The sequence below is a fragment of the Massilia putida genome, assembly GCF_001941825.1.
GTDB classification, from domain to species: domain Bacteria; phylum Pseudomonadota; class Gammaproteobacteria; order Burkholderiales; family Burkholderiaceae_D; genus Telluria; species Telluria putida.
Genome location: NZ_CP019038.1, coordinates 5,141,053 through 5,256,395 on the forward strand (window position 1 = coordinate 5,141,053; position 115,343 = coordinate 5,256,395).

Consider the following 115,343-nt stretch of genomic DNA (forward strand, 5'->3'; position numbering starts at 1 on the left):
CAGGCCCGTCATCTCGTCCGTCTGGGCGCGCACGCGGATGCGCTCCTGCTGCGTCATGCGCTCGACGGTCTGGGCGATCATCGCGGCGATCGACTTGGCGAGTCCCGGCAGCTGGGCGTCGGGCTGGCGCTGCTGCGCGCTGAAGAATTCGAGCACGCCTGGCCGCATCAGGCATGCGTCCGACGCGACGAACGTCACGGGAAAGAAATAGGCGGACTGCAGGCCGCACGCGCGCGCGGCATGCGCCCGCAACAGGTCGGTCGTACCGCTCGCATCTTCAATCCAGCGGGCTTCGCCGCTGGCCCAGACGGTGCCGATCATGCCTACGCCGGGCGCCATGGTCAGGTGCGCGCTGGCTTCGCGGAACGGCGCCAGCGCCTGCCGCGGCGCCTGCCACGCGTAGCGACAGCGCAGCGTGGCCTGACCGCCGGCGTGGTCGTCGAGCGCCCAGAACGCGCCCCATTCCCAGCCCAGTTCCTCGCACACGAGTTGCAGGATGCCGGTGACGGCGTCGTCGATGCTGTCGGTGCCGACGAGGTATTGGGTGAGCGCGAAGTTGAAACGCTCGCGCGCGGCGGCCTGCCTGGCGGCCGTCACGTCGACGAGGATGCCGGCGGCGACCGTGCTGCGGGCCGTGTCGATCTGTTGCAGGCGCAGCCAGCGCAGGCCCTGGCCGTCCGTGCGCACGCGGAATTCGCACTCGGCGCCGACGGCGCCGGCATGGATGCGGCCGACGATGGCGCGCACGGCGGCGCGGTCTTCCGGTTCAATCCGCGCCAGACAGGCGGCGGGATCCGGGTACCGGCCCGTGCCGAAGAAGGACGCGGCCACGGCCGACAGCGCGATGCCGCCGCCGGCGCGCTCAAACCACCAGCGGCCGAGGTCGGCCAGGCGGTCACCCGCGTCGGCGCCCGCGTCGTCGTGGAGAGATGGGATGTCGAAGTTCTGTATGGTCATGTGAGGCGTGCACCAGGACCGGACGGGGGGATCGGATTTGCACCGAAACGGACGCCGCACGACCTGGTTGTCATCGTCGTGTTGAACTGACCCTCACAATGCAAATTACATGCCGGTCATCGATCCGTGCATGTGGCCGGGCCGGGCGCGCGCCGGAATAGCCACAGATGTTCCTGGCGGTCGCCGGGGCGGGCGCCATTCCAGACGGGTTGCCATGTCGTCGAATCGCTGCAGTGCGGCAGGCGCCCGTCCGGATCCTCGAGCAGGATCAGCGTGCAGGCGGACGCCGGCCGCGTCTCGAGCCGTTCGGTGACGACGCCGTCGTAGTAGCGCAGCATCGCGCGTTCGCTTTCGCCGAGGCCGTAGCTCGCCACGCAGCCGGAAGCCAACGCGGGGCGCAGTGCGCCGAAGACCTCGCGATACGATTTGACCTCGTCGGCCCATGGCATGAACAGCGCCACCAGCAGCACCCAGCACAGTGCGATGCCTGTGACCCACGTCTGCAGCGCCGCCTGCCGGCGCCGATGAAACCCCATGAGCCAGGCTGCGCCCGCCGTTGCGGCCAGCGCGCAGGCGAGCCGCGCCAGGTCTAGGTGCCGGTCGGGATGCGGCGGCAGCAGGTCGGCGAGCGCATGCGGCTGCAGCGGCTCGGGCGAGAACATGATGACCGCCCACGCGAGCCAGAGCGCCAGCGCGATGCCGCCGAGCAGGACGCGCGCGGCCACGCACCACGCCGCCTCCACGCGCGGCGCGAGCGTGAGCGCGCAGCGCGCGCCGAGCAGGGACAGCGGCGGCAACAGGGGCAGCGCATAGCCGTCGCGCGCCGAGGCCGATGCGACCAGCACGCCGAAGATGACGGCCGCGAGGACGGCGGCCGACTGCATGCGCTCGTCGCTGGCCAGCTGCGCGCGGTCGCGCCACAGCGCGATGAAGGCCAGCGGCGCGGCCGGGAACGTGATCCACCACAGGTTCTTCGTCCAGAACCCGGCATCGTGTGCGGCGCCCAGCGCCGGCACGGCAAAGCCGACGAAGCGGCCGATATTGTTCGTCCAGAGCCAGTCGTTGAACAGCGTCGGCGAACGCAGCCAGAGCGCGGCCGGCCACAGCGTCAGCCACGGCAGCGCGGCCAGCAGCGCGACGAGCACCGTGTGCGCATAGGCGCGCACACGCCAGCGCGCGAAGCACAGCGGCAACAAGATGGCGGTGAGGCCGAACACGCCGGGCGCGAGCAGGCCCTTGGCGAGGAAGCCGATGCCGACCCCGGTGCCGATCGTCAGCCCGCTCGCGACGGGCCGCGTGCGCCAGCGCGGCAGGCCCGCCATGCCGACCGCGACCCCGGCGAGCAGCGCCGTATCGGTCAGCATCAGGTGAGAGAACGCGGCCAGGCCGAAACAGGCGAGCAGCACGAACACGGTCGTGCGGCCGAACTGCGCATCGATCCAGCCCCGGCCGCACTGCGCCATTGCGCCGCACGCGAGCAGGACGAACAGGCCGGTGGCCAGGCGCGCGCCGTCGTGCAGCGGCAGCACGGGCGACGTCAACGTCGCCAGCGCGCCCGCGACCCAGTAGAACAGCGGGGGCTTTTCCATGAACGTCTCGCCCGCCATCCTGGGCACGACGGCGTCGCCGGTGGCCAGCATGTTGCGCACGATCTCGACGATGTACGTCTCGTCCTGTTTCCACGGTTCGTGGCCGACGAGTCCGGGCAGCACGTACACGCCGAGCAGGAGCAGGAAGGCCCAGGTCCGGGTGCCGAGCACGAAACCGCGGGCAACGGCCGGCTGCGGCATCGGCGCGGTGCGTACCAGCGGGCCGATGTCGTCGAGGTCGGGCGGCGTGCTGGACATGGCGGCCTCCTACAGCGGCGCGAGCGGCAGCTCGTTGACGACGAAGCGCCGTTTGCCGCCGGGCGCGGCCGGGATCTCGGGCACCTCGATGCAATCGAATTCCATCGCCATGCCCCAGTAGCGGCGCGGACCGGCCAGCAGTGCGCTGCGTTCGGCCTGGCTCAGCGGCCGGCGCGGCACGATGCGCAGCAGCACCTTGCCGGGCTCGCGCTGGTACAGCTGGCACGACTTGATGAAATCCCAGGTGCACGCATCCAGCGCGATCATGAGGCCCGGCAGCCGGTTGCCGTGGCGGTCGAGCACGTATTCCTGCAGGCGGCCTTCGATGGCCGTGCACTGGCCGGCGGCGTCGATCGCCGCGCAGTCCGCCGTCCGGTAGCGGATCAGCGGCATGACCTCGTTCCACAGCGACGTACCGACGATTTCGTTGCGGCCGTCGTGCGCCAGCGTTTCCGTTCGGCCATACAGCGGTTCGAACCGGTACGGGCTCGTGTGGCCGTCCGCGTGCAGCGCGAACGCGAGATTCGTCCGTTCCGTCAAACCATAACTGATCGAAACTTGCGTGCCGAACACCCGTCCGATGCGCTCGAGCTGGCCAGGGGAGGCCGGTTCGGACGCCAGCAGCACGCCCCGCAGCGGCCAGTCGACGGCATGGCGGCCATTCTCGAGCAGCTCGGCCAGCGCCAGCGCCGCGCTCGGATAGGCGTGGATGTAGCGGGGCGCGAAACGCCGGATGGCGTGCAGGATGGCATCCTGATGTTCCGGCAGCACATGATCCGGCGACAGCATCAGGCGATTGCCCTGGCGCCACGTCGGCGCCGCATCGAGGGGCTGGGCGGCGTCGTAGCCGATGCGCAGGTAGCGCGACGAGTCGAAGTCGAAGCCGAGCTGGCCCCAGGCGTGGCAATAGAACGCCTTTTCGATGTCGCTTTCACGCTTGCTGCGCCAGACGCCGATGCCGGTGCCGGTCGAACCGTGGCTCGTCGCGTACAGCAGAAAGCGGCGGTCCGCGCGTTCGTTCAGGAACGCGGATTGCTGTTCCATGACCGTTTCCTTGTCGATGTACGGAAAGCGTTCGAGCAATTCCGCCGGTGGTGCGTGGACAAGATCGCTGGCCGGGATCCGTACCGCATCCCGGTAGAACGGCACATGGGCCACGGCCGTGGTCAGGATATGGCGCAGCCGCACGTTGGCGCTATGCTCGCGCACCTCAGGCCGCTCGTCCAGCAACGCGCGGACAGCGAAATGGTCGGGGTGATACAGCCACCGTTTCGGAATCACCCTGCGCCAACGGTAATACTGGCGCGCGATGGCTTGTTTGATGTAGTCGTATTCCATTGGCCGTCGCATCACTTTCGCCGGGCGGTTGGAATCGATGGGTCGTATTTACATTGCATGGAAAAAATGATAGCTCTGCGTCTGGCGCGCACACGTTACAGGTTGGTCATCTTTTCGTTTTGTAATGTTGCGTAGGAATATGATTCGCTCGTCCGTACACGGTCGGCGAGGGATTCGACGCCACATCGACGAGCAAGTTCGGCACCGCGACGAAAATCAGTCACACCCCCATGGAGAACACGATGAAAAAACATTTTACTTTCTTGCTGGCCACATTAACGGCGGCTGCGGCATTTGCCCAGACGACCGTGCCGAATCCGCTCGCCCCGAACGCGGCTCCGGCCGCGACGAGCCAGAGCACACCTGCCGCGAAGAAATCCACGAAAGCGGCCCCGGTGCAAAAGGAACAGGCGCCCGGCGGTGGCGACGGCAAGGTCTGGGTGAACAGTTCCAGCAAAGTCTATCACTGCGAAGGCGACAAGTACTACGGCAAGACCAAGAAAGGCGAGTACATGACGGAAGCCGACGCCAAGGCCAAGGGTTACCACGGCGTCGGCGGCAAGTCCTGTTCCAAATAAAGTTCGTCCTCGGCGCGGACGGCGCTGCGCGGCCGGACGGGCGCCGGCGCGGCGCCGCGCGCCGCGAACCACGGCCAGGCCAGCGGCAGCAACAGCAAGGTGAAGACGGTGGCCGACACGATGCCGCCGACGATCACGACGGCGAACGGGCGCTGCGTCTCCGAGCCGATCCCGTGCGACATGGCGGCCGGCAGCAGGCCCAGGCCCGCCATCAGCGCCGTCATCAGAATGGGCCGCAGGCGCGCCACCGCGCCGTCGACGGCGCTGTCCCAGGCGGATAAGCCCTCGCGTCCCGCCTCGACGATCTGCTCGACCAGGATGACGCCGTTCTGCACGGAGATGCCGGCCACGGCGATCAGTCCGACGGCCGCCGAGATCGAGACATGCAGCCCCGCCAGCGCCAGGCCGGCCACGGCGCCGACCAGCGTGAACGGCACGATCGCGAGCACCAGCAGCGCGCGCGCCATCGAGCGGAATGCGCCGAACAGCAGGGCGAAAATCAGGAAGGCGGTGAGCGGCAAAATCACGCGCAGGCGTTTGACGGCCCGCTGCTGGTTCTCGAACTGCCCGCCCCACGCGATCTGGTAGCCCGGCGGCAGGTGCACTTGTTCCGCCACCTTGGCCTGCGCTTCGGCGACGAAGCTGCCCTGGTCGCGGCCCACCAGGTTGGCCTTGACGGACGCGTTTCTCTGGCCGTCTTCGCGCGCGATGCGGGCGGCGCCCTGGCGCGTGGCGATGCGCGCCACGTCCGCGAGGCGCACGCTGCCCGCGCCGCCGGGCAGGCCGATCTGCAAGGCGCCGATGCTGTCCAGCGACGCGCGGTCTTTTTCCGTCAGGCGCAAGGTCAGATCGAAGCGGCGGTCGCCTTCGTAGAACTGGCTGACGGCGATGCCGCCCAGCGCGGCCTGGATGGCCGCGTTGACGTCGGCCACGTTCAGGCCGAGGCGCGCGGCGCGGTCGCGGTCGACGGCGATATCGAGTTCGCTCTGGCCGCCGATGCGCACGGCTTCCACGTCGGCCGCGCCGGGAATCGTGCGCAGGATGGCGGCGATGCGGTCGGCCGTGCGGCCCAGCACCGCGAGATCCGGGCCATAGACCTTGATGGCGATTTCGCCCTTCACGCCGGACAGCGCTTCTTCCACGTTGTCTTCGATGACCTGGGAAAAATTGGTCGGCACGCCGGGCAGCGCGTGGATGCGGCGCGCGATGTCGGCCACCAGCGCGTCCTTGTCGGCGAACGTCCACTCCGCGCGCGGATTCAGGTCGGCCAGGATCTCGATATTGTTAGGGCCTTTCGGATCGGTGCCGTCGTCGGGGCGCCCCACGTGCGAGACCACGTTGCCCACTTCGTGATAGCGCTCCAGGATCGCGCGCACCCGGTTCTCGATGGCGCGCGTGTTGTCCAGTGAGCTCGACGTCGGCAACTCGATCGTCAGCCACAGATTGCCCTCGTCCAGCTTGGGCAGGAATTCGCTGCCCAGGAGCGGCGTCAACGCGAGGGTCAGCGCGAGCAGCGCGGCCGAGCCGGCGAATACGAGCCCCTGGCGTGCGCGGGCGCGCTGCAGCAGGCGTCCGTAGGCGTTCTGGACACGCGGCAGCCACGTGTTCGGGCGTTCGCGCAGCGGCCGCGCGCGCTGGGTCCAGGCCAGCAGGGCGGGCATCAGCGTCATCGTCAGCAGCAGCGCGCCCAGCATCGCGAAGCTCAGCGTGAACGCGACGGGCGCGAAGATCTTGCCCTCCACGCGCTGGAACGTGTAGATCGGAATGAAGGCGACGATGATGATCGCCTTGGCGAACAGGATCGGGCGGCCCAGCGCGACGAGGGTCTCCTTGATGGTCGCTTCGGCCGGCTGCGCACGGGCCGCATGCGATTGCAGGTGCAGGCGCACGAGCAGGGCCTCGACCAGCACGACGGCGCTGTCGATGATGATGCCGAAATCGACGGCGCCCAGCGAGATCAGGTTGGCCGGAATGCCGCGCGCGTCCAGCACGATGAAGGCGCACAGCAGCGACAGCGGAATGACGGCGGCCACGATCAGCGCGGCGCGCCAGTTGCCGAGGAAGACGACGAGGATCGCGATCACGAGCACGGCGCCCATCGCGAGGTTTTCCGCGACGGTGCGCACCGTGTGGCCGATCAGGTCGCTGCGGTCGTAGATGGTGCGGATGCGCACGCCGCGCGGCAGCTTATGGCCCTGCGCCTGCACGGCCGCGCGCACGGCGGCCACCACTTTCGAGGCGTTCGCGCCCTTGGTCATCTGGACGATGCCTTCGACGACGCTGCTGTCGTGGTTGAACGCGACGACGCCCGAGCGCGGCCTGTGGCCGATGGTCACCTGGCCGATGTCGCTCACCAGCACCGTGCGGCCGTGGTTCGCGCTGACCACGGTGCGGCCGATGTCGGAGACGGCCTCGAAGATGCCGATGCCGCGCACGACGAGCGCTTCGTCGCCGCGCTTGACGAGACCGCCGCCCGTGTTGGCGCTGGCGTTCGTGAGCGCCTGGCGCACCTGGTCGAGCGTGACGCCGTAGCGGTTGAGCGCCAGCGGGTCGACCTGCACCTGGTATTCCTTGACGGTGCCGCCGAAGCTGACGACGTCCGCCACGCCGGGCACCGCGCGCAGCGCCGGCCGCAAGACCCAGTCCTGCAGCGCGCGCACCTCGTTCTCGTCCATGCCGGGCGCTTCCAGCACGTAGCGGTAGATTTCGCCGACGGCCGTGGACAGCGGCGCCAGCGCAGGCTGCACGCCAGGGGGCAGCACGACGTTCTGCAGCCGCTCCGTCACCTGCTGGCGCGCGAAATAATCGTCGGTGCCGTCGGCGAAGGTCAAGGTCACGACCGACAGCGCGCCGATGCTCACGGACCGCATCTGCGTCTGGCGCGGTACGCCGGCGAGTTCCCGTTCGATCGGCAGCGTGACGACGCGCTCCACTTCCTCGGCGGCCTGGCCGGGCAGCTGCGTCACCACCTGCACCTGCACGTCCTGGACGTCGGGGAACGCCTCGATCGGCAGATCGTCCAGCGCATGCCAGCCGACGAAGGCGAGGCAGCCGGTCAGGAACAGCACCAGCATGCGCTGCGCGAGGACGGCGTCGATCAGTCTAGCCAGCATGGTCGGCGCCTTCCGCGTTCAGCAGCAGTGCGCCTTCCGTCACGACGCGCTCGTGCGGTTGCAGCCCCATGTCGACGAAGGAGCGCTGCTGGCCGCCCAGTGCCACGTGCACGCGCCGCTTCTCGAACGTGCCGGTGGCGCGCTGGACGTAGACGTAGGTGTCGTCGCCATCCGTGAACAGCGCGCTGTTGGGCAGCGCCAGCGCGTTCGCCGCGCCGTCGCCGGAGAGGAAGGCGATGCGCGCGAACATGTCCGGTTTCAGCCGGCCGTCCGGGTTGTCGAGGACGCAGCGCACCTGCACGCGGCGCGTGACCGGATCGACGGCGACGCCGATACGTTCCAACGTGCCGCGCATGGCCTGGCCGGGAAACGCGTCCGTCTCGACCGACACGGCCTGGCCGCGCTTGAGGCCGGCGGCCACGCGCTCGGGCACGTCGGCGATGGCCCAGACGCGGCGCAGGTCGCTGATCACGAGCAGGGGAGTGGCCTGGTCCGGCCGCACTTCCTGCCCCACGTTGATCTGCTTGTCCGCGACAATGCCGGCGATGGGCGCGCGCAGGCCGAAGCGACCGTCGACGGTGCTGCCCGCATGCAGGTTGGCGATGCGCTGGCGCGCGCGGCGCGCCTCCGCGTCGGCCTGGCGATAGTCCGCGTCGGCGTTCTCGAAATCCTTGCGCGCGAGGACGTCGGCGTCGAGCAGCATGCGTGCCCGTGCCAGCGCGAGGCGCTTGCGTTCCTCGTCGGCGTCGGCCTTGCGCGCGTCGGCCTGGGCGGCGGCCAGATCGGGCGAATCGAGTTCGGCGAGCAGGTCGCCGGCGCGCACGCTGTCGCCGATCTCGACACGCTGTCCGGTCACGCGGCCCAGCACGGGCGAGGCGATGCGGCTCGTGCGCGTTTCGTCGTAGGCGATGCGGCCGGCGACGGGTTCGGCCACCGGCAGGGCGCCCGCGTCCACGGTGGCGATCTTCAGGTAAGACAGCTGCGGATCGTCGGGGGCGAACACGATGGGGGCGTCCGCGCTGCGCGCACGCGGCGCCGGCGCGGCGTGGGGTGCCGAGTGGGCGTTCCAGCTCCAGCAGGCGGCGCCGATCGCGGCGCACGCCACGCCGCACGCGGCGGCATACGTCAGGGTCTTCATGGTTGCGGGGACAGGGAGTGGGAGGTCGGGGACATTGCCGCGTCGAGCGCGGACAGGGACTTGGCGAGATCGGCCCGCGCCGCGAGCGCATCCAGCTGAGCGGCGCGCCAGGCGCGGCGCACGTCGAGCACGTCCATCACGCCGAGCGCGCCGTGCGCGAACGCGAATTCGGCGTCGTCGGCGGCGCGGCGCGTGGCCGGCAGGATCTCGCGGTCGTAGCGCAGCGCGCGGCGCGCGGCGGCATCGGCCCGGGCGCGGGCGGCGGCCACGTCGGCGCGTGCGGCCTGGCGCACCTTGTCGAGGTTTTCGTTGGCGGCCTCCAGGGCCGCCTCGGCGCCGCGGATCTCGCCCTGCATCGTGTAGCGCACGAACAGCGGCACCTGGACGGCGACGCCGACGCTGTTGCCGCTGCCCTGGGGATTGGCCGGGCTGGCCGGATAGTGTTCGAACTGCACGCCGACCGTGACGTCGCGCGTGCGCCCGGCGCGCGCCAGGTCGCGCGACGCGCCCGCCGCCGCCACGCGCGCACGCGCGGCGCGCACGTCGGCGCGCTGCTCGACGGCGGCATCGACGGCGAGCAGGCTGCCCGGCGCGGTCGCGGGCCACGGACCTGCGGCGGCGAGGCCGGGCGCATCGTCACGGCCGAGCAGCAGCGCGAGCGCGCGCCGCGCCTGGTCGGCACCAAACGCGGCATCGTCGGCGTCGTTGCGGGCGCGCAGCGCATCGATGCGCAGGCGGCCCGTGTCGCTGCCGGCCAGGTCGCCTGCCTTGTGGCGCTGTTCCGCGGCGGCGAGCGCGCGCTCGGCGAGGTTCGCCGCATCGGCGCCGATCGCCGCGCGTTCCTGCGCGGCCAGCAGGTCGTAATAGGCGGCGGCGACGTCGCGCCGCAGCTGGCGCTGGGCGTCGTCCAGGTCGGCACTGGCCGCTTCTGCCAATCGCTCGGCGGCTTGGGTGCGCAGCGCGCGCTTGCCGCCACGCTCGATCAGCTGGTCGACCCGCACCGTGCTGTCGACGGTCTTGCTGCGCAAGCTTCCCGCGCCGATGCCGGCCGCCGGGTTGATGTTCATGGTCTGCAGGGTCAGCACGGGATTCGGTGCGGCCGATGCGCTGGTCACGGACGCGCCGGCGCTGGCCACGCCGATGGCGGCCAGCTTGACATCATGGTTGTGCTGTTCGGCGAGCGCGATGGCCTGGTCGAGCCGCAGCGATTGCGCGGCGGCGGAGACGCCCAACGTCGCCAGCAACAGCGCGACGACCGCCCTCATGGCCCCTCCGCATGGACGACGCGCGGCGGCAGCACGCGTTCGACGCGCGCCAGGCGGCCCTCGTCGCAACGGGCCGGCCGCAGCTCGACTTCATCGCCGGTGCCGACAGCGACGCCGTCCGGCAGCGTCGCCACGACGGTGTGATGCAGGCGCGCACCGCGGTAGCGCACCTTCGCATAGCGTTCTTGCAGCGCGGTGCCGGGTACGCACGCCTGCACCAAGGATGCGGCGGCGCCGGCATCCAGCATTTCGAGCACGCGGCCGCGGCGCGCGCCGTGGTCCCAATCGACGGGGCCATTGCCCAGCGGCTGGGCACACGACGACAACAGGAGACACAGGGTCAGTCCGGTGACCGGCCTGGCCAGGATTCGATTCGCACGCATGATTTCCTCGACGGCAGGCGCGAACGGTGCGCCATATCGCAGCGCATGATAGCCAGCTGAGATCGCGTAAACATTAAGTTCGCGTAATCATGGCCAAATCGTAATCCGCTGTACCGCGTCGCGACGGCGTGCCGGCCTGTCATCGACGGGGCGCGTGTCCGCGGCTCGACCCGCGTGATCCATCCGGCAGCAGCGGCGCGATGTCGATGGCCTCGGCCATCGCGCGATAGCCCGCATCGCCTGGATGCAAATGATCGCCCGAATCGAACCCGGGCCGCAGGCGGCGCGGGTGGGCGGGGTCGCGCAGGACTGCGTCGAAGTCGACGACGGCATCCAACGCCCCGGCCGTGCGGATCCACTGGTTCAGTTGCTGGCGCAGGTGTTCCTTGTCGGCACTGTAGTGTCCCGCATAGGGCGTGCCGGCGAGGGCGCCTTCGAACGGCGGCAGCGTGCCCGCCGTCACGCGCACGCCGCGCACGTGGGCCGCGGCGACCAGTTGCCGGTAGGCTGCCGTGAGCTCGTCGAGCGAGGCCGCGCGCTCGTTCGGCGCGAACGGGCTGCCCGGCCAGCCGATGTCGTTAATGCCGAGTAAAACGATCACGTCCGACACGCCGGGCTGGCTGAGCACGTCCTGTTCTAAGCGGGCGAGGGCGCTTCGCCCCATGCCGTCGCGCGCCAGGCGTCCGCCTGAGATGCCGGCGTTGGCGACCGCGATGCCGTGCCGTGCCAGGCGCTCCGCGAGGACGTCGGGCCAGCGGCGATCCGCGTCCGGCGTCGACCCGTTGCCGTCCGTGATCGAATCGCCGAGGGTGACGACGGTGCGGCCCCGTGCCGCGGCCTCGACCATGACGGCGTTCAGGAACAGGCGTCCGCCGAAGCTAGAGGTGTCGTTGCCCATGGCGACCTGCACGGTCTGCTGCGCGCCCCAGTGAAAACTCGCCACAGGTGTGGGTGCGGGCAGCCAGGTCGTCACGGTCAGCCGGGACAGGGGCTGCACGGCGAGCGCGACAGGGTCGCTCGTCGCCGTCGCGCCCGGCAGGATGGCGATGCCCGGTTGGCCGGCAAAGGTCAGCGTCCGGCTGGCGCGCGCATCTTCGACGCGCACCGCGCCGAGCCGCACGGGCTCGTGGCCATACCGGTTCGAGAACACGAGGCGGATGCGGCGGCCGCCGGCGCTGAGGCGGACGGTCTCGCGCAGGGTTGCGTTGTCGAGGCGGGCCGGGACGTTCATCGGCAGCGTGAAACCGGCGTCCCAGGCGGGCTGCGGCGCCGCGTACCAGGACGTCATCCAATGGTCGTCCGCCAGTGCCTGCGGCGATCCGGATGCCAGGACGAGGGTGAGTGCCGTGATCAGTTTATGGTGAGTCATCGTGAGTTCCTTTGCGTAGAGAGCCCACGATAGGTCATTCAAGACTGGCGATGAAGATGGTAGGATCGAACATCATTCATTCCAATATCGAATAGATGGATACTCTGCACGCGATGCGCGTGTTCGTGCGCACCCTCGAGCTGGGCAGCCTGTCGGCAGCGGCCCGCGAATTCGGCACGACGCAGCCGACCGTCAGCAAATGGCTGGCCCAGCTGGAGCGCCAGTTGCGCGTGCGTTTGTTCGAACGCAGCACGCGCGGCCTGTCGCCGACGGAGCAGGGCCAGCGCTTTCACGCGGACGCCAAGCGGCTCATCGAGCAATTCGACACGGCCGTGGGGGACGTGCAAGGCATGACGGGGCAGGTGGCCGGGCTGTTGCGCATCAATGCGCCCGTCGCGCTCGGGCAGTTCCGCATCAATGCGATGGTGCAGCGGTTCATGGCGGACCACCCGGGCATCGACGTCGAGCTGATCCTGAACGACCGCTTCGTCGACCTCGTCGAGGAAGGCGTCGACGTGGCGTTCCGGCTGGGCGGCACCTTGCCGCCGGAGGCGATCGGCCGGCACCTGACGACGATACCGCGCTTCCTGGTGGCGGCCCCGGCGTATCTCGCCCGGCGCGGTGTGCCCGACGTGCCGGACGCGTTATCCGCGCATGACTTCGTGCGCTTTGCCTGGACGCCCGGCAATACGGTGGAGTTGTTCCGTGGGAACGAACAGGCGCGTCTCCCGACATCGAGCCGCTTTCGCGTGAACAATGCGCTGGCGATCCGCGAGGCGCTGGCGATGGGCAGCGGGATCGGGGTGTGTCCGGAATGGCTGGTCCGCGATCTGCTGGATCGGGGCGACCTGGTGCGGGTACTGGATGGGTGGACGGCGCGTGCGCAGGCGTTAACGCTGCTCTATCCGTCGCGGCAGTTTCAGCCGCTGCGGACGAGGCTGTTCATCGACTACGCCGTCGAGCAATTTCAGGGATGAAGCGGGTTGTTCGGTTCGATGCACGGCTGCGGGAGCGGCGTCCGGCTTTTCGCGCCGGACTTTCTGAACCTTGGAAACACGAGGGAGCGCTCCCCGCAGTCGCTGCAAAGGATGTGCTCGCTGCTCCACAGAATGCGCATCAAGGGCGTACGCGCGATCCGGCGGACGTAGGTGGAACCACATTCGGGGCAAGAGGCCATGGCGATGTACCGGTAGGTGTTGAAGATTAATTAACAACATACCAGCCATTGCTGAGTTACACGGTGCGGTAGCGCACAATGGCGCGCGTCCGTGATGTGTCATGTGTGTCGCATGAGACGGACGCCGCACCGTGGCACGATCAGTTGTTGTGGTTTTGCGACTATACGAAAGCTCTGGTCCAGCTAAAACCGTAAAACGAAAGATTTTCCTGCTCATATTCGCGATATTCGTCGGAGTTCTTTCTTTTTTGTTGACGAATTATTTTCTTTTTTCTAAATTAACTCCGCTCTTAGCTTTCGAAAACGAAAGTGAAAATTTAAAAATAAGACCGGAGACCACGCATGAAGACATCACCTGCGGCACGCGGTGCCGCTGTTCGAAAATCCCTGCTCGTCCTGACCCTGCTGTCGGGCGCGGCAGGGATGCAGGACGCACGGGCGCAATCCATTACCGGTGGCCTGTACGGCTCGGTACCGGCCGGCCAAGCCGCAGGCAAGGTGAGTGTGACCGTCACGAGTGCGCAAACCGGCTTCAGACGCGACCTGCAACCCGATGCGCAGGGCCGCTACAAGACCTCGGGCCTGAACCCGGGCCTCTACACCGTGACGTTCAAGGAAGGCAACAATATTATTGCCGAGCGCCAAGTCAGCGTGCGGCCGAACAGCGACACGGCCGTCGTCGCCGTCGCGGCGGAAGACCAGGGCGGCGGGCAGACGCCGGCCATCGTCACCGTCACGGGGCAGTCGGCCCAGACGACGGTGATCCCTATCGACGTGTCCACCCCGGAAATGTCCAGCCACTACAGCCGGGAACTCATCAACACCCTGCCGCTCGCCGCGTCGGCCAACGTCGAGACCATCGCGCGGCTGCGCTCCAACGTGCGCTACGACCAGAATACGACCGGGCTGGTGCAACTCGGCGGCGCCTCGCCGGCAGAGAATCGCTACTACCTCAACGAGTTCGATACCACCAACGACCGTACCCTGCTGGGCGCCAACCGCCTGCCGCGCGAGGCGATCCAGGATACCGAAGTGATGGCGGGCAGTTTCGGGGCATCGTGGACGAACGCGACCGGCGGCGTCATGGCGCAGACGGTGCGCCAGGGCTCGAACAACTTCCAGGCGGGTTATTCGATGTACTACACGCCGCGCTCAGCGACCAGCCTGGTGCCGAGCGACAAGGACATCCGCGACGGTCAGGGGGGCTACTACCGCTACGCCTCCAGCAATTACAGCGAGGCGAGTACGACGCACTACCTCTGGGCCTCGGGCGCGCTGATCAAGGATAAACTGTTCGCCTTCGCGCTGTTGGGGGACAAGCTGCCTTCGAACAGCTACAGCTTCAGCCAGAACCGCGAATCGGTCGCCAGCTCGCGCAGCAAGAACGCGCTGCTGAACCTGACCTGGAACATCAACGAGGACCACACTCTCAACCTGATCGGCTCGCGAGCCTGGAGCAGCACCAGCACCAGCACGTACCGCCTGCTGAAGGACTACACGACCCAGGCCGGCGCCTGGTCGTCCAGTGCCTACTCGCCGGTGACGGAGCGCATGCTGATTGCCAACTACCACGGCAATATCACCGACAACCTGCAAGTGCGGCTGATGGGCGGTTTCCTCGGCCAGATCAACGACCGGGCGCATGGCGCCGAGGACGTCCCCTACGTCGATTCCTACAGCAGCCGGACGCAGAAGACGACGAACATCGGCATCCAGGACCGCACTGTCAACTTCCGTCCCGACGATTATTGGCGCCGCGGCTACAAGGGCGACGTCACCTGGCGCCTGGCGGATCACCGGATCGTGTTCGGCGCCGAGTACTACAAGCACTTCCTCGGCCAGGACTGGCACACGCCGCAAGCCGGCTGGTACACCTACTACGACCGTCCGAATGCCGTGCAGTTGCCCAATGGCGAACAGGTCAGCGGCCAGTATGTCGGCTACTACTTCAACCGCGAGTTCGGCAACATGGTGTCGATCAACAAGGCCGCCTACCTCGAGGATTACTGGAAGGCGGGCGACCACGTGATCGTCTACGGCGGCCTGCGCTTCGACAAATACATCAACAAGGACGCGCTGGAGCGCCCGCTGTTCTCGTTCCCGATGACTTCGCCGCGCGTCGGCGTGTCGTGGGATGTGAAGGGCGATTCCAGCCTCAAGGTCGGCGCCAACCTCGGCCGTTATTCGCTGTCCATGCCGTCCAACTTCAGCTTCGGCGTTGCCGAGTCGCACCTCGAACAGCGCAAGTGGTACCGCTACACCGGAATCGACCCGGCGACCAGGGCGCCGCTGGGCCTGACGCAGATCGGCTCGACCTACACCGTGCCGGGCCACGACGGCATCCCGCCGGAGGCCTACCAGGTGTCGACCACCAACCTGAAGGCACCTTACCAGAACGAGTTGCAGCTCTATGCGCAGAAGGCATTCAGCCGCAGCTGGGTGGGCCAGGTCGACTTCGGCTACGCCGATCTGAAGCGCGTCATCAACTCGACCTGCTATGGCCAGGGCATCGCCCGGTATGCCAACACGCACGGCTACCCGGACTACCCGAGCGACTATGAGTGTTTCGAGTTGAACCCGGGCGAGGACCTGACCGTGACGCGTGACTTCAGCGGCACCGGCAAGCTGGAATCGCTGACCATCCCGGCCGCCGCGTTCGGACTGCCCAAGCCCAAGCACAAGTACATCCACATGACCTTCGACGCGAGCCACTCGCGCAGCGCCGCCGAGCCCTGGTACCTCAACCTGAGCTATACCTGGACGCGCTCGTTCGGCAACGACAACGGCTTCCTCAACCTGGAGAACCGCAACGCGGGCTACATCGGGCAAACCGGGATCTACGACTTCCCCGAGACCATCCAGGGCGCCAACGGCAACCTGACCAACGACGTGCGGCATGCGTTCACCGCCTCGGCCGCCTTCTATTTCCAGAACGGCCTGCGCACCAGCGGCATCCTCAGCATGCACAGCGGTGAGCCCGTCAGCTGCTTCGGCCTCAAGCCGGACGTGAACAGCATCTCCTACAACTGGGGAGACTGGGGACATTACTGCGACGCGTCCATGACGCCGGTCGGCATCAAGACGGCCGGCACCAGCGGGCGCCTGCCGTTCTTCTGGCAGGTCGACCTGGGCGTGGGCTACGACAGGAACATCGGCGCGCACAACAAACTGAGCATCGACCTGAGCATCCAGAACCTCTTTAACCGCCGCGGCATCACCGACCGCTACAACACCTACAGCGCCGACGTGAACGCGGACAATACCATCGTGCCGGATGTCAACTGGGGCATCCCGAGCCAATACCAGTCGCCGCGCAAGGCCTCGCTGGCGCTGCGCTATACCTACCGCTGATCCGACCGGAGCCCATGCCTTGAATATTTCGAGAACGCTACAGGCAGGCCTGCTGGCCCTCGCCATGACGGGCACGGCGGCGCTTGCTGCTGCACCAGCCGCGCATCCGCCCCATTTCGCCATCGCCGGCGCGCGGTTCGAGCTCGACGGTAAGCCCTTCGTCATCCGCTCCGGCGACATGCACTATCCGCGCATTCCACGCGCCGCGTGGCGCGCGCGGCTGCGCATGGCGCGGGCGATGGGGCTGAACACCGTGACCACCTACGCCTTCTGGTTTCAGCACGAGCCCGAGCCGGGGCAGTGGGATTTTTCGGGCCAGAACGACCTGCGCACCTTCATCAAGACCGCCGCCGAGGAAGGTCTGAACGTCGTGCTGCGTCCCGGGCCCTATGTCTGCGCCGAGGTGGACTTCGGCGGCTTTCCGGCCTGGCTGCTGCGCACGCCGGGGTTGCGGGTGCGCTCCATGGACGCGCGTTACCTGGCCGCCAGCGCCCGCTACTTCAAGCGACTCGCGCAGGAGGTGGGCGACCTGCAGAGCAGCCGCGGCGGCCCCATCCTGATGCTGCAGCTGGAGAACGAGTACGGTTCCTTCGGGCGCGATCACGACTACTTGCGTGCCGTGCGGGCGCAGATGCGCGCGGCCGGCTTCGACGCGCCGCTGTTCACGTCCGACGGCGCCGCCGGGCGGCTGTTCGAAGGCGGCACGCTGGCCGATGTGCCTGCCGTCGTGAATTTCGGCGGCGGCGCGGACGACGCCAAAGGCTCCATCGAAGAACTGGCCGCGTGGCGCAAGCAAGGTCCGCGCATGGCGGGTGAATACTGGGCCGGCTGGTTCGACCACTGGGGCGAGCAACACCACAACCAGAGCCCCGAGGAAGCCGCGCGCACGGTGGACTGGATGCTGGCGCAGGGCGTCTCATTCAACCTCTACATGTTCCACGGCGGTACCAGCTTCGGCTGGCTGGCCGGTGCGAACTATTCGGGCACCGAACCTTATCAGCCCGACACGACCAGCTACGACTACGACGCCGCGCTGGACGAGGCCGGCCGCCCGACCCCCAAGTACTTCGCGTTGCGCGAGGTCATCGCCAAGCATGTGAAGGAAGCGTTGCCGTCGGTGCCCGCCGCCCCGCAGCCGCAGGCGCTGCCCGCCTTCGCGCTGCAGCCGGCAGGCAGCCTGCTCGCGCGGCTGGACGTGCTGTCCGAGGCGCAGTCTTCGCGCTGGATCCGGCCGATGGAGGCGTTCGGCCAGAACTACGGTTACATCCTCTACCGCAAGCGCCTGGATGCGCCGGCCAAGGGACAACTTGTACTGAACGAGCTGCACGACCAGGCCACCGTGCTGGCCGACGGCCGCGTCATCGGCCGGCTGGACCGGCGCCGCGGCGAGAACACACTGGCGGTCGATCTGCCCGCGGGCACGCAGATCGACCTGCTCGTCGAGGCGATGGGCCGCATCGGCTTTGGCGCCAAGCTGGTGGACGACAACAAGGGCATCACGCGCAGCGTGGCGCTGGACAAGGAGGAACTGGAAGGATGGACGGTCTATCCGCTGCCGATGGACGCCGCGGCACTGAAGCGCCTGCCCGCCGGCGCGTCGGGCGACATGACGGCGCCGGGATTCTGGCGCGGCACGCTGACGCTCGACAAGCCCGCGGACACCTTCCTGGACACGCGAGGCTGGGGCAAGGGTCAGGTCTGGGTCAACGGCCGTCACCTTGGCCGCTTCTGGCGCATCGGCCCCCAGCAAACGCTCTACCTGCCCGCTTCGTGGTTGAAGGCGGGCAAGAACGACGTGCTGGTCTTCACCACCGAGCCGCCCACGGCGACGACCATGCAGGGTCTGGCCGGGCCGGTGTACGAGACACCATAGCCCGCGTCGGGACTTACACCACCGATCCCAGCTTGAAGATCGGCAAATACATGGCCACGACGAGGCCACCGATCAGCACGCCCAGGATCACCATGATCATGGGTTCCATCAGCGATGACAGCGTCTTGACGGCCTCGTCCACTTCTTCCTCGTAGAAGTCGGCCACCTTGCCCAGCATGCCGTCCAGCGCGCCGGATTCTTCGCCGATGGCGACCATTTGCGTGACCATGCTCGGGAAGACGTTGGCGTTCTGCATCGCGACCGTCAGGCTCGTGCCCGTGCTGACTTCCGTCTGGATTTTTTTCGTCGCTTCCAGATAGACATTGTTGCCGGCGGCGCCGCCAACGGAGTCCAGGGCTTCGACGAGCGGCACGCCGGCGGCGAACATCGTGGACAGCGTGCGGGTCCAGCGGGCGATCGTGCCCTTGCGGATCACGTCGCCGAACACGGGGATCCGCAACAAGATGCGATCCATCGCTTGCTGCACCTTGAGCGACCGGCGCCACGCCTGGAAGAAGAAGTACAGGGCGCCGAAGAGCGAGCCGAAGATGAGGTACCACCATTGCACGACGAAATCGGAGATGCCCATCACGATCAAGGTCGGGGCCGGCAGGTTCGCGCCGAAGCTGGAGAACACGGATTTGAACGCGGGCACGACCCAGATCATGATCACGGCCGTGACGACGAAGGCGATCGCGAGGATCGCGCACGGGTACATCAGCGCGCCCTTGATCTTGGCCTTCAGCGCGAGCGTCTTTTCCTTGTAGATCGCCAGACGCGTCAGCAGGTCTTCGAGAATACCGGCCTGCTCGCCGGCGCCGACGAGGTTGCAGAACAGCGGGTCGAAGTACAGCGGGTATTTGCGGAAGGCGTTGTTCAAGCTGGTGCCCGTCTCGATGTCGGCGCGCAAGTCCATGATCAGCTTGGACATCGACGGGTTCGCGTGGCCTTTGCCGACGATGTCGAACGATTGCAGCAGCGGGACGCCGGCTCTCATCATCGTGGCCAGCTGGCGCGTGAACAGGGTCAGGTCCTTGTCCTGGATCTTCTTGCCGCTGCGATACACCTTCTTCTTGACCTTGGTGACCATGATGCCCTGGCGGCGCAGGGTCACGTTGACGATGGTCTCGCCGCCGGCGCGCATTTCGCCGCGTACGGTCTTGCCGGTCTTGTCCTTGCCTTCCCAGGCGAAGATGTATTCCTTGACCTGCGCGTTGGGAGCGCGGCGTGCCGGAGCGGATGTCGTTGCCATGTTTGGATCCTTATTCGTTCGTGCAGCCGAGCACTTCCTCGAGGCTCGTCAGGCCTTGCTTCACTTTCATGAGGCCGGACCGGCGCAGCGACTTCACGCCCTCGGCCTCGGCCTGGGCGGCGATTTCCATTGCGTTGCCGTGCGCCAGGATCAGGGCCTCGATCGCGGGCGTGATCGGCATGATCTGGTAGATGCCCACGCGGCCCTTGTAGCCGGAGCCGAGGCAGCGTTCGCAGCCGACGGGGCCGTAAGGCTTCCAGTCGCTGTCCAGGTCGTCTTCGCGGAAACCGGCCGCCTTCAACGTGTCGCGCCCGATGTCGAGCGGCTGCTTGCACGTGCACAGGCGGCGCGCGAGGCGCTGGGCGGTGATCAGGATGACGGACGAGGCGATGTTGAACGGGGCCACGCCCATATTCATCAGGCGCGTCAGGGTCGACGGCGCGTCGTTCGTGTGCAGCGTGGAAAACACCATGTGGCCGGTCTGCGCCGCCTTGATGGCGATGTCAGCCGTTTCCAGGTCGCGGATCTCGCCGACCATGATGATGTCCGGGTCCTGGCGCAGAAAGGCTTTCAGCGCGACGGGGAACGTGAGGCCCGCTTTTTCGTTGACGTTGACCTGGTTCACGCCGGGCAGGTTGATCTCGGCCGGGTCTTCCGCCGTCGAGATATTGATCCCGGGCTTGTTCAGCAAATTCAGGCAACTGTACAGCGACACGGTTTTACCGGAGCCCGTCGGACCCGTCACGAGCACCATGCCGTACGGGCGCGTGATGGCATCGATGAGGAGGGCTTTCTGGTCCGGGTCGTAGCCGAGCGAGTCGATGCCCATCTGGGCTTGCGTCGCGTCGAGGATACGCATGACCGTCTTTTCGCCGAACAGGGTCGGCAAGGTGCTCACACGGAAATCGATGGTCTTCGTGGGCGACAGCACGAGGCGCATGCGGCCGTCCTGCGGCACGCGCTTTTCCGAGATGTCGAGCTTGGCCAGCACCTTGATGCGCGAGACGAGCTTGTCGCGGATCGACAGCGGCGGGGCCAGGTGGTCGCGCAGCACGCCGTCCACGCGCAGGCGGATGCGGTACTGTTTTTCGTACGGTTCGAAGTGGATGTCCGACGCGCCCAGGTTGATGGCATCCATCAGGACCTTGTTCAGGAAGCGCACGATCGGCGCATCCTCGACTTCCGCCGCGGCCGCGGCCGCTTCCGCCGCCCCCGCCTGCGGTTCTTCCTCGGCGAATTCGATGTCGCCTTCGTCGCCGACGAGTTCGCTCAAGTCCTGCTCGGCACTCTTGGAAATGTTCGCCAGCAGGGCAAGCAGGGCGTCGTGGGCGACGATGACCGGTTCGACCGTCGATTCGCTCTGGAACTTGATCTGGTCCAGTGCCTGGGTATTCGTCGGGTCGGACAGCGCCACCGACATCTTGTTGCCGCGCCGGGCCAGCGCGACGACGCGCTGCGCCTGCATCAGCTTGGGGTCGATGGCGTTGACGGGCAGCGCGTCCGGGCTGAGGGTGGCGAGGTCGAGCAGCGGGTAGCCGAAGGTCTCGGCGCAGAAGACAGCCAGGGAGCGCGCATCGACGGCGCCGGCGCCGAGCAAGATGTCGATGAAACCGGCTTTATCGGCACTCGCCTTCTTTTGCAGCGAATCCGCCTGCGGCATGGTCAAGCGTCCCGCCTGCACGAGGGCACGCGCCAGCCCGGGCAATGCAGTGCCAGGGTTGGTGTTGGGGAGGACTGCTGCCATATGGTTAGGGTCGGAAGGACGACAAGAAGCCGGGTAGGACGAACGGCCCCGGCGGATGTTCTTGATGATGCCCGTAGGCATCAAATCGGTCAAGACTTTGTCGTACGGAAAGATGCGTGCATACCACGTGGACAAAATGGTAGGTAACCAGCTGCCAATATCGGGTGAACAACATCGTTATTCCTCCTGCAAGGAACAGGGGAACCGCCGGTTCGTGGCCGGCGGCGCTCGGCCGGCCAAGCCCGATCAGGCTGCCAGCCAGCGTTTGACCGCGACCGGCCGCAACAGTTTCACGACCTTGATGGCCTGGTTCTGCACTTGCACGACTTCGATCACACAGTTGCCGATTTTGAGGGCGATGGGGAATTCCGGAATCTCCTGCAACTGTTCCAGCAGCAGGCCGTTGACAGTCTTCGGGCCGTCGAGGGGCAGGTCGAGGCCCAGCTTTTTATTGATGTCGCGCAGCGGCGTCGTGCCTTCGAGCAGCACTTCGCCCTGGGCATTCCACGCCATCGCGTCGCTGCGCGCGGCGCCCGGCGTGGAGGTCGTGAAGTCGCCGATCATTTCCTCGATGATGTCTTCGAGGGTGACGAGACCCTGCACCTCGCCGTATTCGTCGACGATGATGCCCAGCCGCTCCTTGTTTTCCTGGAAATACTGGAGCTGCGTGAAGACGCCCGTGTCTTGCGGAATGAAGTATGGCTCCGTCAACAGTTCGCGGAAGTGGTCGATCGTGAGGTCGTCTTCCTCGTTCAGCAGCGCGACCGCCTTGCGCACGTGCAGGATGCCGACGATGCGGTTGATCTCGCCTTCGTACACGGGCAGCTTGTTGTGGTAGCACGTGGTCAGCTCGGCCTTGATGTCGTCGACGGGCAGCGCGAGGTTCAGCGCCTCGATCTGGGGACGCGGCGTCATGATGTCTTCGACGGAGATCTTTTCCAGCTCGAACAGGTTCAGCAGGATGCTCTTGTGCTTTTGCGGAATATAACTGCCCGCTTCCAGCACGACGGAGCGCAATTCCTCCGGCGACAGGCGCTGCTGGGCATCCGCATGGCCGGCCCCGACGCCGCGGATGCCCAGCAGCCGCAGCAGGCCTTTCACGAACAGGTTGACGAACCAGATGGCCGGCTTGGCCACCTTCATCAGCGGTCGCAGCACGAAGCTGGAACCGAGCGAGATGCGCTCCGGATAGGTGGCGCCGATGATCTTCGGAGAGATCTCCGCGAACACGATCAAAAGGAAGGCGACGACGGCCGTGGCGATCGTGATCACGCTTTCGTCGTGGCCGAAGAACAGGATGGCGATGGCCGTGACGAGCGCCGTGGCCATCGCATTGATCAGCGTGTTGGCGATGAGCACGAGGGACAGCAGCTTGTCCGTACGGTCCAGCAGCCACAAGGTGGTGATGGCGCCGCGGTGGCCCCGTTTGGCGAGATGGCGCAAGCGATATTTATTGGCCGCCATCAGGGCGGTTTCCGCCATCGCGAAGAAGGCCGAGCAAAGGATCAGGAGGGCGAGTGCGAGAATGAGCACCCAAAGTGGTACGGTTTCCAAGGATCACCGTCAAGAATCGTCGGGAAACTGGCGAGGCCAGCGCAGAGGCCGATTCTATGACAAGGGGAGGGGGCTTGCAAGTTTGGCTAGAGACGCGGGTTGCCGGGATTCAGGCTGTCGACCATCGAGCTCGGGATCAGGATGGTGGCGCCACGCTCTTTCGTCGTCTCATAAATGATGTTCATCGCCCGCAGCTGCAGTGCCGCCGGATGGCCGGCGTACATGTCGGCCGCTTCCACGAACTTCCCGGCGATGGCGGCTTCGGCGGAGCCGAGGATGACCCGCGCCTGCTTCTCGCGTTCGGCCTGGGCCTGGCGCGACATCGCGTCCTGCAGCACCACGGGAATGGCGACGTCGCGGATTTCCACCGAGCCGACGGAGATGCCCCACGGCGCCGTTTTCACGCCGATCGATTCCTTGAGCTGCGCGTCCGCTTCCTTGCGTTCGGAGAGCAGCGCCGTCAGCATCGACATGCCGATCATTTCCCGCAGCGACGTCTGGGCGACCCGGTCGATCGCCTCGCGGTAATTCGTGATCGCCAGCGCGGCCTTCTCCGCATCGTGCACGTGCCAGAAAATGATGGCGTCGACGTTGACCGGGACCGTGTCCTTGGTCAAGGCCTGCTCGGCGTTGAAGGCCGTGGTCTGGATGCGCGTGTCGATGACGGCCACCACGTTGTCGATGACGGGCACGATGGCGAACAAGCCCGCACCCTTGACGCTGTGGAGTTTCCCCAGCCGCAAGATGACGAATTTCTGCCACGCGTTCGCCATCTTCAGCGAGAACGCGAGAATCACGGCCAGGACGACGAGCGGCAATCCGATCAGCGGATCGATCCAGTACGTCAGCACGACGCCGACGCCGAGGCTGACGGCGACCAGGAAGGATGTGACCGGATTCATGGTGTCAGCGGTGCATCCGCTCCCAGGTATGACGGATGGCGGCCTTCACGTTGTCCCAGGCCGACGCCCCGCTGCCCGCGTGCCTGGTCTCCCAATCGTTCTTCAGGGCGGGTTCGACGTCGTCCCAGGTCTGGTCGGGGGCGGGCGCCTCGGCACGCAAGTCGCTGCCGGCGGGCGGGACGGCCCACATCTCGTCATCCTCCGGGGTGCTCCATTGCGCGATGCTGCCCATCGTTTCCTGGAACGTGGTGCCGGCGGGCGGCGCTGAGGCGTTCTGCGTGCCGAAGTAGTGGCTGTCTTCGTGGGGGTGGTGTTGCAGGGCGCCGGGTTCGGTGCCCGGCGGGTAGTTGCGATTCAATGTGTGGCGCATGATGATCTCCCCGGTGTCTCGAGACGAGCGTCGTGCCGGTGAGTGGCCATTGCGGACGGCCGGGGTTGCATCAGCGCGACCAGGTGGTCACTTCATGCAGTACGGCGCTTGATGAAAGCATACTCCGAATCCGGACAGTGTGTGCACTGTCCGTCCCGGATCGGCGCGGCGGTTCAGCCGCGCGCCAGTGCCAGCCGCGAGCGGCCCGCCGGCGCGCCGAGCGCGTTGCCAGCCGCGAGCTTGAACTGCGCCAGCGCGCCGGACAACTGCTCCGTCTGCTCCGCCAGCGATTCCGCCGCGGCCGACGCTTCCTCGACGAGCGCCGAGTTCTGCTGCGTCATCTGGTCCATGTCGTCGATGGCGCGGCCGATCTGTTCGATGCCTTCCGCCTGGCGCTGACCCGCCACGCTGATCTCGGCCATGATGTCGTGCACCTTGCGGACCGACGCGACGATCTGCTCCATCGTGGCGCCCGCTTCGTCGACGAGCGCGCTGCCGGCATCGACCTTGGCGACGGAATCGCCGATCAGCTGCTTGATCTCTTTGGCGGCGGCCGCCGAACGCTGTGCCAGATTGCGCACCTCGCCCGCGACGACGGCGAAGCCGCGGCCCTGTTCGCCCGCGCGCGCGGCTTCCACGGCGGCGTTCAGCGCCAGGATGTTGGTCTGGAACGCGATACCGTCGATCACGGAAATGATTTCGACGATCTGCTTGGCGGAGGCATTGATGGCGCCCATCGTGGACACCACGTTGCCGACCACTTCGCCGCCGCGGGTGGCGATGTCGGTGGCGGACAGGACGAGTGCGTTCGCCTGGGTCGTGTTGGCGGCGTTCGTCCTGACGGTGTCCGTCAGCGATTCGACGGCGCGCGTCGTGTGCTCCAGGCTGCCGGCCTGCGATTCCGTGCGGCTGGCCAGGTCGGCGTTGCCGCTGGCGATCTCGGCGCTGGCCGTGGCGATGGTCTCGGCCGACGTCTTGATGCCGGACACCATCGTCGCCAGGCGCGTGCGCATTTCCTGCAGCGCGGCCAGCAGGCTGTGCTGGTCGCCGGCCTCGAGGCGGATTTCCATCGACAGGTCGCCGGCCGCGACGGCGCGGGTGATCTCGCGTGCGTATTCCGGTTCACCGCCCAGCTGTTGCCAGATGGTGCGGATGACGAACCACGACACGCCGATCAGGATCGCGATCACGATCAGCGCCGTGATGATGGTGACCGACAGCACGCGGCGCACGCTCGAGGCGCTTCGCGCGATGCCGTCCTTGAATTGCTGCTGGGCCTGCTCATTGAATTTCGCGACATCGGCGTTCAGCACGGTCAGCGCGCTCTGCATGCGCTGCACGGTCGTCTGCGGATCGCCCTGTTCGAGTTCAAGCATGATCTTCGCGGCCGAGACGGCCGGCGCATAGTAATCCTCGAAATCCTTGGTCAGGCGCTTGCCGGTGGCATCCATGCCCGGGATCTTGCCGACCTCGGACAATTTCGCGCGCACCTTGTTCGCCTGCTCGCCGATCTGGCCGATACGTGCCTTGTCGCCTTCGGAAACGGCATCGCGCAGACCGTCGGTGATGCCCGCAAGGTCGGCCGTCAACGCCTTCGCCGTGCCCAGCGCCGGGTAATCGACGGACTCGGTCGTGTGGATCGAGTCCAGGGCGCCGCTCGCGATGCTGGCCGACACCGCCACGCCGAGGCCGAAGATGATGGTCGAGATGACCGGGAGTGCCCAGATCTTGCGCTTGATGCTCATGCCGTTTCCTCTATGTTCAACAGCCCGCCGCCGGATAAACCGGGGGCGGGCGGGTGGTTGCGGACGCTTACGGTGTGTAGATCACTTTGACCGAGGCGTCGACCGCGCTCTTTTCGATGTAGCCGATGACTTTCGGGTCGCTGGCCACCATCTTTTTGACGGCGGCGCTGTCCGCGGCTTCCTTCGGCATCGTGGCCTTGCCGGTGAACACCAGCTTGGACCACAAGGCCTTGACCTGGGATGCGTCCTTGTCCGTCACCTTCTTGTAGAACTCGGCGCGGACCGGGGCGCTTTCCGGCTGGTCGACCGGGCTCATCGCGCTGGACTTGCCCAGAAAATACTGCGCGACCTGGTCTTTCGTCATCGAGGACTCGGCCGCCTTCGGGTTCACCACGACCACCACGTCGGCCATGGCCGGCAGGGCCAGGGCGAGGGCGGCGGTGGCGATGGCTGTCTTGATCAGATGTTTCATCGAAGTCCTCTTAGAACACGAAGTCGAGCGCGACGGCGCCGACGTTGACCGGACCGTGGAAGCCCGGCTGCGGATTGATCAGCAGGCCGCTCGCCTTGTTCGGACGCACGTGGTCGAACTGCACCTTCAGGGCCAGCGAACGGTAGAAGTCCCAGCGCATGCCGATCGAGTCGGTCTGCTGCTCGCCCTGGCTCACGCCGGTGTAGGGCAGGCTGGCGACGGCGCCGGACAGCGCGGCCAGCGTCGGGGTGCACGCGGCCGGATAGCCGGCCGGGCAGGCCGCCGGCATGCCGTTGTGGACCGAGCCGTCGATCGACAGCTTGGCGTGGCTGTAATACGGCAGGAATTTGCCGATGCGGTAGCCGCCCATCACGTACCACGACGTCGTGTCGTTGACGTAGCTGTCGGTCTTGCGCTTCGCGTATTCGCTCTGCACGACGATGTCGTTCCAGTCGAGCGTGGCGCCCAGCGAGGTGAACGACGCCTTCTTGTTGTTGACGTCGATGTCGGACGCCAGTTGCGCCGCTTGCGGCAGGCGATAGCCGGCGGCCACCTTGTTCAGCGAGGTCAGCAGGGTGGTCAGCGACGCCGAGTTGCTCAGCGTCAGGCGGCCGTCGACGCGGCCGACGCGCACCGTCAGCGGGCCATGTTCCGCCACGAGGTTCACGGCGGTCAGGCGGCGGCCGTCCAGGGTCGGACCGCCGGCGATGTCGACCTTGCTCTTGCCGATGGCGAATTGTGCGGTATACGTCGTGTCGCCATAGCTGTGCTGCCAGGTGACGTCGGCGCCGTCGACCGTGTTGAACAGCATCTGCGAATACATCTCGGCCGGCGGACGCAGCATCGTGTTGGCGTAGCCCACGTTGCGGTAGTCCGAAATCATGAACGCCGGCACGCCGATGCGGCCGACGCGGAACGACACGTCGTCCGAGACCTTGGCCTTGGCGAACGCCCACGACAGCTCGGCGCCGAAGTCATCCTGCGCATCCTTGCGCACAAGGCCCTGGCCCGTGACGGACAGCCAGCTGTTGACGGCATAGTCGGCCTGGATGCCGAAGTTCGAATCGACACCGGTCGTGGCGTTCTTCTTGGCGCCGCTGGCCTGATTCGGGCGGCCGAACTCGGCCTTGTCGGTATTGGTCCAGGTGAGGGCACCGGTGCCGAAGCCGCTGATACGGACGGCGGAAGCGTCCTGCGCGAATGCACAAGGCGCGACAAAAGACACGGCGAGCGCACTCGCGATGATGCGTTTTTTCATGGGAATTACCTGCTGAAGACTGCGGGTGGACGGTTTTTGTTATAGAGACACTGCCGAGGCGATAGGTTAGGCCGCGTAAAGAATCTGTAATAAATTGTAGAGCGGCCAGAAAAAATGCCGCAAGGAAAATACGCGAATAATCACTCTACTCTAGCGATGTTTGCCCTCTTTTGTTGCAGCAAACTGACAGCGAGCGCTATCAGAGTGGGATGATGTTTTTAATTCCACCAGTGCGACGTCGTGCCCGCTTCCGGCAGGCGCGCCTGCCGCGCCTCGTGCACGATGCCCGCTTCGACGGCCTGCTCGGCCGTGTAGATGCGGGAGCAAGCCGTGAGGTAGGAACGGATGTCGTGGGCGCCGCGTGCGCCGCGGGTGGCGTCTTCGAAGATGGCGGCGTAGCGTTCGGCATCGAAATCGAGGCAGTCGCGCCATTCCGAGATGCGGGCATGGTCCGCCGCGACGAGGTTGCCGAAGCCCCAGTGCAGCGGATGGATGAGGAAACGCGTGCCGGGGCAGGCATAGCGCTTCGCGCCGGCGAGGAAGATCGCGACGCCGACGGATTCCACGCTCCCCACGTTCCACGTCGTCAACGGCAACGGCAGCGACTTCAGGAAGTAGTACAGCGCGAAGCCGGCCGTCATGTTGCCGCCTTCGGTCGACATGTGCAGTTCGAGTTCGGTCGCGCCGCTTTGCAGCGCCTGCAGGCACAGGTTGCGCACGGTGCAGGCGGAGTTCGCGTTGATCGGTCCGATGAAATGAACGATGTGCAATGCCATGAAGCCTCCCGGTGACGGCTCAAGGATAGCAAGTTTCGCAATATTGGCTCGTTCCGCATTGCGCGCGGCAGACAGGACGGGCATGCTAGGTGAACAGGCCGCGCAGGCGCACCCTGCAGTATTGAAAATATCTGATATTCAAAATCCATATCCGCATATATCCAGCCCGACCCCCGGTGCTAATCTGTATCCAGTCAGTCATATTTTCACAAGCTGTTTCCCACTCCGAGGCGATGATGTCCACACCGATCCGATTTTTCTACCGCGGCGCCGTCCATGAAGTGAACGACGTCGCGCCGACGCAGACCATCCTGCAGCATCTGCGCGAGGACCTGCACTGCACGGGCACCAAGGAGGGCTGCGCCGAAGGCGACTGCGGCGCGTGCACCGTCGTGCTCGGATCGCTCGAAAACGGCGAACTGCAGATGCGCTCCGTGAATTCCTGCATCCAGTTCACGCCGACGCTGGACGGCAAAGCCTTGTTCACCGTCGAAGACCTGGCGCAGAAGGACGGCGCCCTGCACCCCGTGCAGCAGGCCCTCGTCGAATGCCACGGTTCGCAGTGCGGCTTCTGCACGCCGGGCTTTGCCATGTCGCTGTGGGGCCTGTACCTCAAGCAGGAAGGCCGCGAGCCGACCCGCTGCGAAATCGACGACACGCTGTCCGGCAACCTGTGCCGCTGCACGGGCTACCGTCCGATCATCGATGCGGCCAAGCGCATGGTGGCCCTGCCGCCCGCGGAGTTCGACCGTGCGTCCGTGGCCGAGCAGCTGCGCGCCCTGCAGCGCGACGCCGGCGCCACCTATAAATACGACGGCCAGACCTTCCACGCCCCGCGTACGCTGGACGAACTCGTCGCCGTGCGCGCCGCGCATCCGAAAGCGACGATCCTCGCCGGCTCGACCGACGTCGGCCTGTGGGTCACGAAGCAGATGCGCGAACTCACCGACATCATCTATCTGGGCCACGTGGCCGAACTGAAGACTCTGCGCGAGCAGGACGGCTTCATCGAGATCGGTGCCGGCATCTCGCTCGAAGACGCCTACGCCGCCATCTGCAAGCACTACGACGCGGAACTGGGGGAATTGTGGCAGCGCTTCGCGTCGCTCCCGATCCGCAACGCGGGCACCCTGGGCGGCAACGTCGCCAACGGCTCGCCGATCGGCGACTCGATGCCGTGGCTGATCGCCCTCGGCAGCGAGCTGGTGCTGCGCGGACCCGCAGGCGAGCGCACCATGCCGCTCGAGAGCTTCTACCTGGGCTACCAGGTCAAGGATTGGCGCGACGGCGAATTCGTGCAGGCCGTGCGTGTTCCGCTGCCGCGCAAGAATGTCGCGTTCCGCACTTATAAGCTGGCCAAGCGCTTCGACCAGGACATCTCGGCCGTCTGCGCCGCCTTTGCCTTCACGCTGGAGGACGGCATCGTGCGGGACGCCCGCATCGCTTTCGGCGGCATGGCCGCGACGCCCAAGCGCGCCACGCAGGCGGAAGGCGTCCTGAACGGCCGCGCGTGGGATGAAGCCGCCGTGCTGGACGCGATGGCAGCCCTGGCGAAAGACTACGCGCCGCTGTCCGACATGCGCGCATCGAGCGCCTACCGCATGAAGACGGCGCAGAACCTGCTGCGCCGCTACTGGCTCGAAACGCGCAAGGACAACCCGCTGCCGACCAGCGCAGTCAACCCGTTTGCCAACAAATCGACGACCGCCCTGGCCTGAGGAGAACACCATGAACGACGCAGGATCCCCCGCACTGACCAAGGCCGACTGGGCGCAGGTCGGTCTCGGAAAAGCCCATGAATCGGCCCGGCTGCACGTGCTCGGCCAGGCCGACTACACGGACGATATCGCCGAGGTGCGCGGCACCTTGCACGCGGCCCTCGGCCTGTCGAGCAAGGCGCATGCGCGCATCCTCGACATCGACTTCACCGACGTCCTGGCCAGCCGCGGCGTGCGCGCCGTGCTGACGGCCAAGGACATCCCCGGCACCAACGACTGCGGTCCGATCATCCACGACGATCCGATCCTCGCCGATGGCCTCGTGCAGTACATCGGCCAGCCGATCTTCGTGGTCGTCGCCGACAGCCACGATCTGGCCCGCCGCGCCGCCAAGAAGGCGAAGGTCAGCTACGAAGAACTGCCCGCGATCCTGACCCCGCAGGCCGCGCGCGCCGCCGGCTCGTTCGTGCTGCCGCCGATGCGCCTGACGCGCGGCGACGCCGAGACCGCGTTCGAGCGCGCGCCGAACCGCGTGAAGGGCGAGCTGTATGTCGGCGGCCAGGAACAGTTTTATCTGGAAGGCCAGATTTCGTACGCCATCCCGCAGGAAAACGACGGCATGCTCGTGCTGTGCTCCACGCAGCACCCGAGCGAGATGCAGCACGTCGTGGCGCACGCCCTGAACGTCCATTCGCACAATATCGTCGTCGAGTGCCGCCGCATGGGCGGTGGTTTCGGCGGCAAGGAATCGCAGTCGGCACTGTGGGCCGCCTGCGCGTCGGTCGCGGCGAAACGCCTGAACCGCGCCGTGAAGCTGCGCGCCGACCGCGACGACGACATGATGGTCACCGGCAAGCGCCACTGCTTCCACTACCTGTATGAAGTGGGCTACGACGACAGCGGCCGCATCGTCGCGGCGAAGGTCGACATGGTGAGCCGCGCCGGCTTCTCGGCCGACCTGTCCGGTCCGGTCGCGACCCGCGCGATCTGCCACTTCGACAATACGTATTACCTGTCCGACTGCGACATCCGCGCGGCGGCCGGCAAGACGAACACCCAGTCGAACACCGCGTTCCGCGGCTTCGGCGGGCCGCAGGGCGCCATCGCGATCGAATACATCATCGACGAGATCGCACGCAACCTGGGCAAGGATGCGCTCGACATCCGCAAGCTGAATTTCTACGACAAGATCGACCGCAACGTCACGCCGTACGGCCAGCCCGTCGTCGACAACGTGATCCACGAACTGGTGGGCCAGCTGGAAGAGGCGAGCGAATACCGCGCGCGCCGCCAGGCCATCGAGGCGTACAACAAGACGAGCCCCGTGCTGAAGAAGGGGCTTGCGCTCACGCCGCTGAAATTCGGCATCGCGTTCAACGTGACGCACCTGAACCAGGCCGGCGCGCTCGTGCACGTGTACGTGGACGGCTCCATCCTCGTCAACCACGGCGGCACGGAAATGGGGCAGGGCGTCAACACCAAGGTGATGCAGGTGGTCGCGCACGAACTGGGCGTCGATCTCACCCGCGTGCGCATCGCCGCGACCAACACCAGCAAGGTCGCCAACACGTCGGCGACGGCCGCATCGACCGGCGCCGACTTGAACGGCAAGGCCGCCCAGGACGCGGCGCGCCAGATCCGCGAACGCCTGGCAAGCTTCGCCGCCAAGCAGTTCGGCGGCGCCGCGGAAGACGTGCGCTTCGTCGCCGACACCGTGTTCGCGAACGGCCAGGAAATCCCGTTCGGCGAGCTGGTCGCCAAGGCATATCTCGCCCGCGTGCAGCTGTGGTCGGACGGCTTCTACGCCACGCCGAACCTGCACTGGGATCCGAAGACGATGACGGGCAACCCGTTCTTCTACTTCGCGTACGGCGCGGCCGTGTCGGAAGTCGTCATCGACACGCTGACGGGCGAATGGAAGCTGCTGCGCGCCGACGCGCTGTACGATGCGGGCAAGTCGCTGAACCCGGCGATCGACATCGGCCAGGTCGAAGGCGCCTTCATCCAGGGCATGGGCTGGCTGACGACGGAAGAACTGTGGTGGAACGCTCAAGGCAAGCTGATGACGCATGCGCCGTCCACGTACAAGATTCCGGGCGTGTCGGATTGCCCGGAAGCGTTCACCGTGCGCCTGTTCGAGAACAGTAACGTGGCCGATTCGATCCACCGCTCGAAGGCCGTCGGCGAGCCGCCGCTGCTGCTGCCGTTCTCCGTGTTCCTCGCGATCCGCGACGCCATCTCGGCCGTCGGCGAGCACAAGGTGAACCCGCCGCTGCGCGCACCGGCGACGAGCGAGGCGATCCTCGACGCGGTCTCCTTCGTCGAAAACGCCGTGCGGGAAACCAAGGCAGCCTGACATGGACGACTGGCTCATCCCCACCGCGCAGCGGGCCGTGCTGATCACGGTCGCGAAGGCCGAAGGTTCCGTACCGCGCGAACCGGGCGCGCGCATGCTGGTCGACGCGTTCAGCCAGTGGGGCACCGTCGGCGGCGGCCACCTGGAGCTGCGCGGCATCGAAACGGCGCGCGCCATGCTCGAAAAGGGCGACGTGCGCCGGCTGGAACGCTTCCCGCTCGGCCCGAGCCTGGGCCAGTGCTGCGGCGGCGTCGTGCACCTCGCGTTCGAACTGGTCGATCGCGCGCACTGCGCGGAGCTGGCCGCACGCCGCCACGACGATTGCTGGCGCGTCGTCGCGCTGGACGGTGAGCCGGATCTCGCGCTCGTCGATGCGCTGGGCCACAACATCCAGCGCAAGGGCGGCCGCTACCCGGACTTCGAGCGCAGCGGCGGCACCCGCGTGCTGCTCGATGCCGACGGACGGCGCTGGCTGGTCGACCACGTCCCGGCGCCGCGCGCGCACGTGATGCTGTTCGGCGCGGGCCACGTCGGCGCGGCCATCGTGCGCCTGCTGGCGGACTTGCCGTGCCGCGTTACCTGGGTCGACGAACGGGAAGACATGTTCCCGGACCTCGCTCCGCCCAACGTCGTCGTGGAAGCGACCGACATGCCGGAAGTCCTGGCCCGCCAGGCCGCCCCCGGCACGTGCTTCCTCGTCATGACGCACAACCACGCGCTGGACCAGCGCCTGACCGAAGCGATCCTGAAACGGCCCGCGAACCAGGATTGGTTCGGCCTCATCGGATCGGAAACCAAACGCAAGCAGTTCGAGCACCGCCTGCGCGACCGGGGCATTTCCCGCGCCCGCCTGGACGACATGGTGTGCCCGATCGGCGTCCCCGGCATCAAGGGCAAGGAGCCCGCCGTGATCGCGGTCGCCGTCGTCGCGCAACTGCTGATGGTCTTCGAGGCGGCGGCACGCGCCGCCGCCTCGCAGGCCACAACCCAAGCCACATCGGAACAATAATGTCCAACGATACCCGCAACGTGCAGGCCTACCGAGCAAGCCTGCTGCACTTCCACGCCGATCCTCTGCTTGCCGAGAATGCCCACGCCTGGCACGAGGACGGCCTGCTCGTCGTCGAGAACGACCGCGTGCTTGCCGCCGGCGACTACGACAAACTGGCGCCGACGCTGCCGCCCGGGACCGGCATTGTCGACTACCGCGGCCAGATCATCATGCCCGGCTTCATCGACACGCACCTGCATTTCCCGCAGACCGACATGATCGGTTCGCCCGCGCCGGACCTGCTGCCGTGGCTGGAGAACTACACGTTCCCGACCGAGCGCCAGTTCAAGGACCCCGTCCACGCGCGCACCGTCGCCGAGTTCTTCCTCGACGAGCTGCTGCGCAACGGCACGACGACGGCGCTGGTGTACTGCACGGTGCACAAGGAGTCCGTCGACGCGTTCTTCGAGGCGAGCGCCGCGCGCAACCTGCGCATGGCCGGCGGCAAGGTGCTGATGGACCGGAACTGCCCGGACTTCCTGCAAGACACGGCCGACCTGCGCGACAGCGAAGACCTGATCCGCCGCTGGCACAACAACGGCCGGGCGCAGTACGCGATCACGCCGCGCTTCGCGCCGACGTCCACCCCGGCCCAGCTGGGCGCCGCGGGCGAGCTGGCGCGCGCGTTCCCGACCACGTACATCCAGACGCACGTGTCGGAAAGCCGCGACGAATGCGCGTGGGTGAAGAGCCTGTACCCGGACCGTCGCAGCTATCTGCAGGTGTACGAGCACTATGGCCTGATGCGTCCGCGCGCGATGTTCGGCCACTGCATCTGGCTGGACGACGTCGACTTCGCGCTGCTGGCCGACACCGGCGCCGCGATCTCGCACTGCCCGACGTCGAACCTGTTCCTCGGCAGCGGCCTGTTCGACGTGGCCAAGGCCGACAGCGTGCATGCCCGCGTGTCGCTGGGGACGGACGTCGGCGCCGGCACGTCGTTCTCGATGTTGCAAACAATGAATGAAGCGTATAAAGTTGCGCGATTGAAAGGCAGCTATCTCCCGGCCCTGCGCATGTTCTATCTCGCCACGCTGGGCGCCGCGCGCAGCATGCAGCTCGAAGGGACGATCGGCAATTTTGCCGCCGGTACCGAGGCCGATTTCATCGTCCTCGACCCGAAGGCGACGCCGCTGCTGGCGCGCCGGACGGCGAACGGCGACTCGCTCGAGGAAACCCTGTTCGCGCTGGCGCTGCTGGGCGACGACCGCGCCATCCGCGCCACGTATGCGGCGGGCAAGCGGGTGCACGAGCGGGCGCCGTCGTAACGTCGTCCCCGCGCAGGCGGGGACCCATGCTGAGCCGAACAGGACGCTCGGCATGGATTCCCGCCTGCGCGGGAACGACGGTTTCCGCGCTGGCGAGATACTGTCACCGACTACTCACCAGCCGAGACCGATATGACGAAAACCCTGAGCAGCAGCCTGCTGATCACCCTGGCGGCCCTCGCGGCCACCGCTTCCGCGCGCACCCCGGCGTCCGGCCCCGACGAAGCGGCCACCGCGCGCCACTACGCATCCCTGATCGCGGGCGCCGAGCCGAAGACCGCGGAACTGGTCCTGTTCTTCTCGCAGATGCCCAAGGGCGGCGACCTGCACCACCATTATTCCGGCGCGATCTATGCCGAGACCTATGTTGACTGGCTCGACAAGCAGGGCGCCTGCGTCAACAAGCTCTCGTACCGCATCGAGACGGACAAGAGCGTCGTCGAGAACGAGCGCGCGAAGCAGCCGAAGGACCGCACCTGCCTGTCCTCGTCCGACGTGTACGCCGACGACTTCACGTGGCGCGAGCTGCTGCAGCGCTGGTCGAGCAAGGATTTCAACAACCACGGCGCGATCCAGCCGCCGCCGGACCGCCAGTTCTTCCAGACCTTCGGCTACTTCGGCCCCGTCTCGAACAGCAACTTCCACGAAGGCCTCGTCGAACTGAAGAACCGGGCGCTCGCCGAGAACGTGGCGTACATCGAGACGATGTTCAAGAGCCCCGACACGGTGTCCGATCCGGAGTTCGACAAGCGCGCCTGGGACAGCGCGCGCGACGAGGCGAAGTTCGCGCAGCTGCTCGACACCGCGCGCCAGAAGCTCGACGCCACGCCGGCGTTCAAGACGTCCGTCGACACCTTCGTCAACACCGTCAACGAGGCGGCCCAGGGCATCGACGACGACAACTTCACGATGCGCTACCAGACCTATGTCGTGCGCCTGTTCTCGCCGTCGCGCGTGTTCTCGTCGATGCTGGCCGCGTTCGAGTCGGCCGCGCGGGGCGGCAAGATCGTCGGCGTGAACATCGTGGGCCAGGAAAGCCAGATGGTCTCCATGCGCGACTACACGCTGCACATGCAGATGTTCCGCTACCTGAAGAAGGTCTACCCGAAGGTCAACGTCGCGATGCACGCGGGCGAGCTGGCGCTGGGCGACGTGCCGCCGGAAGACCTCAAGTACCACATCGACCAGGCCCTGAACGTGGCGGGCGCCCAGCGCATCGGCCACGGCATCGACCTCGCGCACGAGACCAACGCCGTCGGCATCATGAAGACCATGCGGGCGAAGGACATCCCGGTCGAGATCAACCTGACGTCGAACGCCTTCATCGAGGGCGTGCAGGGCGATAACCACCCGATCACGCTGTACCGCAAATATGGCGTGCCGTACGTGATCTCGACGGACGACGCCGGCGTCACCCGCCACAACCTGGCCAATGAATACGTGCTGTTCGCCAGCCGCTACAAGCCGAGCTACGCGGAAGTCAAAAGGGCGTCGTACAACAGTATCCGCTACGCCTTCCTGCCCGACGCCGACAAGCAGCGCCTGATGCGCCAGCTCGACGCCCGCTACGCGCGCTTCGAGGCGGACATCGCGGCGCTCGACCGCACCGCCGTGAAGCACTGAGCGGCCCACCGGTTTGCCCTCCGCCGGCGGCAGTCCTGCCGCCGGCGTCCTCTCCCACAGCGCGTTGCCGCCTCGACTGCGCGGATCCGATATATGCACATGCCATCTCTGTGGCCAACTCGCTACAGAATGCGCGGATTCTCATTCCGTTTGCTTAAACAACAAGCGAAAGAATTTCATCGGAGAATGCCACATTTATCATCCCACCAGGTCTGATCCCGAGGGAAAAGACACCCCGCAAGCGACTTCCTGCACGTTTTTTAAGCGACTTATACACGCAAGATATAAATTCCCAAAAGAAAACGTATTTGTCTCGATAACAGCCTTCATGCATATTGGTCTTTTATCAATCCAACGTCTAAGAAAAAGAGCGGATTTTAGGCGTAATAGCCTGGAAACAATTAACCGCTAGACTCGCTTGCGCTACTTTTTGCCGGTGCATCCGCATCCAATAATCGCACTGCAAAAAGGCAGAACGACCGAATAGAGACCGGCGGTCAAAAGCCAGCCGGTCCGAGAGTTTGCAGTACTACGAGAGGGGAACTCCGTTCCCAACCATAAAATCAAGTCAATTTGGGGTTAAATAATGGTCTATCAAAAACGGATCCAGCTGACGAAGCTGGCGCTGGCTCTGTCGATCGCGCTCGCGGGCGCGCCGGCTCTGGCGCAGAACACGACGTCGGCTGTCGGCGGCCGTATCTCGAGCGCGGACGGCCGACCGGCCGCCGGCGCGTCGGTGCAAATCATCCACACCGAATCCGGTTCGGTCAGCAACGTCGTTGCCGACGCCGAAGGCCGCTACATCGCCCGCGGCCTGCGTACCGGTGGTCCGTACACGATCATTATCACCAAGGACGGCGTTACCGAAAAACGCGAAGGCATCTACCTGCAGCTGGCGGAAACCGCGACCGTCGACGCCACCGTCGGCGCACCGATGCAGACCGTGACCGTCGCCGGCAACCGCGCCCGTTCCGACATCTTCAGCCGCTCGAACATGGGCGCGGGCACCGCGATCAGCAACGCCCAGCTGCAGATCCAGGCGTCGGTCAACCGCAACCTGCAGGACTACGCCCGTGCCGACCCGCGCGTCTCGCAGACCGACAAGGAACGCGGCGAACTGTCCGTCGCCGGCCAGAACTCGCGCTACAACTCGATCACGATCGACGGCGTGAACGTGAACGACACGTTCGGCCTGGAAGCGAACGGCAGCCCGACCGCCCGCCAGCCGATCTCGATCGAAGCGATCCAGTCGACCCAGGTGAACGTCGCCAACTACGACGTCACGCAGAAGGGCTACACCGGCGGCAACATCAACGCCGTCACCAAGTCCGGCACGAACCAGTGGAAGGGCGGCGTGTACTACGTGTACCGCGACGACCGCCTGGCCGGCCAGCGCTACAACCCGTCGACCGGCGCGTATTCGGATCCGGTGCCGTTCAAGGAAACGACCAAGGGCGTGTGGGCAAGCGGCCCGCTCGTCGAGGACCGGATCTTCCTGTACGCGCTGTCGGAAGAGACCAATTCCTCGCGCAACGCGCCGGACTACGGCCCGATCGGCTCGAGCAACGGCACGACGGTCGCCATCACCCCGGCGGAAATCGCCGCGGTGCAGAACGTCATGAAGAACCAGTACGGCGTCAACGCCGGCAACCTGGCGCAGGGCGGCGGCAACTTCGTCTCGCGCGAGCAGATGCTGAAGGTCGACTGGAACCTCAGCGACAACCACCGCGCCAACGTCCGCTACCAGCGCACCACGCAGGCCGAACCGCAGTACTCGACCTTCAGCGCCACCGCGCTGAGCCTGGACTCGGCCTACTACACGCAGGGCAAGCAGATCGAGACCACCGTGGCCCAGCTGTTCTCGGACTGGACCCCGACCTTCTCGACCGAGTTCAAGGCGTCGTCGCGCAACTACGACTCCGTCCCGACCAACAACTCGAAGCTGCCGTCGATGAACGTGGTGTTCACCGGCGCGCTGCCGGCCGGCACCCCGAGCAACGTGGCGACCGGTGACCGCACGATCAACCTGGGCACCGACAACTCGCGTCACATGAACCTGCTGCGCACCCGCACGCAGGACTACTATGCGGGCGGCAACTGGACGCTGGGCGACCACGAGATCAAGTTCGGTTCGGACTACCAGAAGAACAAGATCTACAACGCGTTCCTGCAGAACGTGTACGGCAACTACACCTTCGGTTGCGACAACACCCTGAGCTACTCGTTCGGCAGCATCGATTGCGGCAAGGCGCCCCAGGCCCAGGTCGACGCCGCCGTGCTGGAAAACCTGCGCACCGGCCGCTACACGAAGTACACGCTGCAGGTCGCCGCGCCGGGCTACTCGCTGAACGACGCCGTCGCCCAATTCAACATGACGAACACGGGCCTGTTCCTGCAGGACACCTGGAACGTCAACCGCCAGCTGACCCTGAACTACGGCTTCCGCGTGGATCAGGTGGGCGTCGGCGGCACGCCGATCGCGAACCCGAAAGTGGCGCAGGCCGCGGTGCTGGTGCCGAACGCCCGCCAGACCGGCGGCTTCGGCTACAACAACCAGCAGACGATCGACGGCACCAAGCTGTTCCAGCCCCGCTTCGGCTTCAACTACAACTTCGACACCCCGCGCCGCATGCAGCTGCGCGGTGGCGCCGGCCTGTTCCAGGGCGCCGCGATGTCCGTCTGGCTCGCGAACCCGTTCCAGAACACGGGCATGACGACCCAGCAGATCACCTGCTCGTCCGGCGCGACCACGACCTGCCCGAAGACCGCGGGCACGCCGAACGGCGCGTTCAGCACCGACGTCAACAACCAGCCGAAGCTGGGCGGCTCGACCCCGCCGATCGCCAACGTCGACCTGATCGATCCGAACGTGAAGCAGCCGTCCGTATGGAAAGCCAACCTGGCCTTCGAAACGGAACTGCCGTGGTATGGCCTCGTCGCCGGTGCCGAAGTCCTGTACGCGCACACGAAGGACGGTATCTTCTTCCAGAACCTGAACCTCGGCCAGCCGACCCGCATCGGCGGCGTGGACGGTCGCCAGCTGTTCTGGAACGCGAACGGCCTGTCGGCGAACTGCTGGAGCGTGGGTAACAACTCGGTCAGCACCACGAAGGGCTGCACCAACACGTTCAAGTCGCTGTCCAATTCGGCGTTCGGCAACGTGATCAAGGTGACCAACACCGACAAGGGCGAGAACCGCGTGTCCACGCTGTCGCTGTCGTACCCGATGACGAAGGGCTTCGGCTGGTCGGTCGCGGCAAGCCACACTTACGCGACGGAAGTGTCGAACCTGACGTCGTCGACGTCGGGCTCGAACTACGGCGCCCGTTCGGCCCTGAACCCGAACGACAACGTGGCCGCCAACTCGGCCTACCTCGTCAAGAACCGCATCAACGCGCTGCTGAACTTCGAGAAGGCGTTCTTCGGCACGTATAAAACCCGCTTCGGCGTGTTCTACGAAGGCCGCACCGGCAAGCCGTACAGCTGGACCTTCAAGAACGACATGAACGGCGACGGTATCGCCAGCAACGACCTGATGTACATCCCGAAAGCCTTCGGTTCGGGCGAGGTCGTGTTCGCGGGCGATACGGCGACCAACCACGCCAACGAGCAGCGCTTCTGGGACATCGTCAACGCCAACAAAGCCCTGCGCCAGGCAGCCGGCGGCGTCGTGGCCCGCTACAGCGACTTCTCGCCGTGGACCAACAGCTTCGACCTGCGTCTCAGCCAGGAAATCCCGGGCCTGTTCAAGCGTAACAAGGCATCGGTCTCGTTCGACGTCCTGAACTTCGGCAACCTGCTGAACAAGAAGTGGGGCCACATCTACGAAGCACCGTTCTTCTCGAACGGCGGCCAGACCCGCGGCTTCGTCGACTACGCCGGCATGGATGCGAACGGCCGCTACGTGTACGCGGTCCGCTCGGCCGTCGATCCGCTGCAGATCCGCCAGGTCAAGGGCGAGTCGCAGTGGTCGGCTCAGGTGACCGTCAAGTACGAGTTCTGATCCGAACCCGCATGACGTAACGGGAACGGCCGGTGGCGACACCGGCCGTTTTTTCTTCCACCTGTAAAGACCAGAGCAGGGGAAGCGCATGCCATAATCGATGGCTGCTGTCCGCACTACAAAAGGCTACACATGATCGTATCCCGTCCGTCCGCGCTGGCCCTGGGCGCGGCGCTGCTGCTGTCCGGCTGCGCCGGCACGCCGTCCAAACCGGTCGCGCCGATCGAGATCAACCTCGTCGCCCTGAACGACTTCCACGGCAACCTCGAACCCAGCAAGTACACGTACACGCCGCCGGGCGCCACGGCGCCGCGCACCATCCAGGCCGGCGGCATCGACGTGCTGAAGGGCGCGCTGGACACGTTCCGCAAGGACGACCCGGACCTGCTGTTCGTCGCGGCCGGAGACCTCGTCGGCGCGAGCCCCGCCGCGTCGTCGATGTTCGCGGACGAGCCGAGCATCGAGGCGCTGAACCGCATGGGCCTCGTCGCCAGCTCGCTCGGCAATCACGAATTCGACCAGGGACCGAAGGAACTGCTGCGCCAGCAGCACGGCGGCTGCGATTCGCCGCGGCCGACCAAAGCCTGCCGGCTGTCGCCCGACTTCAGGGGCGCAGGCTTCACTTACCTGGCCGCCAACGTCGTCGACGCGCAGACCGGCAAGAACCTCGTGCCGGGCTGGCGCATCGTCGACGTCAAGGGCGTCAAGGTGGGCCTGATCGGCGCCGTGCTGCACGACCTGGCGTCGGTGACGGTCGCCTCGTCGATCAAGGGATTGGCGGTCAACGACGAAGCGGCGTCCATCAACGCCGTGCTGCCCGCCATGCGCGCGCAGGGCGCGCAGGTGTTCGTCGTGCTGATCCATGAAGGCGGTTTCGCCGACCAGCCTTACGACAAGGCCGATTGCAATACCTTGCACGGCCCGATCGTCGCCATCACGAAGAAGCTCGACCCGGCCATCCGCCTCGTCATCAGCGGCCATTCGCACACGGGCTATCTGTGCAACGTGGACGGCCGTGTCGTCACACAGGCCGACGCCTACGGCCACCTGCTGTCGCGCATCAAGCTGACCCTGGACCCGGCCACGAAGGCCGTCGAGGACATCCAGGTGCGCAACGTGGTGATGGCGCCGGACGCGTTCACGCCCGATCCCGGCCTGTCCGCCTACCTGGCCGACGTGCGCGCGAAGACCCGCGCGGAGCTGGCGAAACCGGTGGCGCGCATCGCCGCCGCCGTCTCGCGGCACGAGGCACCGTCGGGCGAATCGGCGTTGGGCGACGTGATCGCCGACGCGGCCGTCGCCGCCACGCGCGACCAGGGCACGCAACTCGGCTTCATGAACCCCGGCGGTATCCGCAAGGACCTGGAAGCGGGAGACGGCGGCGTCGTGACGTTCGGCCAGGCGCAGGCCGTCCTTCCGTTCGGGAACACGCTCGTCGTGATGGACCTCACCGGCGCGCAGCTGCGCCGCGTGCTCGAACAGCAGTGGGACCGGCCGGCGTCGTCCGGCCCGTCGATCCTGGCTGTGTCGAGCAGCCTGACGTACGACTGGGACGGCACGCTGCCCGCCGGGCGCCGCGTGTCGAACGTGAAAGTGGATGCCGTGCCGGTCGCCGACGACAAGACGTACCGCGTGGTAGCCAACAACTTCCTGGCCGAGGGCGGCGACAACTTCCCGGTGTTCGCCAAGGGCACGCGCCGTGCCGACACGGGCGTGCGCGACCTCGACGCGCTGATCGCTTACCTGCAGAAGCATCCAGAAGTGGGCGGCATGGGCCTGGCCGCGCCGCAGCGCATCCACAAGCTGCGCTAACGATATAAACAGTATAGAGCGAGAGATCCTCATGAAGAACATCGCATGTATCGTGGCGCTGGCGGGCGCCTTCGTGTCGCTGGACGCGGCCGCGTGGGGCACGGACGGCCACCGCGCCGTGGGCGCCATCGCCGACAAACTGATCAAGGGCACGCACGCCGAAGCCGAGGTGAAAGCGCTGCTGCTGCCCGGCGAATCGCTGGCGGCGGTCTCCACCTGGCCCGACTGCGTGAAGGGCAACTGGTGCGGTCCGCAGACGCCGGAAATGATCGAGTACGTGAACGCGAACCCGAAGCACAATGAGTACCACTACACGGACGTGCCGTTCCAGCTCGACCACTATCACGACGGCGCCGCCGGCACGGCCGACGACGACATCGTGCAGACCCTGAAGGAAGCGATCGCCGTCCTGCAGGGCAAGGATACCCCAAGCACCAACCCGCACAAATTCACGAAGCGCCAGGCGCTGATCCTCATCACCCACCTGGCCGGCGACATCGTCCAGCCCCTGCACGTGGGCGCGGCCTTCGTCGACAAGGACGGGCATTTCGTCGTGCCCAGGACGAAGGCCGAGATCGACGAGACCGTCGTCTTCGATTCGCGCGGCGGCAACAACTTCCTGCTGGACGACGCGAAGATCGAGCAGATGTCTGCCAACCTGATCCCGCCGGGCGAACCGAAGCCGGAGAAGCCGGGCGTGCCGAAGGCGCTGACGAAGCCGTTCCATTCGTACTGGGACAGCACGACGGTCGACTACGCGTTCCGCCGCATCCGCACGAAGACGCCGGAGCAGTTCGCGCAGGCCGTCATCGACAGCAAGCCGGCCGTCGCGCGCAACACGGGCGATCCGGTGACGTGGCCGTACCAGTGGGCGGACGATACGCTGGCCGTCTCGAAGTTGGCGTTCGCCGGCGTCACGGCGGGGAAAATCGCGCCGCAGGTGAACAAGAAGGGCGAGACCTATTACACGTGGACCCTGGAAGTGCCGAACGATTACCCGGTGCCCAGCTCGGCCCTCGCGAAGACCCAGATGATCAAAGGCGGCTACAACCTGGCCGAACTGCTGAAGGCGATCTGGCCGTAACCACGGCACCACACCTTCGCAAACCGCCGTGCGCCCATGAGGCCGCGGCGGTTTTTTCATGGCCGTGCGCGCGCCGCGCGCGGGCGGGTCCCGCTAGAATCTGCGGCAATCGTATTCCGGACTGCCGCCATGCCTCGTCTCGCTTTACTGTTGCCGCTGTTGCTCGCATTGCCCGCTGGCGCCGCCGAACCCGATGCACGCAACCTGCCGTTGTGGGAAGCGGGCGTCGGCGCCGCCGCGTTCAGCACGCCCGCGTATCCGGGCGCATCCGATCGCAGCAACCGCTTTCTTGCGCTGCCGTTTCTCCTGTATCGCGGCAAGGTGTTGCGCGCCGACCAGGAAGGCGTCGGCGCGCGCCTGCTGGACACGGACAAGATCGAATTCGACGTCGGCTTCGCCGCCGCGCTGCCCGCGCATTCGAACGACGTGGCGGCACGGCGCGGCATGCCGGACCTCGGCACGCTCGTCGAATTCGGCCCGCGCGTGAAATACAAATTCGCCGACCTGGGCGGGGCGGGGCGGCTGCGTTTCGAACTGCCGGTGCGCGCCGTCATCGAAGGACGGGGCGGCTTGCGCCGCCAGGGCTGGACGACCGAGCCGCGCTTCGTGTGGGAGCGCCGCGGCGACGCCGGCCGCTGGACGATGGAGGCGCAGCTGGGGGCCGTGTTCGGCGACCGGCGCATCCACGGCTATTTCTACGACGTCGCGCCGCAGTATGCGACGGCGGACCGGCCGGCCTATCGGGCGGACGGTGGCTTGATGCTCGTGCGGATGGGCCTGTTCGGCACGTACCGGATCAACCCGGACGTGCGCGTGTTCGGGTTCGTGCGGCTGGACAGCTATGCGGGGAATGCGAACAAGGACAGTCCGCTGTTCAGGAAGGATTTCGGTCCGTCGGCCGGGGTGGGGTTGGCGTGGACGTTGGCGCGGTCATCGCGCCGCGCCAACGAATGAATCGAACGCTGGTTGAACGCGTGGACGGGTTTCCCGTCCACGCGTTCAACGAGATTTCACGAAGGGCTTGCCGATCGCCTTGGGCGCGACGGACTTGGCCATCAGGCCGGCCAGCACGACGACGGTGACGATGTACGGAATCGCCTGGATCAACGAGCCCGGCAAGCGGCCGACGACGGGAATGTCGACGCCTTCGAGCTGGATCTGGATCGCGCCGAACAGGCCGAACATCAGGCAGCCCAGCACCGTGTGCAGCGGCCGCCAGTTGCCGAAGACGAGCGCCGTCAGCGCCAGGTAGCCGGCGCCGGCCGACATGTCGCGCAGGAAGAAGCCGCTCTGGACCAGCGTCAGGTAGGCGCCCGAGAACGAGCACAGGACGCCGGCCACGAACATGGCGAGATAGCGCGTGCGCTCGACCGAGACGCCGGCCGCGTCGGCCGCATGCGGGTTCTCGCCGCACGCGCGCAGGCGCAGGCCGAAGCGGCTGTGGTACACGACCCAGTGCACGACGGGCAGCAGCAGGAACGCGACGTAGACCAGCACCGACTGGCCGCCGATCAGGTGGCCGTACAGCCAGCCGATGACGGGAATGTGGTCGAGGGCCGCGGTGCCGGGCAGGATGACGTCGACCAGGCGCGCGTTGCGCAGGTCCGGCGTGCGGCCGCCCTGCTGGAAAAAGAATTGCGCGAGCACGAACGTCAGGCCGCTCATGGCGATGTTGATGGCGATGCCGCACACGAGCTGGTTGCCCTTCTGCGTGATCGACACGAACGCCTGGATCATCGCGAGTGCGACCGACACGCCCATGCCGGCGAGGATGCCGTACCACGGATTCTGCGTGGCGTAGGCGACGGCGGCCGATGCGAACGCCGAGGCGAGGATCTTGCCTTCGAGGCCGATGTCGACGACGCCCGAGCGCTCGGCGAACAGGCCGGCCAGCGCGGCGAACATCAGCACGGGCGCGTTGCGGATCGTCGAGACGACGATGCTGGCGAGTTGAAAGTCTTCCATTCAAGCCTCCTTGCGGGTGAGGTTGATCAGTTTCAGGATGGCCGGGGCGTAGAAGTTTTCCATCGCGCCGCAGAACAGGATGATCAGGCCCTGGATGAAGATGAAGGTCTCCTGCGGGATGTTCGGTTTTTCCAGCGACAGGTCGAAGCCGCCCTGGATCAGCGCGCCGAACAGCACGGACGACAGGAAGATGCCGACCGGATGCTGGCGGCCCATCAGCGCGATGGCGATGCCGACGAAGCCCGCGCCGGCGGGGAAGTTCAGCGACAGGTAGTGCGTCGACCCCATCACCGAGTTGACGGCGCCGAGACCGGCCAGCGCGCCCGACACGAGCATCGTGACGATGATCGTGCGGCTGATCCTGACGCCCGCGTAGTGCGCGGCGTGCGCGTTCAGGCCCGTCGCGCGCAGCTCGTAGCCCCAGCTCGACCGCCACACCATCACGCCGTAGATCACCAGTGCGACGATCGCGAGGATGAAGCTGATGTTGAGCGGCGTGTCGCCCAGCACGGGGAAGATCTTGTTCAGCAGGGGCAGGGCGGCGCTGTCGGCGAACACGCGCGAGGCCGGGTTCTGCTGGCCTTCCGGGATCAGGTATTTCACGATCACGAAGTTCATCAGGCTCGCGGCGATGAAGTTGAACATGATGGTCGTGACGACGACGTGGCTGCCGCGCTTGGCCTGCAGATAGCCGGGAATGAAGGCCCAGAGCGCGCCGAAGACGGCCGCGCCGATCATCGCGATGGGGATCATCAGCCAGCCGGGCAGGTGCGCGTCGAGCGCCAGCACGGCCCAGGTCAGGCCCAGGCCGCCCACATACATCTGGCCTTCGGCGCCGATGTTGAAGAGGCCGGCCTGCATCGCGATCGACACGGCGAGGCCGGCGAAGATGAAGGTGCTCGCGTAGAACAGCGTGTACGCGAGGCCTTCCGGATCGAGGATGGCGCTGTCGACCAGGATGCGCAGCGATTCCGACGGGCTCTCGCCCAGCAGGTGGATCACGAGCGCCGCGACGAGCAGCGCCGACATCAGGTTCAGGATGGGCAGGACGAAACCCGTGGCCCAGCGTGGGAGTTCGGTTTTTTTCATGGCCTTAGGATTTGTGCATCCCGCCCATCAAGAGGCCGATGCGGGTGGTGTCGAATTCGTCGATGGGGAGGATGCCGGCGATGCGGCCGCCGCACATCACGATGATGCGGTCGGCGAGCGCACGCACTTCTTCCAGTTCCACCGACGACAGCAGGATCGCCACGCCTTCGTCGCGCAGGCGCAGGAGCTGCGTGTGGATGCTTTCGATGGTGCCGATGTCCACGCCGCGCGTGGGCTGGCCCACTAACATCAGCTTCGGCTTCGCGGCCACTTCGCGCGCGATCACGACCTTCTGCTGGTTGCCGCCGGATAGAAGACCGATGCGCAGGTCCGGATTGTTCGGACGCACGTCGAACGCCGTCATCAGGTGCGCGCAGCGCTCTCCGATCTTCTTGTAGTCGAACAGGCCCCAGCGGTTCTTGACCTTGTCCTGGTAGCCGAACACCGTGTTCTGCATGACGGAGAAATCCTTGATCACGCCGTCGCGCAGGCGGTCTTCCGGCACGTGGCCGATGCCGAGCGTGCGGAACTCCGCCGGCAGGCCGTCGGCGTTCGTGCGGCCCGCGTACGGCAGGTCGCGGCCGAGGAATTCCACCTTGCCCATTGTGGGCAGGCGCATGCCGGACAGGATTTCGAGCAGCTCGCTCTGGCCGTTGCCCGACACGCCCGCGATGGCGACCACTTCGCCCGCGCGCAAGGTGAACTCGATATCCGACAGCAGGGCGACGCCGTTCGCATCCTTCAGCTGCAGGTTCGAGACCTTCAGCACTTCCGCGCCCGGGTTGTACGGCGCGCGCGGCAGCTCGCTCTGGATCGGGCGGCCGACCATCATATTGGCCAGCTGCTCCTTCGACGTCTCCGCCGTCTTCACCGCGCCGACGACGCGGCCGGCGCGCATCACCGTCACCTCGTCCGTGATCTCCATGATCTCCTGCAGCTTGTGCGTGATCAGGATGATGGTCTTGCCCTGTTCCTTGAACAGCCGCAGGATCTCGAACAGCGACGCCGTCTCCTGCGCGGTCAGCACGGCCGTCGGTTCGTCGAGGATCAGGATGTTGGCGCTGCGGTAGATCTGCTTGAGGATCTCCACGCGCTGCTGCGCGCCGACCGACAGGTCGTGGACCGTCGCGAGCGGATTGACGTCGAGGCGGTAGCGGTCGCAGATCTCGCGCAGCTTCGCTTCCACGGCGCCGCGCTTCGCGGCCAGCTTGAAGCCGCCTTCGTTGCCCAGCATGATGTTGTCGAGGACGGTCATGTTCTCGACCAGCATGAAGTGCTGGTGCACCATGCCGATGCCCAGCGCGATCGCATCAATGCTGGTGCGGATATCCCGGGGCTGGCCGTCGATCAGGACCTGGCCGCTGTCGGCATTGTAGTAGCCGTACAGGATGCTCATCAGGGTCGACTTGCCGGCGCCGTTTTCCCCGATCACGCCATGGATCGAGCCCTTGGCGATCGAGAAGCTGACGTCGGCATTCGCCTGCACCGCCCCGAAGGCTTTGCTAATGTTGCGAAATTCTACGGCTGACTGCATAGCGGTCCGTTTTCGGTAGACAGAGTAAAAGGGGATGCATTCATTTAAAAGCGCGCCGGGCCGGCATGGAAACCGGCGCGGCGCGCTTCGTTCTTCAACTGGTCGATACGGTTACTGCGGACACGAGTTGGCCGCGCGATAGTCGACCACCTTGATCTTGCCGGCGATGATGTCGGACCTGGCCGCCATCACGCGCTTTTCGATCTCGGGCGTGACGACCATGCGGTTGTCCTTGTCGAGCACCCAGTCCACGCCGCCTTCCTTCAGGCCCAGGTACGTGATGCCCGACGTGAACTGGCCGTTCTTCGCTTTCATGAAGGCGTCGTACGCGGCGTTGTCGACGCGCTTGACCATCGACGTCAGCATGGTGCCCGGGTACAGGTAGTTCTGGTTCGAATCGACGCCGATCGCCAGCTTGCCCTTTTCCTTGGCCATCTGCAGCGTGCCCATGCCGGAGCCACCCGCGACGGCAAACACGACGTCGGCGCCGCGGTCGAATTGCGCGCGCGCGAGCTCGCCGCCCTTGGCCGGGTCGTTCCAGGCCGCGCCCGTCGTGCCGACCATGTTCTGCAGGACCTGGATCTTGGGATTGACCGATTTCGCGCCTTGCACATAGCCGCAGGCAAACGCGCGGATCAGCGGGATGTCCATGCCGCCGACGAAGCTGATCGTCTTGGTCTTGGAGGCCATTGCGGCGGCGACGCCGACGAGGTACGAGCCTTCCTCTTCCTTGAACAGCACGGAGTTGACGTTCTTGCCCTGGGCATTGCCGTCGATGATGACGAAGTGGACGTTCGGGTATTCGGCCGCGATCTTTTGCACGGGCTGCGTCTGCGAAAAGCCGATCGAGACGATCAGCTGGAGCTTCTTGCGGGCAAGGGCGCGCAGCACCTGCTCGGCCTGGGTATCGTAGTTGGCCTGGGCTTCAAACACCTTGACGCCGGTTTCCTTCGTGAACCGCGCCACGCCTTCGGCGGCGGACTGGTTGAAGGACTTGTCGAACTTGCCGCCGGCATCGTAGACGATCGCGAGCTTCGCGCCGGCCATGTCGGCGCTGGCGCCGGCGCTGATGCACAGCGCCGCGATCGTCATACAAATATGCTTGAATTTCATCGAATGGCTCCTGAATCCCGTATTGTACCGGCGCAACGGTTGTGCTGGGAGGGGGGATTTTAGGAACTATGCATCAGCCCGATTATTCGTGGCAAATACGATTTTACTTAGCAATTTATATGGTTGAAATATAAATGGCTGCTCGTCCAGTCGGTTTCCTGTAGAAACCGCGGCGCCTCACTCGGCGAGCGGGAGCACAGGCGGGACGACGATGGCGGCGACTGCCGGCGTCGGCGCGGCGGGTACGGCGATGTCGGGAGCGGGGGCCGGGATGGGGGCGGAAGACGGGATCTCGATCGGCTTGGTGAACTGCGACGTGAGGAAGCCGGCGATGCGTGCCTGGGTGTCTTCCAGGTATGGAATGTTCAGGTGGTCCGAGCCGGGCACCGTCTCGTCCGCGATCAGTTGGGCCAGCTTGGAGACGAGCTGGTCGGTGTGGGAGTGGGGCACGATGTCGTCGCTGGCCGCGCGCAGTACGAAGGTCGGCGCCTTGAGCGTGGGCGCGTACTTGATCGACTCGAAGCGGTGGCGCAGCATGTACTCGATCGGCATCACGCGGAACTTGCGCTTGGCGAGCGCCAGGATCGAGTCGTACGGCGTGATCAGCACGACGGAGTGCACGGGACGTTGCTTCGCGACCTGCACGGCCACGCCGGATCCGAGGCTGCGGCCGACGACGGCGATGCGGCGCGGATCGACATGGTGGTGCGCGGCCATCCAGTCGAACAGCATGCATGCGTCGTCGACCATGTGCGCTTCGGCCGGGTCGCCTTGCGAATCGCCGTAGCCGCGGTAATTCACGGCCAGCACGGCCATGCCGGGAAAAAGTTTGCCGGCATCGCGCACGACCCACGACACTTCCTCAGACCGTCCGCCGAAATAAATGACGGCGGGACGCGAGCCGGGCATCCGCGGCGTCATCAGCCAGCCGGACAGCCGGGTGCCGTCCTTGGCGCGCAGTACGACGGGACGCGTGCGGTGGCCGCTGCTGCGCGGATGCGCGACTTCCCGCTCGACGGTGGGATTGAACACGAGACGGCGCTGGTTCGCCGCGACCGCGGCCGTGAGGCCCAGCCACACCATGCTGGCAAACCCAGCCATACCTGCCGCCAGTTTTTTGTGAGTGCTCATGTATACAGTCTACCTCTGCATTCCAGATTATTCTGTGCGCTGCCCATCAAATACGGCTTCATTATGGGATCGATTCCTGCAGAGTAGCTTTGCTGCAACATCCTGTTACAGCGCCGGCGTTGTCGCGACAGAGGAGGCTTGCTAGGCTGTCCACGAACAGAGAATGCGGAGGCGAAGTGAAGTGGACAACGGTCGTGCCGGCAGGTGCCGCGCTGGGCTTGCTCGTGGTGTTGGTGCTGCCGGCGTGGCGGCCCGCGGCGCCGGGCAGTCCCGCGCCGGCCGCCGCGTCCGCTCCGGCAACGCCGGCTGCCGGCACGGTGGAGGCGACGAGGCCGGCCTGGCTGTCCGGCCTGGGCGAGCCGCCGCCGCCGCTGCCTGATGCGGCCCCGGCCGAACCGCTCGCGCGGCGCGTCGAGCGCCTGGCCGCGAGCGCCGATCCGCGCGATGCGTTTCAAGCCTGGTGGCTGCTGCACGCCTGCGTCGTGTTCGAGCGCACGGGCCGCTTGCCGGAGCACGCCGGCACGGACCGGGAGGCACTGGCCGACCCCGCACATGCCTGCGCAACCCTGAACGAAAGAAGCAAGATGGCGCGCATCGACCACCTCGAGCGCGCCGCCCGCGCGGGCGTGGACGGCGCGCTGGCCGAACTGGTCGAAGAGGGCCCGTTCGGCGACCCGACCGCCCTCACGACGCGCCCCGACGACCCGCTCGTCAAGGAGTGGAAGGCGCGCGTCAACGGGATGCTGAACGACCAGGCCGAACAGGGTTACTGGTCCAGCCTGTACCAGCTGTTCACGGGATTCTGGTTCGGCCACCCCGCCATCGCCGCGGACCGCCAGAGCGCGCTGGCCTACGGCATGGCGCTGCGCGACATCATGGTCAAGCTGGACGGCGTGCCCGAGCAGCAGGCGATCCCGTTCAACGGCCCGTTCCTGGACGAGATCGGCGCCGGCCTCACGCCCACCGAAAAGGCCCGGGCCCAGGCGCGCGCCGACGCGATCGTCGCCCGCGCCGCGGACCAGCGCGGGCGGAGCGGTTCAGGCATTGCAAATCCGGTATCGATCGAGAGAAAAAAGTAATTGGTTCAGGGCATGTAATCGACTCTACGATGGAGGCCCTTGAAGAGATCGATAACATGAACATCCTGAAATTGTCCGTCAAGCTGGCGATCACGCTGGCGTTGGTATTGAGTGGACTGCCGGCCCGGGCCTCCGCCCAGGCGGCCCGGCCGGAAGGTCCCTGCGACATCTATGCGAAGGCGGGCGCACCCTGCGTCGCCGCGCACAGCAGCACGCGCGCGCTCTACGCCGCGTACAACGGGCCGCTCTACCAGGTCATGCGCCAGTCGGACGGGAAAACGCTCGACGTCGGTGTCGTGCAACCGGCGCGCCTGCCGCTTCCCGACGCCGGCGGCTATGCGAACGCCAAGGCGCAGGACGCGTTCTGCGCCAACACCTATTGCTGGATCACGGTGCTGTACGACCAATCGGGCAAGCGCAATCACCTCGTGCAAGCGCCGCGCGGCACCTGGACCGGGCCGGCGCTGGGCGGCATGGACAATCTTCCGCTGGCCGACCTGGCGCCGGTCACCGTCATGGGCCACAAGGTCTACGGTGTCTACATCGCGCCGGGCATGGGCTTGCGCCTGAACGATACGCACGGCGTGCCCGTCGACGACCAGGCGGGCGGCCAATACGCCGTCATCAACGGCTATCACTACAACCAGGAATGCTGCTTCGATTACGGTAACGGCGAGATCGACAGCATCGACGACGACAACGGCACCATGGAGGCGATCTATTTCGGTAATGCGACCGGATGGTATCGCGGCAGCGGGCCCGGACCCTGGGTGATGGCGGACCACGAAAACAATCTCGTCGGATGCGTCAACGACGACAAATCGAAGCTGTGCACCGGCGTGCCCACCCTGAACACGCGCTTCGTCACGGCCGTCACGAAAGGCAAGCCCGGACATTGGGCGACGCTGGGCGGCGACGCCCAGCGGGGGCAGCTCGCCGTCATGTATGAAGGCCGCCGGATCGACGCGTCATACGATCCCATGCGCAAGCAGGGCGCTGTGATTCTCGGCAATGGCGGCGACAACAGCGCCACGTCGCAAGGCACGTTCTACGAGGGCGCGATGACGGCGCCGCGGACCTATCCTTCGAACGAGACGGACCAGCTGGTCGCGCGGAACGTCGCGGCCGCCCGCTACGATGTGCCGGCCGTCAGTGTCGGGACCGCGCCGGTTCCCGACACCCCATCCGGCCTGTACACCTTCGCGCCGCTGCAATCCAGGGACATGACGGTCACGTTCACGAATACGACGGGCCAACCCGTCCAGGGCGTCACGCTGTCCCTGGCGGTGCCCAAGGGCTGGCGCACGGGGGAGGCAGCGAAGACCTTCGGCGACGCGATCGCGCCCGGCCAAAGCCTGCATGCCACTTTCACGGTCAAATCCGGCACCGCCCCGTTCAATGGCGACCTGAAAGGCGTGGCAACGTGGCCGGATCCGGCGACCCATGCGCGACGCGCCGAATCGGCCGCGGCGAAAGTCCGCAACGTGGCGCCCGTGAAGATCAACGAATTCCGCCTGAGCGACGGTGCAGGCGGCAACGCGACCAATACCTTCATCGAGTTGTACAACGCCGGTGCGGCGGCGGTCGATGTGTCGAACTGGACCTTTGCCCAGCACGCGACGCGCGAGCCCGTTTTCTCCACGGTGAAGATACCCGCCCACACCACGCTGGCGCCGCATGGCTTCTATGTCCTGGGCTTGTCCAATTCGGGCCTGGTGCTGCCTGTGAAACCTGGCGACGCGACCATCCACGTGCGCAATATCGACGGCATCAAGCCGGGCGACACCATCGTGGTCGGCAGCGGTCCGGACGGGGAAACGCGCAAGGTGGTCCGGGTCGGCACGGCGGCCGGCCAGGCAACGCCCCTGTGGCAGCCGCTCCCCGATGGCCCCATCATCACCATCCCGGCCGGTTCGACGAGCGTCCCGGTGACCACCACCGAGGGTTTCGCCGTCGGCGATACCCTCGCCCTCGGCTACGGCACCACGTATCCCGTCGTCGGGCGCAGCACCGAACACTATGAGAAAGTGACCATCGCCGGCGTCGGCACGGCGGGCAGCCAGGCGTGGCTCGGTCTCGACGCGGCGGCGGGTTCGACGCGAATCCAGGTGACGTCGACCGATGGCATTGCCGCCGGCGACACCATCCGGCTCGATATCGACAGCGTCGATCACGGCATCGATATCGGTACCGTCAAGAACGTGGGAACGGCGGCCCGGCGCACCAGCCTGGCCCGCGATGCCGCAGCCGGCGCGACGACGATCGTCGTGCGTGGCGCGATCGGCTTCCCCACGCCGAAGCACGTCGATTACACGCCCGGGACAGCCGTGATCGGCGCGCCCGGCAATCTCGAAACCGTGGAGATCGTCAAGGTCGAGGGCCAGCCGGGCACCGACCTCACGCTGACGATTGCGCCGGCGCTCGGCAGGCGCCACGTGGCCAACGAACCGTTCGTGGAGCCGGGCACGGGCCTCGAACTGGCGGCGCCATTGAAGTACGACCATGCCGCCAACCTGCCGTTCAGCGTGCGCGGCACGGGCATCCGCTTCAGTCCCGCCACCCGCCATGCGCACTCGAGCAACGAACCGGTGCGCCCGGCGGGCAGCGGGATCGTGCTGGACCGCGCCCTCACGCGTGCGCATGACACGGATGCCGCGGTGCGGGTCGGCACCGTGACCACGGCGGGATTCCAGGGCAAACCGGACCAATGGTTCGGCGGTCCGGCGATCTCCCGGGAGGCGGGCAGCATGGTGCTGCGCGATGCGGCGGGCCATGTGGTCGACAGCCTGAACTACGGCGGTCTCGTCGATCCGTGGGCGTCCGGCGGATTCCGCGGCGCCGCCGGCAAGGCCGCCATCTGCCACGCGGACGCGCCGGGCATCCCCAGCCTCCATACGGGGCAACGCGGACTCCCGGGCATCCCGTTCAGCGGTGTCGTCGCGCAAGTCGATGCGACGCAGGGCAGCACGGGACGCTATCCGGACGGCCAGGACAGCGACAACGATTGCACGGATTTCGTGACATCGGCGTCAAGCAGGACCGGCGCGGCCGGTGCGGGAGCGACGAGCATCAAGGCCGTCACCGTCGGGCATGTGTCGTCCGGCCAGACCGTCGTCCTCGATGCGGGCGACAATGCGGAGACCTTGACGGTCGCAACGGTCGGTTCGCCCGGGATCAGCCGCGCGTCGGCGTCGGCAAGCAAGGGCGCCACGGTCGTCCGCGTCGACGACCCGCGCCAGTTCGCCGTCGGCCAGGCGGTGGTCATCGGCAGCGGCGCCCATGAGGAGACGGGTGTCGTCGCAGCGGTGGACACCACGTGGCGGGCAGGCAAGCTGACGCTCCAGGCGCCGTTGGCGCACGCCCATGACGCGGGCAGCAGCGTGTCGGGCACCGGCATCGCTTTCACCAGCCCGATCGCCAAAGCCCATCCGGCAGGGACGTTGCTGACGGCGACGGGCGACCTGGCGACGCCGGGCGCGCCCAACCACTATGTCCGCCCTGCACCTGGCCAATGAGCGGCCAGTAAGCCGGTGCATCAGTGCAGCATGGGCCCGGCGGAAGGGGCGTAACGCTCCGCGTCGTGCAGGGCCTGCACGACTCTTTCGTCGCCCGGCAAGCGGGCCTCGGGCGCATCCTCGACGGGACTGACGCCTTTCACGCGCATGCCTTGCTCGTAGACCATGCGGCCGCCGAACCAGCCGGACACGATCACCCCGACGGCGGCGATGGCCGACAGCGCCAGCGAACCGCCCGTATGCTTGTACCCGTTGCGCCGCAACGCGAGATTGGCGGCCGTCACCGCGAGCGCGCCGCCGTTCAGCATCGCGTGCACATTGGCCGTCTGCTTGACTTCGGTCTCGCTCTCGATCTCCAGATAATCCATGGCGCCGGCGACGCCGGCCGCGAGACCGCCGATGAGGCCGCCGGTCAGGCTGTAGAAGGCGGCGTTCGCATAATTGTCGTTGTCCGTCGCGCGGTGCATGGCGTCGAGGATGAAACCGAACGGGATCAGGGCGGCCGGCGCGACGATCAGCATCGGGTGCAGCGGATGGCCGGCAAGTGTCGATTTGGGCATGGCTCCTCCAGGAAGGTCGGCGTTGACGTCAAGTGTGGCACAAGGCCGCTACCGGCTCCGCACGGTACCGCCGGGCACCCTCGGGTACACTGTCTGCGTTCACCGACCATCGCAACGACCACGAGGAGAACCCATGCACTTCCTGCTGATCTACGACCTGGCGCCCGACTACCTGGAGCGCCGCGGTGAATTCCGCAACGAACACCTCAAGCTGGCCTGGGCCGCCCAGGAGCGGGGCGAGATCGTCATCGCCGGCGCGCTGGCCGATCCGGCCGACCGGGCCGTGCTGCTGTTCAGCGGCGAATCGTCGGACGCCGCCGAACGCTTCGCCCGTGCCGATCCGTACGTCGTCCACGGTCTCGTCACGCAGTGGCACGTGCGGCCGTGGATCACGGTCGTCGGCAACGATGCCAGCAACCCCGTCCGCCCGTGACACGTCGAAAAACCCGCTGCGCGTTGCATTGCCGGCCGGGCCGCGCAGGCTGCGATGCTCCGCTACGGCGGCTGTACCACTCGTACAGCTGCGCTTCTCGAACGGCACTGTTGCCGCTCGCGACGTTTTTTCGAGGTGTCTTAACTATTTCGCCGGCAACAGTTTCACGACGAGGTTGTGCGTCGTGAGCGCGATCGAGCGGTCGGGGGCCAGCGCGACGCCGACCGGCCGGTCCAGGCCGCCGGGCAGGGGGCCGAGGACGATGCCGGCGTGGCCGGCCACGCCGGCCACGGTGCTCGTCACATTGTCCAGGTTGATGCGGCGGATGGTCGAGTTGCCGGTGTCGGCGATATAGAGATCGTTGCCGTCGACCGTGATGCCCTCGGGCGCGCACAGGCGCGAGACGCCCGGGCTGCCGTCGACGGCGTCGCACTGCCCCGCCTGGCCCGCCAAAGTCGACACGTTGCCCTTGTCGTTCACCATGCGGATCGTCGAGTTGCCCGTGTCGACGACGTACACGTTGCTCCAGTTGTCGACGCCCACGTCCTGCGGGTCGCAGAACTGCGCCTGCCCGCCGCTGCCGTCGCGGCTGCCGCACACGCCCGGCGTACCGGCCACCGTCGTGACGTTGCCGGCAGTATCGATGCGGCGCAGCATGTGGTTGCCGGTGTCGGCCACCCACAGATTGCCCTGGCGGTCCAGCGCGATGCCGCGCGGCTTGCAGAAGCGCGCCGCCGCGCCCTGGCCGTCCGCGCTGCCGCACGTGCCATTGCCGGCGATGGTGGTCGTCACGCCGTCCGGCGCGACGCGGCGGATGACGGAGTTGCCGCTGTCCGTCACGTACAGGTTGCCGTCGGCATCCGCGACCAGACGGCTCGGGTCGTTGAAGCGGGCCGCCGCGCCGGCGCCGTCCGCATAGCCGACGGCGCCGCGCGTGCCCGCGAGCGTCGTGACGACGCCCTGGGGGGAGATCTTGCGCACGGTGGCGCTGGCGCTTTCCGCCACGTACAGGTTGCCGGCCGCGTCCGCCGCGATGCCCTGCGGCCCGTTGAAGCGCGCGTTCGATCCGGTGCCGTCCTGCGAGCCGGTACATTGTCCGCAGATGTCGCCCGCGATCGGGAACAGGCCCGTCGCGCCCTGCGGCCGGTCGGGCCAGCTGGGCCAGTCGGGGTGGTCGGGCCACGGGTGGTCGGATTCGTGGAACCAGCCGACCCCGATGCCGATGCCGACATCGCCGCCGCAGCCGGTCACGCCCAGCAGCAGGCCGACGGTCAGCAGGAGCAAGCGTACTGTGCGTTCGAATGCAGTCATGACGGCACCCCGGAAGGAAACGGCATCGAGCTTACCGCGCACCGCCCCGCATGTCATGCGTGCGCACAGAACGCGCGGGCCGCCTGTGTGCAGGTCGGCTTCCCGTCGCGTTGACGCGACGGCGTGTCCGCATGGGCCGCGCGCGAGCGGCGCAATCCTATCCGTAAGGTAAGATTCCGTACGCAACCACAACCGTTGGAGGACTATGCACACCGCCGTCAACCTGTGGCCGCTGCTCGGCATCGCCGCCGTCGCGGCCGGATTCCTGTTGCGCGCCAATCCGGTGCTCGTCGTGATCGTGGCCTGCGGCGTGACCGGCTGGGCCGCGCACCTGCCCGTGCCGCACCTGCTGGAATCGCTGGGCACCGCGTTCATCAAGACGCGCAACCTGCCGCTGATCCTGCTGCTGCCGCTGGCCGCGATCGGCCTGCTGGAACGGTTCGGCCTCAAGGAGCACGCGCAGGCCACCGTCGCGCGCATCCGTTCGGCCACGACGGGACGCTTGCTGACGGTGTACCTGCTGGCGCGCGAGATCGCCGCCGCGTTCGGCCTGACGAGCCTCGGCGGCCATCCGAACATGGTGCGCCCGCTCGTCGCGCCGATGGCCGAGGCGGCGGCCGAGGCGCGGCACGGACACCTGCCCGAGCCGCTGCGCCAGCGCATCCGGGCGATGAGCGCGGCCACGGACAATGTCGGGCTGTTCTTCGGCGAGGACGTGTTCGTCGCGTTCGGCGCCATCGTGCTGATGCAGACGATCCTGAAAGCCGAGGGCCTCGACGTCGATCCCATCCGGATGGCCTTGTGGGGCATCCCGACGGCGGTGACCGCGTTCGTCATCCACGCCTGGAACCTGCGCCGGCTCGACGCGCGCATCCGCCGCGAGACCGCGCCATGATCGTCTCGCTCGACTTTTTCTATGTGCTCGTCGGCCTGCTGTTCGCGGCGACGGCCGTCATGACCGTGCGCGACCGGACCAACCCGCGCCGCTTCACGACGGCGCTGTTCTGGGGCTTGTACGCGCTCGTCTACCTGCTGGGCGAGCGCCTGCCGCCGGCCGCGGCGGGCGTCCTGATGATCGCGATGGCCCTTATCGGCGGCTGCGGCCTGGTGCGCCCGGGGCAGGCGAGCATCCTGCCGGAAGAGGCCAGGAAATCCAGCGCGGCGCGCCTTGGCAACCGGCTCCTCGTGCCGGCGCTGGCGATTCCCGTCGTGACGATGCTCGGCTCCGTCGCGCTCAAGGACGTCCACGTCGGCACGAGCGTCCTGCTGGATCCGAAGAACCTGACGCTCGTGAGCATGGGCTGCGGCAGCCTCGCCGCGCTGGCGCTCGCGTGCCGGTTCACGCGCGCGACGCCGCTGCAGGGCGTGCGCGAGGCGCGGCGCCTGATCGACGCGATGAGCTGGGCCGTCGTGCTGCCGCACATGCTGGCCGTGCTCGGCCTGCTGTTTTCCGAGGCGGGCGTCGGCAAGGCCGTGGCGCACGTCGCGACCAGCTACATCCCGCTCGATTCGCGGCTGCTGGCCTGCGCCGCGTTCTGCGTGGGCATGGCATTATTTACCGTCGTGATGGGCAATGGCTTCGCCGCGTTTCCCGTCATCGCGGGCGGCATCGGGATTCCCGTCCTGGTCGGGGTGTACCATGCCAATCCGGCCGTGATGGCGGCGATCGGCATGTTCAGCGCCTATTGCGGTACGCTGATGACGCCGATGGCGGCGAATTTCAATATCGTGCCGGCGGCGCTGCTCGAACTGCCCGACAAGAACGCCGTGATCAAGGCCCAGCTGCCGACCGCGTTGCCGCTGCTGGGCGCGAATATCGTTTTGCTGTACTTCCTGATGTATCGATGAGGCGACCATGACCGCACCCACTTCCCAAGCTCCCGTCAAGACCATCCTCCTGACCGGGTTCGAACCTTTCAACGGCGCCACCATCAACCCGTCGTGGGAAGCCGTGCGGCTACTTGACGGCTGGTCCGGGCCGGGCTTCGCGGTCGTCGCGCGCCAGCTGCCGTGCGTGTTCGGCAGCGCGCGCGACGTCCTGCGCGACGCCATCGCGGGCGTCAAGCCCGACATCGTGATCGCCGTCGGCCAGGCCGGCGGCCGCTCCGAGATTTCGCTGGAGCGCGTGGCCATCAACGTCGACGACGCGTCCATCCGCGACAACGCAGGGGCACAACCCGTCGACACGCCCATCGTGGCGGACGGCCCGGCCGCGTATTTCAGCACGCTGCCCGTCAAGGCCATCGTGAAAGCGCTGCGGCTGCGCGGCTTTCCGGCCGGGGTGTCCCAGACCGCCGGCACGTTCGTGTGCAACCACGTGTTCTATGGGTTGATGCACCAGTCGGTGGGTCAGCCGCTGAAGGCCGGCTTCATCCACGTGCCGTTCCTGCCCGAGCAGGCCGCGGACCGGCCGGAGCGGCCGCCGTCGATGGCGCTGCGCGATATCGTCGATGCGCTGCGCATCGCGGTCGAGGTGGCGGTGGTGACGGACAGCGACGCAGTGGAAGCTGGCGGAGCCACCCATTAAATCGTGCGTAGGGTGCAGTGATTGATGCCGCGGGCATCAATCATGTGCCCACGCGTGGCGTTTGCACGTCGCCGGCGTTACGCGTGGGCATGTTTCATTTGAGGCCCCGGCCTCGAATGCCCACCCTACGCTCATTCGCCCGCCGGATTCAAGATCTTCAAAAACGCCCGCACGACCGGCGCATCGTCCTGCGTCGGATACGTGATGTACAGATTGGCCGACGGCGGATTCGTGCGCACCGGCAGGAAGCGCACGCCCGGCCAGCCGATGCGGCTCGTCGTCGACGGCATCAGCGCGACGCCCAGCCCCGCGCCGACCATCGCGAGCAGGGTTTGCGGCTCGGCCGCCTCCTGGAAGATCGCCGGCTGGAAGCCCGCGTTGACGCAGCACTGGATCAGGTAGCGCGGTTCGGCCGACTGGTCCAGGTGCAGGGTCAGCATCGGTTCGTGGGCGATGTCGATCAGTTCGATGGCGTCCTGCTGCGCCAGCGGATGCTGGGCATTGATGGCCACGCACACGTCCTCGCGGAAGCACAGTTCCTGGCGCAGGCCCGCGTTCCTCAGCATGTCGTCGTCGATCCTCGGCTCGCGCCAGAAACCGACGTCGATCTGGCGTCCGCGCAGCGCGTCCCACTGGTCGTTCGGACCCAGTTCGTGGATCGTCCAGGTCACGCGCGGGAACTGGCTCTGGAACTGTTCCAGCAGGCCGGGAATCGGGCCCCACATCGCCGAGCCGACGATGCCCACGCGCAGGCGCCCGACCTCGCCGCGGTCGATCTGGCGGATCGTGTCGATGGTCATGCGCATGCGGCCCAGCAGGTCGGCCGCTTCGTGCATCAGCGCACGGCCGGCGACGGTCAGTTCGAAGCTGCGCGTCGTGCGCGCGAACAGGCGTACCCCGAGTTCGCTCTCCAGCTTCATGATCTGCTGCGACAACGGCGGCTGCGAGATGTGCAGGCGCTCGGCGGCGCGGCTGAAGCTTTTTTCTTCGGCCACCGCCAGGAAGTATTTCAGCTGCTTCAGGTCGATCGACATGATGGTCTCAAACGTGGACTGCCGCGTGCAGCGCCACCGCGAGGCGGGCGCCGACGAGGGCATTGTGTTTCACGAGCGCGATGTTGGTGGCGAGGCTGCGGCCGCCCGTCAGGTCCTTGATGCGGGCCAGCAGGAACGGCGTCACGGCCTTGCCCTTCACGCCTTGTTCGTCGGCCTCGCGCAGCGCCTGGGCGATGATGCCGTCGATTTCGTCGTTCTCCAGCGCGGCTGCCGCCGGCACCGGATTGCTGACGACGACGCCGCCCGACAACCCCAATTGCCACTTGGTGCGGATGAAGCGGGCCTGCTGCTCCGGCGTGTCGAGCTGGAAGTCGGCGGGAAAGCCGGATTCGCGCGTGAAGAACGCGGGGAAGCCGGGCTGGCCGACGCTGACCACCGGCACGCCATGCGTCTCCAGGTATTCCAGCGTGAGGCCGATGTCGAGGATGGATTTCACGCCCGCGCACACGACGGCGACGTTCGTTCGCGCCAGTTCCTGCAGGTCGGCCGAGATGTCGAAGCTCGTCTCGGCGCCCCGGTGCACGCCGCCGATGCCGCCCGTGACGAACACCTCGATGCCGGCCAGCGCCGCGCAGATCATCGTGGCCGCGACCGTCGTCGCGCCCAGCTTTTTCTCGGCCAGCACGTACGCGAGGTCGCGCCGGCTCACCTTCAAGGCGCCTTGCGCATTGCCCAGTTGTTCGAGCTGGTCGTCGGCCAGGCCCACGCAGATCTTGCCGTCGATGAGGGCGATGGTGGCCGGCACGGCGCCGGCGTCGCGGATGACCTGCTCGACCTCGCGCGCCGTCTGCACGTTCTGCGGATACGGCATGCCGTGCGAGATGATCGTCGATTCGAGCGCGACGACGGGCTTGCCGGCCGCGCGCGCGGCCGCGACTTCGGGAGAAAACTGGAGGAAGGTTTGCATGTTCGGTCCTGTCATTGCAAAGGATGTTCGGTGGCGAGGCTGTCCGGTCCCAGGCCGGGATGCACCGTTTCGGGCACGCCCAAGGTGAGGGCCGACAGATGCAGGCCGCGCCGGCAGGCCAGCACCAGGTCCTCGGCGCCGCCGTTGTTACTGTTGTCCTGCACGAGCGACCAGCAGACGGCCGCCGCGAACGCGTCGCCGGCGCCCGTCACGTCGACGACGTCGGCAGGCGGCGCGGGCAGGTCGACGATATCGTTGCCGGCCGTGACGAGGACGCCGCGCGCACCGCGCGTGACGACGAGGTCGCGCGCGCCCTGGGCCCGGACTTCGCGCATGGCCGCTTTGAGCGCATCGTCGTCCGGCAGCGGCCGGCCGGCTCTCGCCGCCAGCTCGCCGGCGTTGAGGATCAGCAGGCGCACGCCGGACAGGTCGTCGGGCAGGCGCGCCATCTTCGGTTCGGACACGGCCACCAGCACGAGCGGCGTGCCGTTGCGGCGTGCCTGGTGGGCGAGGGCGGCGACGGTGTCCCGCGGGAGGTTCAGGTCCGCGACGACGAGGGCGGCGCCCGCGAGCTGCGCCTGGCGCGCGTCGACGAAGGCCGGGTCCATGCGGTCATATAAGGCCATATCGGCCAGCGCGACGACCATCTCGCCGTCGCGATCGAGCACCGCCGTGTACGTGCCGCTGCAGCAGCCGTCCAGGCGCAGGGCGCCGCGCACGTCGATGCCGAGGCTTTCCGCGTGGGCGAGCAGGGCGGCGCCCGAGGTGTCCGCGCCGATGGCCGTCAGCAGCGCGACCGTCGTGCCCAGCCGCGCCAGGTTCTCGGCGATGTTGCGCGCCACGCCGCCGAACGATTCGCTCTGGCTGGCCGGGTTCGACGTGCGCAGCGCGAGCGCGTCGGTCGAGCGCAGCTTGCGGTCGAGGTTCGCCGCGCCCACGCAGACGACGGGGCGGTGGTCCGGGAGCACGTAGGCGCGCCCGAGCAGCCTGCGCTCGCGGATCAGGCCCGCGATATATCCGGCCACGGCCGACCGCGACAAGCCCAGCTGGTTGGCGAGGTCTTGCTGCGAGATGAACGGGTTCGCGCGGATGGCCTCGTACAGCTGTTGTTTTTTTGATGATTCGGTCACGATAGCGGATGGGTTAAACTTTTGTTTTTCATCTTAAACATATGTTTAGCCAGGGTCAACGACCATGCTCGAAGTCTAGCGCGAATTTATACCGCGAAGATATAAATCGACCAGAAAAATGGTATTTGCCATACCAATTCACAATCATGCATAGTTGCCACATTTCGGTGCACACACCGGCCCAATCTTCGATCAGACCGCGACAATGACTACTCACTCCTTCAGCAACACTCCCTTCGAAGCCGCCGACGTCATCCGCGCCCGCAAGCCGGGTTTCACGCCGCGCGTGGCCCTGATCCTCGGGTCCGGCCTCGGCGTGCTGGCCGAGCAGATGACGGACATGGTGGCGATCAGCTATGCCGACCTGCCGGGCTTCCCGATCAGCACCGTGCATGGCCACGCCGGCGAACTGGTATTGGGCATGCTGGCCGGCGTGCCGGTCGTGTGCATGAAGGGCCGCGGCCACTTCTACGAAGGCTATGGTCCGGCCGTGATGACATCGGCCGTGCGCACCTTTAAATTGATCGGCTGCGAACTGCTGTTCGTGACGAACGCCGCCGGTTCGCTGCGTGCCGAAGTGGATGCGGGCAGCGTCGTGGTGCTGACCGACCACATCAACCTGCTGCCGGGCAGCCCGATGGCCGGCCCGAACGACGACCGCTTCGGCCCACGCTTCTTCAGCATGGCCAACGCGTACGATGCCGGGATCCGCGACCTGATCAAGGCCACGGCGGCGGAGAAGAACATCAACGTGAACGAAGGCGTATACCTGGCGTGCCCGGGCCCGAACTTCGAGACGGCCGCCGAAATCCGCGCGTTCAAGGCGCTGGGCGCGGACGTCGTCGGCATGTCCGTCGTGCCGGAAGTGATCTCGGCGCGTCACTGCGGGTTGAAGGTCGCGGGTGTCTCCGCCATCACGAACCTGGCCGAGGGCCTGACCCCGTTCCCGCTGTCGCACGAGCAGACGCTGAAGTATGCTGCGATTGCGGCCAAGGATATGGTCACGCTGATCCACGGGTTTATTGAACGACTGGGTAAAACGACTAACGCGGCCTAAACACACCGTCGTTCCCGCGAAAGCGGGAACCCAAGCTGAGGCTCCCGTCACCGTTACCGGGCATGCTTACGATAACGAGTTCCGGGACTCAGCATGGATCCCCGCCTGCGCGGGGAGTCGGTCCCGGCAATGCCGGGAACGGCGGATTATTCTGAATTGGACGGATAAAAACATGTCACGCGCATTCATCCTCCTGCTGGACTCCTTCGGCCTGGGCGCCTTGCCCGACGCCGGCAAATACGGCGACGCGGGCGCCAACACCCTCGGCCACATCGCGAAGTGGGCGCTCGATGCGGGCAAGCCGCTGTCGCTGCCCAACCTCGAAAGCATCGGCCTGGGCGCCGCCGCGCACAAGGCCAGCGGCGAATGGCCCGCGGGTTTTAGCAAGCGCGATGGTTTTACCGGCGCATGGAGCGTCGCGCGCGAACGGTCGACCGGCAAGGACACCCAGAGCGGCCACTGGGAAATCGCCGGCGTGCCCGTGCTGTTCGACTGGGGTTACTTCCCGAAGACCGTCCCCACCTTCCCGCAAGAGTTGACCGATCAACTGGCCGAGATCACGAACGTGCCGGGCTGGCTGGGCAACTGCCACGCGTCCGGCACGACCATCATCACGGAACTGGGCGATGAACACGTCGCCACCGGCAAGCCGATCATCTACACGTCGGCCGACTCCGTGATGCAGATCGCCGCGCACGAAGAACACTTCGGCCTCGAACGCCTGTACCAGGTATGCGAAGCCGCGTACGAACTGGTCAAACCGTACAACATCGGCCGCGTGATCGCGCGTCCGTTCACGGGCGCGAACGGCAACTACAAGCGCACGAGCAACCGCCACGACTACGCCGTGCCGCCCGTCGCGCCCACCTTGCTGGACCACGTGAAGGATGCCGGCGGCGAGGTGATCGCGCTCGGCAAGATCAGCGATATTTTTGCCGGCCAGGGCGTGACGCAACTCATCAAGGGCGCCGACAACATGGCGCTGTTCGACCGCCTGCTGGAAGTGGCGGACACCGCACCCGACAAATCGCTCACGTTCGTGAATTTCGTCGACTTCGACATGCACTTCGGCCACCGCCGCGACGTCGCGGGCTATGCGAACGCGCTGCACGAACTGGATGCGCGCCTGCCGGACTTCATCGCCAAGCTGAAACAGGGCGACCTCGTCGTCATCACGGCGGACCACGGCTGCGACCCGACGTGGGCCGGTTCCGACCACACGCGCGAACACATTCCGATGCTGTTCTTCGGCCCGGCCGCGCCCGCGCGCGAGCTGCCCGTGTCCGACACGTTCTCCGACATCGGCGCCACCCTGGCGCACCACCTCGGCGTCAAACCCCTTGCCAACGGAACTGCTTTGCTATGAGCCCGAATTTGGACTTTAAACGTAACACGGCCATCGACCTCGACCTGGGCTGGATCAACCACCTGAAGGTCAACCGCAACGCCGCCGACCGCCGCGCCGCCAGCCTGGCGAACCGCCGCACGGTCAAGAAGGAGTACCAGGCCGCGTGGCTGATCCGCGCCATCGAGTGCATCGACCTGACCACGCTGTCCGGCGACGATACCCCCGGCCGCGTCGAGCGCCTGTGCCGCAAGGCGATGCGTCCGCTGCGCGCGGACCTGATGCAGGCCCTCGGCCTGGATTCGCTGACGACGGGCGCCGTGTGCGTCTACCACGAGATGATCGAGCCGGCCGCGCAGGTGCTGCAGGGCCGCCTGCCCATCGCGGCCGTCTCCACCGCGTTCCCGGCCGGCCTGTCCAGCCTTGAAACGAAGATCCGCGAGATCGAGCTGTCCGTCGCCGCCGGCGCCACCGAGATCGACATCGTGATCACGCGGCAGCACGTCCTGACCGGAAACTGGCAGGCGCTGTACGACGAGATGGTCGCCTACCGCCAGGCGTGCGGCGAGGCGCATGTGAAGGCGATCCTCGCGACGGGCGATCTCGTCACGTTGGAGAACGTAGCAAAAGCGTCGTGGGTCTGCATGATGGCAGGCGCCGATTTCATCAAGACATCGACCGGCAAGGAAGGTGTGAACGCGACCATTCCCGTGTCGCTGGTGATGGTACGAGCGATCCGCGAGTACTATGAACGCACCGGCTACAAGGTCGGCTACAAGCCGGCCGGGGGTGTGTCCTCCGCCAAGGCCGCACTGCAATACCTGACCGTGATGAAGGAAGAGCTGGGCAACGAATGGCTGCAGCCGCACCTGTTCCGCATCGGTGCGTCGAGCCTCCTGACCGACATCGAGCGCCAGCTCGAACACTACGTCACCGGCAGCTATTCGGCCGCATTCCGCCACGCGCAACCTTGATCGACAACGGACCTGTCATGCCCACAATTAAAGAGATTCTGCAAACTATGGATTACGGCCCCGCACCCGAGAGCACCAAGGAAGCGCAAGCGTGGCTGGAGTCGCATGGCCGCCGTTTCGGCCTGTTCGTCGACGGCGCCTGGCTTGACGCGCTTGACACCTTCGGCTCGTTCAACCCGGCCGACGGCAGCGAGCTGGCGCAGGTGACGCAAGCGTCCCAGGCCGACGTCGACCGCGCCGTGGAAGCCGCGCGCCGCGCGCAGCCGGGCTGGGTAGCCCTGGGTGGCCACGGCCGCGCGAAAGTGCTGTACGCGCTGGCGCGCCTGCTGCAAAAGCATTCGCGCCTGTTCGCCGTGCTCGAGACGCTGGACAACGGCAAGACCATCCGCGAGACGCGCGATGCCGACCTGCCGCTGGCCGCCCGTCACTTCTATCACCACGCCGGCTGGGCCCAGCTGCAGTCGGAAGAATTCGCGGACTATCGCGCCGTCGGCGTCGTCGGCCAGATCGTGCCGTGGAACTTCCCGCTCTTGATGCTGGCCTGGAAGATCGCACCCGCGCTCGCCGCCGGCAACACCGTCGTCTTCAAGCCGGCCGAATTCACGTCGTTGACCGCACTGCTGTTCGCCGAGATCTGCCAGCAGGCGGGCGTACCCGCGGGCGTCGTCAACATCGTCACGGGCGACGGCCGCGTGGGCGAGGCGATCGTCAACCATCCGGGCATCGACAAGCTGGCGTTCACCGGTTCGACGGAAGTGGGCCGCATCATCCGCAAGGCCACGGCCGGTACCGGTAAAAAACTGTCGCTGGAACTGGGCGGCAAGTCGCCGTTCATCGTGTTCGACGACGCCGACCTGGACGCGGCCGTCGAAGGTCTCGTCGATTCGATCTGGTTCAACCAGGGCCAGGTCTGCTGCGCCGGTTCGCGCCTGCTCGTGCAGGAATCCGTCTACCCGCGCTTCATCGAGAAGGTCAAGGCGCGCATGCGCAATCTGCGCGTCGGCTCGCCGCTGGATAAGTCGAACGACATCGGCGCGCTGGTCGACCCGGTGCAGCAGCAGCGCATCCACGGCCTCGTGGAATCGGCGCGCGCCGAAGGCTGCGAGATCTGGCAACCGGAAGCGGAGACGCCGCAAGCCGGTGCCTGGTATCTGCCGACCCTGATCACGGGCGCGTCGACGTCGGCGACCGTAGCGCAGACGGAAATCTTCGGCCCCGTGCTCGTCGCGTCGAGCTTCCGCACGCCGGGCGAAGCGGTGCAGCTCGCGAACAATACCGTGTACGGCCTCGCCGCGTGCGTGTGGAGCGAATCGATCAGCCTCGCGCTGGACGTCGCCCCGCAGATCAAGGCCGGCGTCGTGTGGATCAACACGGCCAACCAGTTCGACGCCGCGTGCGGCTTCGGCGGCTACAAGGAATCGGGTTTCGGCCGCGAGGGCGGCAAAGAGGGCATGGTTGAATACCTGATGCCGCTGGCGGAAGATGCGCGTCCCGCCGCGCCGGTCGTCGCGGAAAAGGGTAAGGTGAAGCTGGCGAGCGGCGACAACCCGTTCGCGGTCGACCGCACGGCCAAGCTGTACATCGGCGGCAAGCAGGCGCGCCCGGACGGCGCGTACAGCCGCGCGATCGTGGGCGCGAACGGCGAGTTCCTGGCCGACGTGGGCGAGGGCAACCGCAAGGACATCCGCAATGCCGTCGAGGCGGCGCACAAGGCGTCCGGCTGGGCGAAAGCGACCGCGCACAACCGCGCGCAGGTGCTGTACTACATCGCTGAAAACCTGGCCGTGCGCGCCGACGAATTCGCCGCGCGCATCGCCGCGCAGACGGGCGCCAGGGATGCGGCACGCGAAGTGCAGGCATCGATCGAGCGCCTGTTCTACTGGGCCGCCTGGGCCGACAAATACGACGGCCTGGCGCACCAGCCGCCGATGCACGGCATCACCGTCGCGCTGAACGAACCGGTGGGCGTGATCGGCATCGTGTGCCCGAACGAGAACCCGCTGCTGGGCTTCATCTCGCTCGTGGCGCCCGCGCTGGCGCTGGGCAACCGCGTGATCGCGGTGCCGTCGGAAGTGCATCCGCTCTCGAGCGTGGACCTGTACCAGGTGCTCGATACGTCCGACCTGCCGGGCGGCGCGCTGAACATCGTCACCGGCAGCCACGACGAACTGGCGCGCACCCTGGCGTCGCACTTCGACGTGGATGCCGTGTGGCGCCACGACGGTTCGGCGGAAGGGTGCGCGGAAGTGGAGCGCCTGGCGGCCGAGTCGCTGAAGCGCACGTGGACGGGCGGCGCGAAAGGGCGCGACTGGTTCGATGCGAAGCAGGCGGGTGGGCGCACGGTGCTGCAACATGCGAGCCAGGTGAAAAACGTGTGGATTCCGTACGGCGTTTAAGGCCCGGAACCCCGAAACCGTCATTCCCGCGCAGGCGGGAATCCATACGGAAGCGCCGAAGTCGGTCGACTGCGTATCGTCGCGCCTGAGCGGACTTCGACAGCTCAGCATGGGTTCCCGCTTCCGCGGGAACGACGTGTAGAGATCACTCTTATACGGGAAATATCATGTTCCTCCCCCAAGAAATCGTCCGCAAAAAGCGCGACGGTGGCACGCTCACCGCGGAAGAGATCCGCTTCTTCGTACGCGGCATCCCCGACGGCAGCGTCACCGAAGGCCAGATCGCCGCGCTCGCGATGGCCGTCTACTTCAACGACATGACGATGGACGAGCGCGTCGCCTTCACGCTGGCGATGCGCGATTCCGGCCAAGTCATGGAATGGAAATCGCTGAACCTGCCCGGTCCCGTGGTCGACAAGCACTCGACGGGCGGCGTGGGCGACGTCGTCTCGCTGATGCTCGGCCCGATGATCGCGGCATGCGGCGGTTTCGTGCCGATGATTTCCGGCCGCGGCCTCGGCCACACGGGCGGCACGCTCGACAAATTCGATTCGATTCCCGGCTATTGCACCGTGCCGGACCCGGAACTGTTCCGCAAGGTGGTGAAGGAGATCGGCGTCGCCATCATCGGCCAGACCGCGCAGCTGGCGCCGGCCGACAAGCGTTTCTACAGCATCCGCGACACGACGGCCACCGTGGAATCCGTCGCCATGATCACCGGCTCGATCCTGTCGAAGAAGCTGGCGGCCGGCCTGGACGCGCTCGTCATGGACGTCAAGGCCGGCAGCGGCGCGTTCATGCCGACGTATGAAAAATCCGTCGAGCTGGCCGAATCCATCGTCCACGTCGGCAACGGCGCCGGCACCCGCACGTCCGCGATCCTGACCGGCATGAACGAGTCGCTGTGCCCGGCGGCCGGCAATGCCGTCGAGGTGCGCGTGGCGATCGATTACCTGACCGGCGCAGCGCGTCCGGCGCGCCTGCACGAGGTGACGATGGCCCTGTGCGCCGAGATGCTCGTGCTGTCCGGCCTCGCGGCCACCGAGGAGGCGGCGCGCGCGAAACTGCAGCATGCGCTCGATTCGGGCGAAGCGGCCGAGCGTTTCGCGCGCATGGTGACCGCATTGGGCGGCCCGGCCGACCTGATGGACAATCCGGATGCGCACCTCGCCAAGGCCCCGATCGTCGTGCCCGTGCCCGCGCTGGAAAGCGGCTATGCGTACGCGACGGATTGCCGCGGCCTGGGCCTGGCCGTCGTCGGCCTGGGCGGCGGGCGTATCCGTCCGCAAGACCCGATCGACTTCGCCGTCGGCCTCACGGGCCTCGTCGAGCTGGGCACGAAGATCGAAGCCGGCCAGCCGCTGGCGCTCGTGCACGCGCGCACGCAGGATGCCGCCGAACGGGCCGTGCGCGAAGTGCAGGCGGCGTATCGCATCGCGCAAGAACAACCGGCTGCGCAGCCGATGATCTACAAAACGATTCGTCCGTAATCGACAGCATGGTCACCGTCGCTCCCACGCAGGCGGGAACAGCCCAGCGGGCTGTTCCCGCCAAGTCTGCCGGCGTCTCGACAGCGCGAGCAAATTGGGGCGAGCGCCGGTGGCGCTACCCGCCTCCGCGGGGACCACGTTTCCAGGAGCTCCCATGAAATACGAAAAACTGATCGCCGAAGCCCGCGCCGCGCGCGATGTGGCCTACACGCCGTACTCGCGCTTCAAGGTGGGCGCCGCCCTCGAAACGAAGGACGGCCGCGTGTTCCGCGGCTGTAACGTCGAGAATGCGTCCTACGGCCTGTGCAACTGCGCCGAGCGCACGGCGTTCTTTTCCGCCATCGCCCTCGGCTACGTGCCGGGCGACTTCGCGGCGCTGGCCGTGATCGGCGACACGGACGGGCCGATCGCGCCGTGCGGCGCCTGCCGCCAGGTGATCCTGGAACTGGGCGGCAACGACCTGCCGGTCGTGCTGACGAACCTGAAAGGCGACGTGATGGAAACGACGGCCGCCGCGCAACTGCCGAACGCCTTCGGCGGCCGGGACCTTCAAAAATAATCCCGCGGGGCGCACGGTTCAGCGCCGTTTAAGGCAATCTTGCCCGGATGCTGTCAAACTTGAATTCACGGACATGCCCACAACATGTGGGCTATCCGTCAATTCAAAGGAGCAGATGTCATGAGCCCGCAAGATTCGCAGATGTTGCACGATTTCCTGAGCCAGCTGATCCAGGCCCGCGGGATCCAGAAGGACCCGGAAGCGGATGCCCTGATCCAGCGTGCCGTGGCCCAGCAGCCGGATGCCGCCTACCTGCTGGTGCAAAGGGCATTGCTGCTCGAACAAGCCCTGAACAACGCCAAGGACCGCATCGCCGGCCTGGAAAGCCAGTTGCAGCAGGCACGTTCCGGTCAGCAAGGCGGCGACGGTAAATTCCTCGACGCAAATTCCTGGGGCAATAGCGGCAGGACGCAGCCGTCCCAGTCCTACCAGCGCGATACCCAGCAACCGTATCAAACCCAGCCGCCGTATCAGCCTCAATACCAGCCGCAATACCAGAGCGCGCCGTCGTCCGGCTTTTTGCGCGGCGGCTTGGGCGGCACGCTCGGTTCGATCGCGGCGACGGCAGCCGGTGTCGCGGCCGGCGGCTTCCTGTTCCAGGGGCTGGAAAACATGTTCAGCCACCACGACCACGGCGGCGGCAACCGCCTGCTGAACAGCGACGATCCGTCCAACAACCTGTTCAGCGACCAGTCCGGCAGTTCGCTGGCCGACCAGGCGGGGCTGGGCGATGTCGACCGGGTGCTGGACGATGGCCCGTCGGAAGGGTTGTTCGACAGCAGTGTCGACAATGGCAGCCTGGATGGCGGCCAGGGGTTCTTCGATGGGGATGGGTCGGACGAAGGGCTGTTCAGCTGAACCAAGCCCGTCGTTCCCGCACAGGCGGGAACGACGCTAGGCGTTCGTGGCGAACAAATCCTCCGGCTTCCACGGATCATACGTCCCGACATTCCACACATGCCCCTCGGGATCGCGGCACATGAAGCCGCGGCTGCCGAATTCCGTGTCGGCCGGTTCCTGCAGGATGACGGCCCCCGCATTGCGCGCCCGCTCGCAGACGCGGTCGGCGTCGTTCACCTGCAGGTAGACGGTCTGGGTCTGGCGGCCCTTGATCTCGTCCGGCTGCACGAGCACCTTGCCATATTCCCCTTCGTCGCTGACCGAACCCAGCATGATCATGCCGTCGCCGAGCGTCAGTTGCGCGTGGGCGATGGCGCCGTCGATGCCGGGCACGGCGACCTGGCAGGCGAAGCCGAAGACTTCGCACAGCCAGTCGATGGCGGCGGGGGTGTCGCGATAGCGCAGGCAGGGGATGGCGATCGAGGGCATGGCAGGCTCCTGTCGGGTGGAGCCCTCATCGTAACAGCCGCACGATGGATTCACATCTGCTGGAACAGATAGCTGTGGTTGCGGCTGACTTCCAGCTCGCCCGGATAGCCGCGCACCTTGAGCATCTGGCGCCCGCGCAGGTCGCGCTTGACCTCGGCGATGGCGTCCACGCGCACGAGCGTGGAGCGGTGGATGCGCCAGAACTCGTCCGGGTCGAGCTCGTCCAGCAATTCCTTCAACGTCTTGCGGATCAGAAACTCCGCGCCGACCGTCTGCACGCGCGTGTATTTTTCGTCGGACTGGAAGAACAGGATCTCGCGCGTGCTCACCATGCGCAGGCTGGAACCGACCTGGGCCTGGATCCAGCGCAGATAAGCCGGCGTCGTAGGCTTGCCCTTGTTTTCCAGCAGGGCCGTCAGCTTCGCCAGCTCGCGGCCGATGTCCTGCGGCGCCGCCTCCGCCTTTTCACGTGCGCGTATCCGCGCCTGCAGCCGCGCGCACGTGGTCGCGAGCCGTTCCGCCGACACGGGTTTCAACAGGTAGTCGAGCGCGCCCTGGGCGAACGCGTCCAGCGCGTACTGGTCGTAGGCCGTGGCGAACACGATGTGCGAGCGTTCGTACAGCCTGCGCGCCGCCTCGATGCCGGACAGGCCCGGCATGCGGATGTCGAGGAAGGCGATGTCGGGTTGGAAGCGTTCGCCCAGTTCGACGGCTTCCACGCCGTTCGCCGCCTCGGCCACGATCTGCAGGTCCGGCCACACGCTTGCCAGGCGCGACCGCAGCAGGTCGCGCATGGGCGCTTCGTCGTCGGCGATCAGGGCGGTCACCGGGCGAACTTCGGGGCTCATGCGTCCTCCATCATCTTGTAGGGCAGCCGGATCGTGGCGCAGGCGCCGCCGCCCGGCGGGGTGGTGATGTCCAGCGCGGCATCGGCGCCGTACAGCAGCTGCAGGCGCTCGCGGATGTTGGCGAGGCCGACGCCGTCGTCCGCGTGCGGGTCGATGCCGACGCCATCGTCGCACACTTCCACGTGCAGGTCCGCCCCCACCACGTGCGCGCGCACGGCGACGGTGCCGCCTTCGATCTTCGGCTCCAGGCCGTGCTTGATGGCGTTCTCGATCAGGGTCTGCAGCATCATCGGCGGGAACGGCGCGCTGCCGAGGAAGTCGGGCACGTCGAAGCGCACGTGCAGCCGTTCCTTCATCCGCGCCTGCATGATGGCGAGGTAGGCCCGCGACAGTTCCACTTGCTTGCCGAGCGTGGCGCCGCCGCGCTGGCGCATCTGCGGCAGGGTGGAACGCAGGTAGTCGATCAGGTGGGCGTGCACGCGCGCCGCTTCCTTCGGGTCGGTCTCGATCAGCTGGCCGATCAGCGCCAGCGTGTTGAACAGGAAGTGCGGTTCGACCTGGGCCTGCAGCGCGGCCATCCGGGCTTCCATCAGGCGGCGCTCCAGCGTCGCCACGTTGGCCTGCGCCGTCGCCTCGCGCGCCGTCAGCTCGGCCTTGCGCTTGCCGCCCGCGAGCACTTTGACGGCGAACGAGATGAAGATGTACCAGACTCCCGGCTCAGGCGTGTTCAGCATCCCGAAGAAGATCAGGACGAAGAACCACGTGAGGAACAGCTGGCGCCACTCGACGACGGCGAGCCAGTCGAAGAAGCGCCACCACAGCTTGCTGGCTTCGTTGAAGGCGTCGCGTACGAAGTCGAGTACGCGGTTGATGTCGCTGGCGCGCATGGCGTTCCTTGCTTATTGCTTGCCGTAGTGCTCGCCGAATTGTTCCCGATTCGTACGGCGGTGATCGACGACGAAGGCGCCGACGATCACCTTGAGGCCCATGAACAGGACGAACAGGAACAGCGCCAGCGGTAGGATGCTGATCACGAAGGCGAGGGCGATGCAGCAGGCCAGCATCGCCGGCCACGGCATGGCGGCGATGGTGCGCACGGCGCGGCGGCACGCGTCGACGATGTCGCGGGCGAGGTCTTCCATCGTGGCGGCGAAACTGCGGAAATTAGACTTGGTCATGATGACTCCTGGGGCGGTAACGTGTTGTGATGGAGTCACTCTACATCCCAGGCTGCATGGTGGCCACAGGGTGCCGACGAACTGCCGAAAACGCGGGATGAGGGGTCGTGCGGCCGGATGGGCGGTCGGTCTGGACCCGGCGGGCCCGGCGTAATATGATGTCGTTCATGAAACTGCTTAGCCCGCGCCCGGATCGCCGCACACCATGAGCCGCACCGGACGCCTGTTCCAATTGATGGATGCCCTGCGCGGCCACCGCCGCCCGGTGACGGCCTGCGCGCTGGCCGAGCGTCTCGGCGTGTCCGAACGCACCATCTACCGCGACATCCAGACGCTTGTCCAGCTGGGCGCGCCCGTCGACGGCTCGGCGGGCGTCGGCTACGTGCTGCGCACCGGGTTCTTCCTGCCGCCGCTGATGTTCGACGCCGACGAACTGGAAGCCCTCGTGCTGGGCGCGCGCTGGGTGCGCCAGCAGGGCGACCCGGCGCTGTCCGCCGCAGCCGACCGCACGCTGGCCAAGATCGCGACCGCCACGCCGCGCGACCTGCGCGACCACATGGCCGAGACGAGCCTGTGGGTGCCGGCCTTTCCGGCCGCGGCGCCGGTCGAGGCATTCATCCAGCCCACGCGCGAGGCGATCCGGCGCCAGTGCAAGCTGCGCATCGCCTACCGCGACGAACGCGACACGGCGACGGAACGCATCGTATGGCCGTTCGCGCTCGCCTTTTTCGAGGGCAAGCGGGTGATGGCGGCGTGGTGCGAACTGCGCGCGGCGATCCGCCACTTCCGCGTCGACCGGATCGTGCGCGCCGAAACCAGTACGGAACGCTATCCGTCGCCGCGCCATCAACTGCTGCGGCGCTGGCGGAAGGAGTACGACATCCCGGAATACTCCTGACAGAATCTGTCAGGGCAGGGCCTTACTATTGTTGCATCAACCAACCCACCAGGAGACGGCAATGCAGCTCTACTACAACCACTACTCGTCCAACACCCGCCGCGTGCTGCTGGCGGCCGCCCACCTCGACATCGCGTTCGATCTCGTCGAGATCAACCTGGCCAGCCAGGACGACCGGCGCCGCCTCGAGGAAGTCAACCCCAACAGCAAGCTCCCCGTGCTGATCGACGGCGACTTCGCCCTGTGGGAATCGTGCGCGATCATGCAATACCTGGCCGACGGCACGCCGGGCCAGACCGTGTGGCCGCAGGAGCGCCGGGCGCGGGCGGACGTGAGCCGCTGGATGTTCTGGGCCTGCCAGCATTTTGCCCCGGCCATCGGCGTGCTCACGTGGGAACATATCTGGAAGAAATTCGTCACCGGCCAGGATGCGGATCCGAAGGAAGTGGCGCGCGGCGAATCCGACCTGGCGGAGGCGGCCCGCGTGCTGGACCGGCACCTGGCCACGCGCCGCTGGCTCGTCGGCGACGACGTGACCCTGGCCGACTACGCCGTCGTGGCGCCGCTCATGTACAAGGAGAAGTCGCGGCTGCCGCTGGACGCCTATCCGCACCTGCTGGCGTGGTTCGAGCGCATCCAGGCGCTGCCGGCGTGGCAGCGCACGGCGCACGAGTGGTGATGGTCGTTCAGCCGTTCCAGTGCCGGCGCAGCAGGCCGTAGTAGACGGTGTCCGCCGGCTCGCCCTGCACGATCCACCGCTCCGGCATGTAGCCTTCCTTTTGAAACCCGAGCTTTTCCAGCACCCGCGCCGACGCCTCGTTGCGCGGGTCCACGTCGGCCTCGACGCGGTTCAGGTCCAGCGTGGAAAAGCCATAGCCCAGCAATGCCCGCAGCGCTTCGCTGACGTAGCCGGCGCCCCAGTGCGCCCGCGCCAGCGCGTAGCCCAGTTCGCAGCGCCGGCTCGCGTCGACGAAGCGGTGCAGGCTGACGTTGCCGATCAATTCTCCCGTCCCGATCACCTCGACGCCGAGGCGCAGACCGCTGCCGTCGGCATACGCGGCTTGCGTGGCCGCGATGTTGTCGCGCGACTGGTCCAGCGACGTCCACGGGCCGCTGCTCCAGTAGCGGGCCACTTCCGGGTCGGAAAACACGGCGTAGTGGGCCTCGATGTCGCGTTCATCCATCCAGCGCAGTTTCAGGCGCGGCGTGAACAGTTCGACGGGGCTCAAGGCGGGCATGGCTTCTCCTGAAGGCCGACGGCGGCGAGCACCATGCCGGTGATCAGGCGCTCGGCGTCGTCGAAGTCGGAAGGCTGCAGCTGGTCGCGGTCGAGCACGAGCGTCATCTGCGCGGCGAAGTCGGCGTACGACTGCGTCATGGCCCAGACGGCGAACAGCAGGTGGGTGGCGTTGACGGGGGCGATTTTTCCTTCCGCGATCCAGCGCTCGAACACGGCGATGTCGGCGCGCAGCAGCGGGATCACGCGGCGGCGGATCTGGTCGGCGTACAGCTTGGCGCCGCCGATCACTTCCATCGCATACACGCGCGAGGCCAGCGGCTGCTCGCGCGAGAAGTTCAGCTTCGCGCGCACGTAGGCGCGCAGGACGTCGCCCGGGTCCTTGCCAGGATCGGCCAGGCAGGCCATGCGCGCGAGCCAGTCGTCCAGCACGTTGTCGAGCACGCGCTGGTACAAGACCTGCTTGGTCGGGAAGTAGTACATCAGGTTCTGCTTCGACAGTCCCGCGCGCTCGGCGACGGTGGCGATCGACGTGCCTTCGTAGCCGCATTCGGCGAACTGGCGTACGGCTTCGGCCAGGATCGCCGTTTCGACCTTGTCTCTGTGACTGATGCGGTGGCCGACGCGGTATTTGACGGGCGCGATGGTCATGGGTGTTCTCCTCGGATCGAACGCAGGAAGTCGAGCAGCGCAGGCTCGAAGGCATAGGCGACGTTGAAGCGGAACCAGGCCGTGTCGGGCGGATGCAGCGAAAAGAATTCGCCCGGCGCCAGCAGGATGCCGGCGCGCAGCGCCCGTTCGGCGATGGCGCGGCCGTTGTGTTTCGTATCCGTCCAGCCGGCGCTGACGAACATCCCGCCGCGCGGTTTCGCCAGCGGCACGAGGCCCGCGTCGCCGAGGCGTTCCAGGGCCCGTTCGCGCGCGCCGTCGAGTTGCAGGATCAGGCGCTCGACCTGCTTGCGGTAGGCGCGGCTGCTGACGGCGTCGTACACGGCGCGCTCGTTCACTTCCGACGTCGTCAGGCCCGTGAGCATCTTGACGCGCACCAGTTCCGGGATCAGCGAGCCGGACGCGCAGATCGAGCCCACGCGCAGCACCGGCGACAGGGTCTTGGAAAAGCTGCCGATGCGGATCACGCGGCGCAATCCATCCATCGCAGCCAGCGACGAGTCGCCGCGCGCGGCCAGTTCGCGGTAGATGTCGTCTTCGACGAGCCAGAAATCGAATTGCTCGGACAGCGCCAGCAGCCGATGCGCCTGCGTCTGCGACAGCGACGTGCCGAGGGGATTCTGCAGCACCGTGTTGACGAACATGAGCTTGGGCTGGCGCGCCTGGGCCTCGCGCGCGAGCACGTCCATATCCAGGCCGTGCGCGCCGCGCGGGATGCCGACGGGGATGCACCCGTGATGGCGCACGAGCGCGAGCAGGTTGCTGTAGCCGGGATCTTCGACGAACACGACGTCGCCCGGCCGGGTGAGCGTCCGCAGCACGAGGTCGAACGCGTGCGTCGCGCCGTGCGTGAGCAGGATCTGTTCCGGCTCCACCGCGCACAGGTCGGCCGACAGCGTGGCGGCGAGATGCTGGCGCAGGCTGGGAAAGCCGAGCGGGTGGCCGTAGCCGCGCAGCCGGCCAGCCGGGATCTTCATCGCGTGGCGCACGGCGTCCAGGATCGTCGATTCGCCATACCACTCGGGCGGCAGCCAGCCGGCGCCGACGGGCAGCGCATCCGACTGGCCGGAATACAGATCGGGCGTGAGCGTGTCGACGACGCTCGCGGAGACGGGCAGGGAAGCCTGCTGCGCCGGCGCCTCCATGCCGCGCGCGACGAAGAAGCCGGAGCCGCGCCGCGACGACAGCAGGCCCAGGTGCAGCAGGCGGTCGTACGATTCGACGACCGTGAAGGTGCTGACGCCGTTTACTTTTGCGAATTGTCGAACGGACGGCATCTTCGTCCCGGCGGGCAGCGTGCGCCGATTTACCATCTCGGCGATGGCCGCGACGATCTGGTCGACCAGGCTGCCGCGGCGCTGGCGGTCGATCGCCAGCACGGGCCAGTCGCCACTGCCGTTTTTTTCCATTGCTTCCATCGCCACTCCATCACTGCTGCGCGCGCGTACGACGCCGAAAACTGTACAGGCTATGCTACCAGTACGGTTGGCCACATTTGCTGATTGTGTATATGTGCCACTGTTGTTCTGCTGTCTATTATTGCATCATTGTTTTTGCCAGTTGGTAAATTTGTAGGGCGGACGGCATAGCCGTCCACCCTACGGGCCACCAAATAAAGGAAGTCGCATGAACGAATCCAGACCCGAATCGATGTCATCCTTCTGGATGCCATTCACCAACAACCGCGACTTCAAGGCGCATCCGCGCCTCCTCGTCTCGGCACAAGGGATGTATTACAAGGACGTCGACGGCAACGCCGTGCTCGACGGCACCGCCGGCCTGTGGTGCGTACCGTGCGGCCACGCGCAGCCGAAGATCGTCGCCGCCGTCAGCGAGATGGTCGGCCAGCTCGACTTCGCCCCGACCTTCCAGATGGGCCACCCGGCCGCCTTCGACCTGGCGGAACGGCTGATGGACTACACGAACCACAAGTTCGGCCACGTGTTCTACACCAACTCCGGATCGGAAGCGGTGGATACCGCCCTCAAGATCGCACTTGCCTACCACAAGGCGCGCGGCGAGGGCGGGCGTACCCGCCTGATCGGGCGCGAACGGGGCTATCACGGCGTCGGTTTCGGCGGCCTGTCCGTCGGCGGCATCGGGCCGAACCGCAAAGCCTTCGGGCCGCTGCTGCCGGGTGTCGACCACCTGCCGCACACGCACAACCTTCAAAAGAACGCGTTCTCGCGCGGCGAGCCGGACTTCGGCGTCGAACTGGCGGATGAACTGGAACGCATCGTCGCGCTGCACGACCCGTCCACCATCGCCGCCGTGATCGTCGAACCGGTGTCCGGATCGACGGGCGTGCTGGTGCCGCCCAAGGGTTATCTGAAACGCCTGCGCGAGATCTGCAGCAAGCACGGCATCCTCTTGATCTTCGACGAAGTGATCACGGGCTTCGGCCGCCTGACGACGCCGTTCGCCGCCGATTACTTCGACGTCGAGCCGGACATGATGACGACGGCGAAAGGCCTCACGAACGGCGTCGTGCCGATGGGTGCCGTGTTCTCGAAAAAATTCATCCACGACGCGTTCATGGACGCGCCGGCCGGCATCGAACTGGCCCACGGCTACACGTATTCCGGCCACCCGCTCGCGTGCGCCGCGTCGCTCGCCACGCTGGAGGTGTTCAAGGAGCAGGGCATCCTCGACAACGCGAAGTCGCTGCAACCGTACTGGGAAGACGCCGTGCACAGCCTGCGCGGCCTGCCGCACGTGATCGACATCCGCACCATCGGCCTCGTCGCCGGCATCGAACTGGAAAGCATCCCCGGCAAGGTCGGGGCGCGCGCCTTCGCCGCGTTCAAGCAGGCCTTCGCGGACGGCATCCTGATCCGCGTGACGGGCGACATCATCGCGCTGTCGCCGCCGCTCGTGCTGGAGAAGAAGCATATCGACGAATTGTTCGGCAAGCTGGCTGCCGTCCTGAAGAACCTCGACTGAAAGAGACCATGGAGACCATCAATCACTACGTCAACGGCAGCGCGTTCGGCGGTACCAGCGGACGCTTCGCCGACGTCTACAACCCGGCACTGGGCGAGCCCTGCGCGCGCGTGGCGCTGGCCAGTGGCGACGACGTGAACGCGGCCGTCGCCGCGGCGAGCGCCGCATTTCCGGCCTGGGCCGCGACGCCCCCGCTGTCCCGCGCCCGCGTGCTGTTCAACTACCTGCAGCTGTGCCAGCGCCACACGGACGATTTCGCGGCGATGGTCGTGCGCGAACACGGCAAGACGTTCGCCGATGCACGCGGCGAAGTCGCACGCGGCATCGAGGTGGTCGAATTCGCGGTGGGCATTCCGCAACTGCTCAAGGGCGAGTTCACGGACCAGATCGCGCGCGGCATCGACGCGTGGTCGATGCGCCAGCCGCTGGGCGTCGTCGCGGGCATCACGCCGTTCAACTTCCCCGTGATGGTGCCGATGTGGATGTTCCCCGTCGCCATCGCATGCGGCAACACGTTCATCCTGAAGCCGTCCGAGCGCGACCCGTCGGCGTCGCTGCTGCATGCGCAGCTGCTCAAGGAAGCGGGGCTGCCGGACGGCGTGTTCAACGTCGTGCAGGGCGACAAGGGCGCGGTCGACGCGCTGCTCGATCATCCGGACATCCAGGCCGTCAGCTTCGTCGGCTCGACGCCGATCGCGGAATACATCTATGCGCGCGGTTCGGCATCCGGCAAGCGCGTGCAGGCGCTGGGCGGCGCCAAAAACCACATGGTCGTGATGCCGGACGCCGACATGGACATGGCCGTCGACGCCCTCATCGGCGCCGCGTACGGCTCGGCCGGCGAGCGCTGCATGGCGATCTCGGTGGCGGTGGCCATCGGCGACGCGGGCGATGCGCTGGTCGCCCGGCTGGCCGAGCGCACGCGCGCCTTGAAAATCGCGGACGGCATGGCGGACGGCGCCGAGATGGGACCGGTCGTCACGCTCGCGGCCAAGCAGCGCATCGAAAAGCTGATCGGCGAAGGCGTGGAGCAGGGCGCGACCCTCGTCGTCGACGGCCGCGGCTTCAAGGTGCCGGGACGCGACAACGGCTTCTTCGTGGGCGGCACGCTGTTCGACCACGTGCAGCCATCCATGTCGATCTATCGGGAAGAAATCTTCGGGCCCGTGCTGTGCGTCGTGCGCCTGCCGGACGTGGGCAGCGCGTTGGAACTCATCAACCGCAACGAGTACGGCAACGGCGTGGCCGTGTTCACCCGCGACGGCGGCGTGGCGCGCGAATTCGTCCGCCAGGTGCAAGTGGGCATGGTGGGCGTGAACGTGCCGCTGCCGGTGCCGATGGCATTCAACAGCTTCGGCGGGTGGAAGAAAAGCCTGTTCGGCGACCACCACGCGTACGGGCCGGAGGGCGTGCGGTTTTATACGCGGCACAAGGCGGTCATGCAGCGGTGGCCGAATACGGCGAGCAGCGGAGTGGAGTTCGCGTTTCCGCAGATGAAATAAATCGATACGTCGTCTCCGCGCAGGCGGGAATAGCCCACCGGGCTGTTCCCCCCATGCTGAGGTGCCGGCAATCGTATCGCAAGATGTCGGTGAGCCTCAGCGTGAGACTCAGTATGGATTCCCGCCTGCGCGGGAATGACGGTCTTAAAGCCGCGTAATTCGAAGTCGTGTTCGCACCATCACGATAAGAAGGGATGCCAAATGATCGAGTCACTCCAGCACCTGCCCCACGCCACCGGCACGCACGGCGCGTTGTCCGAGCGCTTCACCGACCTGGCCCCGGCGCTGACCGCCCGCCAGGCCGCCATCGAGAGCGCCCGTTGCCTGTACTGTTATGACGCGCCCTGTACCCGCGCCTGCCCGACGGGCATCGACGTCGCGAGCTTCATCCGCAACATCCACGAGGGCAACGTGGATGGTGCCGCCGTCAACATCCTCAAGCAGAACATCTTCGGCGGCAGCTGTTCGCGCGTGTGCCCGACGGAGATCCTGTGCGAGGACGCCTGCGTGCGCAACCATGACGCCGAGGGCCAGCCGGTGAAAATCGGCCTGCTGCAGCGCCACGCCATCGACAACGCCCACTTCGCCGGCCATCCGTTCCAGCGCGCCTCTGCGACCGGCAAGACCATCGCCGTCGTCGGTGCCGGTCCGGCCGGGCTGTCGTGCGCGCACCGGCTGGCGATGCTGGGCCATGACGTCGTCGTGTTCGAGGCGCGCGAGAAGGCCGGAGGGCTCAACGAATACGGCATCGCCAAGTACAAGCTGCCGGGCGATTTCGCGCAGCGGGAGGTCGACTTCCTGCTGTCGATCGGCGGGATCGAGATCCAGTACGGCCGCATCCTGGGCGCCAACCTGCACCTGCAGGACCTGCACACGCGCTACGACGCCGTGTTCCTCGGCCTGGGCCTGGGTGCGAGCCGCCGTCTCGGCCTGACGGGCGAGGACGCGCCCGGCCTCGCGGCCGCCGTCGACTACATCGCCACCTTGCGCCAGGCGGCCGACCTGGCGGCGCTGCCGGTGCCGAAGCGCGCCGTCGTGATCGGCGCCGGCAACACGGCCGTCGACATGGCCGTGCAGATCGGACGTCTCGGCGCGGAGGAAGTCACGCTCGTTTACCGCCGCGGCGTCGAGGCGATGAGCGCCACCGGCCACGAGATCGAGATCGCGAAGACGAACGGCGTGCGCATCCGCACGTGGGCCGCGCCGCATGACATCCTGCTGGACGATGCGGGACGCGTGCGCGGCATGCGCTTCGAAGAGACGCGCCTGATCGAGGGCCGCCTCGCCGGCACGGGCGCCTTCGTCGACATCGCCGCGGATGCCGTGTTCAAGGCCATCGGCCAGCACATGGACAACGATGCGCTGTCCGATCCGCTCGCCGGCGAACTGGAACGCAGCGGCGACAAAATCAATGTCGATGCCCATTTCCGGACCAAGCTGCCGGGCGTGTACGCGGGCGGCGACTGCGTGGCGCCGGGGCAGGACCTGACGGTGCATGCCGTCCAGCACGGCAAGCTGGCCGCGCTGGCGATTCATAACGACATCCTTTCCAAAGCGGGGGCATGATGGCCGACCTGAGCATCGATTTCTGCGGCATCAAGTCGCCGAACCCTTTCTGGCTGGCGTCCGCACCGCCGACCGACAAGGCCTGTAACGTCGTGCGCGCCTTCGAGGCGGGGTGGGGCGGCGTCGTGTGGAAGACGCTCGGCGAGGATCCGCCGGCCGTCAACGTGTCGTCGCGCTACTCGGCGCTGCACGGGAAGAACCGCGAAGTCATCGGCTTCAACAACATCGAGCTGATCACGGACCGCAGCCTGGAGATCAACCTGCGCGAGATCACGCAGGTCAAGAAGGATTGGCCGGACCGTGCGCTGGTCGTGTCGATGATGCTGCCGTGCGAGGAAGCGCCGTGGCGCGAGATCCTGCCGCTCGTCGAGGCGACGGGTGCGGACGGCATCGAACTGAACTTCGGCTGCCCGCACGGCATGCCCGAGCGCGGCATGGGCGCGGCCGTGGGCCAGCAGCCGGACCTGATCGAGCAGGTCACGCGCTGGTGCAAGATGTACACGCGGCTGCCGGTGATCGTCAAGCTGACGCCGAACATCACGGACGTGCGCGCCCCCGCACGCGCGGCGCTGGCGGGCGGGGCGGATGCCGTCTCGCTGATCAACACGATCAATTCGATCACGCACCTCGATCTGGACCGCATGGTCGCATTCCCCGCCGTCGGCAACGCCAGCACGCACGGCGGCTATTGCGGCACGGCCGTCAAACCCATCGCGCTGAACATGGTGGCCGAGATCGCGCGCGATCCGGTGACGAAAGGCCTGCCGATCTCCGGCATCGGCGGCATCGGCAACTGGCGCGACGCGGCCGAATTCATCGCGCTGGGCGCCGGATCGGTGCAGGTGTGCACCGCCGCGATGCTGCACGGCTTCCGGATCGTCGAGGAGATGAAGGACGGGCTGTCGCGCTGGATGGACAGCAAGGGCTACGACAACATCGCCGCGTTCTCGCGCAAGGCCGTGCCCAACACGACGGACTGGAAATACCTGGACATGAACTACCAGGTCATCGCGCGCATCGACCAGGACAAGTGCATCCAGTGCGGGCGCTGCCACGTGGCGTGCGAGGATACGTCGCACCAGGCCATCGCCCGGCTCGTCGACGGGAATGCGCGGCGTTACGAGGTGATCGACCAGGAATGCGTCGGGTGCAATCTGTGCGAGATCACCTGTCCGGTCGAAGGGTGCATCACGATGGTGCCGCAGCAGACGGGCAAACCGTACATGAACTGGACGCAGGATCCCCGCAATCCGCGGGCGGAGGTAGTATTGGACGGTGCATGACGCGATTCGGTTGGCATCGCTCTTGCTAATAACACTACCACCGCAACGATGGAGACCGCCCCGATGAGCCCCGACCCGGCAACCCACCAGGACCTCTGGAACGAAGACCTCGCGCCCACCGGCGCCGCGCAGCGCACGTGGCGCTGGTATCACTTCGCCGCCCTGTGGGTCGGCATGGTGATGTGCATCCCGGCCTATACGCTGTCGGCCAGCCTGATCGAGGCCGGCATGTCCGCGTACCAGGCCGTGTTCACCGTGTTCCTCGCGAACGCCATCGTGCTGCTGCCGATGCTGCTGATCGGTCACGCCGGCACCAAGTACGGCATCCCGTACGCCGTGCTGGCGCGCGCCGCGTTCGGCACGCGCGGGGCGCGGCTGCCGGCGCTGATGCGCGCGATCGTCGCGTGCGGCTGGTACGGCATCCAGACGTGGTTCGGCGGCAGCATGATCTACACCTTGCTGGGCGTGCTGGCCGGGCACGCCATCGGCGGCGCCAAACTCGCCGGCCTGGGCATCAACGGCGCGCAGCTGCTGTGCTTCCTCGCGTTCTGGGCCATCCAGTTCTGGTTCATCGTGCACGGCATGGATGCGATCCGCAAGCTGGAGACGTACACGGCGCCGCTCAAGATCGCGATCTGCTTCGTGCTGCTCGGCTGGGTCTACGAAAAAGCCGGCGGCTTCGGTCCGCTCTTGGCCGCGCCGTCGCAATTCGTCGAGGGCGGCAAGAAGGCCGGCCAGTTCTGGCCCACGTTCTGGCCGTCGCTGACGGCGATGGTCGGCTTCTGGGCCACGCTCGCGCTGAACATCCCCGACTTCACCCGCTTCGCGCGCACGCAGCGCGACCAGGTGCTGGGCCAGTCCATCGGCCTGCCCGTGCCGATGGGCCTGCTGGCCGCGCTGGCCGTCATCGTCACGTCGGCCACCGTCGTCCTGTACGGCAAGGCACTGTGGGACCCGGTCGACCTGGCCAGCCGCATGACGGGCGCCGCGGTGCTGATCGCGCTGATCGTTCTGCTGGTCGACACCGTCAGCGTCAACCTGGCCGCGAACCTCGTCGGTCCGGCGTACGACTTTTCCGCGCTGGCGCCGCGCCACATCTCGTACCGCACGGGCGGCTACATCACGGCCGGCATCGCGCTCGTCATGATGCCGTGGAAGATCCTCGAATCGACGCAGGGCTATATCTTCACGTGGCTGATCGGTTACTCCGCGCTGCTGGGCCCCATCGCCGGCGTGCTGATCATCGATTACTACCTGATCCGCCGCACGGAACTGGCCGTCGACCAGCTGTACCGCGACGACGGCATCTACGGCTATCGCGGCGGCTGGAACCCGGCCGCCATCGTGGCGTTCGTCGCCGGCGTGCTGCCGAATATACCGGGCTTCATGAACGCGGCGTTTCCGGAATCGTTCCCGGATGTGGGCGCCGGTTTCAAGACCCTCTACACCTATGCCTGGTTCGTCGGGATCGCGATTTCCGCGCTCGTGTACGGCCTCATGATGAAGGGCAGGGCGGCGCCGGCGCTGCAGCCGGCCCGTTCGCTCGATTGACCCGAGGAGACGTCAATGACCCTGTTGATACGTGGTGGTACGGTGGTGAACGCCGACCGTGCATGGCGTGCCGACGTGCTGTGCGAAGGCGGCAAGATCGTCGCCGTCGGCGAGAACCTGGAAGCGCCCGCGCACGCGACCGTCGTCGATGCCGGCGGCCAGTACGTGATGCCGGGCGGGATCGACCCGCATACGCACATGCAGCTGCCGTTCATGGGCACCGTCACCGCCGACGATTTTTATACCGGCACGGCGGCAGGCCTCGCGGGCGGCACGACGACGATCATCGACTTCGTGATCCCCGACCCGAAACAGCGCCTGTTGGACGCGTTTCACACGTGGCGCGGCTGGGCCGAAAAGGCGGCGGCCGACTACACGTTCCACGTGGCCGTCACGTGGTGGGACGACACGGTGCACGAAGACATGGGCACGCTCGTCAGGCAGCACGGCGTGAACAGCTTCAAGCACTTCATGGCCTACAAGAACGCGATCATGGCCGACGACGAGACGCTGGTGAACAGCTTCCGCCGCGCGCTCGAACTGGGCGCGATCCCGACCGTGCACGCGGAGAACGGGGAACTCGTCTACCAATTGCAGCGTGAACTGCTGGCGAAGGGCATCCGCGGACCGGAAGCGCATCCGCTGTCGCGGCCACCCGAGGTGGAAGCCGAGGCGGCCAACCGCGCGATCGCCATCGCGAACGTGCTCGGCACGCCGGTGTACATCGTGCACGTGTCGTGCGCCGAATCGCTGGACGCCATCACGCGCGCCCGCGCACGGGGCCAGCGCGTGTACGGCGAGGCGCTGGCGGGCCATCTCGTCATCGACGACAGCGTGTATCGCCATGCCGACCCGGAAGTCGCGCGCGCCTACGTGATGAGTCCTCCGTTCCGCTCTAGCCACCACCAGGCCGCGTTGTGGCAGGGACTGCAGGGCGGCAACCTGCACACGACGGCGACGGACCACTGCACGTTCTGCGCCGGGCAGAAGGGGATGGGCGCGGACGATTTCACGCGCATCCCGAACGGCTGCGGCGGCGTCGAGGAGCGCATGGCCGTCGTGTGGGATGCGGGCGTGAACACGGGCCGCCTCACGCCGTCCGAATTCGTGCGCGTGACGTCGACGAACGCGGCGCAGATCTTCAACATCTATCCGCGCAAGGGCTCCGTGTCCGTGGGCGCGGACGCCGATATCGTCGTGTGGGACCCGCACGGCACGCGCACCTTGTCGGCCGCGACGCAGCATTCGAAGGGCGACTTCAACGTCTTCGAAGGCCGCACGGTGCGCGGGATTCCGACGCACACGGTGGCGGCCGGGAAGCTCGTGTATGCGGATGGCGACCTGCGGGCGGAGCGTGGGGCCGGGCGATATGTGGAGCGGCCGGCGTTCACCAACGCCATTTGAACGTTACGAACGTCGTTCCCGCGCAAGCGGGAATCCATACACGGGCTCCGCAAGTCGCAACCTACGATTCGTCGTCAGCGCCTTCCGGTAATTCAGTATGGGTTCCCGCCTGCGCGGGGACGACGGTTTATTCAACCGGAGAACAACCATGAACGACCTGCGCATCAACGGCACCCGCCTGTGGAACTCCCTAATGGAACTGGCCCGCATCGGCGCCACCGACAAGGGCGGCGTGAAGCGCCTCGCCCTGACGGACCTCGACCGCCAGGGCCGCGACCTCGTGGTCCAGTGGGCGAAGGCCGAGGGCCTGGCCGTCACCGTGGACAAGATCGGCAACGTGTTCATGCGCCGCGAGGGCGCGAATCCCGGCCTGCCGCCGGTCGTCACGGGCAGCCACATCGACACCCAGCCGACCGGCGGCAAGTTCGACGGCAACTACGGCGTGCTGGCCGGGCTGGAAGTCGTGCGCACGCTGAACGAGCGCGGCGTCCGCACGGAAGCGCCGATCGAAGTCGCGTTCTGGACGAACGAGGAAGGCTCGCGCTTCGTGCCCGTGATGATGGGCTCCGGCGTGTTCTGCGGCGCCTTCACCCTGGAGACGGCGTATGCCGCGCGCGACGTCGACGGCAAGTCGGTGGGCGAGGAACTCGAACGGATCGGCTACCGCGGGGACCAGACCCCGGGCATGCACCCGATCGGCGCGTATTTCGAAGCGCACATCGAGCAGGGTCCCGTGCTGGAGGATGCGAACAAGGTGATCGGCGTCGTGCCCGCCGTGATGGGCCTGTCGTGGTACGACTGCACGGTGACCGGCATGGAGGCGCACGCGGGCCCCACGCCGATGCATCTGCGCCGCGACGCGCTGCAGGTATCGACGGCCATCATGCAGGAAGTGGTGGCGATCGCCAACCGCTATCCGCCGTACGGCCGCGGGACGGTCGGCATGGTGCAGGTCTTCCCGAACAGCCGCAACGTGATCCCCGGCCGCGTGAAATTCAGCATCGACCTGCGCAACGTGACGGACGACCTCTTGAACACGATGCACGGCGAGATCGAGGCCTTCATCGACCGCACGCGGCGCGAGACGGGCCTCTCCATCGAACTCGAGCGCGTGTCGTATTACCCGCCGTGCCCGTTCCACCCGGATTGCGTGGACGCCGTGCGCGCCGCCACCGACAAGCTGGGCTACTCGACGATGGACGTGGTGTCGGGCGCCGGCCACGATGCCATCTATGTCGCGCGGCTGGCGCCGGCCGGGATGATCTTCGTGCCGTGCAAGGACGGCATCAGCCACAACGAGATCGAAGACGCCCAGCCGGGGCACCTGGAAGCCGGCTGCAACGTCTTGCTGCACGCGATGCTGGAACGGGCCGGGATCGCTGCCGTACCGGCAGAGAAGGAAATTGTTGCACAAAATTAACATCCTGTAATTTCTCTTTGGATTCTGGCTGAATCCGCGCGCCGGTAGCATACTGTGGACCGAAGCCGCCCGCCGGGCGGCATGCGTCTGGCCGACGATGCTGACCGGATACTATGAAACCCCGCTGGTCCTGATCTCGATCCTGGTTGCGATCGTCGCGTCCTATTCGGCGCTCAGCCTGGCCGGCCGGGTGACGGAAGCCGCCGGGCGCACCAAGTTCGCCTGGATTCTGGGCGGCGCGATCGCGATGGGCTCCGGGATCTGGGCCATGCATTTCGTCGGGATGCTGGCGTTCCGCCTGCCGATCCCGATCGCCTTCGACATTCCCATCACCCTGGTCTCCCTGGTGCTGCCGATCGCCGCGTCCGGCCTCGCGCTGTGGCAGGTGAGCCGCGCCGACCTCGGCCCCGTGCGCCTGGGCGCCAGCGCCCTGATCATGGGCATCGGCATCAATGCGATGCATTACACGGGCATGGCCGCCATGCGCATGCAGCCGGGGATCGTGTACGACCCGCTGCTGTTCGCGCTGTCGGTGCTGATCGCCGTCGTGGCGTCGGCGCTGGCGCTGTGGATCGCGTTCCGGCTGCGCCGCGGCACGCCGCACGTGTGGGTGCCGCGCGTCGGCGCCGCCGTCGTGATGGGCTTCGCCATCGTCGGCATGCATTACACGGGCATGGCGGCCGCGAACTTCCCGGCCGACAGCGTGTGCATGGCCGCGCGCGTCGGCGTGCACCGCGACAGCCTCGCCACGCTCGTCGCGCTGGCCACGTTCTGCGTGCTCGGCCTCGCCCTCATCGCCTCCGTGTTCGACGCCCGGCTGGAAACGAACGCGCGCATCCTCGCGATATCGCAGGCGACGGCGGCGGAGCGCCAGGACCTGCTCGAACGCGAGCGCATCGCGCGCGACCAGGCCGAGCGCCTGTCGGCGCTGAAGGACGAATTCCTGGCCACGCTGTCGCACGAACTGCGCACGCCCCTCAACGCCATCCTCGGCTGGGCCGGCATGCTGCAGCGGGGCGTGAAGGACGAGGCGACCTTGCGGCGTGCGCTGGAGACGATCGAACGCAACGCGCGCGCCCAGGGCCAGCTGATCGACGACCTGCTAGACATGAGCCGCATCATTTCCGGCACCGTGCGCCTGGACGTCCAGTCGGTCGATCCGGCGCGGATCATCGAGGCGGCGCTGGGCACCGTGCATCCGGCCGCGGCCGCCAAGAAGATCGCCCTGCGCTCCGACCTGGGACGCGAGGCCGGCGTCCTGCCCCTCGAGGTGCGCGCCGATCCGGGCCGGCCGCAGCAGGTGCTGTGGAATCTGCTGGCCAACGCGGTCAAATTCACGCCGACCGGCGGCAACGTGCAGGTGTTGCTGGGGCGCGACGGCAACGACGCGGTGATCCGCGTGATCGATTCCGGCATCGGCATCGATCCAAGTTTCCTGCCGTACGTGTTCGACCGCTTCCGCCAGCAGGACGCGTCGATCTCGCGCCAGCACGGCGGCCTCGGGTTGGGGCTGTCGATCGCCAAGCAGCTCGTCGAACTGCACGGCGGCACCATTGCCGTCGACAGCGCCGGCGCCCACGCGGGCACGACGTTCACCGTGCGCCTGCCGCTGGCGCGCCAGCCGGCGGCCGTCACGACGGCGGCGGACACGCGCCCGGCCGGGGCGGCCGCGCCGCGCGACCTGGCCGATCTGTCGGGCGTGCGGGTCCTGGTGGTCGACGACGCGCCCGATACGCTCGACGTGCTGGAACAGATCCTGTCGTACAGCGGCGCGGCCACGAGGACGGCGCCCGGCGCCGGCGCGGCGCTGGCGTTGCTGGAGGAGGAGGTGCCGGACGTGATCGTGAGCGACGTGGGAATGCCCGGAGTCGACGGCTTCGAACTGATGCGGCGCGTCCGCCGGCGCGCCACCACGGCGGACATTCCCGCCATCGCCCTGACGGCGTTTACGCGCGAGGACGACCGAGCCAAGGCGCTGCAGGCCGGCTTTACGGATTACCTGGCCAAGCCGGTCGAGCCGGCGGCGCTGGCGGCCGCGATCCTGCGCGCGGTGACGCGCGGCGGCGAGGCTGCGGCCGCGCGCGAGGCGTGAGTCTGACTGGAACGTTTATTGGAACGTGGTTTCGCGTTCCGGCGTGGCGCTGATGCGGTGGATGGCCAGGTCGGCGCCGTCGAATTCCTCCTCGGCGTCCAGGCGCAGCCCGACGGTGGCCTTGAGCAGGCCGTAGACGATGATGCCGCCGATGCCGGCGACGGCGATGCCCAACAGGGTGCCGATCAGCTGCGATACCATGGACACGCCGCCGAGGCCTCCCAGCGCCTGGCTGCCGAAGATGCCGGCCGCGATGCCGCCCCACGCGCCGCACAGGCCGTGCAGGGGCCACACGCCCAGCACGTCGTCGATCTTCCAGCGGTTCTGCGCCAAGGTGAACATCATGACGAAGATCGCGCCGGCGACGGCACCCGTCACGAGCGCCCCCAGCGGGTGCATCAGGTCCGAACCGGCGCACACGGCGACGAGGCCGGCCAGCGGGCCGTTGTAGACGAAGCCTGGGTCGTTCTTGCCCATCACGAAGGCGGTCAAGGTGCCGCCCACGAGGGCCATCAGCGAGTTGACGGCGACGAGGCCGTTCATCTTGTCCAGCGTCTGCGCGCTCATCACGTTGAAACCGAACCAGCCGACGGTGAGGATCCAGGCGCCCAGCGCGAGGAACGGGATGTTCGACGGCGGGTGCGCCGAGATGCGGCCATCCTTGGTGTAGCGGCCGCGGCGCGCGCCCAGCAGCAGCACGGCCGGCAGCGCGGCCCAGCCGCCGACGGCGTGCACGACCACGGAACCGGCGAAGTCGTGGAACGCCGCGCCGAAGCTCGACGTGAGCCAGTCCTGGATGCCGAAGCGGTTATTCCAGGCGATGCCTTCGAACAGCGGGTACACGAGGCCCACGAGCAGGGCGGTCGCGGCCATCTGCGGGTGGAACTTGGCGCGCTCGGCGATGCCGCCCGAGATGATGGCCGGGATCGCGGCGGCGAACGTCAGCAGGAAGAAGAACTTCACCAGCTCGTAGCCGTTCTTGGCGACGAGCGTGCTCGTGGCGCCCATGAAGTGGATGCCGTAGGCGATGCCATAGCCGACGAAGAAATAGGCGATGGTGGAGACGGCGAAGTCGATCAGGATCTTGACCAGGGCGTTCACCTGGTTCTTGCGGCGTACCGTACCCAGTTCGAGGAAGGCGAAGCCGGCGTGCATCGCCAGGATCATGATCCCGCCGAGCAAGATGAAGAGCGCGTCGGCTCCGCTTTTGTATGCATCCATGCGTACTACTCCAAAAAAGTGCAAGTTGGTCTGATAAGCACTTCTTCGTAGCAATAAACGTTCCAATTTGGTGAAACGGTGCACCCAAGGCGAGCATGTCATGTGCATTGCCCCGTAAGCGTGCAAAAGCACCGCGACGGTGCACGGAATGCGCCAAAATGGGGCCCTTTGTTGGTGTGATCAATTCGGCAAGTCGTAGTATGCTTGCGGGCAAACCTCACAAAGGAGACCCATGAACCGCACCCTGAACGCCGCCATCCTCGCGGCCTTTGTGGCGGCCGGCGCACCTATCCTGTCCGCCCATACCGCCACGACGCCGGGAACCCAGACCGCATCCGCCGCCGAGCGCCAGGTGGACCGCGTGGCCGCCCGCTTCTACGATGCGCGCGCCCGTTTCGATCCGCTGCTGTACGCGACGGCCAACGGCGACAGCCGCTACGACGACCAGATCGGGATGGCGATCGCCCCGAAGGTCCGCGCCCGCTACTTCGCCGCCAACCATCGGCTGTTGAACGAGCTGCAGAAGATCGACCGTGCGCGCCTCTCGGACAAGGCCCGGCTGAACTACGACATCCTCGTCTCCGAGATCCGCAGCCAGCTCGACCTGGAACGCTTCCCCGAGCACCTGCTGCCGCTGAACCACTTCGACAATATTCCGAGCACGCTGGCCAACTACGCGAGCGGCACGGGTTCGCAGCCGCTGGCGACGCCGGCCCAGTACCGTGCCTATCTCTCCCGGCTGGAACAGCTGCCGGCCTGGATCGACCAGGCCATCGCCAACATGAAAGAGGGCATGCGCACGGGCGTCGTGCAGCCCAAGGCGATCACGGCGAAGATGCTGCCGCAGTTCCGCCAGCTAGCCGCGAACGATGCGGAAGCGAGCATTTTTTATACGCCTATCAAGAATCTGCCGGCCGGCTTCTCCGACCAGGACAAGAAGACGCTCACCGCCGGCTATCGCCAGGCCGCGCAAAAGATCGACGCCGCGCTCGCGCGCCTGAACAGCTTCCTCGAAAAGGACTACCTGCCCGCGGGCCGCGCGACGGCCGGCTACGGCGCGTTGCCGAACGGGGCCGCGTGGTACCAGGCGCGCATCCGCGACAACACGAACCTCGACCTGACGCCCGCCGAGATCCACGCGCTGGGCGAGAAGGAAGTGGCGCGCATCCAGCAGCAGATGGCGGCGTTGGCGCCGAAGCTGGGCTACGACGGACCTTTGAAATCCTTCCCGCAATGGGTGGCCGCCCAACCGCGCTTCAAACCGTTCAAGACCGACCGCGAAGTGCTGGACCGCTACCGCGCCATCTACGGCGCCGTCGAGGCGAAGCTGCCTGAGTATTTCACCTTGCTGCCCAAGGCGAAGCTGGACATCCAGCTGGAGCCGGAGCTGACGCGCGCCACCGCGTCCGACCACTACACGCCCGTCGCGGCCGACGGTTCGCATCCGGGCGTGTTCTGGGCCGTCGTCAACGACCCGAAGGATTACAGCACGGTCGGCATGACGAGCCTGTTCCTGCACGAAGGCGTGCCGGGCCACCACCTGCACGCGGCGCTGCTGAAGGAATTGCCGTTGCCGGACTTCCGCAAATTCTTCACGGAGCACCCGAGCGCCGCCGCGTACACGGAAGGGTGGGCGCTGTACTGCGAGACGCTGGGCCGCGAATTCGGCCTGTACGACGATCCGGCTGCGTACTACGGCCACCTGAACGACGAATTGTTGCGCGCCGTGCGCCTCGTCGTCGACACGGGCATGCATGCGCAGGGCTGGTCGCGCGAGCAGGCGGTCGCGTACATGATGGACAACCTTGGCTACAGCGAGGCGCGCGCTGCGAACCAGGTCGAGCGCTACATGGTGTGGCCGGGCCAGGCGCTGGCGTACAAGATCGGCGCCCTGAAGATCCTCGACCTGCGCGCGCGGGCGCAGAAGGAACTGGGGCCGAAGTTCAGCTATGCCAAGTTCCACGAGGTGGTGCTGGGGGACGGGACGCTGCCGCTGCCTATCCTGCAGGCGCAGGTGGAGAAGTGGATCCGGTCGGAGAAGTGATCTACCGTCGTTCCCGCCATGCTGAGTGACAGAATTCGATACGTCGGAAACACCGTACGATATTTCCGACATTCGGCTCCGGAAACTCAGCATGGCGGGAATCGTGCCGGGGCACTATTCCCGCGTGCGCGGGAATGACGAAGGCCGGACATTACGGCCCATGCATAGTGTGCGCAAGCGTACATATTGCCGTTGCCTCCCGGTGCATGATGGCCTGCATGAAACCTGAAGACACCAAGGATGCCGACCGTACCATCGCCCCGCCGTCGCCGGAAGCGTCGACCTGGCTCTCGAAGCTGGGGCCGGGCCTCATCACCGGCGCGGCCGACGACGATCCGAGCGGCATCGCCACGTATTCGCAGGCCGGCGCCCAGTTCGGGTTCAACCTGCTGTGGACGCTGCTGCTGACGTATCCGCTGATGGCCGCGATCCAGGTCATCAGCGCCAATATCGGCCGCGTGACGGGCCGCGGGCTCGCCACCAACCTGCAGCGCTATGCGCCGCGCCAGGTGGTGTGGGGCATCGTCGGCCTGCTGCTCGTCGCGAACGTCATCAATATCGCGGCCGACGTGGCGGCGATGGGCGAGGCGATGGCGCTCGTCGCACCGGGACGGCCGCACTGGTATGCGGTCGGTTTCGGCGTGCTGTCGGTGCTGCTGCAGGTGTTCGTGCCTTACCAGCGCTACGTGAACCTGCTCAAGTGGCTCACGCTCGTGCTGCTTGCGTACGTGGCCACCGTGTTCGTCGTCCACGTGCCGTGGGGCGAGGTGCTGGCGGCGACCGTGTGGCCGCGCATCGCGTGGAACAAGGATTACCTGACCACCATCGTCGCCGTGTTCGGCACGACGATCAGTCCCTATCTGTTCTTCTGGCAGGCGTCGCAGGAAGTCGAGGAGCTGCGCGCGGACGACGCTGCCCAGCCGCTGCGCCACGCGCCGGAGCAGGTGGAGCGCCAGTTCAGCCGCATCCGTTTCGACACGCTCGTCGGCATGGGCGTGTCGAACGCCGTCGCGTTCTTCATCATGCTGACGACGGCCGCGACCCTGCACACGCAGGGCGTGCGCGACCTGCAGACGGCGGCGCAGGCGGCATCGGCGCTCAAACCCGTCGCGGGCGAACTCGCGTTCGTCCTGTTCGCGCTGGGCATCGTCGGCACGGGCCTGCTGGCGATCCCCGTGCTGGCCGGTTCCGCCGCGTACGCGATGGCCGGCACGTTCCACTGGAAGAGCAGCCTGGGCGCCGAATTCTCGGCGGCGCGCAAGTTCTACGCCATCATCATCGTCGCCACCCTGGCCGGCGTCGGCATCAACTTCATGCCGCTCGACCCGATCAAGGCCCTGTACTGGAGCGCGGTGCTGAACGGCGTCATCGCCGTGCCCGTGATGGCGATCATGATGCTGGTCGCATCGAGTTCACGCATCATGGGCCACCTGACGATCACGCCGCGCCTTTCCGTCATGGGCTGGCTGTGCACCGGCGTGATGGCGGCGGCGGCCGTCGCCATGTTCGCGTCCTTCCTCTGACCCCGCATATCTCATCTCATTTGAGGTCGATGCGTCCGTAGATGCCGTGGGCTTCGTCGTTAGGCCCGGCGGTGTAGAACAGCGTGTTCGTCGGCTGGTTGTTCACGCCGTTGCCGAAGGCGATGCCCCACAGGCCGTCGATCACGATGGGCGTGCGGTCGGCCTTCGACAAGGTGCCGATGAAGGCGCCGGTGGACGGGTTGTAGGCGTTGATCTTGCCGTCGCCGAAGTTCCCGACCAGGAGCGCATTGCCGAAGTCCCCGAAGTTCGCCGGCGCCATCGCGAGGCCCCATGGCGCGTTCAGCGCGCCGCCCGCCGCCAGCCGGTGCAAGAACGTGCCTCCCATGTCATACACGTCGACGACGCCCAGCCCCGCGCCCTTGACCTCGTCGTTCCCGCTCGTCTCGCGCTGGGCGTACGCCACGTAGATGCGGTCGCCGATGGCCTGGATGCCGAACGGCCCGTAGCCGGCCGGCAGGTTCGGATCGACGAAGCCGCCGGGCAGCGTGGCCTTCTGGAAGCTGGCGTTGTAGACGTCGATGCGGTTGTTGCGGAAGTCGGCCGCGTACAGGTAGTTGGCGCCCGCGAACGCGCCGATCGCGAGGCCCTTGTAGACGGCGGTACCGTTCGTGTCGACGGCCGTCACGGCATTCGTGCGGTTGACGCCGGGCGACCAGCCCGCCACCGTGCCCGCCTCGCCCACGAAGATGAAGGGGCTGGCGCCCGTCACGCCGTTCTGCGTGACCTTGAAGTCGGTGGTGCCGTTGAAGACGATGCCCGTGACGCCGGCCGCGCCGGCGGTGCCGGCCGGAATGGCGACGACGAGCGTCTGCGGCACGCCGTTGCCGTCGTACAGGGTCGACGTCGACGTGCCGTTGTTGGCGACCCAGACGAAGGCCGTCGGGTTGAACGCGAGGCCCCAGGCGTTGACGAGGTGGGTGTCGGTATGCGCGGCGCCGCTGGCCTGGTCGGTGACGAGGGCCGTGGTCGTGAATGCGCTCGCCACCACGGGCGGCATGACGACTGGTGGCGTCGTCATCGGATGGTCGTCGCCACCGCCGCCGCACGACGCGACGACGGCGCCGAGAACGATGCCGGACAAGCCGGCCTTGAGCAGGCGGACGGCCGCTTTCGATTGCAGGTTCATGATTGCTCCTCAGTAGGACGCGTCGGGAAGGGACGACGTTAATGCCCCCGTCCGCGTGCAAGGTTCAATCGAATCGCAGGTTTTTTAGGGCGGGCACTCGGTGCCCACGCGGATGCTTAAAAGCGCCGGCTGACGCTTGCGACGAGGGCGCGGGCGCGGGGGAAGCCGCTGTCCGACCCGTGCACGAGGGTTTGCCAGCCGGCCTGCAGGCGCCAGTCGTCCTTGTCGTAGGCGAGCGTGGCACGCAGGTCGGCGCGGTCGCGCGGGGCCTGGTGATAATCGGTGCTGAACGGATGCAGCAGGCCGGCATGCAGGGCAAGCGCCAGGCGTTCGCTCAGCGGGATGCCGCCGTTCAGGTCGAGGTAGACCGCGCTGCCTGCGCCGTAATAGGCGGGTGAATAGGACAGGCGCGCGTTGACCCGATCCAGCGTCAGGCCGGCGTAGAACTCGTGGTAGTCGGCCTCGCGGTTGCGCAGATAGATCGTGCGGATGATGCCGGCATCCCAGGACAAGCTCGACGTCAGCGGCAGCGCGCGGCCGCCGTAGACGATCAAGAGACCCTGGCCGCGGCCATACAATGAGATGGGCGAGGCGAAGGCACCGGCGTACCAGCCGGCATCGAAGTCATGGTCCACGCGCAGCTGCAGGGCGGGACGGGGGCCCATGGAGACGCCGCGCATCGCATATTCGGACACGAGGGTGACGTCGGCACTGGTCTGGGCAACGGCCCCGGGTGCCGCGGCGATCGCGGCGAGGCAGAATGCGAGCGCGCCCGTCAACGCGGGCGCGGGGGAGGAAGGCTGGCGGTCGTTGTCGTCGATGGGCATAGGCAAACGCAGGCTCCGGCGGCGCGCGCGATGGCCGCGCAGGCGTTTATGCTACCAGCTTGTCCGGGCCCTGACGCCAACGCGGCAGGGAATATGCGGACGCCCCCGTCGAGGTCGGCCCGCAGCCGGGCCGGCGCCGTGCCTGGACGCAGTTCGAGGATCAGCGCGGCCAGCCCCGCCACGTGGGCCGCCGCGTACGACGAGCCGGACACCAGCCCATAGCGCGCTCCCGGCAGCGAGGTCGGCACGTCCGTTCCCGGCGCGCGCAGCGATCCGGGCGGCGCCGCGCGCTGCGTGTCGGACGCCACCGCGATCACGCCCGGGTGCGAGGCGGGAAAGCCGCCGTCGGGCTGCGCCGGATCGGCCGCGCCGACGAGCGCCACGCCGCGCGACAGGGCGGCGTCGAGCAGGGCCTGCAGCAGCCGGTCCTTCGGTCCGCCCAGGCTCATATTGATGATGCCCACGTCGTTCATCAGCGCGAAATTGATGGCCTTGCCGAGCGTGAAGCTGTTGCAGCGCGCGGGCGGCCCGGCCGTTTCCCAGCACGCGCGCAGCGCCAGCAGCTTCGCGCCGGGCGCGATGCCCGCGATGCCCTGGCCGTTGCCTTCGCGCGCGGCGATGATGCCGGCGACGGCCGTGCCGTGCGCTTCGGCCGCATCCGGATACGCATCGACGAAGTTGCGCCGCAGTTTGATTTGTCCCGCGAGGTCGGGGTGGTTTGCGTCGACGCCGCTGTCGACGACGGCCACCGTCACCCCGCGTCCCGTGCTGGCGTGGTGCAGCGTCGTCAGCTGCCACAGTTGCGCGGCCGGCTGCACGGGCAGCAGCGGATCGCCGCCGTCGAGTCCCCGGTATTCCTGGATCGCCTGGGCCCAGGCGACGCGGGGATCGTGCGCCAAGGTGTCGAGCAGCCGCTCGACCTGCCCGCCGTCCTTATTTTGGGTGTCTTCCATCACGAAGCAGTCGATGCCGATGGCGGGCATCGGCCAGTCGTCGACGACGCGCAGGCCGTAGGCGGCGGCGAGCTCGCGCGCGACGCGGCGGCGCGCGGCGCGGGTGCTGTCGTCCGTGTAGCCGCCGCCGTACGCGCCGTCGGGACGGAAGTGCGGCGACGGCATGCGCAGCATCACGAGCACCTGATGGGCGGCGGGCGCCGGCGCCGCGTGCGGATCGGGCGGGTCCGCGCTCGCGCGCGGGACCGCGCACGCGAAGGCGCACAGGGCGAGCAGGCAGGCGAGGAGCCGTCTCACGGCTGCCCGATCGCGGACAACGGTTCGGCCAGCGTCACGGCCGGTTCCGCGCGCAGCCGGGCCAGCACGGGGTCCAGCTGGCCGTCCGCGCCGACCAGCCAGGCATCCGTGACGGTCGGGCCGCCGACGATGCGTGCGCCACTGCCGCGCACGATGCGGCGCAGTTCGGCCTCGGGCGTGTCGGGCCGGAAGGTGACGACGAGTCTTGCCATGCCGTTGGCGCCGGCGGCGCCCAGCGCGCGGTAGTCGGGCGCCGCGTCCGGTCGGGCAGCGGGGCGCGCCAGCATGGCGGCCAGCACGGCGATCGCGCAGAACTGCGCGGCGACGGCGGCGCGCAGCCAGGTGCGGTCGTTGGCGGCGAGGCGGTTGCGCCAGCGCTGCAGCAGGCCGGGCGTCTCCGGCACCGCGCACGGCACCGGGACGTCGTCGTCCACCGGCGCGGCGTCCAGGCGCGGCATCAGGCGGGCCAGTGCGCGGTCCGGATCGAAGTCGAGGCTCGGCCCCGGCCCGGCCGCGTGCACCGTACGCAGCAGCGCGAGGTCGGCGCGGCAGTCGGCGCAGGTTGCCACATGGGCCTGCACGCGTTCCAGTTCCGCGCCAGCGAGGGTGCCGTTGGCGAGCCAGGGCAGGGCGTCCTGGGCTTCGGGGTGGCTGTACGGGTTCATGGCCGGATCTCCAGCTGGTCTTCCAGCAGTGTTGCCAGGCGGCGGCGCGCGTGGAACAGGCGCGTTTTGACGGTGTTGACGGGACATTCCATGATTTCTGCGATTTCTGCGTAACCCATGTCGTGATAGAAGGTCAGCTGGAACGCGGCCCGCTGCGCCAGCGGCAAGGTGGCGACGGCCGCGTCGACGGCGTGCGCGAGGCGCTGCTGTTCGAAGCGCCAGTCGGGCCGGCCGGCGTCGTCGCCCACGCACTCGTCGGCGGCATCGCCCGCCGGCTCGTCCAGCGCGTGCAGCGCCTTGCAGGCCTTGCGGTAGGCGATCGCGAAGACCCAGGTCGAGACCTTGCAGCTGCCGTCGAACGTGGCGGCCTTCTGCCAGACGACGAGCAGCGTGTCGTTGACGATTTCCTCGATCAGCGGCACGCTGCGCGTCATCCTTTGCAGGAAGCGCGCCAGGCGCGGGAAATACACGCGGTACAGCATCTCGAAGGCGCGCCGGTCCCCGGCCGCGACACGGCCGAGCAGGCTGGCTTCGCCCTCGGCCGTTCCGACCGCCGAAGCCGGTTCTTCGATTCTCCTATCCACGCATGCGCTCTCTACTGTTTTGCCGTGAATACCCGCCCACCGTGCAAAGGTTCATGCGCGGCGCAACTATTTTTTGCCGCACCCGATTCTCACACGGATCGGCGCCGGGCGCGAATCGTGTTGCCGGGAACATCCAGGCATGTCACGATGTCACCATGTCAACCACATCGTGTCCCATGAAACGATTTGCCATTCCCTTCATCGCCGCCGCGCTGACCCTGGCCGGCCCCGCCCACGCGCAGATGCGCAACGCCGACGCGCCCCGTCCGCTCGGCTACACCCGCGTCGCCGACGCCCTGGCCGCGGTGCAGAAAAGCCCGGACGCGAAGATCACCCATCCGGACGGCTGGACCGTCGTCACCGTCCCCAAACCGGAACTGGCCGTCTGGTCGTTCGTGCCGGAAGGGCACGAGGCGTACCCCGCCGTCGTGCGGCGCCTGATCCGCAAGACCGACAAGGGGACGTTCGTCGAGATGAAAGTGCTGTGCGAAGCGAAGCAGGAACCGTGCCGCAGGCTGGCGCTGCAGTTCCAGCAGATGACGGCGCAGATGCAGCAGGCGCTGCAGGGCAAGTAGGGTGGGCGGCCCTCCGCCCGCGCGCAACGTTCGCATTGTGTTGGCGTAACGCGCGGGCACGTTTCATTCGGGCCCGAATGCCACTCAACGGACAGTATCTACCGGTTGACGACCACCTTGGCCGCGGCCGTCACCTGGTCGCGCAACCACTTGTGCTCGGGCGACTGGTGCACGCGCTGGTGCCACAGCTGGTAGAAGCGCATCGGCGGGAATTTGATCGGGACCGTGAAGTTTTTCAGCGGCAGCGTCTTTTCGTAGAAGCGGATGAACTGGCGGCCCGTCGTCAGCACGAGGTCCGTCTGCGTGAGCATGTACGGGATCAGGCCGAAATAGGGCGACTCGACGGCCACCTTGCGGTGCAGGCCCTGGCGTTCGAGGAAGGCGTCGATGACGCCGTGGTAGCCCGGCAGCATGGCGGTCGGCGCGATGTGGGGCAGCGTGAGGTAGTCCTCGACCGTCATCGCGTCGGACGCCGTGCGCTTGGCGTAGGCGCTGTCGGCGCGCATCGTGCAGATGATCGGGTCTTCGAACAGTTTCGAGATATGCAGGTGCGACGGCGGCTCGTCCCAGTTGGCGATCACGAGGTCCATCTCGCCGTCGGACAGCATGCGCAGGTAGTCCGTGCCGGGCCCGAGGTGGTGGATCGTCACCCGGCTGTTCGGCGCGCCGCGCCGGATCGCTGCGACGACGCCCGGCAGGAATTGGGTGTCGAGGTAGTCGGGCGCGGCGATGTGGAACGTGCGGTCGGCCTGTTCCGGCACGAACGGCGACTTGCGCACGAACAGGCCCTCCGTCTCGTCGAGGATGCGCTTGGCCGGCTTGAGCAGGCTTTCGCCGTGCTGCGTCGGCACCATGCCGCGCGCGCCGCGCACGAGCAGCGGGTCGCCCGTCAGCTCGCGCAGCTTGCGCAGCGAGGCCGAGATCGACGGCTGCGGCTGGTTCAACTTGAGGGCGACGCGCGAGACGTTCTTTTCCACCAGCAGCAGGTAGAGAATGCGGATCAGGTGCAGATCGAGGTGCTGGGGCAGGGAGGACATGGCGGATGAGGTATATACGAAGTCTGATTTTAAATATACGTTATTTTTCATGTTGAATACAATAAATCGAAGCCGGTGTCGCCTGCCGGTCACGCTCTGAAGGAGTCGTCATGCAAGCTGTTGGATATCTCGTCCCATACGTCCTCGAATGGATGAACATGCTGGTGCGCTGGCTGCACGTCATCACGGGCATCGCCTGGATCGGCGCCTCGTTCTACTTCGTCTGGCTGGACAATTCCCTGCGCCCGCCGGCGGCCGGCTCCGACCTCGCGAAAAAGGGCGTGGCGGGCGAGTTGTGGGCCGTGCACGGCGGCGGCTTCTACAACCCGCAGAAATACCTCGTCGCGCCGGCCGAATTGCCGGACGAGCTGCACTGGTTCAAGTGGGAGGCGTATTCGACGTGGCTGTCGGGCTTCGCGCTGCTGCTCATCGTCTACTGGTTCAACGCCCAGGCCATGATGGTCGACCGCAGCGTGGCCGATCTGTCGTCCTGGCAGGCCATCGGCCTCGGGGCGGGGAGTCTCGTCGCGGGCTGGATCGTGTACGACCTGCTGTGCCGCTCAAGGCTCGGCCGGCACGACCTGGGGTTCGGCGTCGTGATCTTCGCGCTGCTCGTCGGCGCGGCCTGGGTGCTGACGCACTTCCTCAGCGGCCGCGCGGCGTATATCCACGTGGGGGCGATGATCGGCACGATCATGGTCGCGAACGTGGCGATGGTGATCATTCCCGGCCAGCGCAGGATGGTCGAGGCGATGCGCGCGGGCAGCAAGCCCGATCCGGTCTACGGCATCCGCGGCAAGCAGCGCAGCGTCCACAACAACTACTTCACGTTGCCGGTGCTGTTCATCATGATCAGCAACCACTTCGCGATGACGTATCGGCACCCGCATGCGTGGGCCGTGCTGGGCACCATCATGGCGGCGGGCGTCTTCATCCGCCACTTCTTCAACCTGCGCCACAAGGGCCGCGTGGAATGGATCTGGCCGGCGATCGGCGTGGCACTGCTGCTGGGGCTCGCGGTCGCGCTGGCGCCGGCCCGGCCCGGCGCGTCGGCAGGGGCGGTCGGTTTCGCGCAGGTCCAGACGATCATCCGCCAGCGCTGCGTGTCGTGCCACGCGGCGCATCCCACGCAGCCCGGATTCGCGAGCGCGCCGGCCGGCGTGATGCTGGACGACGCGCACGGCATCGCGCAGAACGCGCCGCGCATCTATCAGCAGGCCGTCCAGCTGAAGGCGATGCCGCTGGCGAACATGACCAATATGACCGATGCGGAGCGGGCGCAGTTGGGAGCGTGGTTCGAGGCGGGGGCGAAGACCGACTGACCGTCGTTCCCGCTTTCGCGGGGACGACGTGGTTCTTATTTCAGCGTTCTTTCAAACAGCTGATAAATGCGCCGATACTCGTCGTACCACGCCTCCGGCTGCACGAACGAATGCCGCTCCAGCGGGTACGGCGCCAGCTCCCAATGGTCCTTCTTCAATTCGATCAGGCGCTCCGCCATGCGCACGGAGTCCTGGAAGAACACGTTATCGTCGATCATGCCGTGCGCGATCAGCAGGTGGCCCTTGAGGTTCTGCGCATACTCGATCGGCGATGACGTTTTGTAGGCATCCGGGTCCAGGTCCGGCGTATTCAGGATGTTGGCCGTGTACTCGTGGTTGTACGAGGTCCAGTCGGACACGGGCCGCAGCGCCGCGCCGGCCTTGAACACGTCGGGCGCGCGCAGCATGCCCATCAGGGTCATGAAGCCGCCGTAGCTGCCGCCGTAGATGCCCACGCGGGCCGGGTCGCCCTGTTCGTTCGCGACCATCCAGTTCACGCCGTCGAGGTAATCGTCCAGTTCCGGGTGGCCCATCTGGCGGTAGATCGCCGTGCGCCATTTGACGCCATAACCCTTCGACGCGCGGTAATCCATGTCGAGGACGACGTAGCCGTTCTGCACGAGCAGATTATGAAACATCTGCTCGCGGAAGTAGGGCGTGTAGCGCTGCGTGACGTTCTGCAGATAGCCCGCGCCGTGCACGAACATCACGACCGGATATTGTTTGCCCGGTTCGAACTGCGCGGGGCGGTACAGCTTCGCCCAGATGGGCCCCGCGCCGTGCGTCGACGGGATCGTCACGAACTGCGGCTGGATCCACTCGTGCGCCTTGAATTCGGCCGTGCGGGTGTCGGTCAGCTTGACGGCGTCGCCGCCGTTCGACGGCACGGTCGCGATCTGCGGCGGCAGGTAAGGGCCGGAATAATGCACGAGCAGCCTGCGCTGGTCCGGCGACAGGCGGAAATCCTGCACGCCGGCCAGGTTGCTCACCTCGCGCGTGGCGCCGTCGCGCGCCGACACGGCGCAGACTTCGTATGCGCCCGGCGTCTTGCGGTTGCATAGCAGCCAGGCCGTCTGGCCGTCCGCCGACCAGGCCACGTCCGATGCTTCCCACTGGCCCTGCGTGAGCGCGCGCGTGCGCCCGGCGGCGTCGCGGACGTACAGGTGCGAATAACCCGTTTCCTCGGACAGATACCACAGCGTCGTGCTGTCCGGCAGCCAGCCGAATTCATTGTTGTCGTAGTTGACCCAGGCCTCGTCCGTCAGGCGGTGCACGGGTGTCAACGCGGCGCGCGGCAGGTCGACGGTGGCGATCCAGCGGTCCTTGTTGTCGACCGAGCGGAACATCACGGCCGCGTTGGCGCCGTTCTGGCTCCATGTGATCGCCTCGCCGTCGAAGCCGATCATCACCGCGCGGTTGCCCTTGAGCGGGTCGAGCTTGTGCTCCGCGCGCAGCTTGGCCAGCGGGTCGACGGCGATCCCGGGCAGGGCGTCCAGCGCCACGTCTTTCACCTCGCGCGTCGCGAGATTCACGAGCTTGAGGCCGTGGCCCACCGGCGTGTTGCGGCCCACGCGTGTGCGCTCGTCCGAGAATTCCTCGTAGCCGCTTTCCGTCACGTAGCGGGGCATCTTGCCGACGCGCCCCTTGTCCGCGTTCTTCGGGCCCGTCACGACGAGCAGCCAGCGGCCGTCCGGCGACAGCGCGCTGTTCAGGATCGCGACCTTGTCGCCCAGGTAGACCGGCGCCGGGGCGCGGGTCGGATCGGCGTGGCGCAGTGCCTCGGCGTGGGCGTGCGTCGCGTCGCGCTCGTCCTTCTGGCGTTTCAGGATGGTCGACAGGCGCAGTTGCATGTCGCGCAGCGGATCGGGTTCCGCCGCGTTCGGGTCCTTGGCGGCGCGCGGCAGGGCGACGGGGCCCAGGACGCGCTCGTTGCGATCCCAGGCGAACCAGTCGTCGCCGATGCGGAACTGCACGCCGCGCTCGTCGGCCGAGTACTGTACGGCCGCGATCGCGACGCCGTTGCTGCGCGTGATCTGCACGAGGGCGCCTGTTTTGAGGTCGCGCTCGAACAGGTCGCCGTTGCGCACGACGATGGCGCGGGTGCGGGCGCGGTTGTACAGCATTTCCGGGCTGTCCAGCTTCGCCTGGTCGGCATCAAGCACCAACGCCGCATTGCCGGCTTGCGCCGCATGCACGCGCCACGTGTCGCGCAGCGGCGAGCCGGTGCGCTTCTGTCGATAGAAGACCTGCTTGCCGTCCCAGTTCCACCACGCCGCTTCCACGGGGGTGCCGATCCAGTCGGGGTTGGCCATGGCCTGGTCGAGGGTCACGGGCGTGGAGGCGAAGGCTGGTAGCGCCAGCAGCGCGGCGAAAACGGTCAGGGCGGGAAGTCGCATCATCAGTCGGGTGGATAAATGAAGAACAAGAATGCTTTTCTTGGTGAGAATTGCAAAAAAGCATTCTAGCTCAGCCGACAATGAGGCTGGGTAGATTCGCGAGGGAAGTGGCGCGCGTGCGTAAGTACGGCGAAGTCAGACGGGAATGTTGCGGCGCACAAAAGACAACGCCCGGCCAATGCCGGGCGTGTGGAGACGTCGTGACAACCGGGAGGTGGTTTATGCGGCGGCCTTCGGTTTTGCGTACTCGCCCATCCACAGTTCGGTCGGCGCGTCGGCCAGCCACAGTTCCGTCGGGGTAGTGACCGTCGGGTTGCGGATGAACATCACGATGCGGGTGACGATGGCGGCGGCGGAGATGGCGACGGTGAGGTATTCGATTGGGGTCATGATCTTTATCCTTGCGTTTGCGTGATTAGTTCGACGATTTGCGTGCCAGGTCGGCGTTCAGGGCCGATGCGCAGAACGGACCAAGGATGACGCGGTCGGTCAGATTCTTATTGCGGGCGAAGGCGCCACTCGCGGGCTGGGCGGCGTCGTGAGCGAACCAGCCGCCGTGCGCGGTGTACAGTTCGATCGCAAAGTCGCGGATCTTGCCGAAGGCGTCGGCGAGATGGTGGCGCAGACCTTTGTCGTGCGCCTGGGTGATCGTTGCGGTGTTCATGGTCATCTCCGGTAAAAATCTGTCGTGTTGCGATGCAGTATAGGGACAACCGCGTCATAAATGAACTTTCGATTTGTGATGCTCCCCATCTGTTTTGTGAATATTTTCTGTGCGACAACTAAGCGGCTACGCACTCTTGTCATTCATCTGATAAATATCTTGAGTTCTGGCCCGGAACTTGCATACCCCAAGGGCATGAAACCGCCGTCCAAGGTCCAGCGCACCCTGCGCATCGTCGTCGTCAACACCGCGTCCAGCCACGCCGCGGACGAGGCCGCGCTCGCCGCCCAGGCGCAACGCAACACGGCGCTGCGCATCGGCCTGCTGGAATCCGGCTACGACATCGTCGCGTCGCTGCCCGCCGATATCTTCCTGCCCGAGCGGATCGCCCAGATCCAGCCGGACATGATCATCATCGACAGTGAATCGGACGCGCGCGACGTCCTCGAACACATCGTCATCGCCACGCGCGACGAGCCGCGCCCCATCGTCCTGTTTACGGACGACCAGACGCCGTCCAGCATGGACGCCGCGATCGAGGCGGGCGTCTCCGCCTACATCGTGGCCGGGCTGCACGCCGAGCGCGTGAAACCCGTGCTGGACGTGGCCTTGAAGCGCTTCAAGCGCGAACAAAAGCTGCTGGACGAGTTGTCCGACACGCGCCGCCAGCTGGCCGACCGCAAGCTGATCGAACGCGCCAAGGGCGTCCTCATGGCGCGCAACAAGCTGACGGAGGACGAGGCCTACCAGCGGCTGCGCAGCATGGCGATGAACAAGAAACTCAAGCTGGCCGACGTCGCCCAGCGCATCCTCGACGTCGAGGATCTATTAGGGTAAGCAAAGGAAACGATGGCACACGCATTCACAGCCGGCTCGGACCGACCGGAAAAGACCGTGATCAGGGCCGGCTTCATGCCTCTGACGGATTGCGCGTCGCTCGTGATGGCATCAAGGCTGGGGCTGGACGAGAAATACGGCATCAAGCTGGAACTCAGCCGCCAGCATTCGTGGTCGAGCATGCGCGACCGCCTGGTGCTGGGCGAGATCGACGCGGCCCACGCTTTATACGGCTTGCTGTACGGCGTCGAAATGGGCATCGGCACGGCGCCCGCGCGCATGGCCGTGCTGATGAATTTGTCGCGCAACGGCCAGGCCATCACCTTGTCGCGCGCACTCGCAAGCCAGGGCGTGACGGACCTGGGCACGCTGGCCGCCGCCATGCGCAAGGGCGGGCGCCGCTTCACGTTCGCGCACACGTTCCCGACCGGGAACCACGCGATGTTCCTCTATTACTGGCTGGCGGCCGGCGGCATCGATCCCGTGCGCGACGCGCAGGTGGTCACCGTCCCGCCCAGCCAGATGGCCGTGAACCTGGCGGCGGGCCACATGGACGGCTTTTGCGCGGGCGAGCCGTGGAGCGCCCGCGCCCAGCTGGACGGCAGCGGCTTCACGGTCGCGACGAGCCAGGACATCTGGCCCGACCATCCCGGCAAGGCGCTCGGCGCGACGGCCGCCTTCGTCGACGCCCATCCGCATGCATGCCGCTCGCTGATCGCGGCCGTGCTGGATGCGGGGCGCTGGCTCGACGCGTCGGCGGCGAACCGCGACGCCGCGGCCGAAATCCTGTCCAGTCCCGCCTACGTAAACGCGGACCGCCGCGCCATCGCCGCGCGCCTGCATGGCGAGTATGACAATGGCCTGGGCCGGCGCTGGATCGATCCCGATCCCGTGCGCTTTTATGACGAGGGCGAGGCCGTGTTCCCCTACCTGTCCGACGGCATGTGGTTCATGACCCAGCACCGGCGCTGGGGCCTGCTGCGCGACGACGTCGATTACGCGGCGGTGGCCGCCCGCGTGAACCGCGTGGGCCTGTACCGCGAGGCGGCCGTGCTGGCCGGCGTGCCGGCACCGTCGGGCGTGATGCGCCGCTCGGTGCTCATGGACGGCAAGGTCTGGGATGGTACGGACCCCGACGCCTATATCTCATCCTTTTCCATTCGCCGGCCCGCCCTGGCCGGTGCGTAGCGCCTCGAACGTCGTTCCCGCTGCGCGGGAACGACGCCGGGATACTTCACGTTTCGGAACGCTTCATTTATGTGCCTCATTAGCGTGCATGGTGCACTGCAATGAAGCGTCCGAGGCCGCGTAAATACGGTCTTTACCCCTGAAACCATCTGGCACGGGTCTTGCAATTACCCGGGTAAGGGATCAACGGCGATTCCCGAGTAAAACAAATGCCGGTCCAACGGAGGGCCGGCGAACAGGACAACGGCGTCCGCTGCACCACGTACCCGATCGCATCGATCGCGTCTGTGGCACGCAGCGGGCGCCTTTTCGTTTTTAAGAAGGGAACAAACATGGCCGGCAAAGCAAACAGCATCAAGCTATTCTCCTTTGATACGCCCCAGATGCGCGCGTTCCACCTGACCTGGGTGGCCTTCTTCGTCTGCTTTTACGCCTGGTTCGCCTGCGCACCGCTGATGCCGGTGATCAAGGGCGTGTTCCACCTGTCGGTCAGCCAGATCGCCGACATCAACATCGCCGCCGTCGCCATCACCATCGTCGTGCGCCTGCTCGTCGGTCCGCTGTGCGACCGCTTCGGCCCGCGCAAGACCTATACGGGTCTGCTGGCGCTGGGCGCGATCCCCGTGCTGGGCGTGGCCATGTCCCAGAGCTACGAAAGCTTCCTGCTGTTCCGCCTCGGCATCGGCGCGGTCGGTGCCAGCTTCGTGATCACCCAGTACCACACCTCGGTCATGTTCGGCCCGAAGGTCGTCGGCACCGCCAACGCGGCATCGGCCGGCTGGGGCAACAGCGGCGGCGGCGTCGCGCAAGCCACGATGCCGCTGCTGCTGGGCGCCGTGATCATGGCCGGCGTCAGCGAAACGATGGGCTGGCGCGTCGCCCTGCTGGTGCCGGGCGTGCTGATGCTGATCATGTCGGTCGTCTACTACAAGTTCACCCAGGACTGCCCGGAAGGCAACTTCGCCGAACTGCGCGCCGCAGGCGTGGCGTTCGAGGGCGGCGGCAAGGGCGGCTGGTCGAGCTTCTTCGAAGCCTGCCGCAACTACCGCGCCTGGCTGCTGTTCATCACCTACGGCGCCTGCTTCGGCATCGAACTGTTCATCCACAACGTCGCCGCCACTTATTACGTCGACCACTTCGGCCTGTCGCTGAAAGGCGCCGGCATGGCCGCCGGCAGCTTCGGCCTGCTGGCCCTGTTCGCCCGTGCCCTCGGCGGCTGGATCTCGGACAAGGCGGCCGCCCGCGGCGATTTGAACAGCCGCGTGAACCTGCTGTTCATCCTGATGATCGGCGAAGGCCTGGGCCTGCTGTGGTTCTCGCAGACGACCGACGTGACGATGGCCATCGTCGCCATGCTCGCCTTCGGCCTGTGCACCCACATGGCGTGCGGCTCGACCTACGCTCTGGTGCCGTTCGTGAGCCGCAAGGCGCTGGGCGGCGTGGCCGGCATCGTCGGCGCGGGCGGCAACGTCGGTGCCGTGCTGGCCGGCTTCCTGATGAAGGCGACCGGCGACGTGCGCCAGACCCTGATGATCCTCGGCGGCGCCGTCCTCGTCTCGGCACTGTGCGCCATTGGTGTGCGCTTCTCGCTCACCGCCCCTGAAACGCCGGCACCCGCCGCCGCCTGAACAAGTTACCGCTGTATAGGAGTCGCAATATGAAACTGATCGTCATCGGCCACGGCATGGTGGGCCACAAATTCCTCGAGACCCTGTTCGCGGATGCCGCGCAAGCGTCCAACTTCAAGGTGACCGTCCTGTGCGAGGAACCGCGTCCCGCCTACGACCGCGTGCACCTGTCCTCGTACTTCTCGGGCACGACGGCCGAGCAGCTGTCGCTCGTCGCGCCGGGCTTCTTCGAGAAGCACGCCGCCAACATCGACCTGAAGCTGAACGCGCAGGCCGTCGCCGTCGATCGCGATGCGAAGACCGTCACGCTGGCCGACGGTGAAGTGCTGGCCTACGACAAGCTGGTGTTCGCGACCGGTTCGTACCCGTTCGTGCCGCCGGTCCCGGGCAAGGAGCGCGACGATATCTTCGTCTACCGCACCATCGAAGACCTGGAAAAGATGACGGAATGCGGCGCCCGTTCGAAGTCGGGCGTCGTCGTCGGCGGCGGCCTGCTGGGCCTCGAATGCGCCAAGGCCCTGCGCGACATGAACCTCGACACGCACGTCGTCGAATTCGCGCCGCGCCTGATGGCCGTGCAGGTCGACGACCTGGGCGGCCGCGTCCTGCGCAACAAGATCGCGGCGCTGGGCGTCTCGGTCCACACGCAAAAGAACACGCTGCGCATCGTCGACGGCGAGACGGCCACGCACCGCATGGAATTCGCCGACGGCACGCACCTGGAAGCCGACATGATCGTGTTCTCGGCCGGCATCCGCCCGCGCGACGAACTGGCCAAGGCTTGCGGCCTGACGCTCGGCCCGCGCGGCGGCATCGCCATCGACGACGCCTGCCTCGCGTCCGACCCGCATGTCTACGCCATCGGCGAATGCGCGTCGTGGGGCGGCCAGACCTTCGGCCTCGTCGCACCGGGCTACGAGATGGCCCGCATCGTCGCCCGTGCGTTGCTCGGCCAGGAAGCCGCGTTTGCCGGCGCCGACATGAGCACGAAACTGAAGCTGATGGGCGTGGACGTCGCGTCGATCGGCGACGCCCACGGCAACACGCCGGGCGCACGCAGCTTCCAGTTCACGGACGAGCGCAAGCAAGTGTATAAGAAGATCGTCGTCTCCGACTGCGGCAAGAAGCTGCTGGGCGCCGTGCTGATCGGCGACGCGGCCGAATACGGCAGCCTGCTGCAGATGATGCTCAACGATATGGAGCTGCCGGAGTCGCCGGAATTCCTGATCCTGCCGCAGGTCGAAGGTGGTGCCCGTCCGGCGCTGGGCGTCGAGGCGCTGCCGGCGTCCGCGCAGGTCTGCTCGTGCAATGCCGTCAGCAAGGGCGTCATCGCCGACGCCGTCGCCGGCGGTGCCTGCGACATCGGCGCGATCAAGTCGTGCACCAACGCCGGCACGTCGTGCGGCGGCTGCGTGCCGCTCGTCACGCAGATCATGAAGGCCGAGATGGCGAAAGCCGGCATGGCCGTCAACAATCACGTGTGCGAACACTTCGCGTACTCGCGCCAGGAACTGCACCACCTGATCCGCGTGGGCGGCATCAAGAGCTTCGGCGAACTGCTGCACAAGCACGGCAAGGGCCTCGGCTGCGACATCTGCAAACCGGTGGTCGCCAACATCCTCGCGTCGACGTGGAACGATTTCGTGCTCAAGCCCGAGCACGCGAGCCTGCAGGACTCGAACGACTACTTCCTCGGCAACATCCAGAAGGACGGCACCTATTCCGTCGTGCCGCGCATGCCGGGCGGCGAAGTGACGCCGGACGGCCTGATCGCCGTCGGCCAGGTCGCGAAGAAATACGGCCTGTACACCAAGATCACGGGCGGCCAGCGCGTCGATCTGTTCGGCGCCCGCGTGGACCAGCTGCCGGCGATCTGGGAAGAGCTGATCGCGGCCGGCTTCGAATCGGGCCACGCCTACGGCAAGTCGCTGCGCACGGTGAAATCGTGCGTGGGTTCGACGTGGTGCCGCTACGGCGTGGGCGACTCCGTCGGCTTCGCCATCGCGCTGGAAAACCGCTACAAGGGCCTGCGCGCGCCGCACAAGATCAAGTTCGGCGTCTCCGGCTGCACCCGCGAATGCGCCGAGGCGCAGGGCAAGGACGTGGGCCTGATCGCCACCGAGAAGGGCTGGAACCTGTACGTGTGCGGTAACGGCGGCATGAAGCCCCGCCACGCCGAGCTGATCGCGTCGGACCTGGACGAAGCGACGGTCGTGAAACTGGTCGACCGCTTCCTGATGTTCTACGTGCGCACCGCCGACCGCCTGCAGCGCACGAGCACGTGGCGCGAAAACCTGGAAGGCGGCCTGGAGTACCTGAAGCAGGTCGTCGTCGACGACAAGCTGGGTATCGCGGCCGAACTGGAAGCGGACATGCAGCGCGTGGTCGACACGTATGCCGACGAGTGGAAGAACGCCGTCGAAGACCCGGCCGTGCGCCAGCGCTTCCGCAGCTTCGTCAACACCGACGGCACGGACGACAACGTCGTGTTCATGCCGGAGCGCGGCCAGATCCGTCCGGCCACGCCGGAGGAACGCCGCCGCACCATCCCGATTGCCGTCGCTTGATTTATTGACCTGAACAAGGAGAACACCATGCATCGCGATATCCAACTGAATCAGTGGAATGCCGTCTGCTCGCTCGACCAGATCGTCCCGGACACCGGCGTGGCCGCATTGCTGAACGGTCGCCAGGTGGCCGTGTTCCGCGTGGGCGCCGAGTCCCCGCGCCTGTTCGCCATCGATAACTACGATCCGAATTCGGACGCGGCCGTGCTGTCGCGCGGCCTGGTCGGCAGCATCGGCGAGCGCGTCGTCGTCGCCTCGCCGATCTACAAGCAGCACTTCGACCTGCAGACGGGCGAATGCCTGGAAGCGCCGCACCACTCGGTGTCCAGCTATCCGGTCCGTGTCGAAGACGGCAAGGTCTGGGTGGGGGCGTAAATGAAAGCCCCACATGCGCATCCGCGGCTCGTCGTCATCGGCAACGGCATGGCGGGCATGCGCACGGTCGAGGAGCTCCTGAAACTCGCGCCCCACATGTACCGCATCACCGTGTTCGGCGCGGAGCCGCACGGGAATTACAACCGCATCCTGCTGTCGCCCGTGCTGGCCGGCGAGAAGACCGTCGACGACATCATGCTCAACACGCGTGAGTGGTACGACGCCAACGGCATCACCCTGCACGCGGGCGACCCGGTCGTGCGCATCGACCGCAAGAAGCGCGTCGTGCATGCGGCATCGGGCCTCACGGTGGCGTACGACCGCCTGTTGATCGCAACGGGTTCGAAGCCGTTCATCGTGCCGGTGCCGGGCAACCAGCTGCCCGGCGTGATCGGCTTCCGCGACATCAGCGACGTCGACACGATGCTTGCGGCCGCGCGTGCGGGCGGCAAGGCCGTCGTCATCGGCGGCGGCCTGCTCGGCCTGGAGGCGGCCAACGGCCTGCTGCGCCAGGGGATGGAAGTCGCGGTCGTCCACGTGATGGGCAGCCTGATGAACCAGCAGCTCGATCCGCCCGCGGCCGAACTGCTGCGCGCCAGCCTGGAACTGCGCGGCCTGCGCATCCTGCTGAACCGCCAGACCATCGCCATCGAAGGCGACGAGCGCGTTTCCGCCGTGCGCTTCGACGATGGCGAGACGGTAGCCGCCGACCTCGTCGTGATGGCCGCAGGCGTGCGTCCGAACGTCGAACTGGCGAAAGAAGCGGGCCTGCACTGCGAGCGCGCGATCGTCGTCGACGACACCCTGCAGACCTACGACCCGCGCGTGTACGCCGTCGGCGAATGCGTGCAGCACCGCCGCGCCACGTTCGGCCTCGTCGCGCCAATCTGGGACCAGGCACGCGTCGCCGCCGCCCATCTGGCGGGCGCCGGCCACCGCCGCTACGTGCAGCAGGCCACCGCGACGAAGCTGAAGGTGACGGGCGTGGACCTGTACTCGGCCGGCGACATCGTCGGCGGCGAGGGCAGCGAAGACCTGGTGCTGCGCGACCGCCGCGGCGGCATCTATAAACGTCTCGTCGTCGCGGGCAACCGCCTGACGGGCGCCGTGTTGTACGGGGACGTCGCGGACGGCCCGTGGTACTTCGACCTGATTCAACAGCGGACGGACATCTCGTCCATCCGCGACCAGTTGCTGTTCGGGCGCGCGCACGCGGACGACACCGCTGCGCAGGCGGCCTGACGAGGAGTTTTCATGAAGTTGTCAGCCATCCCCACTACCGTCCGTACGACCTGCCCGTATTGCGGCGTCGGCTGCGGCGTCAATGCCCAGGTCGGGCAGGACGGCGCGATTGCCATCGCGGGCGACGTGGCCCACCCGGCCAGCCAGGGCCGCCTGTGCGTGAAGGGTTCCGCGCTGGGCGAGACGCTCGGCAACCATGGCCGGCTGCTCGCGCCGATGGTGCGCGAGGATGGGAAACCGAGAGGCACGCTGCGCGAAGCCTCCTGGGACGAAGCGCTGGACAAGGTCGCGCAGGGCTTCGCGCGCGTCATCGCCGAACACGGCCCGGAAGCCGTCGCGCTGTACGTCTCCGGCCAGCTGCTGACCGAGGACTACTACGTCGCCAACAAGTTCATGAAGGGCTATGTGGGCAGCGCGAACATCGACACGAATTCGCGCCTGTGCATGTCGTCGGCCGTGGCCGGCCACAAGCGCGCGTTCGGCGAGGACGTCGTGCCGGGCAACTACGAGGATTTCGAACTGGCCGACCTGATCGTGCTCGTCGGCTCGAACGCGGCCTGGTGCCACCCGACCTTGTACCAGCGCATCGCGCGCGCGAAGCAGGAGCGGCCGGAACTCAAGGTCGTCGTCATCGACCCGCGCCGCACGGCCACGTGCGACATCGCCGACCTGCACCTGCCCGTCAAGCCGGGCACGGACGTGTGGTTGTTCGACGGCCTGTTCGGCCACCTGGCCGGGCATGCGGCCGACGAGGGTTTCGTCGACGCGCACACGACCGGCCTCGCGGACGCGCTGGATGCGGCCGCCAAAGCCGGTTCGCCGGCCGACGTGGCCAGGACCTGCCGCGTCGATCCGCGCGACCTGGAGCGCTTCTACGACCTGTTCGCGAATACGGAGAAGGTCGTGACGGCCTTCACGATGGGCGTGAACCAGTCGACGAGCGGCGCCGACAAGGTCAACGCGATCATCAACTGCCACCTGATCACGGGCCGCATCGGCCGTCCGGGCATGGGCCCGTTCTCGCTGACGGGCCAGCCGAACGCGATGGGCGGGCGCGAAGTGGGCGGCCTCGCGAACATGCTGGCCGCGCACATGGATCTCGACGATGCCGCGCAGCGCGCCGCGCTGCAGGACTTCTGGGGTTCGCCGCGCGTGGCGGACAAGCCGGGCCTGAAAGCCGTCGACCTGTTCCGCGCCATCGAGGAGGGCAAAGTCAAGGCCGTGTGGATCATGGCGACCAACCCGCTCGTGAGCCTGCCCGATGCCGACCAGGCGCGCCGCGCGCTCGAGAAGTGCGAGCTGGTGGTGGCCTCCGACATCGTTCTCGGCACGGATACGAACGAGGCGGCCCACGTGCTGCTGCCGGCCCTCGGCTGGGGCGAGAAGGATGGCACGGTCACCAATTCGGAGCGCTGCATCTCGCGCCAGCGCGCCTTCCTGTCCGCGCCGGGCAGCGCGCGCGCCGACTGGGACATCATCTGCGACGTCGCGCGCCGCATGGGTTATGCGGGTTTCGAGTTCACCTCCGCGCACGAGATCTTCGACGAGCACGCGCGCCTGTCCGGGTGGAAGAACGGCACCGACGGCCAGCGCCGCCGCGTGTTCGACATCAAGGGCCTGGCCGGCATGACGCGCGCCGACTACGACGCGCTCGATCCCGTCCAGTGGCCCGTGCGCACGCCGGGCGAGGCCACGGCCCGGCTGTTCGGCGACGGCCATTTTGCCCACGGCGACGGCCGCGCGCGCTTCGTGCCGACGGTACCGCGCGCACCCGCCTACCTGCC

Annotated in this window: 91 protein-coding genes (2 of these 91 only partly in view); 47 read left to right on the forward strand and 44 right to left on the reverse strand. The window is 67.0% G+C overall.

Annotation, left to right across the window (positions count from 1 at the left end; genetic code table 11):
- The 3 genes from BVG12_RS25090 to BVG12_RS25100 all read right to left on the reverse strand — a co-directional run.
- Positions 1 to 957 carry the beginning of a putative bifunctional diguanylate cyclase/phosphodiesterase gene (locus BVG12_RS25090; RefSeq protein ID WP_075794761.1) on the reverse strand. It extends 1,263 nt beyond the left edge of the window, so 957 of the gene's 2,220 nt are visible here — the first part of the coding sequence; it begins with the start codon at positions 955 to 957; the stop codon falls past the left edge of the window.
- Between the two features lie 116 nt (positions 958 to 1,073).
- Positions 1,074 to 2,804, reverse strand: coding sequence for an ArnT family glycosyltransferase (locus tag BVG12_RS25095; protein ID WP_083685392.1), 1,731 nt, complete (start codon positions 2,802 to 2,804; stop codon positions 1,074 to 1,076).
- 9 nt (positions 2,805 to 2,813) lie between these two features.
- Positions 2,814 to 4,154, reverse strand: a complete 1,341-nt coding sequence (locus tag BVG12_RS25100) for an AMP-binding protein (RefSeq protein WP_156895732.1) — start codon at positions 4,152 to 4,154, stop codon at positions 2,814 to 2,816.
- A 230-nt stretch (positions 4,155 to 4,384) separates the two neighbouring features.
- Between BVG12_RS25100 and BVG12_RS25105 the strand changes: the two genes are divergently transcribed.
- The gene (locus BVG12_RS25105) at positions 4,385 to 4,720 is read left to right on the forward strand and encodes a hypothetical protein (protein ID WP_075794763.1); all 336 of its coding nucleotides are present in this window, start codon (positions 4,385 to 4,387) and stop codon (positions 4,718 to 4,720) included.
- Here the strand turns inward: BVG12_RS25105 and BVG12_RS25110 are convergent.
- The 5 genes from BVG12_RS25110 to BVG12_RS25130 all read right to left on the reverse strand — a co-directional run bounded on the left by BVG12_RS25110 (position 4,684) and on the right by BVG12_RS25130 (position 11,988).
- The gene (locus BVG12_RS25110; RefSeq protein ID WP_083685393.1) at positions 4,684 to 7,833 is read right to left on the reverse strand and encodes an efflux RND transporter permease subunit; all 3,150 of its coding nucleotides are present in this window, start codon (positions 7,831 to 7,833) and stop codon (positions 4,684 to 4,686) included. The two genes, BVG12_RS25105 and BVG12_RS25110, sit on opposite strands and share 37 nt — an antisense overlap.
- Positions 7,823 to 8,971: an efflux RND transporter periplasmic adaptor subunit gene (locus BVG12_RS25115; protein ID WP_075794764.1), complete on the reverse strand. Its 1,149-nt coding sequence runs from the start codon at positions 8,969 to 8,971 to the stop codon at positions 7,823 to 7,825. Before BVG12_RS25115 ends, BVG12_RS25110 begins: the two co-directional genes overlap by 11 nt.
- Positions 8,968 to 10,236, reverse strand: a complete 1,269-nt coding sequence (locus BVG12_RS25120) for a TolC family protein (RefSeq protein WP_075794765.1) — start codon at positions 10,234 to 10,236, stop codon at positions 8,968 to 8,970. Before BVG12_RS25120 ends, BVG12_RS25115 begins: the two co-directional genes overlap by 4 nt.
- Positions 10,233 to 10,619, reverse strand: coding sequence for a hypothetical protein (locus BVG12_RS25125; protein WP_075794766.1), 387 nt, complete (start codon positions 10,617 to 10,619; stop codon positions 10,233 to 10,235). Before BVG12_RS25125 ends, BVG12_RS25120 begins: the two co-directional genes overlap by 4 nt.
- A 139-nt stretch (positions 10,620 to 10,758) precedes the next feature.
- Positions 10,759 to 11,988 (reverse strand): SGNH/GDSL hydrolase family protein, encoded by a 1,230-nt coding sequence (locus BVG12_RS25130; RefSeq protein WP_075794767.1) that lies wholly within the window; start codon positions 11,986 to 11,988, stop codon positions 10,759 to 10,761.
- Between the two features lie 95 nt (positions 11,989 to 12,083).
- Here BVG12_RS25130 and BVG12_RS25135 point away from each other — a divergent pair, with 95 nt between their 5' ends.
- From BVG12_RS25135 to BVG12_RS25145, 3 genes are all read left to right on the forward strand, one after another.
- A complete protein-coding gene (locus BVG12_RS25135) occupies positions 12,084 to 12,965 on the forward strand; it encodes a LysR family transcriptional regulator (protein ID WP_075794768.1) in 882 nt (293 codons plus the stop codon).
- A 542-nt stretch (positions 12,966 to 13,507) separates the two neighbouring features.
- Positions 13,508 to 16,516 carry a TonB-dependent receptor gene (locus tag BVG12_RS25140; RefSeq protein ID WP_075794769.1) on the forward strand — a complete coding sequence of 1,003 codons (3,009 nt, stop codon included), beginning with the start codon at positions 13,508 to 13,510 and terminating at the stop codon, positions 16,514 to 16,516.
- Positions 16,517 to 16,535: 19 nt separating this feature from the next.
- Positions 16,536 to 18,389 carry a glycoside hydrolase family 35 protein gene (locus tag BVG12_RS25145; RefSeq protein WP_169926838.1) on the forward strand — a complete coding sequence of 618 codons (1,854 nt, stop codon included), beginning with the start codon at positions 16,536 to 16,538 and terminating at the stop codon, positions 18,387 to 18,389.
- Between the two features lie 13 nt (positions 18,390 to 18,402).
- On the opposite strand, the gene BVG12_RS25150 is transcribed toward BVG12_RS25145, so the two are convergent.
- The 9 genes from BVG12_RS25150 to BVG12_RS25190 form a co-directional block, all read right to left on the reverse strand.
- On the reverse strand, positions 18,403 to 19,641 hold the full coding sequence (locus BVG12_RS25150) for a type II secretion system F family protein (RefSeq protein WP_075794771.1): 1,239 nt from the start codon (positions 19,639 to 19,641) through the stop codon (positions 18,403 to 18,405).
- A gap of 10 nt (positions 19,642 to 19,651) precedes the next feature.
- Complete coding sequence (pilB, locus tag BVG12_RS25155) at positions 19,652 to 21,385, reverse strand: type IV-A pilus assembly ATPase PilB (RefSeq protein WP_075794772.1); 1,734 nt, start codon at positions 21,383 to 21,385, stop codon at positions 19,652 to 19,654.
- A 246-nt stretch (positions 21,386 to 21,631) separates the two neighbouring features.
- A complete protein-coding gene (locus BVG12_RS25160; protein ID WP_075794773.1) occupies positions 21,632 to 22,939 on the reverse strand; it encodes an HlyC/CorC family transporter in 1,308 nt (435 codons plus the stop codon).
- Positions 22,940 to 23,025: 86 nt separating this feature from the next.
- Positions 23,026 to 23,841: a slipin family protein gene (locus BVG12_RS25165; RefSeq protein ID WP_075794774.1), complete on the reverse strand. Its 816-nt coding sequence runs from the start codon at positions 23,839 to 23,841 to the stop codon at positions 23,026 to 23,028.
- 4 nt (positions 23,842 to 23,845) lie between these two features.
- Complete coding sequence (locus BVG12_RS25170; RefSeq protein WP_075794775.1) at positions 23,846 to 24,211, reverse strand: hypothetical protein; 366 nt, start codon at positions 24,209 to 24,211, stop codon at positions 23,846 to 23,848.
- A 173-nt stretch (positions 24,212 to 24,384) separates the two neighbouring features.
- Positions 24,385 to 25,956 carry a methyl-accepting chemotaxis protein gene (locus BVG12_RS35695; protein ID WP_075794776.1) on the reverse strand — a complete coding sequence of 524 codons (1,572 nt, stop codon included), beginning with the start codon at positions 25,954 to 25,956 and terminating at the stop codon, positions 24,385 to 24,387.
- 67 nt (positions 25,957 to 26,023) lie between these two features.
- A complete protein-coding gene (locus BVG12_RS25180) occupies positions 26,024 to 26,428 on the reverse strand; it encodes a type 2 periplasmic-binding domain-containing protein (protein WP_075794777.1) in 405 nt (134 codons plus the stop codon).
- Positions 26,429 to 26,438: 10 nt separating this feature from the next.
- Positions 26,439 to 27,686: a hypothetical protein gene (locus BVG12_RS25185; RefSeq protein WP_075794778.1), complete on the reverse strand. Its 1,248-nt coding sequence runs from the start codon at positions 27,684 to 27,686 to the stop codon at positions 26,439 to 26,441.
- A gap of 218 nt (positions 27,687 to 27,904) precedes the next feature.
- Positions 27,905 to 28,462, reverse strand: a complete 558-nt coding sequence (locus tag BVG12_RS25190) for a ClpP family protease (RefSeq protein WP_075794779.1) — start codon at positions 28,460 to 28,462, stop codon at positions 27,905 to 27,907.
- Positions 28,463 to 28,698: 236 nt separating this feature from the next.
- On the opposite strand from BVG12_RS25190, the gene xdhA reads away from it, so the two are divergent.
- The 9 genes from xdhA to BVG12_RS25235 all read left to right on the forward strand — a co-directional run bounded on the left by xdhA (position 28,699) and on the right by BVG12_RS25235 (position 44,331).
- Positions 28,699 to 30,180 (forward strand): xanthine dehydrogenase small subunit, encoded by a 1,482-nt coding sequence (gene xdhA, locus BVG12_RS25195; protein ID WP_075796555.1) that lies wholly within the window; start codon positions 28,699 to 28,701, stop codon positions 30,178 to 30,180.
- Between the two features lie 10 nt (positions 30,181 to 30,190).
- Complete coding sequence (xdhB, locus tag BVG12_RS25200; RefSeq protein WP_075794780.1) at positions 30,191 to 32,536, forward strand: xanthine dehydrogenase molybdopterin binding subunit; 2,346 nt, start codon at positions 30,191 to 30,193, stop codon at positions 32,534 to 32,536.
- 1 nt (position 32,537) lies between these two features.
- Positions 32,538 to 33,545: a xanthine dehydrogenase accessory protein XdhC gene (xdhC, locus tag BVG12_RS25205; protein ID WP_075794781.1), complete on the forward strand. Its 1,008-nt coding sequence runs from the start codon at positions 32,538 to 32,540 to the stop codon at positions 33,543 to 33,545.
- Complete coding sequence (gene guaD / locus BVG12_RS25210; RefSeq protein WP_075794782.1) at positions 33,545 to 34,855, forward strand: guanine deaminase; 1,311 nt, start codon at positions 33,545 to 33,547, stop codon at positions 34,853 to 34,855. The genes xdhC and guaD overlap by 1 nt, the downstream gene beginning before the upstream one ends.
- A 132-nt stretch (positions 34,856 to 34,987) precedes the next feature.
- Positions 34,988 to 36,478, forward strand: a complete 1,491-nt coding sequence (locus BVG12_RS25215) for an adenosine deaminase family protein (protein ID WP_075794783.1) — start codon at positions 34,988 to 34,990, stop codon at positions 36,476 to 36,478.
- A 586-nt stretch (positions 36,479 to 37,064) separates the two neighbouring features.
- A complete protein-coding gene (locus BVG12_RS25220) occupies positions 37,065 to 40,481 on the forward strand; it encodes a TonB-dependent receptor (protein WP_075794784.1) in 3,417 nt (1,138 codons plus the stop codon).
- Between the two features lie 132 nt (positions 40,482 to 40,613).
- Positions 40,614 to 42,293, forward strand: a complete 1,680-nt coding sequence (locus BVG12_RS25225; protein WP_075794785.1) for a bifunctional metallophosphatase/5'-nucleotidase — start codon at positions 40,614 to 40,616, stop codon at positions 42,291 to 42,293.
- Positions 42,294 to 42,324: 31 nt separating this feature from the next.
- Complete coding sequence (locus BVG12_RS25230; protein ID WP_075794786.1) at positions 42,325 to 43,377, forward strand: S1/P1 nuclease; 1,053 nt, start codon at positions 42,325 to 42,327, stop codon at positions 43,375 to 43,377.
- 129 nt (positions 43,378 to 43,506) lie between these two features.
- Positions 43,507 to 44,331, forward strand: coding sequence for a MipA/OmpV family protein (locus BVG12_RS25235; RefSeq protein ID WP_075794787.1), 825 nt, complete (start codon positions 43,507 to 43,509; stop codon positions 44,329 to 44,331).
- Positions 44,332 to 44,376: 45 nt separating this feature from the next.
- Here the strand turns inward: BVG12_RS25235 and BVG12_RS25240 are convergent, their stop codons facing one another.
- The 5 genes from BVG12_RS25240 to BVG12_RS25260 form a co-directional block, all read right to left on the reverse strand.
- Positions 44,377 to 45,342: an ABC transporter permease gene (locus BVG12_RS25240; RefSeq protein WP_075794788.1), complete on the reverse strand. Its 966-nt coding sequence runs from the start codon at positions 45,340 to 45,342 to the stop codon at positions 44,377 to 44,379.
- Entirely contained in the window at positions 45,343 to 46,431 is a 1,089-nt protein-coding gene (locus BVG12_RS25245) for an ABC transporter permease (protein ID WP_075794789.1), read from the reverse strand. It abuts the gene before it with no gap.
- Between the two features lie 4 nt (positions 46,432 to 46,435).
- Positions 46,436 to 47,965: an ABC transporter ATP-binding protein gene (locus BVG12_RS25250; protein WP_075794790.1), complete on the reverse strand. Its 1,530-nt coding sequence runs from the start codon at positions 47,963 to 47,965 to the stop codon at positions 46,436 to 46,438.
- Between the two features lie 111 nt (positions 47,966 to 48,076).
- Positions 48,077 to 49,078 carry a BMP family lipoprotein gene (locus BVG12_RS25255; protein ID WP_075794791.1) on the reverse strand — a complete coding sequence of 334 codons (1,002 nt, stop codon included), beginning with the start codon at positions 49,076 to 49,078 and terminating at the stop codon, positions 48,077 to 48,079.
- 177 nt (positions 49,079 to 49,255) lie between these two features.
- Complete coding sequence (locus BVG12_RS25260; RefSeq protein WP_075794792.1) at positions 49,256 to 50,209, reverse strand: alpha/beta hydrolase; 954 nt, start codon at positions 50,207 to 50,209, stop codon at positions 49,256 to 49,258.
- A 176-nt stretch (positions 50,210 to 50,385) separates the two neighbouring features.
- On the opposite strand from BVG12_RS25260, the gene BVG12_RS25265 reads away from it, so the two are divergent.
- Entirely contained in the window at positions 50,386 to 51,288 is a 903-nt protein-coding gene (locus tag BVG12_RS25265) for a hypothetical protein (RefSeq protein ID WP_075794793.1), read from the forward strand.
- A gap of 56 nt (positions 51,289 to 51,344) precedes the next feature.
- The gene (locus BVG12_RS25270) at positions 51,345 to 54,803 is read left to right on the forward strand and encodes an arabinofuranosidase catalytic domain-containing protein (RefSeq protein ID WP_083685811.1); all 3,459 of its coding nucleotides are present in this window, start codon (positions 51,345 to 51,347) and stop codon (positions 54,801 to 54,803) included.
- A gap of 20 nt (positions 54,804 to 54,823) precedes the next feature.
- Here BVG12_RS25270 and BVG12_RS25275 read toward each other — a convergent pair whose 3' ends face one another.
- Positions 54,824 to 55,363, reverse strand: a complete 540-nt coding sequence (locus BVG12_RS25275) for a DUF2231 domain-containing protein (RefSeq protein ID WP_075794794.1) — start codon at positions 55,361 to 55,363, stop codon at positions 54,824 to 54,826.
- A 133-nt stretch (positions 55,364 to 55,496) separates the two neighbouring features.
- Between BVG12_RS25275 and BVG12_RS25280 the strand changes: the two genes are divergently transcribed.
- Complete coding sequence (locus BVG12_RS25280) at positions 55,497 to 55,796, forward strand: YciI-like protein (RefSeq protein WP_075794795.1); 300 nt, start codon at positions 55,497 to 55,499, stop codon at positions 55,794 to 55,796.
- A gap of 144 nt (positions 55,797 to 55,940) precedes the next feature.
- Here the strand turns inward: BVG12_RS25280 and BVG12_RS25285 are convergent, their stop codons facing one another.
- Positions 55,941 to 57,107 (reverse strand): SMP-30/gluconolactonase/LRE family protein, encoded by a 1,167-nt coding sequence (locus BVG12_RS25285; protein WP_156895733.1) that lies wholly within the window; start codon positions 57,105 to 57,107, stop codon positions 55,941 to 55,943.
- Between the two features lie 205 nt (positions 57,108 to 57,312).
- Between BVG12_RS25285 and BVG12_RS25290 the strand changes: the two genes are divergently transcribed.
- From BVG12_RS25290 to pcp, 3 genes are read left to right on the forward strand one after another with little or no spacing between them, the layout of a single operon-like run.
- On the forward strand, positions 57,313 to 58,002 hold the full coding sequence (locus BVG12_RS25290; RefSeq protein ID WP_075794797.1) for a DUF969 domain-containing protein: 690 nt from the start codon (positions 57,313 to 57,315) through the stop codon (positions 58,000 to 58,002).
- Positions 57,999 to 58,955 (forward strand): DUF979 domain-containing protein, encoded by a 957-nt coding sequence (locus BVG12_RS25295; RefSeq protein WP_075794798.1) that lies wholly within the window; start codon positions 57,999 to 58,001, stop codon positions 58,953 to 58,955. Before BVG12_RS25290 ends, BVG12_RS25295 begins: the two co-directional genes overlap by 4 nt.
- Positions 58,956 to 58,962: 7 nt before the next feature.
- Positions 58,963 to 59,634, forward strand: coding sequence for a pyroglutamyl-peptidase I (gene pcp / locus BVG12_RS25300; protein ID WP_075794799.1), 672 nt, complete (start codon positions 58,963 to 58,965; stop codon positions 59,632 to 59,634).
- Between the two features lie 131 nt (positions 59,635 to 59,765).
- Here the strand turns inward: pcp and BVG12_RS25305 are convergent, their stop codons facing one another.
- The 3 genes from BVG12_RS25305 to BVG12_RS25315 are packed head-to-tail and all read right to left on the reverse strand — an operon-like array spanning position 59,766 to position 62,726.
- The gene (locus BVG12_RS25305) at positions 59,766 to 60,668 is read right to left on the reverse strand and encodes a LysR family transcriptional regulator (protein ID WP_075794800.1); all 903 of its coding nucleotides are present in this window, start codon (positions 60,666 to 60,668) and stop codon (positions 59,766 to 59,768) included.
- Positions 60,669 to 60,675: 7 nt separating this feature from the next.
- Positions 60,676 to 61,596, reverse strand: coding sequence for a pseudouridine-5'-phosphate glycosidase (locus BVG12_RS25310; RefSeq protein ID WP_075794801.1), 921 nt, complete (start codon positions 61,594 to 61,596; stop codon positions 60,676 to 60,678).
- An 11-nt stretch (positions 61,597 to 61,607) separates the two neighbouring features.
- Positions 61,608 to 62,726 carry a carbohydrate kinase gene (locus tag BVG12_RS25315; protein WP_075794802.1) on the reverse strand — a complete coding sequence of 373 codons (1,119 nt, stop codon included), beginning with the start codon at positions 62,724 to 62,726 and terminating at the stop codon, positions 61,608 to 61,610.
- Positions 62,727 to 62,931: 205 nt separating this feature from the next.
- Between BVG12_RS25315 and xapA the strand changes: the two genes are divergently transcribed.
- The 7 genes from xapA (at position 62,932) to BVG12_RS25350 (ending at position 71,405) form a co-directional block, all read left to right on the forward strand.
- Positions 62,932 to 63,783 (forward strand): xanthosine phosphorylase, encoded by an 852-nt coding sequence (xapA, locus tag BVG12_RS25320; protein ID WP_075794803.1) that lies wholly within the window; start codon positions 62,932 to 62,934, stop codon positions 63,781 to 63,783.
- A gap of 172 nt (positions 63,784 to 63,955) precedes the next feature.
- Positions 63,956 to 65,149: a phosphopentomutase gene (locus BVG12_RS25325; protein ID WP_075794804.1), complete on the forward strand. Its 1,194-nt coding sequence runs from the start codon at positions 63,956 to 63,958 to the stop codon at positions 65,147 to 65,149.
- Complete coding sequence (gene deoC / locus BVG12_RS25330; RefSeq protein WP_075794805.1) at positions 65,146 to 66,102, forward strand: deoxyribose-phosphate aldolase; 957 nt, start codon at positions 65,146 to 65,148, stop codon at positions 66,100 to 66,102. The genes BVG12_RS25325 and deoC overlap by 4 nt, the downstream gene beginning before the upstream one ends.
- Before the next feature lie 17 nt (positions 66,103 to 66,119).
- Entirely contained in the window at positions 66,120 to 68,498 is a 2,379-nt protein-coding gene (locus BVG12_RS25335; protein WP_370662814.1) for an aldehyde dehydrogenase family protein, read from the forward strand.
- A 167-nt stretch (positions 68,499 to 68,665) separates the two neighbouring features.
- Positions 68,666 to 69,988, forward strand: coding sequence for a thymidine phosphorylase (gene deoA, locus BVG12_RS25340; RefSeq protein ID WP_075794807.1), 1,323 nt, complete (start codon positions 68,666 to 68,668; stop codon positions 69,986 to 69,988).
- Between the two features lie 154 nt (positions 69,989 to 70,142).
- Entirely contained in the window at positions 70,143 to 70,547 is a 405-nt protein-coding gene (locus tag BVG12_RS25345) for a cytidine deaminase (RefSeq protein WP_075794808.1), read from the forward strand.
- A 120-nt stretch (positions 70,548 to 70,667) separates the two neighbouring features.
- Entirely contained in the window at positions 70,668 to 71,405 is a 738-nt protein-coding gene (locus BVG12_RS25350) for a DUF2076 domain-containing protein (RefSeq protein ID WP_075794809.1), read from the forward strand.
- Between the two features lie 36 nt (positions 71,406 to 71,441).
- Here the strand turns inward: BVG12_RS25350 and BVG12_RS25355 are convergent, their stop codons facing one another.
- The 4 genes from BVG12_RS25355 to BVG12_RS34740 are packed head-to-tail and all read right to left on the reverse strand — an operon-like array spanning position 71,442 to position 73,902.
- Positions 71,442 to 71,876, reverse strand: coding sequence for a VOC family protein (locus tag BVG12_RS25355; RefSeq protein WP_075794810.1), 435 nt, complete (start codon positions 71,874 to 71,876; stop codon positions 71,442 to 71,444).
- Between the two features lie 50 nt (positions 71,877 to 71,926).
- On the reverse strand, positions 71,927 to 72,724 hold the full coding sequence (locus tag BVG12_RS25360; RefSeq protein WP_075794811.1) for a LytR/AlgR family response regulator transcription factor: 798 nt from the start codon (positions 72,722 to 72,724) through the stop codon (positions 71,927 to 71,929).
- On the reverse strand, positions 72,721 to 73,611 hold the full coding sequence (locus BVG12_RS25365) for a sensor histidine kinase (protein WP_075794812.1): 891 nt from the start codon (positions 73,609 to 73,611) through the stop codon (positions 72,721 to 72,723). Before BVG12_RS25365 ends, BVG12_RS25360 begins: the two co-directional genes overlap by 4 nt.
- A 12-nt stretch (positions 73,612 to 73,623) precedes the next feature.
- Positions 73,624 to 73,902, reverse strand: a complete 279-nt coding sequence (locus BVG12_RS34740) for a hypothetical protein (protein WP_075794813.1) — start codon at positions 73,900 to 73,902, stop codon at positions 73,624 to 73,626.
- Between the two features lie 205 nt (positions 73,903 to 74,107).
- Here BVG12_RS34740 and BVG12_RS25375 point away from each other — a divergent pair, with 205 nt between their 5' ends.
- Positions 74,108 to 74,800: a helix-turn-helix transcriptional regulator gene (locus tag BVG12_RS25375; RefSeq protein ID WP_075794814.1), complete on the forward strand. Its 693-nt coding sequence runs from the start codon at positions 74,108 to 74,110 to the stop codon at positions 74,798 to 74,800.
- 61 nt (positions 74,801 to 74,861) lie between these two features.
- Positions 74,862 to 75,479 carry a glutathione S-transferase family protein gene (locus BVG12_RS25380; RefSeq protein WP_075794815.1) on the forward strand — a complete coding sequence of 206 codons (618 nt, stop codon included), beginning with the start codon at positions 74,862 to 74,864 and terminating at the stop codon, positions 75,477 to 75,479.
- 7 nt (positions 75,480 to 75,486) lie between these two features.
- On the opposite strand, the gene BVG12_RS25385 is transcribed toward BVG12_RS25380, so the two are convergent.
- Genes BVG12_RS25385 through BVG12_RS25395 form a run of 3 tightly spaced genes read right to left on the reverse strand, consistent with a single transcriptional unit; the run spans position 75,487 to position 78,124 of the window.
- Entirely contained in the window at positions 75,487 to 76,038 is a 552-nt protein-coding gene (locus tag BVG12_RS25385) for a GNAT family N-acetyltransferase (RefSeq protein ID WP_075794816.1), read from the reverse strand.
- Positions 76,026 to 76,688 (reverse strand): TetR/AcrR family transcriptional regulator, encoded by a 663-nt coding sequence (locus tag BVG12_RS25390; protein WP_075794817.1) that lies wholly within the window; start codon positions 76,686 to 76,688, stop codon positions 76,026 to 76,028. The genes BVG12_RS25385 and BVG12_RS25390 overlap by 13 nt, the downstream gene beginning before the upstream one ends.
- The gene (locus tag BVG12_RS25395) at positions 76,685 to 78,124 is read right to left on the reverse strand and encodes an aminotransferase-like domain-containing protein (RefSeq protein WP_307189086.1); all 1,440 of its coding nucleotides are present in this window, start codon (positions 78,122 to 78,124) and stop codon (positions 76,685 to 76,687) included. The genes BVG12_RS25390 and BVG12_RS25395 overlap by 4 nt, the downstream gene beginning before the upstream one ends.
- Positions 78,125 to 78,332: 208 nt before the next feature.
- Here BVG12_RS25395 and aptA point away from each other — a divergent pair, with 208 nt between their 5' ends.
- From aptA to BVG12_RS25435, 8 genes are all read left to right on the forward strand, one after another.
- Positions 78,333 to 79,649, forward strand: coding sequence for an omega-aminotransferase AptA (aptA, locus tag BVG12_RS25400; RefSeq protein ID WP_075794818.1), 1,317 nt, complete (start codon positions 78,333 to 78,335; stop codon positions 79,647 to 79,649).
- A gap of 8 nt (positions 79,650 to 79,657) precedes the next feature.
- On the forward strand, positions 79,658 to 81,151 hold the full coding sequence (locus BVG12_RS25405; RefSeq protein ID WP_075794819.1) for a CoA-acylating methylmalonate-semialdehyde dehydrogenase: 1,494 nt from the start codon (positions 79,658 to 79,660) through the stop codon (positions 81,149 to 81,151).
- A gap of 201 nt (positions 81,152 to 81,352) precedes the next feature.
- Complete coding sequence (locus BVG12_RS25410) at positions 81,353 to 82,717, forward strand: NAD(P)-dependent oxidoreductase (protein WP_075794820.1); 1,365 nt, start codon at positions 81,353 to 81,355, stop codon at positions 82,715 to 82,717.
- On the forward strand, positions 82,717 to 84,000 hold the full coding sequence (gene preA, locus BVG12_RS25415; protein ID WP_075794821.1) for an NAD-dependent dihydropyrimidine dehydrogenase subunit PreA: 1,284 nt from the start codon (positions 82,717 to 82,719) through the stop codon (positions 83,998 to 84,000). Before BVG12_RS25410 ends, preA begins: the two co-directional genes overlap by 1 nt.
- Positions 84,001 to 84,063: 63 nt before the next feature.
- Entirely contained in the window at positions 84,064 to 85,551 is a 1,488-nt protein-coding gene (locus BVG12_RS25420; RefSeq protein ID WP_075794822.1) for an NCS1 family nucleobase:cation symporter-1, read from the forward strand.
- 15 nt (positions 85,552 to 85,566) lie between these two features.
- Complete coding sequence (gene hydA / locus BVG12_RS25425) at positions 85,567 to 86,955, forward strand: dihydropyrimidinase (protein ID WP_075794823.1); 1,389 nt, start codon at positions 85,567 to 85,569, stop codon at positions 86,953 to 86,955.
- Positions 86,956 to 87,103: 148 nt separating this feature from the next.
- Positions 87,104 to 88,375: a Zn-dependent hydrolase gene (locus BVG12_RS25430; protein ID WP_075794824.1), complete on the forward strand. Its 1,272-nt coding sequence runs from the start codon at positions 87,104 to 87,106 to the stop codon at positions 88,373 to 88,375.
- Between the two features lie 97 nt (positions 88,376 to 88,472).
- Entirely contained in the window at positions 88,473 to 90,467 is a 1,995-nt protein-coding gene (locus BVG12_RS25435) for an MHYT domain-containing protein (protein WP_075794825.1), read from the forward strand.
- Between the two features lie 15 nt (positions 90,468 to 90,482).
- Here BVG12_RS25435 and BVG12_RS25440 read toward each other — a convergent pair whose 3' ends face one another.
- A complete protein-coding gene (locus tag BVG12_RS25440) occupies positions 90,483 to 91,688 on the reverse strand; it encodes an ammonium transporter (protein ID WP_075794826.1) in 1,206 nt (401 codons plus the stop codon).
- A gap of 232 nt (positions 91,689 to 91,920) precedes the next feature.
- Here BVG12_RS25440 and BVG12_RS25445 point away from each other — a divergent pair, with 232 nt between their 5' ends.
- Both BVG12_RS25445 and BVG12_RS25450 read left to right on the forward strand, forming a co-directional pair.
- Positions 91,921 to 93,732: a DUF885 domain-containing protein gene (locus tag BVG12_RS25445; protein WP_075794827.1), complete on the forward strand. Its 1,812-nt coding sequence runs from the start codon at positions 91,921 to 91,923 to the stop codon at positions 93,730 to 93,732.
- A gap of 218 nt (positions 93,733 to 93,950) precedes the next feature.
- Positions 93,951 to 95,255, forward strand: a complete 1,305-nt coding sequence (locus BVG12_RS25450; RefSeq protein ID WP_075794828.1) for an Nramp family divalent metal transporter — start codon at positions 93,951 to 93,953, stop codon at positions 95,253 to 95,255.
- 16 nt (positions 95,256 to 95,271) lie between these two features.
- Here the strand turns inward: BVG12_RS25450 and BVG12_RS25455 are convergent, their stop codons facing one another.
- The 5 genes from BVG12_RS25455 to BVG12_RS25475 all read right to left on the reverse strand — a co-directional run bounded on the left by BVG12_RS25455 (position 95,272) and on the right by BVG12_RS25475 (position 99,728).
- On the reverse strand, positions 95,272 to 96,402 hold the full coding sequence (locus tag BVG12_RS25455) for a TIGR03118 family protein (protein WP_075794829.1): 1,131 nt from the start codon (positions 96,400 to 96,402) through the stop codon (positions 95,272 to 95,274).
- Between the two features lie 116 nt (positions 96,403 to 96,518).
- Positions 96,519 to 97,229, reverse strand: a complete 711-nt coding sequence (locus BVG12_RS25460) for a TorF family putative porin (RefSeq protein WP_075794830.1) — start codon at positions 97,227 to 97,229, stop codon at positions 96,519 to 96,521.
- On the reverse strand, positions 97,178 to 98,479 hold the full coding sequence (locus BVG12_RS25465; protein WP_075794831.1) for a S8 family peptidase: 1,302 nt from the start codon (positions 98,477 to 98,479) through the stop codon (positions 97,178 to 97,180). Before BVG12_RS25465 ends, BVG12_RS25460 begins: the two co-directional genes overlap by 52 nt.
- The gene (locus BVG12_RS25470; RefSeq protein WP_075794832.1) at positions 98,476 to 99,144 is read right to left on the reverse strand and encodes a zf-HC2 domain-containing protein; all 669 of its coding nucleotides are present in this window, start codon (positions 99,142 to 99,144) and stop codon (positions 98,476 to 98,478) included. Before BVG12_RS25470 ends, BVG12_RS25465 begins: the two co-directional genes overlap by 4 nt.
- Positions 99,141 to 99,728, reverse strand: a complete 588-nt coding sequence (locus tag BVG12_RS25475; protein ID WP_229503711.1) for an RNA polymerase sigma factor — start codon at positions 99,726 to 99,728, stop codon at positions 99,141 to 99,143. Before BVG12_RS25475 ends, BVG12_RS25470 begins: the two co-directional genes overlap by 4 nt.
- A gap of 176 nt (positions 99,729 to 99,904) precedes the next feature.
- On the opposite strand from BVG12_RS25475, the gene BVG12_RS25480 reads away from it, so the two are divergent.
- The gene (locus BVG12_RS25480) at positions 99,905 to 100,303 is read left to right on the forward strand and encodes a hypothetical protein (RefSeq protein ID WP_075794833.1); all 399 of its coding nucleotides are present in this window, start codon (positions 99,905 to 99,907) and stop codon (positions 100,301 to 100,303) included.
- A gap of 98 nt (positions 100,304 to 100,401) precedes the next feature.
- On the opposite strand, the gene BVG12_RS25485 is transcribed toward BVG12_RS25480, so the two are convergent.
- On the reverse strand, positions 100,402 to 101,340 hold the full coding sequence (locus BVG12_RS25485) for a LysR substrate-binding domain-containing protein (RefSeq protein ID WP_075794834.1): 939 nt from the start codon (positions 101,338 to 101,340) through the stop codon (positions 100,402 to 100,404).
- Between the two features lie 110 nt (positions 101,341 to 101,450).
- Here BVG12_RS25485 and BVG12_RS25490 point away from each other — a divergent pair, with 110 nt between their 5' ends.
- On the forward strand, positions 101,451 to 102,662 hold the full coding sequence (locus BVG12_RS25490) for a urate hydroxylase PuuD (RefSeq protein WP_075794835.1): 1,212 nt from the start codon (positions 101,451 to 101,453) through the stop codon (positions 102,660 to 102,662).
- Positions 102,663 to 102,697: 35 nt separating this feature from the next.
- Here BVG12_RS25490 and BVG12_RS25495 read toward each other — a convergent pair whose 3' ends face one another.
- The 3 genes from BVG12_RS25495 to BVG12_RS25500 form a co-directional block, all read right to left on the reverse strand.
- Complete coding sequence (locus tag BVG12_RS25495; protein WP_156895882.1) at positions 102,698 to 105,058, reverse strand: S9 family peptidase; 2,361 nt, start codon at positions 105,056 to 105,058, stop codon at positions 102,698 to 102,700.
- A 219-nt stretch (positions 105,059 to 105,277) separates the two neighbouring features.
- Positions 105,278 to 105,448 (reverse strand): hypothetical protein, encoded by a 171-nt coding sequence (locus tag BVG12_RS34270; RefSeq protein WP_156895734.1) that lies wholly within the window; start codon positions 105,446 to 105,448, stop codon positions 105,278 to 105,280.
- Positions 105,449 to 105,473: 25 nt separating this feature from the next.
- A complete protein-coding gene (locus BVG12_RS25500; protein WP_075794837.1) occupies positions 105,474 to 105,722 on the reverse strand; it encodes a hypothetical protein in 249 nt (82 codons plus the stop codon).
- A gap of 195 nt (positions 105,723 to 105,917) precedes the next feature.
- Here BVG12_RS25500 and BVG12_RS25505 point away from each other — a divergent pair, with 195 nt between their 5' ends.
- The 7 genes from BVG12_RS25505 to BVG12_RS25535 all read left to right on the forward strand — a co-directional run.
- Positions 105,918 to 106,559: an ANTAR domain-containing response regulator gene (locus tag BVG12_RS25505; protein WP_075794838.1), complete on the forward strand. Its 642-nt coding sequence runs from the start codon at positions 105,918 to 105,920 to the stop codon at positions 106,557 to 106,559.
- A 12-nt stretch (positions 106,560 to 106,571) separates the two neighbouring features.
- Positions 106,572 to 107,747: a CmpA/NrtA family ABC transporter substrate-binding protein gene (locus tag BVG12_RS25510; protein ID WP_075794839.1), complete on the forward strand. Its 1,176-nt coding sequence runs from the start codon at positions 106,572 to 106,574 to the stop codon at positions 107,745 to 107,747.
- A 332-nt stretch (positions 107,748 to 108,079) separates the two neighbouring features.
- On the forward strand, positions 108,080 to 109,375 hold the full coding sequence (locus BVG12_RS25515) for an MFS transporter (RefSeq protein ID WP_075794840.1): 1,296 nt from the start codon (positions 108,080 to 108,082) through the stop codon (positions 109,373 to 109,375).
- A 29-nt stretch (positions 109,376 to 109,404) separates the two neighbouring features.
- Positions 109,405 to 111,942 (forward strand): nitrite reductase large subunit NirB, encoded by a 2,538-nt coding sequence (nirB, locus tag BVG12_RS25520; protein ID WP_075794841.1) that lies wholly within the window; start codon positions 109,405 to 109,407, stop codon positions 111,940 to 111,942.
- A gap of 27 nt (positions 111,943 to 111,969) precedes the next feature.
- Positions 111,970 to 112,317, forward strand: a complete 348-nt coding sequence (gene nirD / locus BVG12_RS25525; protein ID WP_075794842.1) for a nitrite reductase small subunit NirD — start codon at positions 111,970 to 111,972, stop codon at positions 112,315 to 112,317.
- Positions 112,318 to 113,559, forward strand: coding sequence for an NAD(P)/FAD-dependent oxidoreductase (locus BVG12_RS25530; RefSeq protein ID WP_075794843.1), 1,242 nt, complete (start codon positions 112,318 to 112,320; stop codon positions 113,557 to 113,559).
- Positions 113,560 to 113,571: 12 nt separating this feature from the next.
- Positions 113,572 to 115,343, forward strand: partial view of a nitrate reductase gene (locus BVG12_RS25535; protein ID WP_075794844.1) — the 5' portion only. 937 nt of this gene lie beyond the right edge of the window; the window shows 1,772 of its 2,709 coding nt (coding positions 1-1,772); the start codon lies at positions 113,572 to 113,574; the stop codon falls past the right edge of the window.

Coding starts and splice junctions, on each gene's coding strand:
- BVG12_RS25095 (WP_083685392.1), bottom strand. CDS start 2,804: ATGTCCAGCACGCCGCCCGACCTCGACGACATCGGCCCGCTGGTACGC.
- BVG12_RS25100 (WP_156895732.1), bottom strand. CDS start 4,154: ATGCGACGGCCAATGGAATACGACTACATCAAACAAGCCATCGCGCGC.
- BVG12_RS25105 (WP_075794763.1), top strand. CDS start 4,385: ATGAAAAAACATTTTACTTTCTTGCTGGCCACATTAACGGCGGCTGCG.
- BVG12_RS25110 (WP_083685393.1), bottom strand. CDS start 7,833: ATGCTGGCTAGACTGATCGACGCCGTCCTCGCGCAGCGCATGCTGGTG.
- BVG12_RS25115 (WP_075794764.1), bottom strand. CDS start 8,971: ATGAAGACCCTGACGTATGCCGCCGCGTGCGGCGTGGCGTGCGCCGCG.
- BVG12_RS25120 (WP_075794765.1), bottom strand. CDS start 10,236: ATGAGGGCGGTCGTCGCGCTGTTGCTGGCGACGTTGGGCGTCTCCGCC.
- BVG12_RS25125 (WP_075794766.1), bottom strand. CDS start 10,619: ATGCGTGCGAATCGAATCCTGGCCAGGCCGGTCACCGGACTGACCCTG.
- BVG12_RS25130 (WP_075794767.1), bottom strand. CDS start 11,988: ATGACTCACCATAAACTGATCACGGCACTCACCCTCGTCCTGGCATCC.
- BVG12_RS25135 (WP_075794768.1), top strand. CDS start 12,084: ATGGATACTCTGCACGCGATGCGCGTGTTCGTGCGCACCCTCGAGCTG.
- BVG12_RS25140 (WP_075794769.1), top strand. CDS start 13,508: ATGAAGACATCACCTGCGGCACGCGGTGCCGCTGTTCGAAAATCCCTG.
- BVG12_RS25150 (WP_075794771.1), bottom strand. CDS start 19,641: ATGGCAACGACATCCGCTCCGGCACGCCGCGCTCCCAACGCGCAGGTC.
- pilB (WP_075794772.1), bottom strand. CDS start 21,385: ATGGCAGCAGTCCTCCCCAACACCAACCCTGGCACTGCATTGCCCGGG.
- BVG12_RS25165 (WP_075794774.1), bottom strand. CDS start 23,841: ATGAATCCGGTCACATCCTTCCTGGTCGCCGTCAGCCTCGGCGTCGGC.
- BVG12_RS25170 (WP_075794775.1), bottom strand. CDS start 24,211: ATGCGCCACACATTGAATCGCAACTACCCGCCGGGCACCGAACCCGGC.
- BVG12_RS35695 (WP_075794776.1), bottom strand. CDS start 25,956: ATGAGCATCAAGCGCAAGATCTGGGCACTCCCGGTCATCTCGACCATC.
- BVG12_RS25180 (WP_075794777.1), bottom strand. CDS start 26,428: ATGAAACATCTGATCAAGACAGCCATCGCCACCGCCGCCCTCGCCCTG.
- BVG12_RS25185 (WP_075794778.1), bottom strand. CDS start 27,686: ATGAAAAAACGCATCATCGCGAGTGCGCTCGCCGTGTCTTTTGTCGCG.
- BVG12_RS25190 (WP_075794779.1), bottom strand. CDS start 28,462: ATGGCATTGCACATCGTTCATTTCATCGGACCGATCAACGCGAACTCC.
- xdhA (WP_075796555.1), top strand. CDS start 28,699: ATGTCCACACCGATCCGATTTTTCTACCGCGGCGCCGTCCATGAAGTG.
- xdhB (WP_075794780.1), top strand. CDS start 30,191: ATGAACGACGCAGGATCCCCCGCACTGACCAAGGCCGACTGGGCGCAG.
- xdhC (WP_075794781.1), top strand. CDS start 32,538: ATGGACGACTGGCTCATCCCCACCGCGCAGCGGGCCGTGCTGATCACG.
- guaD (WP_075794782.1), top strand. CDS start 33,545: ATGTCCAACGATACCCGCAACGTGCAGGCCTACCGAGCAAGCCTGCTG.
- BVG12_RS25215 (WP_075794783.1), top strand. CDS start 34,988: ATGACGAAAACCCTGAGCAGCAGCCTGCTGATCACCCTGGCGGCCCTC.
- BVG12_RS25220 (WP_075794784.1), top strand. CDS start 37,065: ATGGTCTATCAAAAACGGATCCAGCTGACGAAGCTGGCGCTGGCTCTG.
- BVG12_RS25225 (WP_075794785.1), top strand. CDS start 40,614: ATGATCGTATCCCGTCCGTCCGCGCTGGCCCTGGGCGCGGCGCTGCTG.
- BVG12_RS25230 (WP_075794786.1), top strand. CDS start 42,325: ATGAAGAACATCGCATGTATCGTGGCGCTGGCGGGCGCCTTCGTGTCG.
- BVG12_RS25235 (WP_075794787.1), top strand. CDS start 43,507: ATGCCTCGTCTCGCTTTACTGTTGCCGCTGTTGCTCGCATTGCCCGCT.
- BVG12_RS25240 (WP_075794788.1), bottom strand. CDS start 45,342: ATGGAAGACTTTCAACTCGCCAGCATCGTCGTCTCGACGATCCGCAAC.
- BVG12_RS25245 (WP_075794789.1), bottom strand. CDS start 46,431: ATGAAAAAAACCGAACTCCCACGCTGGGCCACGGGTTTCGTCCTGCCC.
- BVG12_RS25250 (WP_075794790.1), bottom strand. CDS start 47,965: ATGCAGTCAGCCGTAGAATTTCGCAACATTAGCAAAGCCTTCGGGGCG.
- BVG12_RS25255 (WP_075794791.1), bottom strand. CDS start 49,078: ATGAAATTCAAGCATATTTGTATGACGATCGCGGCGCTGTGCATCAGC.
- BVG12_RS25260 (WP_075794792.1), bottom strand. CDS start 50,209: ATGAGCACTCACAAAAAACTGGCGGCAGGTATGGCTGGGTTTGCCAGC.
- BVG12_RS25270 (WP_083685811.1), top strand. CDS start 51,345: ATGAACATCCTGAAATTGTCCGTCAAGCTGGCGATCACGCTGGCGTTG.
- BVG12_RS25275 (WP_075794794.1), bottom strand. CDS start 55,363: ATGCCCAAATCGACACTTGCCGGCCATCCGCTGCACCCGATGCTGATC.
- BVG12_RS25280 (WP_075794795.1), top strand. CDS start 55,497: ATGCACTTCCTGCTGATCTACGACCTGGCGCCCGACTACCTGGAGCGC.
- BVG12_RS25285 (WP_156895733.1), bottom strand. CDS start 57,107: ATGACTGCATTCGAACGCACAGTACGCTTGCTCCTGCTGACCGTCGGC.
- BVG12_RS25290 (WP_075794797.1), top strand. CDS start 57,313: ATGCACACCGCCGTCAACCTGTGGCCGCTGCTCGGCATCGCCGCCGTC.
- BVG12_RS25295 (WP_075794798.1), top strand. CDS start 57,999: ATGATCGTCTCGCTCGACTTTTTCTATGTGCTCGTCGGCCTGCTGTTC.
- pcp (WP_075794799.1), top strand. CDS start 58,963: ATGACCGCACCCACTTCCCAAGCTCCCGTCAAGACCATCCTCCTGACC.
- BVG12_RS25305 (WP_075794800.1), bottom strand. CDS start 60,668: ATGTCGATCGACCTGAAGCAGCTGAAATACTTCCTGGCGGTGGCCGAA.
- BVG12_RS25310 (WP_075794801.1), bottom strand. CDS start 61,596: ATGCAAACCTTCCTCCAGTTTTCTCCCGAAGTCGCGGCCGCGCGCGCG.
- xapA (WP_075794803.1), top strand. CDS start 62,932: ATGACTACTCACTCCTTCAGCAACACTCCCTTCGAAGCCGCCGACGTC.
- BVG12_RS25325 (WP_075794804.1), top strand. CDS start 63,956: ATGTCACGCGCATTCATCCTCCTGCTGGACTCCTTCGGCCTGGGCGCC.
- deoC (WP_075794805.1), top strand. CDS start 65,146: ATGAGCCCGAATTTGGACTTTAAACGTAACACGGCCATCGACCTCGAC.
- BVG12_RS25335 (WP_370662814.1), top strand. CDS start 66,120: ATGCCCACAATTAAAGAGATTCTGCAAACTATGGATTACGGCCCCGCA.
- deoA (WP_075794807.1), top strand. CDS start 68,666: ATGTTCCTCCCCCAAGAAATCGTCCGCAAAAAGCGCGACGGTGGCACG.
- BVG12_RS25345 (WP_075794808.1), top strand. CDS start 70,143: ATGAAATACGAAAAACTGATCGCCGAAGCCCGCGCCGCGCGCGATGTG.
- BVG12_RS25350 (WP_075794809.1), top strand. CDS start 70,668: ATGAGCCCGCAAGATTCGCAGATGTTGCACGATTTCCTGAGCCAGCTG.
- BVG12_RS25355 (WP_075794810.1), bottom strand. CDS start 71,876: ATGCCCTCGATCGCCATCCCCTGCCTGCGCTATCGCGACACCCCCGCC.
- BVG12_RS25360 (WP_075794811.1), bottom strand. CDS start 72,724: ATGAGCCCCGAAGTTCGCCCGGTGACCGCCCTGATCGCCGACGACGAA.
- BVG12_RS25365 (WP_075794812.1), bottom strand. CDS start 73,611: ATGCGCGCCAGCGACATCAACCGCGTACTCGACTTCGTACGCGACGCC.
- BVG12_RS34740 (WP_075794813.1), bottom strand. CDS start 73,902: ATGACCAAGTCTAATTTCCGCAGTTTCGCCGCCACGATGGAAGACCTC.
- BVG12_RS25375 (WP_075794814.1), top strand. CDS start 74,108: ATGAGCCGCACCGGACGCCTGTTCCAATTGATGGATGCCCTGCGCGGC.
- BVG12_RS25380 (WP_075794815.1), top strand. CDS start 74,862: ATGCAGCTCTACTACAACCACTACTCGTCCAACACCCGCCGCGTGCTG.
- BVG12_RS25385 (WP_075794816.1), bottom strand. CDS start 76,038: ATGCCCGCCTTGAGCCCCGTCGAACTGTTCACGCCGCGCCTGAAACTG.
- BVG12_RS25390 (WP_075794817.1), bottom strand. CDS start 76,688: ATGACCATCGCGCCCGTCAAATACCGCGTCGGCCACCGCATCAGTCAC.
- BVG12_RS25395 (WP_307189086.1), bottom strand. CDS start 78,124: ATGGAAGCAATGGAAAAAAACGGCAGTGGCGACTGGCCCGTGCTGGCG.
- aptA (WP_075794818.1), top strand. CDS start 78,333: ATGAACGAATCCAGACCCGAATCGATGTCATCCTTCTGGATGCCATTC.
- BVG12_RS25405 (WP_075794819.1), top strand. CDS start 79,658: ATGGAGACCATCAATCACTACGTCAACGGCAGCGCGTTCGGCGGTACC.
- BVG12_RS25410 (WP_075794820.1), top strand. CDS start 81,353: ATGATCGAGTCACTCCAGCACCTGCCCCACGCCACCGGCACGCACGGC.
- preA (WP_075794821.1), top strand. CDS start 82,717: ATGGCCGACCTGAGCATCGATTTCTGCGGCATCAAGTCGCCGAACCCT.
- BVG12_RS25420 (WP_075794822.1), top strand. CDS start 84,064: ATGAGCCCCGACCCGGCAACCCACCAGGACCTCTGGAACGAAGACCTC.
- hydA (WP_075794823.1), top strand. CDS start 85,567: ATGACCCTGTTGATACGTGGTGGTACGGTGGTGAACGCCGACCGTGCA.
- BVG12_RS25430 (WP_075794824.1), top strand. CDS start 87,104: ATGAACGACCTGCGCATCAACGGCACCCGCCTGTGGAACTCCCTAATG.
- BVG12_RS25435 (WP_075794825.1), top strand. CDS start 88,473: ATGCTGACCGGATACTATGAAACCCCGCTGGTCCTGATCTCGATCCTG.
- BVG12_RS25440 (WP_075794826.1), bottom strand. CDS start 91,688: ATGGATGCATACAAAAGCGGAGCCGACGCGCTCTTCATCTTGCTCGGC.
- BVG12_RS25445 (WP_075794827.1), top strand. CDS start 91,921: ATGAACCGCACCCTGAACGCCGCCATCCTCGCGGCCTTTGTGGCGGCC.
- BVG12_RS25450 (WP_075794828.1), top strand. CDS start 93,951: ATGAAACCTGAAGACACCAAGGATGCCGACCGTACCATCGCCCCGCCG.
- BVG12_RS25455 (WP_075794829.1), bottom strand. CDS start 96,402: ATGAACCTGCAATCGAAAGCGGCCGTCCGCCTGCTCAAGGCCGGCTTG.
- BVG12_RS25460 (WP_075794830.1), bottom strand. CDS start 97,229: ATGCCCATCGACGACAACGACCGCCAGCCTTCCTCCCCCGCGCCCGCG.
- BVG12_RS25470 (WP_075794832.1), bottom strand. CDS start 99,144: ATGAACCCGTACAGCCACCCCGAAGCCCAGGACGCCCTGCCCTGGCTC.
- BVG12_RS25480 (WP_075794833.1), top strand. CDS start 99,905: ATGAAACGATTTGCCATTCCCTTCATCGCCGCCGCGCTGACCCTGGCC.
- BVG12_RS25485 (WP_075794834.1), bottom strand. CDS start 101,340: ATGTCCTCCCTGCCCCAGCACCTCGATCTGCACCTGATCCGCATTCTC.
- BVG12_RS25490 (WP_075794835.1), top strand. CDS start 101,451: ATGCAAGCTGTTGGATATCTCGTCCCATACGTCCTCGAATGGATGAAC.
- BVG12_RS25495 (WP_156895882.1), bottom strand. CDS start 105,058: ATGCGACTTCCCGCCCTGACCGTTTTCGCCGCGCTGCTGGCGCTACCA.
- BVG12_RS34270 (WP_156895734.1), bottom strand. CDS start 105,448: ATGACCCCAATCGAATACCTCACCGTCGCCATCTCCGCCGCCGCCATC.
- BVG12_RS25500 (WP_075794837.1), bottom strand. CDS start 105,722: ATGAACACCGCAACGATCACCCAGGCGCACGACAAAGGTCTGCGCCAC.
- BVG12_RS25505 (WP_075794838.1), top strand. CDS start 105,918: ATGAAACCGCCGTCCAAGGTCCAGCGCACCCTGCGCATCGTCGTCGTC.
- BVG12_RS25510 (WP_075794839.1), top strand. CDS start 106,572: ATGGCACACGCATTCACAGCCGGCTCGGACCGACCGGAAAAGACCGTG.
- BVG12_RS25515 (WP_075794840.1), top strand. CDS start 108,080: ATGGCCGGCAAAGCAAACAGCATCAAGCTATTCTCCTTTGATACGCCC.
- nirB (WP_075794841.1), top strand. CDS start 109,405: ATGAAACTGATCGTCATCGGCCACGGCATGGTGGGCCACAAATTCCTC.
- nirD (WP_075794842.1), top strand. CDS start 111,970: ATGCATCGCGATATCCAACTGAATCAGTGGAATGCCGTCTGCTCGCTC.
- BVG12_RS25530 (WP_075794843.1), top strand. CDS start 112,318: ATGAAAGCCCCACATGCGCATCCGCGGCTCGTCGTCATCGGCAACGGC.